Annotated in this window: 97 protein-coding genes, 1 tRNA gene and 2 pseudogenes; 37 read left to right on the top strand and 63 right to left on the bottom strand. The window is 65.8% G+C overall.

The annotated features are described in order from the left end of the window. On the top strand, positions 1-254 hold a 254-nt coding region (locus D580_RS0104310), incomplete at its 5' end, for a hypothetical protein (RefSeq protein WP_018953205.1). A 59-nt stretch (positions 255-313) separates the two neighbouring features. On the opposite strand, the gene truA is transcribed toward D580_RS0104310, so the two are convergent. The 7 genes from truA to leuC all read right to left on the bottom strand — a co-directional run bounded on the left by truA (position 314) and on the right by leuC (position 9,559). Continuing rightward, positions 314-1,090, bottom strand: a complete 777-nt coding sequence (gene truA / locus D580_RS0104305) for a tRNA pseudouridine(38-40) synthase TruA (RefSeq protein WP_196799720.1) — start codon at positions 1,088-1,090, stop codon at positions 314-316. A 4-nt stretch (positions 1,091-1,094) separates the two neighbouring features. Beyond that, on the bottom strand, positions 1,095-1,781 hold the full coding sequence (locus D580_RS15825) for a hypothetical protein (protein WP_026289702.1): 687 nt from the start codon (positions 1,779-1,781) through the stop codon (positions 1,095-1,097). Between the two features lie 275 nt (positions 1,782-2,056). Next, positions 2,057-4,816, bottom strand: coding sequence for a FimV/HubP family polar landmark protein (locus D580_RS0104295; RefSeq protein ID WP_231363486.1), 2,760 nt, complete (start codon positions 4,814-4,816; stop codon positions 2,057-2,059). A 134-nt stretch (positions 4,817-4,950) separates the two neighbouring features. Further along, positions 4,951-5,973, bottom strand: coding sequence for an aspartate-semialdehyde dehydrogenase (locus D580_RS0104290; protein WP_018953201.1), 1,023 nt, complete (start codon positions 5,971-5,973; stop codon positions 4,951-4,953). 236 nt (positions 5,974-6,209) lie between these two features. Next, complete coding sequence (leuB, locus tag D580_RS0104285; protein WP_018953200.1) at positions 6,210-7,289, bottom strand: 3-isopropylmalate dehydrogenase; 1,080 nt, start codon at positions 7,287-7,289, stop codon at positions 6,210-6,212. 206 nt (positions 7,290-7,495) lie between these two features. Beyond that, positions 7,496-8,134, bottom strand: coding sequence for a 3-isopropylmalate dehydratase small subunit (gene leuD, locus D580_RS0104280; RefSeq protein ID WP_018953199.1), 639 nt, complete (start codon positions 8,132-8,134; stop codon positions 7,496-7,498). 12 nt (positions 8,135-8,146) lie between these two features. Further along, entirely contained in the window at positions 8,147-9,559 is a 1,413-nt protein-coding gene (leuC, locus tag D580_RS0104275) for a 3-isopropylmalate dehydratase large subunit (protein ID WP_018953198.1), read from the bottom strand. A gap of 116 nt (positions 9,560-9,675) precedes the next feature. Here leuC and D580_RS0104270 point away from each other — a divergent pair, with 116 nt between their 5' ends. Beyond that, a complete protein-coding gene (locus D580_RS0104270; RefSeq protein ID WP_018953197.1) occupies positions 9,676-10,536 on the top strand; it encodes a LysR family transcriptional regulator in 861 nt (286 codons plus the stop codon). Positions 10,537-10,634: 98 nt separating this feature from the next. Here D580_RS0104270 and D580_RS0104265 read toward each other — a convergent pair whose 3' ends face one another. From D580_RS0104265 to aroC, 3 genes are all read right to left on the bottom strand, one after another. Further along, positions 10,635-11,795: an MFS transporter gene (locus D580_RS0104265; protein ID WP_018953196.1), complete on the bottom strand. Its 1,161-nt coding sequence runs from the start codon at positions 11,793-11,795 to the stop codon at positions 10,635-10,637. A gap of 69 nt (positions 11,796-11,864) precedes the next feature. Next, positions 11,865-12,272: a GxxExxY protein gene (locus D580_RS0104260; protein WP_018953195.1), complete on the bottom strand. Its 408-nt coding sequence runs from the start codon at positions 12,270-12,272 to the stop codon at positions 11,865-11,867. A 27-nt stretch (positions 12,273-12,299) separates the two neighbouring features. Then, the gene (gene aroC, locus D580_RS0104255) at positions 12,300-13,400 is read right to left on the bottom strand and encodes a chorismate synthase (protein ID WP_026289701.1); all 1,101 of its coding nucleotides are present in this window, start codon (positions 13,398-13,400) and stop codon (positions 12,300-12,302) included. Between the two features lie 73 nt (positions 13,401-13,473). Between aroC and D580_RS0104250 the strand changes: the two genes are divergently transcribed. Together D580_RS0104250 and D580_RS0104245 are read left to right on the top strand one after the other, a co-directional pair. Further along, positions 13,474-14,331, top strand: a complete 858-nt coding sequence (locus tag D580_RS0104250) for an amidohydrolase family protein (RefSeq protein ID WP_018953193.1) — start codon at positions 13,474-13,476, stop codon at positions 14,329-14,331. A gap of 83 nt (positions 14,332-14,414) precedes the next feature. After that, positions 14,415-15,683, top strand: a complete 1,269-nt coding sequence (locus D580_RS0104245; RefSeq protein ID WP_018953192.1) for a TlpA disulfide reductase family protein — start codon at positions 14,415-14,417, stop codon at positions 15,681-15,683. 127 nt (positions 15,684-15,810) lie between these two features. On the opposite strand, the gene hemN is transcribed toward D580_RS0104245, so the two are convergent. After that, a complete protein-coding gene (gene hemN / locus D580_RS0104240) occupies positions 15,811-17,208 on the bottom strand; it encodes an oxygen-independent coproporphyrinogen III oxidase (RefSeq protein WP_018953191.1) in 1,398 nt (465 codons plus the stop codon). A 171-nt stretch (positions 17,209-17,379) separates the two neighbouring features. Further along, entirely contained in the window at positions 17,380-18,303 is a 924-nt protein-coding gene (gene prmB / locus D580_RS0104235) for a 50S ribosomal protein L3 N(5)-glutamine methyltransferase (protein WP_018953190.1), read from the bottom strand. Positions 18,304-18,344: 41 nt separating this feature from the next. On the opposite strand from prmB, the gene D580_RS0104230 reads away from it, so the two are divergent. Then, positions 18,345-19,007 (top strand): SCO family protein, encoded by a 663-nt coding sequence (locus D580_RS0104230; protein ID WP_018953189.1) that lies wholly within the window; start codon positions 18,345-18,347, stop codon positions 19,005-19,007. Position 19,008: 1 nt separating this feature from the next. Continuing rightward, entirely contained in the window at positions 19,009-19,890 is an 882-nt protein-coding gene (gene asd / locus D580_RS0104225; protein WP_018953188.1) for an archaetidylserine decarboxylase, read from the top strand. A gap of 66 nt (positions 19,891-19,956) precedes the next feature. Here asd and epmA read toward each other — a convergent pair whose 3' ends face one another. Both epmA and efp read right to left on the bottom strand, forming a co-directional pair. Continuing rightward, entirely contained in the window at positions 19,957-20,913 is a 957-nt protein-coding gene (gene epmA, locus D580_RS0104220) for an EF-P lysine aminoacylase EpmA (protein ID WP_018953187.1), read from the bottom strand. Positions 20,914-20,926: 13 nt separating this feature from the next. After that, a complete protein-coding gene (gene efp, locus D580_RS0104215; RefSeq protein ID WP_018953186.1) occupies positions 20,927-21,490 on the bottom strand; it encodes an elongation factor P in 564 nt (187 codons plus the stop codon). A gap of 65 nt (positions 21,491-21,555) precedes the next feature. Here efp and epmB point away from each other — a divergent pair, with 65 nt between their 5' ends. The 4 genes from epmB to D580_RS0104195 all read left to right on the top strand — a co-directional run bounded on the left by epmB (position 21,556) and on the right by D580_RS0104195 (position 27,391). Further along, positions 21,556-22,614, top strand: a complete 1,059-nt coding sequence (gene epmB / locus D580_RS0104210; RefSeq protein ID WP_026289698.1) for an EF-P beta-lysylation protein EpmB — start codon at positions 21,556-21,558, stop codon at positions 22,612-22,614. A 95-nt stretch (positions 22,615-22,709) separates the two neighbouring features. Next, positions 22,710-24,497, top strand: coding sequence for a hypothetical protein (locus D580_RS0104205; RefSeq protein WP_018953184.1), 1,788 nt, complete (start codon positions 22,710-22,712; stop codon positions 24,495-24,497). Between the two features lie 133 nt (positions 24,498-24,630). After that, positions 24,631-26,715 carry an EAL domain-containing protein gene (locus tag D580_RS0104200; RefSeq protein WP_018953183.1) on the top strand — a complete coding sequence of 695 codons (2,085 nt, stop codon included), beginning with the start codon at positions 24,631-24,633 and terminating at the stop codon, positions 26,713-26,715. A 7-nt stretch (positions 26,716-26,722) separates the two neighbouring features. Beyond that, positions 26,723-27,391, top strand: coding sequence for a class II aldolase/adducin family protein (locus tag D580_RS0104195; RefSeq protein ID WP_018953182.1), 669 nt, complete (start codon positions 26,723-26,725; stop codon positions 27,389-27,391). Positions 27,392-27,422: 31 nt separating this feature from the next. On the opposite strand, the gene flgL is transcribed toward D580_RS0104195, so the two are convergent. The 13 genes from flgL to D580_RS0104130 all read right to left on the bottom strand — a co-directional run bounded on the left by flgL (position 27,423) and on the right by D580_RS0104130 (position 39,990). Further along, positions 27,423-28,631, bottom strand: coding sequence for a flagellar hook-associated protein FlgL (gene flgL, locus D580_RS0104190; RefSeq protein ID WP_018953181.1), 1,209 nt, complete (start codon positions 28,629-28,631; stop codon positions 27,423-27,425). A 2-nt stretch (positions 28,632-28,633) separates the two neighbouring features. Next, positions 28,634-30,577, bottom strand: coding sequence for a flagellar hook-associated protein FlgK (gene flgK, locus D580_RS0104185; RefSeq protein ID WP_026289697.1), 1,944 nt, complete (start codon positions 30,575-30,577; stop codon positions 28,634-28,636). Between the two features lie 77 nt (positions 30,578-30,654). Further along, on the bottom strand, positions 30,655-31,626 hold the full coding sequence (gene flgJ, locus D580_RS0104180; protein WP_018953179.1) for a flagellar assembly peptidoglycan hydrolase FlgJ: 972 nt from the start codon (positions 31,624-31,626) through the stop codon (positions 30,655-30,657). Positions 31,627-31,686: 60 nt separating this feature from the next. Continuing rightward, entirely contained in the window at positions 31,687-32,787 is a 1,101-nt protein-coding gene (locus D580_RS0104175; protein WP_196799719.1) for a flagellar basal body P-ring protein FlgI, read from the bottom strand. Between the two features lie 55 nt (positions 32,788-32,842). After that, on the bottom strand, positions 32,843-33,532 hold the full coding sequence (flgH, locus tag D580_RS0104170) for a flagellar basal body L-ring protein FlgH (protein WP_018953177.1): 690 nt from the start codon (positions 33,530-33,532) through the stop codon (positions 32,843-32,845). A 6-nt stretch (positions 33,533-33,538) separates the two neighbouring features. Then, positions 33,539-34,330, bottom strand: a complete 792-nt coding sequence (gene flgG / locus D580_RS0104165; RefSeq protein ID WP_018953176.1) for a flagellar basal-body rod protein FlgG — start codon at positions 34,328-34,330, stop codon at positions 33,539-33,541. 22 nt (positions 34,331-34,352) lie between these two features. Next, positions 34,353-35,093, bottom strand: coding sequence for a flagellar basal-body rod protein FlgF (gene flgF / locus D580_RS0104160; protein ID WP_018953175.1), 741 nt, complete (start codon positions 35,091-35,093; stop codon positions 34,353-34,355). 27 nt (positions 35,094-35,120) lie between these two features. Further along, positions 35,121-36,347 carry a flagellar hook protein FlgE gene (flgE, locus tag D580_RS0104155; RefSeq protein WP_026289695.1) on the bottom strand — a complete coding sequence of 409 codons (1,227 nt, stop codon included), beginning with the start codon at positions 36,345-36,347 and terminating at the stop codon, positions 35,121-35,123. A 31-nt stretch (positions 36,348-36,378) separates the two neighbouring features. After that, the gene (locus D580_RS0104150) at positions 36,379-37,059 is read right to left on the bottom strand and encodes a flagellar hook assembly protein FlgD (protein WP_018953173.1); all 681 of its coding nucleotides are present in this window, start codon (positions 37,057-37,059) and stop codon (positions 36,379-36,381) included. Positions 37,060-37,072: 13 nt separating this feature from the next. Beyond that, on the bottom strand, positions 37,073-37,492 hold the full coding sequence (flgC, locus tag D580_RS0104145; RefSeq protein WP_018953172.1) for a flagellar basal body rod protein FlgC: 420 nt from the start codon (positions 37,490-37,492) through the stop codon (positions 37,073-37,075). Between the two features lie 6 nt (positions 37,493-37,498). Continuing rightward, a complete protein-coding gene (gene flgB / locus D580_RS0104140) occupies positions 37,499-37,891 on the bottom strand; it encodes a flagellar basal body rod protein FlgB (RefSeq protein ID WP_018953171.1) in 393 nt (130 codons plus the stop codon). Between the two features lie 196 nt (positions 37,892-38,087). Next, complete coding sequence (locus D580_RS0104135) at positions 38,088-38,915, bottom strand: CheR family methyltransferase (RefSeq protein ID WP_018953170.1); 828 nt, start codon at positions 38,913-38,915, stop codon at positions 38,088-38,090. A gap of 142 nt (positions 38,916-39,057) precedes the next feature. Next, positions 39,058-39,990 (bottom strand): chemotaxis protein, encoded by a 933-nt coding sequence (locus D580_RS0104130; protein WP_018953169.1) that lies wholly within the window; start codon positions 39,988-39,990, stop codon positions 39,058-39,060. 224 nt (positions 39,991-40,214) lie between these two features. On the opposite strand from D580_RS0104130, the gene flgA reads away from it, so the two are divergent. The 4 genes from flgA (at position 40,215) to D580_RS0104105 (ending at position 42,655) form a co-directional block, all read left to right on the top strand. After that, positions 40,215-40,901 (top strand): flagellar basal body P-ring formation chaperone FlgA, encoded by a 687-nt coding sequence (gene flgA, locus D580_RS0104120; protein WP_018953167.1) that lies wholly within the window; start codon positions 40,215-40,217, stop codon positions 40,899-40,901. A 111-nt stretch (positions 40,902-41,012) separates the two neighbouring features. Beyond that, entirely contained in the window at positions 41,013-41,303 is a 291-nt protein-coding gene (gene flgM / locus D580_RS0104115) for a flagellar biosynthesis anti-sigma factor FlgM (protein WP_231363485.1), read from the top strand. 4 nt (positions 41,304-41,307) lie between these two features. After that, the gene (locus D580_RS0104110; protein WP_012637781.1) at positions 41,308-41,784 is read left to right on the top strand and encodes a flagella synthesis protein FlgN; all 477 of its coding nucleotides are present in this window, start codon (positions 41,308-41,310) and stop codon (positions 41,782-41,784) included. Positions 41,785-41,914: 130 nt separating this feature from the next. Then, on the top strand, positions 41,915-42,655 hold the full coding sequence (locus D580_RS0104105; RefSeq protein ID WP_018953165.1) for a flagellar brake protein: 741 nt from the start codon (positions 41,915-41,917) through the stop codon (positions 42,653-42,655). A 153-nt stretch (positions 42,656-42,808) separates the two neighbouring features. Here the strand turns inward: D580_RS0104105 and D580_RS0104100 are convergent, their stop codons facing one another. Together D580_RS0104100 and D580_RS0104095 are read right to left on the bottom strand one after the other, a co-directional pair. After that, complete coding sequence (locus D580_RS0104100; RefSeq protein ID WP_081617235.1) at positions 42,809-44,236, bottom strand: heavy metal sensor histidine kinase; 1,428 nt, start codon at positions 44,234-44,236, stop codon at positions 42,809-42,811. After that, on the bottom strand, positions 44,233-44,913 hold the full coding sequence (locus tag D580_RS0104095) for a heavy metal response regulator transcription factor (RefSeq protein ID WP_026289692.1): 681 nt from the start codon (positions 44,911-44,913) through the stop codon (positions 44,233-44,235). Before D580_RS0104095 ends, D580_RS0104100 begins: the two co-directional genes overlap by 4 nt. A gap of 194 nt (positions 44,914-45,107) precedes the next feature. On the opposite strand from D580_RS0104095, the gene D580_RS0104090 reads away from it, so the two are divergent. The 5 genes from D580_RS0104090 to D580_RS0104070 all read left to right on the top strand — a co-directional run bounded on the left by D580_RS0104090 (position 45,108) and on the right by D580_RS0104070 (position 49,653). Then, the gene (locus D580_RS0104090) at positions 45,108-45,473 is read left to right on the top strand and encodes a copper resistance CopC family protein (protein ID WP_018953162.1); all 366 of its coding nucleotides are present in this window, start codon (positions 45,108-45,110) and stop codon (positions 45,471-45,473) included. Continuing rightward, positions 45,473-46,366, top strand: a complete 894-nt coding sequence (locus D580_RS0104085) for a CopD family protein (RefSeq protein ID WP_018953161.1) — start codon at positions 45,473-45,475, stop codon at positions 46,364-46,366. Before D580_RS0104090 ends, D580_RS0104085 begins: the two co-directional genes overlap by 1 nt. Positions 46,367-46,513: 147 nt before the next feature. Continuing rightward, positions 46,514-47,830, top strand: a complete 1,317-nt coding sequence (locus D580_RS0104080; RefSeq protein WP_018953160.1) for a TolC family protein — start codon at positions 46,514-46,516, stop codon at positions 47,828-47,830. Positions 47,831-47,833: 3 nt separating this feature from the next. Beyond that, complete coding sequence (locus D580_RS0104075) at positions 47,834-49,240, top strand: multicopper oxidase family protein (protein WP_018953159.1); 1,407 nt, start codon at positions 47,834-47,836, stop codon at positions 49,238-49,240. Between the two features lie 50 nt (positions 49,241-49,290). Beyond that, complete coding sequence (locus tag D580_RS0104070) at positions 49,291-49,653, top strand: copper-binding protein (RefSeq protein ID WP_018953158.1); 363 nt, start codon at positions 49,291-49,293, stop codon at positions 49,651-49,653. Between the two features lie 255 nt (positions 49,654-49,908). Here D580_RS0104070 and D580_RS0104065 read toward each other — a convergent pair. Next, positions 49,909-49,998, bottom strand: a tRNA-Ser gene (locus tag D580_RS0104065). 135 nt (positions 49,999-50,133) lie between these two features. Between D580_RS0104065 and D580_RS0104060 the strand changes: the two genes are divergently transcribed. The 4 genes from D580_RS0104060 (at position 50,134) to D580_RS0104045 (ending at position 52,859) form a co-directional block, all read left to right on the top strand. Next, on the top strand, positions 50,134-50,802 hold the full coding sequence (locus D580_RS0104060) for a Bax inhibitor-1/YccA family protein (RefSeq protein WP_018953157.1): 669 nt from the start codon (positions 50,134-50,136) through the stop codon (positions 50,800-50,802). A gap of 76 nt (positions 50,803-50,878) precedes the next feature. Continuing rightward, positions 50,879-51,838, top strand: coding sequence for a 2-hydroxyacid dehydrogenase (locus tag D580_RS0104055; protein ID WP_018953156.1), 960 nt, complete (start codon positions 50,879-50,881; stop codon positions 51,836-51,838). Positions 51,839-51,850: 12 nt separating this feature from the next. Beyond that, positions 51,851-52,066 (top strand): SlyX family protein, encoded by a 216-nt coding sequence (locus D580_RS0104050; RefSeq protein ID WP_018953155.1) that lies wholly within the window; start codon positions 51,851-51,853, stop codon positions 52,064-52,066. Positions 52,067-52,091: 25 nt separating this feature from the next. Further along, positions 52,092-52,859: a class I SAM-dependent methyltransferase gene (locus tag D580_RS0104045; protein ID WP_018953154.1), complete on the top strand. Its 768-nt coding sequence runs from the start codon at positions 52,092-52,094 to the stop codon at positions 52,857-52,859. A 127-nt stretch (positions 52,860-52,986) separates the two neighbouring features. Here D580_RS0104045 and D580_RS0104040 read toward each other — a convergent pair whose 3' ends face one another. Next, complete coding sequence (locus D580_RS0104040; RefSeq protein WP_026289690.1) at positions 52,987-53,544, bottom strand: hypothetical protein; 558 nt, start codon at positions 53,542-53,544, stop codon at positions 52,987-52,989. A gap of 98 nt (positions 53,545-53,642) precedes the next feature. On the opposite strand from D580_RS0104040, the gene D580_RS0104035 reads away from it, so the two are divergent. Then, positions 53,643-53,963, top strand: coding sequence for a hypothetical protein (locus D580_RS0104035; protein ID WP_018953152.1), 321 nt, complete (start codon positions 53,643-53,645; stop codon positions 53,961-53,963). Positions 53,964-54,048: 85 nt separating this feature from the next. Here the strand turns inward: D580_RS0104035 and D580_RS0104030 are convergent, their stop codons facing one another. Next, a complete protein-coding gene (locus D580_RS0104030) occupies positions 54,049-54,531 on the bottom strand; it encodes a YajQ family cyclic di-GMP-binding protein (protein ID WP_018953151.1) in 483 nt (160 codons plus the stop codon). A 67-nt stretch (positions 54,532-54,598) separates the two neighbouring features. Between D580_RS0104030 and D580_RS0104025 the strand changes: the two genes are divergently transcribed. Both D580_RS0104025 and cyaY read left to right on the top strand, forming a co-directional pair. Beyond that, positions 54,599-54,979 carry a DUF423 domain-containing protein gene (locus D580_RS0104025; RefSeq protein WP_018953150.1) on the top strand — a complete coding sequence of 127 codons (381 nt, stop codon included), beginning with the start codon at positions 54,599-54,601 and terminating at the stop codon, positions 54,977-54,979. 24 nt (positions 54,980-55,003) lie between these two features. Then, positions 55,004-55,327, top strand: coding sequence for an iron donor protein CyaY (gene cyaY / locus D580_RS0104020; protein ID WP_018953149.1), 324 nt, complete (start codon positions 55,004-55,006; stop codon positions 55,325-55,327). Between the two features lie 111 nt (positions 55,328-55,438). Here cyaY and D580_RS15155 read toward each other — a convergent pair whose 3' ends face one another. Continuing rightward, positions 55,439-55,804 (bottom strand): hypothetical protein, encoded by a 366-nt coding sequence (locus tag D580_RS15155; protein ID WP_018953148.1) that lies wholly within the window; start codon positions 55,802-55,804, stop codon positions 55,439-55,441. A gap of 134 nt (positions 55,805-55,938) precedes the next feature. Next, a complete protein-coding gene (locus tag D580_RS0104010) occupies positions 55,939-57,417 on the bottom strand; it encodes a protein adenylyltransferase SelO (RefSeq protein ID WP_018953147.1) in 1,479 nt (492 codons plus the stop codon). Between the two features lie 198 nt (positions 57,418-57,615). Between D580_RS0104010 and D580_RS0104005 the strand changes: the two genes are divergently transcribed. Beyond that, on the top strand, positions 57,616-58,578 hold the full coding sequence (locus D580_RS0104005) for a class I SAM-dependent methyltransferase (protein ID WP_018953146.1): 963 nt from the start codon (positions 57,616-57,618) through the stop codon (positions 58,576-58,578). A 175-nt stretch (positions 58,579-58,753) separates the two neighbouring features. Here the strand turns inward: D580_RS0104005 and D580_RS0104000 are convergent, their stop codons facing one another. From D580_RS0104000 to D580_RS0103960, 10 genes are all read right to left on the bottom strand, one after another. After that, on the bottom strand, positions 58,754-59,581 hold the full coding sequence (locus tag D580_RS0104000) for an NYN domain-containing protein (protein WP_018953145.1): 828 nt from the start codon (positions 59,579-59,581) through the stop codon (positions 58,754-58,756). A 139-nt stretch (positions 59,582-59,720) separates the two neighbouring features. After that, the gene (gene serS, locus D580_RS0103995) at positions 59,721-61,001 is read right to left on the bottom strand and encodes a serine--tRNA ligase (RefSeq protein WP_018953144.1); all 1,281 of its coding nucleotides are present in this window, start codon (positions 60,999-61,001) and stop codon (positions 59,721-59,723) included. 218 nt (positions 61,002-61,219) lie between these two features. After that, positions 61,220-63,346 carry a YgiQ family radical SAM protein gene (locus tag D580_RS0103990; protein ID WP_018953143.1) on the bottom strand — a complete coding sequence of 709 codons (2,127 nt, stop codon included), beginning with the start codon at positions 63,344-63,346 and terminating at the stop codon, positions 61,220-61,222. 169 nt (positions 63,347-63,515) lie between these two features. Beyond that, a complete protein-coding gene (gene ispF, locus D580_RS0103985) occupies positions 63,516-63,998 on the bottom strand; it encodes a 2-C-methyl-D-erythritol 2,4-cyclodiphosphate synthase (RefSeq protein ID WP_018953142.1) in 483 nt (160 codons plus the stop codon). 71 nt (positions 63,999-64,069) lie between these two features. Further along, a complete protein-coding gene (ispD, locus tag D580_RS0103980; RefSeq protein ID WP_018953141.1) occupies positions 64,070-64,816 on the bottom strand; it encodes a 2-C-methyl-D-erythritol 4-phosphate cytidylyltransferase in 747 nt (248 codons plus the stop codon). Then, positions 64,813-65,100, bottom strand: coding sequence for a cell division protein FtsB (ftsB, locus tag D580_RS0103975; protein WP_012637754.1), 288 nt, complete (start codon positions 65,098-65,100; stop codon positions 64,813-64,815). Before ftsB ends, ispD begins: the two co-directional genes overlap by 4 nt. A gap of 149 nt (positions 65,101-65,249) precedes the next feature. Then, complete coding sequence (gene eno, locus D580_RS0103970; protein ID WP_018953139.1) at positions 65,250-66,530, bottom strand: phosphopyruvate hydratase; 1,281 nt, start codon at positions 66,528-66,530, stop codon at positions 65,250-65,252. Between the two features lie 21 nt (positions 66,531-66,551). Beyond that, complete coding sequence (locus tag D580_RS16525; protein WP_155999713.1) at positions 66,552-66,809, bottom strand: hypothetical protein; 258 nt, start codon at positions 66,807-66,809, stop codon at positions 66,552-66,554. Then, entirely contained in the window at positions 66,810-67,652 is an 843-nt protein-coding gene (kdsA, locus tag D580_RS0103965) for a 3-deoxy-8-phosphooctulonate synthase (RefSeq protein WP_018953138.1), read from the bottom strand. A 5-nt stretch (positions 67,653-67,657) separates the two neighbouring features. Next, the gene (locus D580_RS0103960) at positions 67,658-69,301 is read right to left on the bottom strand and encodes a CTP synthase (protein WP_026289688.1); all 1,644 of its coding nucleotides are present in this window, start codon (positions 69,299-69,301) and stop codon (positions 67,658-67,660) included. Positions 69,302-69,601: 300 nt separating this feature from the next. On the opposite strand from D580_RS0103960, the pseudogene D580_RS15150 reads away from it, so the two are divergent. Together D580_RS15150 and D580_RS16945 are read left to right on the top strand one after the other, a co-directional pair. Further along, positions 69,602-70,297: pseudogene (locus D580_RS15150) on the top strand (class I SAM-dependent methyltransferase); the annotation flags it as partial. Next, positions 70,294-70,896 carry a methionine adenosyltransferase domain-containing protein gene (locus tag D580_RS16945; protein ID WP_018953135.1) on the top strand — a complete coding sequence of 201 codons (603 nt, stop codon included), beginning with the start codon at positions 70,294-70,296 and terminating at the stop codon, positions 70,894-70,896. The pseudogene D580_RS15150 and the gene D580_RS16945, both read left to right, overlap by 4 nt. A gap of 160 nt (positions 70,897-71,056) precedes the next feature. On the opposite strand, the gene tilS is transcribed toward D580_RS16945, so the two are convergent. The 4 genes from tilS to rnhB form a co-directional block, all read right to left on the bottom strand. Continuing rightward, complete coding sequence (gene tilS / locus D580_RS0103945) at positions 71,057-72,310, bottom strand: tRNA lysidine(34) synthetase TilS (RefSeq protein WP_155999711.1); 1,254 nt, start codon at positions 72,308-72,310, stop codon at positions 71,057-71,059. 84 nt (positions 72,311-72,394) lie between these two features. Continuing rightward, positions 72,395-73,354 carry an acetyl-CoA carboxylase carboxyltransferase subunit alpha gene (locus D580_RS0103940; protein WP_018953133.1) on the bottom strand — a complete coding sequence of 320 codons (960 nt, stop codon included), beginning with the start codon at positions 73,352-73,354 and terminating at the stop codon, positions 72,395-72,397. Positions 73,355-73,713: 359 nt separating this feature from the next. Beyond that, positions 73,714-77,202 carry a DNA polymerase III subunit alpha gene (gene dnaE / locus D580_RS0103935; RefSeq protein WP_018953132.1) on the bottom strand — a complete coding sequence of 1,163 codons (3,489 nt, stop codon included), beginning with the start codon at positions 77,200-77,202 and terminating at the stop codon, positions 73,714-73,716. A 209-nt stretch (positions 77,203-77,411) separates the two neighbouring features. After that, on the bottom strand, positions 77,412-78,020 hold the full coding sequence (gene rnhB, locus D580_RS0103930; protein WP_018953131.1) for a ribonuclease HII: 609 nt from the start codon (positions 78,018-78,020) through the stop codon (positions 77,412-77,414). A gap of 361 nt (positions 78,021-78,381) precedes the next feature. Between rnhB and D580_RS0103925 the strand changes: the two genes are divergently transcribed. The 3 genes from D580_RS0103925 to lpxB are packed head-to-tail and all read left to right on the top strand — an operon-like array spanning position 78,382 to position 81,632. Then, the gene (locus D580_RS0103925) at positions 78,382-79,335 is read left to right on the top strand and encodes a Gfo/Idh/MocA family protein (RefSeq protein WP_018953130.1); all 954 of its coding nucleotides are present in this window, start codon (positions 78,382-78,384) and stop codon (positions 79,333-79,335) included. Between the two features lie 49 nt (positions 79,336-79,384). Then, positions 79,385-80,479 carry a DegT/DnrJ/EryC1/StrS family aminotransferase gene (locus tag D580_RS0103920; RefSeq protein WP_018953129.1) on the top strand — a complete coding sequence of 365 codons (1,095 nt, stop codon included), beginning with the start codon at positions 79,385-79,387 and terminating at the stop codon, positions 80,477-80,479. Next, complete coding sequence (gene lpxB / locus D580_RS0103915) at positions 80,466-81,632, top strand: lipid-A-disaccharide synthase (protein ID WP_026289686.1); 1,167 nt, start codon at positions 80,466-80,468, stop codon at positions 81,630-81,632. Before D580_RS0103920 ends, lpxB begins: the two co-directional genes overlap by 14 nt. A 74-nt stretch (positions 81,633-81,706) precedes the next feature. Here the strand turns inward: lpxB and lpxA are convergent, their stop codons facing one another. From lpxA to rpsB, 13 genes are all read right to left on the bottom strand, one after another. After that, entirely contained in the window at positions 81,707-82,501 is a 795-nt protein-coding gene (gene lpxA / locus D580_RS0103910; RefSeq protein ID WP_018953127.1) for an acyl-ACP--UDP-N-acetylglucosamine O-acyltransferase, read from the bottom strand. Beyond that, complete coding sequence (gene fabZ / locus D580_RS0103905; protein WP_012637739.1) at positions 82,498-82,947, bottom strand: 3-hydroxyacyl-ACP dehydratase FabZ; 450 nt, start codon at positions 82,945-82,947, stop codon at positions 82,498-82,500. The genes lpxA and fabZ overlap by 4 nt, the downstream gene beginning before the upstream one ends. 88 nt (positions 82,948-83,035) lie before the next feature. Further along, positions 83,036-84,037, bottom strand: a complete 1,002-nt coding sequence (lpxD, locus tag D580_RS0103900) for a UDP-3-O-(3-hydroxymyristoyl)glucosamine N-acyltransferase (RefSeq protein ID WP_018953125.1) — start codon at positions 84,035-84,037, stop codon at positions 83,036-83,038. Between the two features lie 47 nt (positions 84,038-84,084). Further along, positions 84,085-84,609, bottom strand: a complete 525-nt coding sequence (locus D580_RS0103895; protein WP_018953124.1) for an OmpH family outer membrane protein — start codon at positions 84,607-84,609, stop codon at positions 84,085-84,087. A 144-nt stretch (positions 84,610-84,753) separates the two neighbouring features. Then, complete coding sequence (gene bamA, locus D580_RS0103890) at positions 84,754-87,030, bottom strand: outer membrane protein assembly factor BamA (RefSeq protein WP_018953123.1); 2,277 nt, start codon at positions 87,028-87,030, stop codon at positions 84,754-84,756. Positions 87,031-87,038: 8 nt separating this feature from the next. Continuing rightward, entirely contained in the window at positions 87,039-88,403 is a 1,365-nt protein-coding gene (rseP, locus tag D580_RS0103885; RefSeq protein ID WP_018953122.1) for an RIP metalloprotease RseP, read from the bottom strand. Beyond that, positions 88,400-89,626, bottom strand: coding sequence for a 1-deoxy-D-xylulose-5-phosphate reductoisomerase (gene ispC, locus D580_RS0103880; protein ID WP_026289685.1), 1,227 nt, complete (start codon positions 89,624-89,626; stop codon positions 88,400-88,402). Before ispC ends, rseP begins: the two co-directional genes overlap by 4 nt. A gap of 91 nt (positions 89,627-89,717) precedes the next feature. Further along, on the bottom strand, positions 89,718-90,677 hold the full coding sequence (locus D580_RS0103875) for a phosphatidate cytidylyltransferase (protein ID WP_018953120.1): 960 nt from the start codon (positions 90,675-90,677) through the stop codon (positions 89,718-89,720). Further along, positions 90,664-91,413 (bottom strand): isoprenyl transferase, encoded by a 750-nt coding sequence (locus D580_RS0103870; protein ID WP_018953119.1) that lies wholly within the window; start codon positions 91,411-91,413, stop codon positions 90,664-90,666. The genes D580_RS0103875 and D580_RS0103870 overlap by 14 nt, the downstream gene beginning before the upstream one ends. A gap of 54 nt (positions 91,414-91,467) precedes the next feature. Then, positions 91,468-92,025: a ribosome recycling factor gene (gene frr / locus D580_RS0103865; RefSeq protein WP_018953118.1), complete on the bottom strand. Its 558-nt coding sequence runs from the start codon at positions 92,023-92,025 to the stop codon at positions 91,468-91,470. Between the two features lie 6 nt (positions 92,026-92,031). Continuing rightward, complete coding sequence (gene pyrH / locus D580_RS0103860) at positions 92,032-92,760, bottom strand: UMP kinase (protein ID WP_018953117.1); 729 nt, start codon at positions 92,758-92,760, stop codon at positions 92,032-92,034. Positions 92,761-92,925: 165 nt separating this feature from the next. Next, positions 92,926-93,807: a translation elongation factor Ts gene (gene tsf, locus D580_RS0103855; protein WP_026289684.1), complete on the bottom strand. Its 882-nt coding sequence runs from the start codon at positions 93,805-93,807 to the stop codon at positions 92,926-92,928. 108 nt (positions 93,808-93,915) lie between these two features. Then, complete coding sequence (rpsB, locus tag D580_RS0103850) at positions 93,916-94,743, bottom strand: 30S ribosomal protein S2 (protein WP_018953115.1); 828 nt, start codon at positions 94,741-94,743, stop codon at positions 93,916-93,918. Positions 94,744-94,984: 241 nt separating this feature from the next. Between rpsB and map the strand changes: the two genes are divergently transcribed. Further along, positions 94,985-95,785, top strand: coding sequence for a type I methionyl aminopeptidase (gene map, locus D580_RS0103845; RefSeq protein WP_269208093.1), 801 nt, complete (start codon positions 94,985-94,987; stop codon positions 95,783-95,785). Positions 95,786-95,790: 5 nt separating this feature from the next. Further along, positions 95,791-98,499: a [protein-PII] uridylyltransferase gene (gene glnD, locus D580_RS0103840; RefSeq protein WP_018953113.1), complete on the top strand. Its 2,709-nt coding sequence runs from the start codon at positions 95,791-95,793 to the stop codon at positions 98,497-98,499. A gap of 90 nt (positions 98,500-98,589) precedes the next feature. On the opposite strand, the gene D580_RS0103835 is transcribed toward glnD, so the two are convergent. Continuing rightward, the gene (locus D580_RS0103835; protein ID WP_018953112.1) at positions 98,590-98,964 is read right to left on the bottom strand and encodes a VOC family protein; all 375 of its coding nucleotides are present in this window, start codon (positions 98,962-98,964) and stop codon (positions 98,590-98,592) included. 89 nt (positions 98,965-99,053) lie between these two features. Continuing rightward, positions 99,054-99,176, bottom strand: a pseudogene (locus D580_RS17045) (pyridoxamine 5'-phosphate oxidase family protein); the annotation flags it as partial. A 127-nt stretch (positions 99,177-99,303) separates the two neighbouring features. Between D580_RS17045 and dapC the strand changes: the two are divergent. The 3 genes from dapC to D580_RS0103815 all read left to right on the top strand — a co-directional run bounded on the left by dapC (position 99,304) and on the right by D580_RS0103815 (position 101,837). Next, on the top strand, positions 99,304-100,500 hold the full coding sequence (dapC, locus tag D580_RS0103825; protein WP_018953110.1) for a succinyldiaminopimelate transaminase: 1,197 nt from the start codon (positions 99,304-99,306) through the stop codon (positions 100,498-100,500). Between the two features lie 43 nt (positions 100,501-100,543). Beyond that, positions 100,544-101,365, top strand: coding sequence for a 2,3,4,5-tetrahydropyridine-2,6-dicarboxylate N-succinyltransferase (dapD, locus tag D580_RS0103820; protein WP_012637722.1), 822 nt, complete (start codon positions 100,544-100,546; stop codon positions 101,363-101,365). 133 nt (positions 101,366-101,498) lie between these two features. Then, positions 101,499-101,837, top strand: a complete 339-nt coding sequence (locus tag D580_RS0103815) for an ArsC family reductase (RefSeq protein WP_018953109.1) — start codon at positions 101,499-101,501, stop codon at positions 101,835-101,837. Positions 101,838-102,214 lie beyond the last annotated feature (377 nt).

The raw sequence follows: 102,214 nt of genomic DNA, 5'->3' as shown, positions 1-102,214 counted from the left end.
AAGCCGCCTTGGGCTTTGCGATGCTGGCCTACAACTTGATGAGCCTGTTTCGTCAGGCCGTGTTGCGTTCCCGAATCCAGCATACCCTCTCCACTCTGCATGGCCTGGTGTTGGCCATCGGCGGCTCTTGGCACCCGGATGTCAAACAGAACAAGCTGATGCTATCCGTACCCCGTCGAAAACGTGCTTGGTTCGCGGGTCTCTGGGCCAATGCATCCGCCCCGCCCGTCATTCATGGGCTGCATGCCGGCTAATGGACAATCTGGGTTTAAAAAAACCAACATTCAAACAGCCAGCCCCCACGTACCCACACTCAGAACTCCGGCAACACCGGCTCCAACACAATCCCACTCTGCGGTTCATACTCCACATGCACCAGGTACAGCCCATGGGGTGGCGCCGTCACACCGCCCAGGGTGCGGTCCCGGGCGTGCAGCACCTCCGAGACCCATTCCACCGGCCGCTCCCCCTCCCCCACGGCCATGAGCACACCGGCGATGTTGCGCACCATGTGATGCAGAAAGGCGTTGGCGTGCACGTCCAGGTAGATGAAATCGCCACGGCGGCTGACCGACAGGGACAGCAGGGTGCGCACCGGGCTCTTGGCCTGGCAGCCTACCGCGCGGAAGCTGGTGAAGTCCCATTCACCCAGCAGGCGCTGCCCGGCCTCGTGCATGCGCTCGGCATCCAGGGGTGGATGGTGCCAGCTCACCTTGCGATGCAACACACCGGGGCGCACCCAGCGGTTGAGGATCACGTAACGGTAGCGGCGGCTGCGTGCCGAGAAGCGCGCGCTGAAATCCTCACCGACCTCTTTTGCCCACAGCAGACTGATCTCCGGCGGCAGATGGGTGTTGCCGCCCAGCACCCAGGAGCGGGCCGTGCGCACGGACTCGGTGTCGAAATGGATCACCTGTGCCGTCGCGTGGACACCCGCATCGGTGCGCCCGGCGCACACCACGCTCACCGGATGATTCGCCACCCGGGACAGGGCCTGTTCGACGCAGGCCTGCACGGCACGCCCCTGCAACTGGGTCTGCCAGCCGCAGAATCCGGAACCGTCGTATTCCACACCGAGAGCAATGCGCATCATCTCAGACCCGGAGGATTTCCCACAGCATCAACACCAGCAGCGGCGTGAACATCAGTACCAGCACACCCCAGTCCCGCACACTGGGCGGCCTTCCCGGCTCGATCTCGATGGGTTCGCAGGGCGCCGATTCGGCCCGCTCGATCACCCGGTCGAACAGGCTGCGGGCCCGGGAGGGCCAATCCTTCGCCCCCTGTGATTCACCCGCCTGGCGCGCCTCGGTCACGATGGGCTGAACCTGGGGCACGGTCTCCAGCACCAGGGTCAGGCGCACGGCAAAGCGTTCACGGGGAAAACCGAACCACGCCAGCGGGCAGGTCAGCCACAGCAGCCCGGCGATCAGGTCCTGCCTGGAACTGCGCTCCAGGAGCCAGACCACGGCGCCAACCACCATGGCAAGGATCAGAACCCGGCCGGCCCCGACCAGCAGGCCCTCAGCCGTGGGAGACAGCGATCCAGCCATGGGCAGCAGTTCCCGCCCGGGCGTAAACCATCCGAACAGCAGCAAGATGGAAAGGTGAAACCAGCGCAGGCGGCGGTTCATGCCCAGGAAGCGAGCCCAGCCTGCCCGTCCGGTGCCGGTGAGCAGCAGCGCGACACCGAAGGCGCCTAGCAGGGCCACCAGCCATCCGCCGTGAGCGACCAACGGGATGAACAGCATGACGGCGAGGATGCGAAGACTTGGGTGCATGAGTCAGGAATCAGCTGCGCGCGAGATCAGCCCCACAATGGCTTCGATCGTTTAAAACAAAACGGGTGCGGCCCGTTCCCGGACCGCACCCGTTGCCAGGAGCCTGTCGGACTTAGGTGCCCGTAGCGAGCCGGGTGGGAGAGCGAGGCCATTTTTCCGATCGTTTGAGGAGAATAGCCGTAGCTATTTGACGAAAAGGATCGGAAAAATGGACCGCTCTCCCACCGGCGCAGTAGGCGCAGCCTAAGTCCGACAGGCTCCTAGGTTTACCCGACTCAGGACAGCTGGTCGAGCAGCCCTTGGGCCTCCTGTTTCTGGCTGGGGTTGCCCTCGCTCAGGACTTCCTCGAGGGTGCTGCGCGCCCCTTCCGAATCACCCATGTCGATGTAGGCACGGGCCAGGTCCAGCTTGGTACTGACCTCGTCACCGGAGGGCAGCGCCTGTTCCTCCTCGTCGGTGACCAGGAGTTCCTCGCCTTCTGCACCCTCGCCGAGGAAATCGATTTCGGAGAAATCCTCCTCCATGATCTGGGTGTCGTCCTCGGCGGTATCGATACCCACGGGACGTTCCGCCGCCGTGGTCTCGCCTTCCAGGTCGAAGGAGGCGGCAAGCTCTTCGTCAAGGCCGGCGCCCAGGTCCTCATCCAAGGCGCCGATCTCCAGGCTCTCTTCAAGCTCCGCGGAGACGTCCAGCGGCTTGACGGGTGCGGTCATTTCCGCCTCGGCTTCCGCCGTGGTGTCGATCAGTTCCGTCTCCAGATCCTCACCACCCAGGTCCAGGTCGCCCAGGTCGAATTCCAGGGCCTCATCCGCTGAGGCGGTGGTTTTTTCCTCAATACCCAGATCCACCTCGGCGGCGGCTTCCGCCTCCAGAGGCTCTGGCTCGGCAACCGGTTCCTCGCCCAGGTCCAGATCTTCCAGCGAACCCTCCAGATCCTGCACGCCCAGGTCCAGATCCACCTCGGTGGAAGCCGCTTCGCCGCTGGCGGCAAAGTCCATGGCGGCTGCGCCGGAGAACAGCGGATTGGCCGGATTCAGCTCCTGACCCATGGACTGCACACGTTCCCACAGCTGGCTCGGACGGCCTGCCAGGGTGTCGTGCATGGCCTGGGCGTTGGCCTCGAAGGCCTCCACGTTGCGGTTGGCATAGTGGGTCTCCGCCAGCTTGAAGCGGTAATCCACGCGCTCGGGGTGTTCCTGCACGGCCTTGTTGAGCAGATCCTCGGCCTGGGAATACAGGCCGTAGGCCAGATAGACATCCACCTCGGCGATGGTGTCGTCGTTGATGATCTCCTCGCTCTCGACACCAGCGGCAGGGGACTCGGCCTCTTCGGCCCCGGCAGCTGTCATTTCTTCAGTTTCGCTCAGTTCGGCTTCCTGACCTTCTGCCTCAGCGTGGTCGGCCGCGAGGGCAGCGGCACCGGCCATGGCACCGCCGGCGGCGGCCGCCGCGAGGGCGCCCTCGCCACCGGACAGGGCAGGTTCGGTCCGGCCGCCGGCCGGTGAGGCCATGCCGGAGGCGGCGGCCGCACGCTTGCCCTTGCCGAGACGCTTGATCATCAGCCAGATCAGCAGCAGCACCAGCAGCAGCACCAGACCCGCGATCATCATCAGGTTGGGGCTGGCCATGATCTCGTCGACCAGGCTCGCGGGACGGGGCTGGACGGGGGCTGCAGGGGCCGGGGCCGGCGCGGGGGCCACGGCCACCTCCGGCGCAGGGGCGACCTCGACGGCCGGCGCCTCGGCGGTCTCGGCCATGCGTTCGGCCTCGCTGAGGGTCACGGCTTCGTCGGGCACAACGGGTTCGGCTTCCACCGCAGGCTCCACAGGCGCGGGGGCCGGTTCAGCCTCGGCCACGACCGGCGGCTCCTCGGGCGCAACCACTGCGGGCGCCTCGGCCACTTCAGCGGGCTCTGCGGGTTCGCGACCTTCGAGCTCATCCAGGCGGGCCTGCAGCTCGGCCATCTGGGCATTATTCAGTTCCAGCAGCCGCTCGCTGCGCGACAGCAGGGATTCCAGTTCAGCCACCCTGGAACGCAGTTCCTCGGCCTCGCGGCCACGGGTCTCGGCGGTCTCCCGGGCCAGCGCCAGTTCGCGCTCGACCTCGGCGCGTGCCTCGTCGGTGTCGCGGGCGGCCAGTATCTCAAGCCGTGCATCCTGTTCGGCCGGGGTCGGCACGACCTCGGCACGGGGAACCGCGGGGGCTTCGGCTACCGGCTGGGCGGGAATCTGGGGCTGAGGCGCGGCGGCGAGCCGGGTGCGGTATTCCTGCCACAGGGCGTTCTGGCGGGCGACTTCAGTGCGGGCATCAGCCTGATTCAGACGGCTGATCTCCGCCATGTCGGGCACGCGCAGCACGCGACCGCTCTGCAGGTTGTTGATGTTGTTGTCGGTGAAGGCCTCGGGATTGGCGCGCAGCAGGGCCAGCATCATCTGCTCGATGCTGACGCTGGCGTCGGGACGCAGGTCCCGGGCCACATTCCAGAGCATGTCGCCGCGCTGCACACGGTAGGTGTCCAGGGTGGCGCGGGGTGCAGGGGCAGCGGGGCGGGGGGCGGCAGGCGCGACCGGGGCGGGTCGGGCTTCGCGCGGGGCCTCGGTGACCGGTGCCCGGGGGGCGGGCTCTGCACGCTGCTCGAACAGTACCGGCGGGTCCAGCAACAGGGTGTATTCACGCACCAGGCGGCCGGCGGGCCAGGTGGCCTCGACCAGGAAATTCACGAAGGGCTCGCGTACCGGATTGCTGGTGGTGACGCGGACCACATGACGCCCGTCCGGCAGCGTCGTCGGGGCGAAACGCAGTTCGGTGATGATGGCGGAACGTTCGATACCCAGGCGGCGGTAGAGCGCCTCCGGGGCAACGCGGACCTGCAGGTCCTGCATCTCGCCGGGGCGTACCGAGATCAGTTCGATCTCCGCGTTGAGCGGCTGATTGAGGGCCGAATTGACTTCGATCTCCCCCAGACCCAGCGCCTGTGACAGTCCCGGTACCAGTAACAGCGCCCAGAGGGCCATGCCCATCGCCAGTCTACGCACAGATTGTTCCCCTTCGCATTTTGATGTTCTGCAGCCTTCCCGCTCCGCGGAAAGCCTCCCCCTGATCCCTGGCGCTGCCGCCATGGCGAACGGCGCTCATGATACCAAGTCTAACTATACGGCGTAACTATAGGCTACAGATAGTCTTTTATCAAAATTTCCGCGATCTGGATACTGTTGAGCGCCGCCCCCTTGCGGACGTTGTCCGAGACCACCCACAGATCCAGCCCGCGGGGGTGGGAAATATCCTCCCGGATTCGGCCCACGTAGACCGGGTCGTGATTGGCCGCCTCGGTCACCGCCGTGGGGTAGCCACCGTCCCTGCGCTCGTCGATCACCACCACCCCGGGGGCCTTGCTGAGCAGCTCACGGGCCGCCTCGGCGGTGATCTTTTCCCGGGTCTCGATGTGTACCGCCTCGGAGTGACCGAAGAACACCGGCACGCGCACCGCGGTGGGATTCACCTGGATGCTGTCGTCGCCCATGATCTTGCGGGTCTCCCAGACCATCTTCATCTCTTCCTTGGTGTAACCGTTGTCCATGAACACGTCGATGTGGGGCAGGACGTTGAAGGCGATCTGCTTCGGGTAGACCTTGCTCTCCACCGGCTTGGCATTGAGCAGGTTGGCGGTCTGGCCAGCCAGTTCCTCGATGGCCTCCTTGCCGGTGCCGGAGACCGCCTGGTAGGTGGCCACGTTGATGCGCTCGATGCCCACGGCGTCATGGATGGGCTTGAGTGCCACCAGCATCTGGATGGTGGAGCAGTTGGGATTGGCGATGATGCCCCGGTTGGTGTAGCCGGCCACCGCGTGGGGATTGACCTCGGGCACCACCAGCGGGATGTCCGCGTCGTAGCGGAACTGGGAGGTATTGTCGATCACCACGCAGCCGGCGGCGGCCGCCTTGGGGGCGTACTCCTTGGACACGGACGCGCCCGGGGAGAACAGGCCGATCTGCACCTTGGAGAAGTCGAACTTGGCGAGATCCTGCACCACCAGGTGGCGGTCGCCGAAGCGCACCCGGGACCCGGCGGAACGCTCGCTGGCCACCGCATAGACCTCGCCCAGGGGCAGGTTGCGCTCGGCCAGGATGGACAACATGGTCTCGCCCACGGCCCCCGTGGCACCCACCACCGCTACATCGTACTTCTTGCTCATCTCAAGTTCTCTCTGAATACGTCTGTGCGTCAAATACCGTCAATCCTGAACAATCCCGGGCATCCTGTCCATGGTCGCGGACCAGAAGCCCCTGGCTACCCAGGTTCATCACTGCCGCGGATATGGGCGTGGCGGTTACGGGCTGCCTAATATTTTCCGCCCATGGTCACATGACATAGGGCGGTCCGTGCCCGTCATCCCCCAATCGCTCAGCAGCGCGGCGGCCATGGGCCGCCCTATGCCTTCAAGGCCTTGACCACTGCATCGCCCATCTGGGCGGTGCCCACCTTCTGGCAGCCCTCGGTCCAGATGTCCGGGGTACGCAGGCCCTGGTCAAGGACCTTGCTCACGGCGGCGTCCACGAGGTCGGCGAGCGTCGGCTCGTTGAGGGTGTAGCGCAGCATCATGCTCACCGACAGAATCGTGGCCAACGGGTTGGCCACGCCCTGGCCGGCGATGTCCGGGGCGGAGCCGTGGATGGGCTCGTACATGCCCTTGCCCGCGGCATCCAGGGAGGCCGAGGGCAGCATACCGATGGAACCGGTGAGCATCGCGGCGGCATCGGAGAGGATGTCGCCGAACATGTTCTCGGTGACGATCACGTCGAACTGCTTGGGCGCGCGCACCAGCTGCATGGCGGCGTTGTCCACGTACATATGGGACAGCTCCACCCTGGGGAAGTCCCTGGCCACCTGCTCCACCACCTCGCGCCACAGCTGGGAGACCTCCAGCACGTTGGCCTTGTCCACGGAACACAGGCGCTTGCCGCGCTTCATGGCGATCTCGAAACCGCTGCGGGCGATGCGCTCGATCTCGTACTCGTCGTAGCGGATGGTGTTGAAGCCCTCGCGCGTGCCGTCGTCCCGGGTGTGGATGCCGCGGGGCTTGCCGAAATAGGCGCCACCGGTCAGCTCGCGCAGGATCATGATATCCAGCCCGCCCACGATCTCCGGCTTGAGCGCCGAGGCGGAGGCCAGCTGGGGATACAGAATCGCCGGGCGCAGGTTGGCGAACAGGGCCAGCTCGGAGCGCAGGCCCAGCAGGCCCCGCTCCGGACGCAGTTCCCAGTCCAGGGTGTCGTACCGGGGCCCGCCCACGGCGCCCAGCAGGATGGCGTCGGCCTCCTTGGCGAGATGCAGGGTGGCGTCGGGAAGCGGCTTGCCTGCGGCATCGTAGCCGGCACCGCCCACCGGGGCCTCTTCCAGTTCCACGTTCAAACCGTGGTCCCGGCGCAGGGCATTCAGAAGCTTGCTGGCCTCGGCCACGATCTCGGGGCCAATGCCGTCACCGGGCAGCACCAGGATCTTCTTGGTCATGATCAGGTTCCTTGGTTATCTACTTGAAAAGGCAAATGGACAGGATGAACAGGATTTTTCAGGATTGACAGGACAAAGACTCAAGAGCAAGAGAATCAGACAGGACGATCAGCGCTTTGAAATCATGCAAATGTTAATCCTGTCCAAATGCTCTTCATCCTGTGAATCCTGAAAAATCCTGTTAATCCTGTCCATGATTCTATGAATCACCGAAACAGCCACGGCGCTTGCGCGCGGCGGCGCTGTTCGTAGGCGCGGATCTCGTCGGCATGCTGAAGCGTCAGGCCGATGTCGTCCAGGCCGTTCAGCAGGCAGTACTTGTGGAACTCGCCCACCTCGAAGTGGAACGCCTCGCCCGAGGGGGTGGTCACGGTCTGCGCGGCCAGATCCACCTTGAGGCGATAGCCGGGGGTGGCTTCCACCTCCTGGAACAGGCGGTCCACGATGGCCTCATCCAGGACGATGGGCAGCAGGCCGTTCTTGAAACTGTTGCCGAAGAAGATGTCGGCGAAGCTCGGCGCGATCACCACCCGGATGCCGTAGTCGGTGAGCGCCCAGACGGCGTGCTCGCGGGAGGATCCGCAGCCGAAGTTCTTGCGCGCCAGCAGGATCTCGGCGCCCTGGTAGCGGGGGGCGTTGAGCACGAAGTCCGGATTGGGCTTGCGCTTGCTGTGATCCATGCCCGGCTCGCCCGGCTCCAGGTAGCGCCAGTCATCGAACAGGTTCGGGCCGAAACCGGTGCGCTTGACCGACTTCAGGTACTGCTTGGGGATGATGGCGTCGGTGTCCACGTTGGCGCGGTCCAGGGGCAGGACCAGCCCGTCGACGGTGCTCAAAGGCTTCATGTCAGATCCTCCTCAGGACTGCGCCAGCTGGCGCACGTCCGTGAAATGGCCGGTCACCGCGGCGGCGGCGGCCATGGCCGGGCTCACCAGGTGGGTGCGTCCGCCCTGCCCCTGCCGGCCCTCGAAGTTACGGTTGGAGGTGGAGGCGCAGCGCTCCCCCGGTTCCAGGCGGTCGGCGTTCATGGCCAGGCACATGGAACAGCCCGGCTCGCGCCACTCAAAGCCCGCCTCCAGGAACACCTTGTCCAGACCCTCCTGCTCCGCCTGCTGCTTCACCAGCCCGGAGCCCGGCACCACCATGGCAAGCTTCACGTTGTCCGCCACCTTGCGGCCGCGCACCACGGCGGCGGCGGCGCGCAGGTCCTCGATGCGGGAGTTGGTGCAGGAACCGATGAACACCTTGTCGATGGCGATCTGCTCGATGGGCGTGTTGGCCGCAAGCCCCATGTACTCGAGCGCCCGCTTCATGCCCGAAGCCTTCACCGGATCCGTGGCCTCTGCGGGATCCGGCACGCGGCCGGTCACGGGCACCACCATCTCCGGCGAGGTGCCCCAGCTCACCTGGGGGGCAATGGCCGTGGCGTCGAGGCGCACCACCCGGTCGAACCGGGCATCGGCGTCACTCTTCAGTTCGCGCCAGGCAGCCACGGCCTTCTCCCACAGATCGCCCGTGGGCGCGTAGGTGCGGCCCTTCACATACTCGATGGTGGTCTCGTCCACCGCCACCATACCCGCCCGTGCCCCCGCCTCGATGGCCATGTTGCATACGGTCATGCGGCCTTCCATGGACAGCGCTCGGATGGCTTCGCCGCCGAACTCGATGGCGTAACCGGTGCCGCCGGCGGTACCGATCTCGCCGATGATGGCCAGCACGATGTCCTTGGCGGTGACGCCCGGGCCCACCCTGCCGTCCACGGACACCAGCATGTTCTTCATCTTCTTCTGCAGCAGGCACTGGGTGGCCAGCACGTGCTCCACCTCGGAGGTGCCGATGCCGAAGGCCAGCGCCCCGAAGGCGCCGTGGGTGGAGGTGTGGGAATCACCGCACACCACGGTCATGCCCGGCAGGGTCGCGCCCTGCTCCGGACCGATCACGTGCACGATGCCCTGGCGCACGTCGTTCATGGGGAAGAAGGTGATGCCGAACTCGTGCACGTTGGCGTTCAGGGTCTCCACCTGGAGGCGCGAGACCGGGTCGCTGATGCCCTGGTCCCGGTGAGTGGTGGGCACGTTGTGGTCGGGCACCGCCAGCACCGTGTCCGTGCGCCAGGGCTTGCGCCCGGCCAGGCGCAGGCCCTCGAAGGCCTGGGGCGAGGTCACCTCGTGGACCAGGTGCCGGTCGATATAGATGAGCGCCGTGCCGTCGGGCTCGGTGCGCACCACGTGGGCGTCCCACAACTTGTCGTACAGGGTCTTGCCGGTCATGGACGGATGCCTCCGCTATTTCGCGATGGGAAAAGCATAGGCGGGGGCATGAAATAACACAAATTCATGTTTTTCATGTGCTAGATTCCAATTTGGAATCTAGTCGGGCGCAACACATGGATCTCGATAATCTCAGCACCTTCCTGGCTGTAGCCGAGGCCCGCTCCTTCTCCGCTGCCGCCGAACGCCTGCACCTCACCCAGCCGGCGGTAAGCAAGCGGGTCGCGGCCCTGGAAGGCGACCTGGGGCAGCGCCTGTTCGACCGCATCGGACGGCAGGTGAGCCTCACCGAGGCAGGCCGGGTACTGCTGCCCCAGGCCCGGCGCATCCTGGCGGATCTGGACGACGCCCGCCGCACCCTGGAGAACCTGAGCCACCAGGTGGCGGGTCCCCTGTGGCTGGCCACCTCCCACCACGTGGGCCTGCACCGGCTGCCGCCGATCCTCAAGGCCTTCACCCGCCACTGGCCGGACGTGGACCTGCACATCCGCTTCATGGAATCCGAGGAGGCCTGCCGGGCCGTGGCCCATGGTGACGTGGACCTGGCGGTGGTCACCCTGCCGGTTGAACCCGAGGCGCACCTGGAGATCCGCACCGTCTGGGCGGACCCCCTGGTGCCGGTGGTGGCCTCGGACCATCCCCTGGTCGTGCAGGCACGGCCGGACCTCAATGCCCACGACGCCATCCTGCCCCCCGCCGGCACCTTCACCCGCGGGCTCATCGACACGGCCCTGGCGGAGCATGGCATCCACCCCCGTCACATCCTGGAGACACCTTATCTCGAGACCATCCGCATGCTGGTCTCCATCGGCCTGGGCTGGAGCCTGCTGCCGGAGACCCTGCTGGACGCATCCATCCAGGCCCTGCCCCTGCCCGGCCTCAGACCCGTGCGGCGCCTCGGCAGCGTGGTGCACCATGAACGCACCCTGTCCAATGCCGCCGGGGCGATGCTGGCCATGCTGCCCGGGCCTGGCTGATTTTGAGTTGCAAGTGGCAAGTTGCTAGTGGCAAGGATGGGGAATATGGATGCCCGCTTTCGCACTGCTCCTTGCCACTAGCCACTAGCCACTAGCCACTACCATTGCTGAGCCGTCAGGCGTCCCTGCTTGGCCCCAAACCAAGCCACTATCAAGCCGAGTGCCGCCAAGCCGGAGGCCATGATGTAGACCCAGTGGGGCCCGATCCCGTCCCATACATGGCCGCTGGCCAGACTCCCTAGGGCCCCACCGAGTCCGAAGCTCAGCGATGAGTACAGGGCCTGGCCCCGGCCCTGCAGCCGACCGGGGAAGAACTCGTGAATGAGCGAGATGGCGGCGGCGTGGTAGAGACCATAGCTCGCGGCGTGCATCACCTGGGTAAGCAGCATCACCGGGAGCAGTTGCGGCAGGCTTGCCAGCAGCCACCAGCGCACGGCGGTCACCCCGATGGCCACCATGAGCAGGGGCCAGGCGCCGAAGCGCGGCAGCCAGCGGTGCATCATCAGGAACACCCCCACCTCCGCCAGCACCCCCAGGGCCCAGAGCTGGCCGGCCATGGTGCGGGAGTAGCCGTTGTCTTCGAGGTAGATCGTGAAGAACGCGTAGTAGGGGCCGTGGCTCGCCTGCATCAGGAAACAGGCGAGGATCAGCGCCAGCACCTCGGGCCGCCTGAGGGTGGCAAGCAGGGAGCTGGTGCTACGCGCCTGAACCCCGGGCGGGCCGTCAGAGACGACCAGCGTGGTCAGCCACATGGCGGCCAACAGCACCAGCACGATCCAGGGCAGCACCGAGACCTCCACCCGTTCGAACAGGGGCCCCAGCAGGGCCACCGAGGCGATGAAGCCGATGGAGCCCCACAGGCGGATGCGGGCGTAGCGGTTGGTGCGGCTGCCCAGGCGGTTCATGGTGAGCGCCTCGAACTGGGGCAGCGCGGCGTTCCAGAAGAAGCTGAACAGGGCCATCATGGCCGCCATCCACCAGTAGCCGCTGTAGAGGGTCACCCCGGAGAAACACACCAGGGCCAGCAGCGCCGCGACGCGGATCACCCAGGTGCGCTGCCCGGTGGTGTCCGCCAGCCAGCCCCAGACATTGGGGGCGATGATCTTGGTGGCCATGATGATGGCCATGAGTTCGCCGATCTGCGCTGGGTTGAAGCCCTGATCGCGCAGGTACAGCCCCCAGTACGGCACGAAGGCGCCGATGCTGGCGAAGTAGAAGAAATAGAAACCGGAGAGTTTCCAGTAGGGGGTCGTGGGCATTCCTGATGTCTTTCAAAAGCGAACCGCGAAGGGCGCCAAGGGATGCGCGAAGGGCGCGAGAAGATATTTTCAGATCACCGTCGCGCGCGAGTTCACCACGCGTCGAATGCCCTGCTTCATGTGCTGCACATTGAAATTGAGAAGGTAGCCGAGGGCAAACTGTCCGAGGCGCAGATAACTCAACAATTGGGCGAGATGGAGATCGTTCAAGCGATCCACAGACTTGACCTCCACGACGACCATCTCCTCGATCAGCAGGTCCATACGGTAGGCATTCTCGATTTCATGACCATCATAGACGAAGGGAATTACCCGCTGTCGTTCAACCCGGAGGCCTCTGTTCTGCAACTCCAGAGCGAGGCATGTCTCGTATGCCCCTTCGAGCAACCCAGGGCCGAGCCGGGTATGAACGCGCATCGAGGCGTCGATGACCTGATGCCCAACCAGTTCCAGTTTTCCTTCACGTCCTTCGCGCATCCCTTCGCGCCCTTCGCGGTCAGCTGTTCAAGGTGTTGTTCCCGGAATATCCGGCATGTCGGTCTGCACGTCGCCGCACTGGGCCCGGTGGCGCAGGGCGTGGTCCATGAGCACCATGGCCAGCGCCGCCTCGGCGATGGGGGTGGCGCGGATGCCCACGCAGGGGTCGTGACGGCCGGTGGTGATGACCTCCACGGGCTCGCCGTGGACGTTCACGGAGCGGCCCGGGATGCGGATGCTGGAGGTGGGCTTGAGCGCGATGGACACGCGGATGTCCTGGCCGCTGGAGATGCCGCCCAGGGTCCCGCCGGCGTGGTTGGAAAGAAAGCCCTCGGCGGTCATCTCGTCCCGGTGCTCGGTACCCTTCTGGGCGACACAGGCGAAGCCATCACCAATCTCCACGCCCTTGACCGCGTTGATGGCCATCATGGCGTGGGCGATGTCCGCGTCCAGGCGGTCGAAGATGGGCTCGCCCCAGCCGGGCGGCACGCCGGTGGCCACCACGTTGACCCGGGCGCCCACGGAATCGCCCTCCTTGCGCAGGGCGTCCATGTAGGCCTCAAGCTCCGCCACCTTGTCCGGGTCCGGGCAGAAGAAGGGATTGGTCTCGACCGCGTCCCAGTCCTTGTGCTCGATGGCGATGGGACCCAGCTGGGCGAGATAGCCGCGGATCTCCACGCCATAGCGCTCGCGCAGGTATTTCTTGGCGATGGCGCCGGCGGCCACCCGCATGGCGGTCTCGCGCGCGGAGCTGCGCCCGCCGCCGCGGTAGTCCCGCAGGCCGTATTTCTTGAAATAGGTGTAGTCGGCGTGCCCGGGGCGGAAGCGGTCGGCGATGTTGCCGTAGTCCTTGGAGCGCTGGTCCACGTTCTCGATGATGAGCGCGATGGGCGTGCCCGTGGTGACCCCCTCGAAGACGCCGGAGAGGATGCGCACCTGGTCGGTCTCCCGGCGCTGGGTGGTGTGCCGGGATTTGCCGGGACGGCGGCGTTCCAGATCGTTCTGCAGATCCGCCTCGGACAGGGCCATGCCCGGGGGACAGCCGTCCACGATGCAGCCGATGGCCGGGCCATGGCTCTCGCCGAAGCTGGTGACGGTGAAGAGTTTTCCGAAGCTGTTTCCTGACATGGCGCGCATTGTAGCAGAGGGCGCGGGGTGTGGGCGGGTGATTCGGCACGTCCCGGGGCGGTAAACTGGGCCCATGAGATACACCACGCGCACCGCCCTGATCAGCATGCTCCTCTGGGTCGTCCTGGGAGGCACCGCCGGTGCCCTGGCCGCCGACGCGGACCTGCCCATCTTCGATACCCACCTGCACTATAGCGGCCCGGACGTGGGCGGCGCGGCAGGACTCTGGACGCCCGAGGAGATCCTGGCCAAGCTCGACCGCAACCACGTGCCCCGGGCGCTGTTCTCCAGCCGGCCCAACGAAGCCACCCAGCGCCTGTACGAGGCAGCGCCGGAGCGCATCGTGCCCTTCCTCATGCCCTACCGCAGCCGGGAGGATCGCCACGTCTACCACTCGGATCCGGACCTGATCCCCTGGCTGGAACAGTGGCTGGAATGGGGTCACTGGCGGGGCATCGGCGAGTTCCACCTGTTCTCGGAGCACGCCGGCACGGAGGTGATCCGCCACATGGCCCGGCTGGCCGAGGCGCGCGGCCTGATCCTGCAACTACACGGCGACCACGGCGTCGTGGAGCGCCTGTTCGAGCACGCGCCCGGGGTGACCCTCCTCTGGGCCCACGCGGGCACCGTGCCGGTGCCGTTTTTCATCGGCCTGTACCTGGAACGCTTCGAGAACCTGTACGTGGACCTGTCCATGCGCAACGAGCGCATCGCCCCGGACGGGGTGCTGGACCCGGAGTGGGCCGAGCTGTTCGAGCGCTTCCCGGACCGCTTCATGGTGGGCATGGACACCTTCAGCCCCAACCGCTGGCGCCAGTTCGATGCACTGGTGGCCGAGACCCGCCACTGGCTGCGCCAGCTGCCCCCGGAGCTGGCCGAGGCCCTGGCCTGGCGCAATGCCGAACGCCTGCTGGCGTCGTCAGTGCGGTAGACTCGCGCATTCGTTCAGGGGAATTCTCCGGCCTGTCCGGCGTCATACTCCCTGCCCTGTTTCCTAAAACACCCAATTTCGACATGAACAAGACGGGATTTCTCCTGCTGCTCTGCCTGTGCCTGACCCTCCCCCTGGCTGCGGGCGCCATGACCCTCGACCTGGAGGACGGCACCGAACTGCCCGTGGCCCGCTACGAGGCCGAGGGCGAGCGCCTGCTCATCTGGCTGCCCTCGGAGCACGGCGTGCTCGCCGGCCATCACCAGCAGGCGGAATTCCTGCAGGCCCGGGGCGTCGAGGTCTGGCTGCCGGACCCCTTTAGCGCCTACTTCCTGCCCAACACCCCCAGCAGTCTGGACCGGATCCCCGACGCCCTGATCCCCTGGCTGATCGACGCGGCCCGGGAGGAAACCGGCAAGCAGGTGTTCGTGTTCGGCAACGACCGGGCCGCCCCCTGGGTGCTGAGCGGCCTGCGGGAATGGCAGCTTCAGGAACCCGACCGGGAAGGCCTGGGCGGCGTGGTGCTCATGAGCCCCTACCTGCACACGGGCATTCCCGAGGATGACCGACCTGCGGAATTCCAGCCCATCACCCGGGGCACCAACCTGCCCGTTTACCTGATCCAGCCGGTCCTCTCCCCCCAGTACCCCCTGCTCAAGGCCATGGCCGAGCGGCTGGCGGAAGGCGGCAGCCAGGTCTACGTGCGTACCCTGCCGCGCGTGCGGGACCGGTTCTTCTTCCGTCCCAACACCCTGGAGGCGGAGGACGCTTTCAAGCCCCATTTCGCGGTGGAACTGGACACCGCCCTGCGTCTGTTGAGCGGTCTGGAATCCCGGCGCGCGGCCGTTGACCTGCCCGGCGAGGCGCGTACCGCCACCCCCACCCGCCAGGACCGGCGACTGGAACCCTGGCGCGGCAACCCGGAGCCCCCGTCCCTGGTCCTGCCCGACCTGGACGGCAAGACCCATGACCTGGCCGATTACGAGGGCACGGTGGTGCTGATCAACTTCTGGGCCAGCTGGTGTCCACCCTGCGTGCACGAGATGCCCTCCATGCAGCGACTGGAGGACAGCTTCGAGGGGCGGCCGTTCACCATCCTGGCGGTGAACCTGGGCGAGGACGAGGCCACCGTGCTGCCCTTCCTGGAACGCATCAACGTGGACTTCACCATCCTCATGGACCCGGCCGGTCAGGCCCTGCGCAACTGGAACGTGCTCGCCTATCCCACCAGCTACGTGATCGACCGGCAGGGCCGCATCAGCCACGCCCTGTTCGGCGCCATCGAATGGATGGACCCGGAGGTGATCGCGGTGTTCGAGGATCTGATGGCGCGGGATAGCGGGGGGCAGTGAGTTCCCATGAAGGTCAAAAGCCTTCAACGCAAAGACGCGAAGACGCAGAGGACGCAAAGAAAGTCTTTGTGAAGAAAAAACTCTTGCGTCCTTTGCGTCTTCGCGTCTTTGCGTCGGAGTTCTTCGACTAGATCACCTTCGAATACCGCTGCGCCCGGGACTCGCGCAGGTAGCGGTCGAACACCATGCAGATGTTGCGGATCAAGAGGCGTCCCTTGGGACTGACCTGGATGCCGGCGTCGTTCAACTCGATCAGACCATCCGCCTGCATCGGCGCGAGCGCCTGCAGTTCGCGCTCGAAGTAATCCCCGAACACGATACCGTGGCGTGCCTCCACGTCGCGAAAATCCAGACGAAAGTGGCAGATCAGCGCCGTGATCACGTCCCGGCGCAGGCGGTCGTCCGCGTCCAGTTCCACGCCCCGGAACACCGCCAGTTCGCCGGCGTCGATGCGCGCGTAGTAGCGCTCCAGGTCGTGGTGATTCTGGGCGTAGCAGTCCTGCACCATGCCGATGCTGGTCACGCCCAGGCCGATCACATCGCAATGGGCGTGGGTCGAATAACCCTGGAAGTTTCGATACAGGGTCCCTTCCCGCTGGGCCACTGCCAGTTCATCGTCGGGGCGGGCGAAGTGGTCCATGCCGATGTAGACATAGCCCGCCTCGGTGAGCTGGGCGATGGTCTGCTGAAGGATCAAGAGCCGGTCCGAAGCGGACGGCAGGTCCCGTTCGTTGATGCGCCGCTGGGGCTTGAAGCGCTCCGGCAGGTGGGCGTAGTTGAACACCGAAATGCGATCCGGCCCCGCCTCGATCATGCGCTCAACGGTGACCGCGAAGCTCGCCGGGGTCTGCAGCGGCAGGCCGTAGATCAGGTCCACGCTGATGGAGCGGAAACCCACCTGCCGGGCCTCTTCCAGGACATGCAGGGTCTGGGAGGCGGGCTGGATGCGGTTCACCGCCCGCTGTACCCGGGGATCGAAATCCTGCACCCCGAGACTCAGGCGATTGAAGCCCAGGCGACGCAGCAGGGCCAGGGTATCCCCGCCCACTTCCCGGGGATCGATCTCGATGCCGTATTCGCCGGTGTCGTCGTCCAGCAGCTGGAAATGGCTGGACAGGGTGGTCATCAGCTCCGCCATTTCCTCGTGGGAGATGAAGGTGGGCGTGCCGCCGCCCAGGTGCAGCTGTTCCACCGGCCGGCTGTTGTCGAACAGCGCCGCCTGCAGGCCGATCTCCCGGTACAGCCGGTCCAAGTAGGGCCGTGCGCGGCCGCGGTCCTTGGTGACCACCTTGTTGCAGGCGCAGTAGTAGCACACCGTATCGCAGAAGGGGATGTGCACGTACAGGGACAGGGGCCGGCCGGAGGCGTTGCTTGCCTCGGCCTGGGCCCGGTAATGCTCGGCCGCAAAACCCTCGTGGAACTGCACCGCGGTCGGGTAGGAGGTGTAGCGGGGGCCGGCGGTATCGTAGCGGCGGATCAGGTCCGCATCGAAATCCACGTTCTGGGGGATGGGGGCTTGGGTCATGGCATGGGGTAAGACTGATTGGCCTGCTAGGAATCTAGCGCCACCGGGCGGATCGGGAGATGACCGAGGTCAAGATGAAGTGCGAAATGTGAATTTGGAAGTGCCAAGTGAAGTATGAAGTGGGAATTGGGAAGTAGGAAGTGAGAAGACCTTACTCGCACTTCGCACTTCTCACTTCCCACTTCTCACTTCTCCCCCCAATCCCACCAGGTCCTCGGCCCCGACCAGAAACACCCCCGCCCCGCCCCGCTCGAACTCGAGCCAAGTGAAGGGCGCATCCGGGAACCGCGCCATGAGTGCTTCCTGGCTGTTGCCCACCTCCACCACCAGGATGCCGCCGGGGTTCAGGTGCTCGGGCGCATCTCGCAGGATGCGCAGGGTGGCGTCCAGACCGTCCTCGCCGGAGGCCAGGCCCAGCACCGGCTCGTGACGGAACTCGGGGGTGAGCGCGGCCATGTCGGCGGCGTCCACATAGGGCGGGTTGCTGACGATCAGGTCGTAGCGCTCGCCGGCTAGCCCCTCGAACAGGTCCGAGCGGATGGCGCGCACCCGGTCACCCACGCCGTGACGGCGGATGTTCTCCCGGGCCACGGCCAGGGCATCGGGGGAGATGTCGCTCAGGTCCACCCGGGCGTCGGGGAAGGCATGGGCGCAGGCGATGCCGATGCAGCCGCTGCCGGTGCACAGGTCCAGCACCCGCTCGACCCGCTCCGGATCGATCCAGGGGGCGAAGCCCTGTTCGATGAGTTCCGCGATGGGCGAACGGGGCACCAGCACCCGCTCGTCCACGTAGAAGGACAGGCCCGCGAACCAGGCCTCGCGGATCAGGTAGGCGGCGGGCTTGCGGGTGCTGACCCGCTGCAGCAGCAGGTCCGCCACCCGGGCGCGTTCCTCCCGGGACAGGCGCGCGTCCAGATACGCGGGCGGCAGGTCGTGGCCGAGATGCAGGGCGTGCAGGACCAGCCAGGCGGCCTCGTCCAGGGCATTGTCGGTGCCGTGACCGTAGCTCAGGCCCGCCTCGTTGAAACGGCTGGCGCCCCAGCGAATGAAGTCGCGGATGGATTCCAGGCCCAGGATGTGATTGGGGTCGGTCATGGTCTCTGCCGGTGCGGGAAAAGATGTGGAATAATACCCGCATGGCATCCACACAGAACAATCGCAGTCTGCAGATCGTCCTGCTGGTGGTGGCGGGCGTGGTGGCGCTGGCCATCGGGCTTGGCGTTGGCATGATGCAGCGGGACGGCACCACAAGTGGCCCGCTGACGCTGCAAAGCGGCACCTGGCTGCCTGAGCCCCGTCCTCTGCCCGAGTTCGAACTGGTGGACATGAACGGTGAGCCCTTCACCCGCGCGTCTCTCGAGAACCAGTGGACCTTCCTGTTCTTCGGCTACACCTACTGCCCCGACATCTGCCCCATGACCATGGCCCTGCTGGCCAGCACCTTCGAGGAGATCCGGCGCGCCGATCCCAGCGCCGATCCCCGGGCGGTGTTCGTGTCCGTGGATCCGGAGCGGGACACCCCCGAGGCCCTGAAGACCTACGTGCCCTATTTCCACCAGGAGTTCCTCGGCGTGACCGGGCCCATGGAACAACTGACCCCGCTGACCCGCTCCATGGGCATCCTGCACCGCAAGGCGGAAGACCCCCGGGACCCGGACAATTACCTGGTGGATCACTCCGCCTCCATCATCCTGATCAACCCCCGGGGCGAGTTCCAGGCGGTGCTGAGCGCCCCCCACCAGGTCGAGACCCTGGCCTCGGACTTCCTGCAGATCCACAAGCGCTATCGGCCCGGCTGACATGAGCCAGGTGCCGCCCCGCTGGCTTGACTGGCTCAAGTCCCTGCCCCTGTACCTGCTGCCCCATCACGCCATCACCCGGCTGGTGCATCGCCTCGCCCGCTGGGAGACCCGGGCCAAGAACCCGGTGCTGCGCTGGTTCATCCGTCACTACGGGGTGACCATGGGCGAGGCCCAGGAATCCCGCCCCGAGGCCTACGCCAGCTTCAACGCCTTCTTCACCCGGGCCCTGCGACCCGAGGTCCGCCCCCTGGACCCGGACCCGCTGGCCCTGCTGAGCCCTGCCGACAGCACCGTCAGCGCCCTGGGACGCATCCACGACGGGCGCATCTTCCAGGCCAAGGGCCATGAATACAGCCTGGACGTCCTGGTGGGCGGTGACCCCCGGCGGGCGGATCCCTTCCGCAACGGGCACTTCATCACCCTGTACCTCTCCCCCCGGGACTACCACCGGGTGCACATGCCCGCCGCCGGGCGCCTGCTGGAGACGGTCTACGTGCCCGGCCGGTTGTTCTCCGTGGCGCCCCACACGGTACGCACCATCCCCAACCTGTTCGCCCGCAACGAGCGGGTCGCCTGCCTGTTCGACACCGACCGGGGCCCGCTCGCCTCCATCATGGTGGGCGCCATCAACGTGGGCAGCATCGAGCTGGTGTGGGCCGGCGAGATCACCCCGCCGCAGCATGACCTGACCGTCACCCGCTACGACCACCGCCCGGTGCAGCTGGCCCGGGGCGCCGAGATGGGGCGCTTCAACCTGGGTTCCACGGTGATCCTGCTGCTGCCGGAGGGCCCCTTCACCTGGAACGCCGAGCTGGCGCCGGGGGTGCGGGTGAAGATGGGGCAGGCACTGGGGAAGTGGAAGAGCAAGGGCGAAGTGTGAATTGGGAAGTGCGAAGTTTTAGAAGCAGTTCACTTCCTACTTCCCAATTCACACTTCTAACTTCAGCTACGCTTTGTCCCAGGCGAAGGCCAGCACCTGGTCGATGTGTGTGGCGCCGGTCAGGCACATGAGCAGCCGGTCCAGGCCCAGGGCCACGCCAGCGCAGTCGGGCAGGCCCGCTTGCAGGGCCGCCAGCAGGTGCCGGTCCACGGGCACCTCGGGCAGACCCCGCGCCTGACGGATCTCCAGATCCCGTGCAAAACGGGCCGCCTGTTCGTCGGCGTCGCTCAGTTCGTGGAAACCGTTGGCCAGTTCCAGGGAGCCCCAGTGCAGTTCGAAGCGGGCCGCGGTGGGCGGATCACCAGGGCGCAGGCGGGCGAGCGCCGCCTGGCTGGCGGGGTAGCCGTGGATGAAGGTCAGGCGCCCGGCGGGAAGGCCCGGCGCCACCACCTGGCTCATGAGCAGGTCCAGCCAGCCGTCCCGGTCCAGTTCGCCGGAGAAGACGATGCCATGGTCTGCCGCGCAGGCGGACAGTTCAGCGACCGTGGCCGCAAAGGGATCGAGCCCGGCATGGCGACGAAAGGCCTCGGCGTAATCCAGGCGCTCGGCAGGGCCGGGATCGTTTGCAGCGGCCAGCCCTCGCACCAGGGCCTCCACTTCGTCCATGAGCCGGTGCTCGTCGAAACCCAGCCGGTACCACTCCAGCAGGCTGAACTCGGGGTTGTGGTAGCGCCCCGCCTCGCCGGCGCGAAACACCCGGGCGATCTGGTAGATGTCACCGCTGCCCGCCGCCAGCAGGCGCTTCATGGGAAATTCGGGCGAGGTGTGAAGGTAACGGTACCCGGTATCGGTGCCGGCCACCAGGCTTTCCAGGGCAGGATCGGTGGCGGCGGCCCGGGAGAGCATGGGGGTCTCCACCTCCAGCACGCCGCGCCCGGCGAAGAAGGCGCGTATCCCGGCGAGCATCGCCGCCCGTGCGCGCAGCAGGTCCGGCGATGCCCCGGGATACCAGTCCTCGCTCACCGGGGGATGGGGCTCAGACGCGGGAGACGTATTCGCCGGTGCGGGTGTCCACGCGCACCTTCTCGCCCTCTTCCACGAACAACGGCACCTTGACCACGGCGCCGGTCTCCAGGGTCGCCGGCTTGGTGCCGCCCTGGGCGGTATCACCGCGCACGCCGGGGTCGCACTGGGTGATGGTCAGCTCCACGAAGTTGGGCGGGCTCACGGCCAGGGGCACGCCGTTCCACAGGGTCACGACGCACATGTCCTGTTCCTTGAGCCACTTGATGGCATCGGCCACGGCGGCCTCGCCGGCGGCGTGCTGCTCGAAGGTATCTGGTACCATGAAATGCCAGAATTCGCCGTCGGTGTAGAGGTACTGCATGTTGGTATCCATCACGTCGGCGGCCTCCACGGAATCCCCCGACTTGAAGGTCTTTTCCAGCACCCGGCCGGTCTTGAGATTGCGCACCTTGACGCGGTTGAAGGCCTGGCCCTTGCCGGGCTTGACGAACTCGTTCTCGATGATGACGTAGGGATCGCCATCCATCAGGATCTTCAGGCCGCTCTTGAATTCGCTGGTGCTGTAGTTCGCCATAAGTGGTGTGTCTCTTCGGGAGGCGGAGCGAGGCTCCGGATAAAGTCAGGAAAATCAAGCCGCGTATGATAACCCGAACAATGCCAGCAAGACAGGTGCCCCCAGAGCAGGCAAACCCGGGCCAGGCGCGCCCCTGGCAGCGCCTGCAGGCCGCTGCCATCACGGACCCCGAGGTGCTGATCCGGCGTCTGGGCCTGGACCCCGCCCTGCTGCCCGCGGCACGCCGCGCCGCGCAACTGTTCCGCCTGCGGGTCCCCGAGGGCTACCTGGCGCGCATGCGCCCCGGCGACCCGAACGACCCGCTGCTGCGCCAGGTCCTGCCCCTGGACGCGGAATGCCACGACGTCCCCGGATTCGTGGAGGATCCGGTGGGCGACGGCGCCGCCATGGTGGCACCGGGTCTGCTGCACAAGTACCGGGGCCGGGTGTTGCTGGTGACCACCGGCGCCTGCGCGGTGCACTGCCGCTACTGTTTTCGCCGCCACTTCCCCTACGGCGAGGCCAATCCCGCCCGGGGCGAGTGGCAGGCGGCACTGGACTACATCGCGGGCGACGATTCCATCCACGAGGTGATCCTGAGCGGCGGTGACCCCCTGTCCCTGTCCGACGAGCGCCTCTCGGGCCTTGCCGGCGTCCTGGGGGAGATCCCCCATGTGCGGCGCCTGCGGGTGCACAGCCGCCAGCCGGTGATCCTGCCGGAGCGGGTGGACGAAGACCTGCTGGCCTGGCTGCGTCCCGGGCGTTTCCAGACCGTCCTGGTGATACATGCCAATCACGCCAGGGAGATCCACGGGCCCGTGCGTGAGGCCCTGGCCCGGCTCGCGCGGGCCGGGGTAGGCCTGCTCAACCAGTCCGTGCTGCTGCGCGGCGTGAATGACGACGTGGACACCCTGGCGGACTTGAGCGAAACCCTGTCTGCCACCGGCGTGATGCCCTACTACCTGCACCAGCTGGATCCGGTGCGCGGCGCATCCCATTTCCAGGTGGATGTCGATCGGGCGCTGCGCCTGCACCACGGGCTCAGGGCGCGTCTGCCCGGCTACCTGGTGCCCAGGCTGGTGCGGGAGATTCCGGGACAGGATGCGAAGTCGCCCCTGTCTCGAGATGATTCCTCGTCCATCTGAAAATTCATGAAAAAATTCGGGTAGCTGCTATAGAATATTGAACCAGTTCACAGAATTCCTGATCTACGGTGTAGGTCACACAACGGAATCACCGAATGCTGTTCAGACTGCCCGGCTTCAAGGCCACCACCACACCGGATGGAATCCCGACCCAGCCGAGCAAACTGCGACGCTGGCTGGAGGCCTTGCCCATGGTGAACATGGGTGAGGCCACACGGCAGTTCTATGAAGGTCTGCGCAGCCTGAACAAGGCCGAACTGTCCCCCGTGGACCGCCTGGAGCTGATGGAGACCCTGCGCCCCACGGCCAAGGTGATCCTGGCCCACCTCAGTCGCCACTTTCACAACCGCACCCTGCCCCTGCCGGAGAAAAGCCGGCGCATCGCCGACCTCAACCGGGTCCTGCTGGTGGAACTGGGGCGGGGCTACCGGCTGGCGATCGTCGATCTGGTCCAGGGCGCACACAAGCGCCAGATCCAGAAATGGCTCGGCCTGGCCTGCTACCGTGCCTTGCGCCACACCGGTGACGGCGTCATCCATGCCTGGCGTCTCTACACCCCCGTCGGCCAGGGCGTCTGGCACGACATCCACGAGCTCTTCGCCATCGCCGAAAAACACGGCGTGCATGAAACGCCTGTACCCGATGACGAGCTGCACCAGCGGGACCGGGGCACGGTGAGCGATGCCTACATCCGCCTGTGCGTGCTGGGTCTGAGCCGCCCGCCCGCCCTGCGCCAGGGCGAGGTGGACAAGCTCAATGACTACCTGCAGGCCGCCGTGCATTCGGCGATCATCGTCTCGACCCCGATGCCCGACAGCGCCAACGGCGTCACCCTCACGGACTTGAGCGGTGACCGGGGCCCGGTGCACGTGAACATCGCCGAGCTGCCCGAAGGCCCCCAGGTGCGCCTGTTCAACCTGACCCCGCTGATCCACGAGATCCGCGAGCACCTGCAGCACGGCGGCAAACCCCGGGCCACGGACATGAGCACCGATCTCATGCGCCGTCTGCTGGACATCTGGACCCGCAGCAGCAAGCGCCGTTTCAGCCGCGCCCAGCGGGACGACGACATGAACGTCACCATGGGTCTGACCAACATCCACATCGCCATCAGCGAGGAACAGGAACAGGTCTACGGGCCCAAGGACAAGCCCGCACAGTTCGGCGATCTGAGCCTGCAGCCCATCTCCGACGTGCACAGGGCGGATCGCGAAGGCCAGTTCCTGGCCAAACAGGACGCCCTGGGTGGCGCCGACGCCTGGGACATGGTGGGTCGCGGCAACGTGGTCACCGAGTCATACCTGTCCGAGAAGGCCAGGCCCGCGACCATCCGCGCCATCGGCCTGAGCCATGCCGAGGCCGAGACCTGGCAGGTGCTCAACGCCAGTGCCGGCGGCTTCTGCCTGCGCTGGCCGGGGCAGCAACCCACCCGCGCCCAGGTGGGTGAACTCATCGGTCTACGGGAAAAGGAAGGCAGCCACTACCAGTGGCGCGTGGGCGTGATCCGCTGGATGCTCAACAAGGGGGAACAGGGCCTGGAGATCGGTGTTCAGGTCCTGGCGCCCAAGACACTGCTCATCACCCTGGAACACGCCCACATGGGTCAGCCCAGCGGCGACCCGGTGGAGGCCCTGCTGCTGCCGGCCATCAAGACCATCCAGCAGCCGCCCAGCCTGCTGGCCCCCACGCGACGCTTCCGTCTCGGCGACCAGGTCATCGTCAACCTGGCGGGCCGTGCCCTGCGCGTGAAGCTCTCAAGCCAGGGCGAGCACACCAGCCTGTTCACCCAGTTCCGCTACACGAGCCTCGGCAGCGTCGAGCAAGCCTCCCCCGAAGTCTCCTCGGGCGGCGACACCTTCGACAAGGTCTGGACCCTGATCTAGTCCGCACTGGTGGTCCCCCGCAAGCGCAGGGATTGCGCGTCGCCGCCAGCCCGGGAAGCTGGCACAGCATGGCCGGTCTACGGCACAATGGCTCTCTGCGCGCCAAATGGATACACGGGAGCCCACGTCGCACATGGAAAACCTTCTCCGCCTGCTGATCATCGAGCGTGACCTGAACGACGCCGAGATGATGATCAGCACCATCAAGTCGGCCGGTTTCGCCGTCAGGCCCGAACGGGCCGAAGACCAGGACGAGCTCCTGGAAAAGCTCCAGAAACACGCCCCCGACGTGGTGCTCTGTACCCTGGACTCCGAACCGGAACTGAGTCTCGAGCAAGTGATGAGCGGCATCCGCGACATGGGCAGGCACGTGCCGGTGATCGCGGTTGCCAACGACGCCAACCACGACATCGTGGACTGCCTCGCCCTTGGCGCCCACGACATGGTACGCAAGGATCGCCCGGACCATCTCAAACTGGTGGTGGCACGCGCCGCCGAGGCCCAGCGCCACTGGCGCCAGCTCAAGACCCAGGAATCCTCCCTGCGCGAGGCCGAGCGGCGCTGCAAAAACCTCCTGGATAGCTCCCGCGATGCCATCGCCTACGTGCATGACGGCATGCACATCTACGCCAACCGGTCTTACCTGGAGCTGTTTGCCTACACCGATCCCGACGACCTGGAAGGCATGCCCATCATGGACATGGTGGCCAAAGAGGATCAGGGCACCCTGAAGGAATTCCTGCGCAACTACGACCATGCCCCGGAGGGCAACGAGTCCGGCCAGTCGGTGGAGATCAAACTCAAAAACTCCGCCGGCGAGACCTTCACAGCGCAGATGGAATTCACCCCCGCCAGCATCGATGGCGAACCCTGCACCCAGATCCTGATCCGCCGCCAGGCCAACACCAAGGAGCTGGAGCAGCAGCTCAACTACCTGGCCCAGCGCGACCTGGTCACCGGCCTGTACAATCGCCAGTACTTCATGGAACGCCTGGAATCCGCCCTGGGCCAAGCCACCCAGGGCAAGGGCAATGCCGCCCTGGTGGAACTGCAGATCGACAAGTTCCAGGAGATCCGCGACCAGGTGGGGGTCGCCGGCAGCGACCTGGTGCTCAGTGACGTGGGCAAGATCCTGGAGAAACACTGCGGCCAGAACGACGTGGTGGCGCGCTTCGACGGCGAGGCCTTCGCCATTCTCACCAGCCACTGGGAAACGGCCGATGCCGAGGCCTTCCTCAAGACCATGCTCAAGGACATCGCCGCCCTGATCTGCGAGGTGGACAGCCGCTCCATCACCTGCACCGCCTCGGCTGGCATCACCCAGATCGACGAGAACGCCCCAAGCGCCAACGAGCTGCTGTCCCGTGCCGCGAAGGCCTGCGAGGAGGCCCGCCGCGCCGGCGGCAACCAGGCGGTTGTCTACAGGCCCAAGGAAGGCGAGATGACCCAGCGACAGCTGGACGAGTCCTGGATCGCCCGCATCACCGAGGCCATCGGCAAGAACAGGGTGCGCCTGCTCTACCAGCCGGTGGTCAGCCTGCACGGAGAATCCGGCGAACGCTACGAGGTGCTGATGCGCCTCCTCGGCGAAGACGGCCAGGAGATCCCGGCGGCCGAGTTCATGCCCAGCGCCGAGCGCACCGACATGGCCAAGGTGCTGGATCGCTGGGTCATCAGCCACGCCCTGGATCAGCTGGTGGAACAGCGCAAGAAGGGCAAGGAGACCACCTTTTTCATCAAGCTCACCGCCGGTTCCCTGCAGGAACCCGGCATGCTGCCGTGGATCGTGGAGCAGCTCAAGGAACGGCGCATCCCCGCCGAGTGCGTGGTGTTCGAGATGAAGGAGACCACGGTGGTCAATCATCTCAAGCCCGCCAAGGAATTCGTCAAGGGCCTCAAGGGCCTGCACTGCCGCTTCGCGCTGGACGATTTCGGCACTGGCCTCAACCCCTTCCAGTTGCTGCAGCACGTGCCTGCCGACTACCTCAAGATCGACAGCAGCTTCATGGACAAACTGAGCAGCAGCGAAGAGAACCAGGAAAGCATCCGCCAGCTCACCGACGGAGCGCACGGCCAGAACAAGCTGGTGATCGCCCAGCACGTGGAGGACGCCACGGGGCTGTCCATCCTGTGGGGCATCGGCGTGAACTACATCCAGGGCAACTTCCTGCAGGCACCCTCGGAGAAGCTCGAGTACGACTTCACCTCCATGAGCTGACGGTCCGGTGTCCGCACCCGAACCATCCAGCGACGAGACCCAGGCCCGGGAGGCGCTGACCCGGGCGGGACTCGCCCTGTACCGGGCGGGACTCAACCAGGAGGCAGAAGGCAATCTCAGCCTGCGCCTGGGTGAGGGCCTGCTCATCACCCCCTCCGGACTCCCCTGGGAACGGCTCACACCGCAACGCCTGGTCCTGCTGGATCGCGACAACCACGCCCGGGACGGGCGCCCTTCCAGCGAATGGCCCCTGCACCGGGCTATCCTCGATGCCCGCCCCGAGGTCCATGCCGTCGTGCACACCCATTCCATGTTTGCCACCACCCTCGCCTGCCTGCGCCGGGACCTGCCGCCCTTCCACTACATGATCGCCCAGGCCGGCGGCCCGGACATCCGCTGCAGCCGCTACGCCACCTTCGGCACCGACACCCTTGCCCGGGCAGCCGTGGAGGCCCTGCAGGACCGCAAGGCCTGCCTGCTGGCCAGCCACGGCATGGTCACGGTGGGGAAAACCCTGGAGGAGGCGGTGAGTCTCTCGCTCACCGTGGAGAAGCTCTGCGAACAGTACTGGCGCGCCTGCCAGCTGGGGGAGCCGGTGCTGCTGAGCGATGCGGAGATGGACGAGGTGATGGCGCAGTTCGCCGACTACGGCCCGAAGTACGATGTAAAAGACTAGCCCGCATATCTCACCACCCTTCTACTGCGGCCTAAATGAAATTGAACAGCGACAACCGCTGCACCTGCACGTAGCTCTGTTGGGCCGCCTGCAGGGCGGTCTGCTGGAGGTTGAAGCGGCTGATGGCCTCGGCGTAGTCCAGGTCCTCGATCTCCGACAGGGTGGTGCGCAGTTGCAGCAACACGTCCTCGTTGATATTGCGCTGATTCTCAACGGTCTTGAGCCGCGCGCCGACGCTGGCCCGGGTATCGAGGATATTTCCCAGCGCCTGGTCCAGGTTCACCAAGGCGCGATTGACGGCGTTGTTCAGCCGGGCCCGGCTGGGGGTGTCGGTGACCGGAGCCTCCAGGGCCTCGGCCAACTGGCGGTAGGTGGCAAACAGATCCTGGTTTTCCGAGGGCGAGAGCGTGAACGAATCGCCATCGGCCGGCGTGCCCTGGATACGGGTCTCGATGCCATTGAATCGGATTGCCTCGCCCTCGCGAAAGGGTTCTGGACCCAGCACTATATCCCCGCCACTGTCTTCCACTTGGTAGACCAGTTCCCCCCCCACCTCTGAGAAGATGATTGAGTAATCATCAGGCACCCAGGCCGTGAAGTCCGTGACACTGCCGGCATCGATCACCCCGCCACCGGTGTTGGCGGGATCATCCCTCACCACGAAGGTGCCGTTGCCCGTGGGGATATCCATGAACACGGCCTGGCCTGAATCACCAATGGCCAGCTGGCGCACGGGGCTGATCTGCAGGCGGCGCTGCCCGTCGTCACCGTTGTAGAACACCTCGCCGCCCGCGCCGGGAGAAAAAGGCTGGGTCAGGGAGGTCAATCCCGCATAGATGTATTCGCCGTTGGCATCCCGGGTGTTGGACAGCTGTACAAGCTCGTCCAGGATCTGGCGAATCTCCCCGGCGATGTAGCGGCGGGTCTCGTTGGTCTGGGAACCGTTGTTGCCCTGCACGGCCAGCTCCCGCACCCGCTGCAGGCCTTCACCCACGGAGGTCAGGATGGTCTCGCTGAGCCGCAAGCGCTGCTCGGCAATATTGCCATTGCGCTGGTACTGCTCGGTCTTCTCCACGGAACTGCGGAACTGCAAGGCCTGCACCGCGCCACTGGGATCATCGGAGGGCGAGAGGATGCGCTTTCCGGTACCCAGCTGCAGCTGGGTCCGGGCCAGGCCCTGCTGGTTGTCCTGGATCGCTCCGATACCATTACGGAAGATCTGGGTCGTTGATACGCGCATGGCTAGCGCCTCACGGCATTGATCAATGTGTCGAACAGGGAATTGGTCACCGAGATGACCTGTGCCGCCGCCTGGTAGGCCTGCTGATAGCGCAGCAGGTTGGCCGCCTCCTCGTCCAGGTTCACCCCGGAGATGGATTCACGCTGGGCCCTGGCCTCGTCCAGCAGCTTGACCTGGGCGCGGGCGGCAATCTCGGCCTGACGGGTCCGGGTCCCCACCTCCGCCACCAGGGTGTTGTAGGTGGCCTCCAGGGTAGCGGTACCATCGGCCATCAGGCGCTGGTCCTGAAGACCGGCCAGTGCCAGGGCGTTGCGGTTGTCGCCCACTGCGGCGGTGGTGAAGCTCACCTGAAAGTTGTCGCCGACTGCTGGCTCGCCCTCGATCACCAGCTGCCAGCCGTTGTAGTTGATCTCAGTGGTGGGGTTGAGGAGATCGAAGGTGGCAACAACATCACCGTCGATCACGAACTCCAGCGTGCCGGCGTTATCGATCACAGTCACGGTCACCGGCGACAAGTCCGTCAGCCCAGAGGCGTCCGTGATTCCGACCGACAGCACACTGGCTTCACCGGTGTTGCCGCCGCCCGCAGCCGCGAGCATCTCGGGCGTGGCGGCCGCTACCCGGCGGGTGTCGGTGATCAGGGTATCGATCTGCTGGGCGCCGTTGCGGGTGGGACGAATCAAGTAGGTGTCGCCGGAAGCATCCAGAGGGTCGGCCGGCAGGGTGATGGTGGAGATGTCGAGGCGCAGACCGTCCACCTCGATGACCTGGTCTTCGGGTGGATCTGTGGGGTCGACCGTACCCAGCAGCTGACCACCGGGCTCCCTGCGCAACTGCCAGAGGCTGCCGTCGAAGCGCAGACGATAGTCGTTCACGGTCAGGCGCGTGTAATCTTCGATGCTCACTGTGGGCGCGCCGCTGGCCGTATTGGCCGCCCCGGGGATGACCTGCGGCACGGGCACGCGGAAGAATTCCTCGCCCAGAGCGCCGTTGAGATCCATGCCCAGCCGATGCTGATCGTTGAAAGCCTGAGCCAGACCAACCGCGGTGCGTCCCATGGAGTTCTGCGCCACGTCCAGGACCGAGGTGCGCAGGTCCAGCAGCGCCCCGAGCCGGCCTCCGGTCATGTAGGGGGTGATGTCCACCGTGGCGCCGGGACTCACATAGCCCACCTGCATCTGGGTCGGATCCGGGCCGAGGCCATCGGCGACCAGCACCGTGGCCCGGTTGCCCAGCACCAGGTTCTGGCCATTGCCGATGAAGACATTGAGGGCACCGTCGTCCTGCTCGATGGTGTTGACGGACACCAGTTCGGAGAGCTGCAGCACCAGCCGGTCGCGCTGGTCCAGGAGGTCGTTGGGCGGCGCCCCGCCGCCACGGCCCAGGGCGGCGACGATATCCTTGTTCAGATCGGCAATGGCCTCTGCCAGGCTGTTGATCTCCGCCACCGTGGTCTGGATCTGGCCATTGACCAGATTGCGCTGCTCCTCCAGGCGCTGATTGAGGAAGCTGAAGCGATCCACCAGGGATTCCGCCTCGGAGATCAGCACCTGCCGGGCCGCGTTGGAGGTCGGGTCGTTGGCCACGTCCTGCACGGCGGCAAAGAACTGTTGCAGACCCGGTGCCAGCCCCGAGTCGGGATCTGCCAACAGGTTGTCCACCCTGCGGGCAAAATCGTAATAGAGGGCATACTGCTCGCTCGCGGAGGTGCTGTTGCGCAGCTGGGTCTCCACGAACTGGTCAAAGATGCGATGCACTCCCGACACCTGTACGCCGCTACCAAAGTAGCCGTTTCCGGCAAACTGCGGGATCTGGGTGCTGAGATCGATGCGCTGCCGGCTGTAACCCTCGGTGGCGGAGTTGGCGATGTTGTTGCCGGTGACACCGAGCGCCCGCTGGAAGGCCAGCAGGCCGGACACGCCGATACCCAGGACGCCGCTACTCATGACGGCACCCCGGAACACGGGCGCCCGGAACATAGGCAAAATTGCTGGTGATGTGACGCATGCGCTTGGTCCTCATGTCAGCTTATCGGCGCCTGATCCGGATTCTTTAGGGCGACCGCGGCCTGCAGCGTGCCGCGGCCCAGGATGTCCAGGATCTTGTCCGCGTAGGCGGGATCGGTGGCATAGCCGGCCGCCTGCAGGCCCCTCAGGTAGCCTTCCGCATCGGGCACCCGCGCCAGGGCCTCCCGGTAGCGGGGGTTGCCGGTGATGAACGACACGTAGTCGTCGAAGCTCTGTCCGGGGTGCTCATAGGCGCGAAAGGCCGCGCGCTGGCGCTCAGGTACCCCGCCCACGTATTCCAGGGTCTGCACATGGGCCCGGGGGCCGTCCCAGCGGCTGTCGGCCTTGATGCCGAACAGGTTGAAGCTGTTGCTGCCGTCGGCGTTGGGGATCATGTGCCGGCCCCAGCCGGTCTCCAGGGCCGACTGGGCCAGCAGCACCTCGGGGGCCACGCCCAGGGCCTGTCCGGCCCGCTCGGCATGGGGCCAGAGATCCCGGATGAAGGCCTCGGGGGATTCAGGACGCCAGTCGCGGGGCAGGTCCGAGAAGGCCTCAACGGCAGCGGGCGCCGCGGCCGGTGCCGGCGCCTGGACCCTGGACTGCGGCCAGGGATTCTCCGGACGCTGGTAGACAGGCAGGCGGTGGACCGGCATGGCCAGTTCCCCATCACTGCCGCGCGCCGCCGGTGCCTCCGGATTGAGCTGACGCAGCAGGGATTCCCGCAGGCCGATACCCTCGCCCTTGGACATCTCCAGGGCGATCTGCTGGTCGAACATGCCCTGGTAGAACTTAACCTGCTCGCCATCCATGCCGCTGTCCACGGGCATGGCATCACGCATGCTTTTCAGCATCATCTGGATGAACAGCGCCTCGAACTGCCGCGCGGCCGCCTCCGCCGCCTCCGGGCTCTCCTCCCGCGCCAGGCGGCGCAGGTCGGAGAAACCCTGGAAGTCGGTGTAGGTGTAGGCCTTGGAGAGGTCGGTGTTCATCCGTTAGGGCGATTCAACATTCAAGATTCAAAATTCAAAGTTCAAGATTCAAAGTAAAACCTAGATGACGATCAGCTGGGCGCGCAGGGCGCCGGCTTGGCGCAGGGCCTCGAGGATCGCCACCAGGTCGCCGGGGGCGGCGCCCACCTGGTTCACGGCGCGCACGATCTCGTCCAGGGTCACGCCGGGGCCGAACAGGAACATGGGATTGATCTGCTCGGCGACCTCGATGTCGGTACGGGGCGTCACCACGGTCTCGCCTGGGGCGAGAGGCGCCGGTTGAGCCACATCGAAGGCCTCGGTGATGGTCACGGTGAGACTGCCGTGGGTCACCGCGGCGGGCAGCACCTGCACGTTGCTGCCGATCACCACAGTGCCGGTGCGGGAGTTGATGATCACCTTGGCCGGTGGCGCGCCGGGGCGCACGGTGAGGTTCTCCAGCATGGAGACGAAGGCCACCCGCTGACCCGGATCGATGGGAGCACTGACACGCACGGTGGAACCATCAATGGGCCGAGCGGTGCCGGGGCCCATGGTGTCGTTGATCACGTCAGAGAGCCGATTGGCGGTGGTGAAATCGGGCTGATGCAGGTTGAGCTTGATGCTGTCGCCCTGGGCGAAGGCGGTGGGCACCTCGCGCTCCACGGACGCGCCGTTGGGGATGCGGCCCACGCTCGGCACGTTCACGCTGATGCGTGAACCGTCGCGGCCCTCGGCGCCGAAGCCGCCCACCACCAGGTTGCCCTGGGCGATGGCATAGGTCTGGCCGTCGGCGCCCTTGAGCGGGGTCATGAGCAGGCTGCCGCCGCGCAGACTGGAGGCGTTGCCGATGGAGGAGACGGTCACGTCGATCATCTGGCCCGGCTTGGCAAACGGCGGCAGGTCGGCATGGATCATCACCGCCGCGACGTTGCGCAACTGCGGGTTCACGTTGGGCGGCACGGTGACACCCAGCTGGCCCAGCATGTTCTTCAGGGACTGCACGGTGAACGGCGCCTGGGTGGTCTGGTCACCGGTGCCGTCCAGGCCCACCACCAGGCCGTAGCCCACCAGCTGGTTGCTACGCACCCCGGCCACCGAGGCCAGATCCTTGACCCGCTCGTAGGCCTTGGCCGGCGCGGTGAACTGCGGTGCGATCACCAGGGCCAGGCACAGGGCCATCAGCCAGCCGGAACGCAGTGCCTTTTCAAGTGACTTGATCATGCTTGCAGGCTCCTCAGAACGGCCACACGGGACTGTTGAAGAAGCGGGTCAGCCAGCCGGGGGAATTGCTGTCGGCCAGGGTGCCGCTGCCGCCATAGGCCACCTGGGCATTGGCGATCTGGGTGGAGAGGATGGTGTTGTCGGCACGCACGTCCACGGGGCGCACGATGCCGCGCAAGCGGATGAACTCCTGGCCCTGGTTGATGCGGATCCACTTCTCCCCCTGCACCACCAGGTTTCCGTTGGGCAGGACCTCGGCCACCATCACGGTGATGGAGCCGTCCAGCTGATTGCTCTGGGCGCTGTCGCCCGAGCCGTCGAAGGAACGGGAACCCTCGATGCTGGTGCTCAGTTCGGGGATCGTGCGATTGAGCACGGTGGGGGTCGGCATGTTGACGCTGGATTCCTTGCTGGTGCTGGTGTTCGCGGACTTGCGCGCCTGGGTGCGTTCGGCCAGCCGGACCGTGAGGATGTCGCCCACACGGCGGGCCTTGTAGTCCTCGAACAGGCCGGTGCCATAGCTGGCCTGGAAGATGGCGCCGTTGTTGTATTCCGCCGGCACGGGCATAGGCGGGCTGACCGCGGCGAATTCCGGGCTGTCGCCGGGCTTCACGCCGTTGACGCTGGCGCAGCCGCCCAGCACCAGGCCGGCCAGCAGCACCAGGGAGACGGAACGCATCGACTTGAGGCTCAGGCTGTTCATGGCGTGTTATCGACCCAGGTTGTTGTTCACGTACTGGAGCATCTGGTCAGCGGTGGAGATGGCCTTGGAATTCATCTCGTAGGCCCGCTGGGTCTCGATCATGTTCACCAGCTCCTCCACGGTGTTCACGTTGGAGCTTTCCAGGAAGCCCTGCAGCAGGCGGCCACGGCCATCCAGGCCCGGGTTGCCCGCCTGGGGCGCGCCGCTCGCCGCGGTCTCGATGAACAGGTTCTGGCCGATGGGCTGCAGGCCCGCCGGGTTGATGAAGTCCGCCAGCTGCAGGTTGCCCACCACGATGGGCGCCACGTTGCCGGCCACCGTGGCGCTGACGGTGCCGTCCTCTGCCACGGTCACACTCAACGCACCCTCGGGGATGACGATGCCCGGATCCACGTCGTAGCCGCCGGAGGTGACCAGCTGGCCGTCGCTGTTCAGCTGGAAGCTGCCGTCACGGGTGTAGGCGATGTTGCCGTCGGGCATCAGCACCTGGAAAAAGCCGCGCCCCTCGATGGCCATGTCCAGGGCGTTCTCGGTCTGCATGACGTTGCCCTGGGTGAACATCTTCTCCGTGGCCACGGTGCGCACGCCGGTGCCGAGCATCAGCCCGGAAGGCAGCTCCGTGTCCTGGGCGGCCTGGGCACCCGCCTGACGCACCGTCTGGTAGATCAGGTCCTGGAACACCGCGCGGCCCTTCTTGAAGCCGGTGGTGTTGACGTTGGCCAGATTGTTGGAGATCACGGACATGCGCGTCTGCTGCGCGTCCAGTCCGGTCTTGGCGATCCACAGGGCCTTGTTCATGGCGTTACCTCAATGGTGTTCTTCAAGTCAGACGCAACAGGGATGCGGAGGCCGCGTCGTTGTCCTCGGCGGTCTTCATCATCTTCACCTGCATCTCGAAGTGGCGTGCCAGGTCGATCATGTTGACCATGGCCTCCACGGTGTTCACGTTGCTGGATTCCAGCATGCCCCGCACCAGGGTCACGGCCGCATCGGGCGGCTGTTCCAGGCCCAGCTGGTGGCGGATCAGGCCGTCCTCGCCGCGCACCAGCTCATCGGGATTGGGGTTGACCAGCTTGATGCGATCCACCTCCGCAAGCACGTTGGCGCCCTGCCCCAGGGGCCGGATGCTGATGGTGCCGTCGCTGCCGATCTCGAAGGTCTCGAAGGGCGGCACGGCGATGGGACCGCCCTCGCCCAGTACCGGTAGGCCGGTGCCCGTGGTGAGCAGGCCCACCGAGTCCACGCGCAGGTCACCGGCGCGGGTGTAGGCCTCGGTGCCATCCGGCGCCTGGACCGCGATCCAGCCGTTGCCCTGCACCGCCACGTCCAGGTCACGCCCCGTGGCCTGCAATGGACCGGGGCTCAGATCCACCTTCATGTCCTGGGTCAGCGCATAGGTACGCGTGCCGTGACCGGGACCCACCACCCGCTTGCTGGTGAACACGTCCAGGGACGCCTTGAACCCGGTGGTATTGGCATTGGCCAGGTTCTGGGTGTTGCGTGCCTGGGTGAGCGCCGTTTCCTTGGCGCCGGACATGGCGACGTAGAGCATGCGGTCCATCTGCGATTACCTCAGTCAGCCCACGCGTTAGCGGATGTTGATGATGGTCTGGGTCACCGCGTCGGCGGTGGTGATCACCTGGGCGTTGGCCTGGAAGTTGCGCTGCGCGGTGATCAGCTTCACCAACTGCTCGGCGATGTCCACGTTGGAACTCTCCAGGCCACCGGCCTGGATCAGGCCGAAGTTGCCGGTGTCCGCCTCGCCCAGGATCACGTCGCCGGCGGCGAAGGACTCACCCCAGGCGTTGTCGCCCAGCTGCTGCAGACCCTGGGGGTTGGCGAAGTTGGCCAGGGCCACGCGGCCCAGGGCCTGGGACTGGCCGTTGGTGAAGCGTGCGAACACCACACCCGTGGGATCAATGTCGATGCTGTTCAGACGGCCGGTGGTGAATCCGTTCTGACTCAGGCTGGTGACACTGAAGGCACCGCCATACTGGGTGGCATTGGCCAGATCAAAGTCGATATTGAGATCAGCGGCGCCATTGGTCAGGGCATAGGTGCCGAAATTCAGAGGCGTCGTGGTTGTTGCCGTATTGAGCGTGCCATCGCTGTTGAATTCCAGCGGCAGTGGCCCACCGGCCAGATTGCCATCGATGGCCAGATAACTGTCCCATTGCAGCGTGTCGGTATTGCGGAAATACAGCGATGCGGTGTGCGCCTGGCCCAGCGTGTCGTAGACGGTGAGCGAGGTCGAATAATGAAAGCTGCTGGGATCCGCCACATCAAAAACGATCGCCGGATCGATGGGCTCTACGACGGAACTCAGATTCAGACGCACGTTCACATCGGTGGTCGCACTGGGTGGCGCCTCGGACAGGGACAGTTGCAAATCAGCCAGGGAACCCGTGTTGAACTGGGTGCCTTCGGCATTCTGCGGCGTGTAGACCTGCAGGCGCTGGCCCTGGGTATTGACCACGTAACCCTCGCGATTGACCTGGAAGGCCCCGGCGCGGCTATAGACCTGGGTGCCGCTGTCATTGAGCACGAAAAAGCCCTGGCCGTTCATGGCCAGGTCCAGGTTGTTGCCCGTGAACTCGATGTTGCCCTGGCTGAATTGCTGGGTCACGGCAGCCAGGCGCACGCCTGTGCCGATGGCCGTCTGGCTGATACCGCCGTAGGACAGGGCGAACACATCGGCGAACTCGGCGCGGGACTGCTTGAAGCCCGTGGTGCCGGAGTTGGCGATGTTGTTGCCCGTGACACGCAGATCCGCGGAGGCCGCGTTCAAACCACTCAATGCAGTACGAAATGGCATGGTCTGTCTCCTGTGAACTCGACGCCCGGCCTCAGCCGATCTGTCTCACCTTGTTGAAATTCACTTCACCCATCCCCTCCACCTGGAGAAGCAGGGCACCGTTGTTGTTGCCCAGGCTCACGCTCTCGACCCGAGCAGAGAGATACATGTCCAGGGCCTCGCTGCCGCGTCCATCGCTGGCTAGACCGGCAAACTCGTAGATACCCGGGCCCAGCAGTGCACCGGTCTCGTCCCGGCCATCCCAGTGAAACTCCCGCAGTCCGGCCTCCTGGATACCCATGGGGATACGCCGCACCAGCTGGCCGGCCTGGTTGTAGACACCGATGACCACCTCGGCCGAGGCCGGCACCTGCACCGCCCCGCGCATGCCCTCGGCCGGATCCATGACGATCATGTCTCCCGGGACGGTGACATGACGGTCCACCAGGGCCGCGGCCTGCAGGGCCTGACCCGAGGCGATGCTCTGGCTGAAGCGGTTGAAGGATTTCTGCAGGTCCTCGATGCCGGAGACCGTACCGAACTGGGCCAGCTGGCCCAGGAACTCGCCGCTCTCCATGGGCTTGAAGGGATCCTGGTTCTCCAGCTGGGTGATCATGAGCCTGAGAAAGTCACTCTGGCCCAGACGATCGTCGCCCTTCTTGTTGGCGGTCTCGTGGGTGGTGAGTCCCAGCTTGTTCATGATGTCGGCGCTGATGGCGCTGGCGCTGTTCATGGAAGGCCTCCTGTTACGACTGACCCAGCTGCAGGGTGCGCAGCAGGAGCTGTTTGGTGGTGTTCATCACTTCCACGTTGTTCTGGTAGGAACGGGACGCGGAGATCATGTTGGCCATCTCCTCCACCACGCTGACGTTGGGCTTGAAGATGTAGCCCTGCTCGTTGGCCAGCGGATGGTTGGGGGCATATTCGGCCAGCGGCTCGGCCTGGCTTTCCAGCACCCCGGCCACGCGCACCGGCGTCGCCGAGCCGCTCTGTCCGGCCGCCTGCAGCACCGTGGCGAACACCGGATGCTTGGCCCGGTAGGCACCCTCCGGGGTCTGACTGGCCACCTGGGCGTTGGCCATGTTGCTGGCGATGGCGTTGAGGCGCACGGACTGGGCGCTGAGCGCCGAGCCGGAGACATCAAAGATCTTGAACAGGTTGCTCATGGGCTATCACTCCCCCTTGAGCGCGGTGCGCAGACCGCGGAATCGGCTGTTGAGGAAATCAAGACTCGCCTGGTACTGCACGGCGTTCTCCGAGAACGCCGCCTGCTCCAGCTGTGCGTCCACGGTGTTGCCATCCAGGGAGGGCTGGTTGGGTATGCGGTAGAGCGGCTCGCCGCCTATGCCGCCGCCCTGCACGGGCAGATGGCTGGCGTGGGTGCGCATCAGTCCCACGCCCCCGCCCTGGGCCTGGCTCAGGGCGGCACGGAAGTCGATGTCCCGCGCCTTGTAGTTGGGGGTATCGGCATTGGCCAGGTTGGAGGCCAGGAGTTCCAGGCGCCGGGAGCGCAATTGCAGCGCATCGGCGTGGATACCCAGGGCCTTGTCGAAGGACAGTGACATGCCTGCTTCACCTCGTGAGTCTTGTCTGCACGAAAGCAATGCAACAGGCATGCCATGATTTAATCTGTCTTTATTTCAATGAGTTATTGAATAGACGGCGGGATGTGACGATTTGATGGCGGCAACAATCCGCCACGGCAGCGGGGCTCAGGCCTGGAAGGACGGGATTTTGACGCCCGGATCCGGGCATCCCGAATCAGCGTTTGCGGTACACCACGCCGGGGTTGCAGCGCACCATCTCGAAGGCGTCGGAGTAATTGGCCATGGACTCCGAGGCCCCCAGGAACAGGTAGCCGCCGGGGTTGAGGATCTGGGCGATGCGCTTGAGGATGTCGCGCTTGGATTCCGCCGAGAAATAGATCAACACATTGCGGCAGAACACCACGTCGAACTTGCCCAGCAGGGTATAGCTGTCCAGCAGATTGAACTCCCGGAAGCTCGCCCGGGCACGGATCTCCGGGCGCACCTGCCAGCGGTTGCCCTGCTGCACGAAGAAGCGATCACGGCGCTCCTGGGACAGGCCCCGGCCCATGGACAGACTGTCAAAGGTGGCCTCGCGGGCTTCCCGCACAATGGCCGTGGAGATGTCGGTACCCACGATCTGCACGTTCTTGAGCACCCCGGGGCGGGCCTGCTGAAACTCGCTCACGATCATGCTGATGGAGTAGGCCTCCTGGCCGCTGGAGCAGGCCGCCGACCAGATCTTCACCGGGTTCACGCCCTTCTTGCCCAGCTCCGGGAAGATGGTGTCCTTGAGGATGTCAAAGGGGAAGACGTCGCGAAACCAGTAGGTCTCGTTGGTGGTCATGGCCTCGATGACCCGCTCACGCAGCCCGGGCCGGGATCCGGTCTTGAGCAGGCGCAACAGCTCGCTCACCGAGCCCACGGAAAACTCGCCCATCAGCCGCGACAGTCGGCTGGTCACCAGGTAATGCTTGTTTTCGCCGAGCACCAGGCCACAGCTCTTTTCCAGGAACAGACGGAAGTCCTCGTAGTCCTGGGGCTGGATGGCGGTTGATGGCAAGGGGTTGGCTCTCCTGGTTAGGGCCGGGTTGCGGATACTTGCAGTATACCGGTCACGGGCCGGTCATGGGCACACTTGCCGGGGCGGCAAGATCTTGCCGCCCCGGCAATTGACGGGGGTACATCTCGGCCGCCACGGTGCCTCAGGAATCGGCGCTGCCCTTGATGTGTTCAAGCACGGCAGCGGCCAGTTCATCGGGATTGAACTTGGGTAGAAACCGGTTGGCCCCGGCGCGCTCGACCATGGCGCCATTGAAAGAGCCGCTCAGGGAGGAATGCAGGACCACGTGCAGCCTGGCCAGCTCCGGTACCTTGCGCAGTTCGGCGGTCAGGGTGTAGCCATCCATCTCCGGCATCTCGATATCGGAGATGAGCATCGAGATCTGATCGTCGATGGAGCCGGTCACGGCGGTCAGTTCCTTGAGGGTATCCAGGGCCTCGCGGCCGTCCTTGACGATGATGCTCTCCACCCCGATCTCGTCCAGGGAACGCTTGATCTGCTTGCGAGCCACCGAGGAATCATCGGCCACCAGTACCCGGCGCACACGCCCGGAGGCCTCCTGGCCGGCCTGGGCGATCTCGGCGGAGACGCCCTTGGCGGGTCCGGTGACCAGTTCGAGCACCTTCTCCACGTCGACGATCTCCACCAGCTTGTTGTCCACGTTGGTGACCGCGGTCAGGTAGCTGCCCTTTTCCGTGCCCTTGGGGGGCGGCCGGATGGCATCCCAGTTGAGATTGACGATGCGGTCCACCGCGGACACCAGGAAGCCCTGCACCGTGCGGTTGAACTCGGTCATGATGACGAAGGTGCCCTCGGTCTTGGGCAGCGGGGCCTTGCCGATGGCCTTGGCCATGTCGATCAGCGGTACCGTGCTGCCCCGGATGTGGGCGATGCCCGCCACCACCGGGTGGGAGTCCGGCATGCGCTTGAGGGGCGGACAGGGAATGACCTCGCGGACCTTGAAGACATTGATGCCGAACAGCTGCTTGTCACCCAGGTGAAACATGAGCAGTTCGAGGCGGTTCTGCCCCACCAGCTGGGTACGACGGTTGACTTCATCAAGCACACCGGTCATGGAACTCTCCCGAGGTTGGCGCAAGGGTGCGGCGCTTTTCTTGTCCATTATGGACAACTCTATCGGCCTTGCGCAGATTTCCTTGAGCGGGACCATGGCATGCCTCTTGCAAGTTCACTGCCATGATGCGCTATACCGTCAACAACTCGACACTCAGTGACCGGCCAGGGCCAGGACCCACGGGCGGACCTCGCTCAAAGACACGCAGGGTCTCGGCCGCCGGCGTGTTGCTGTGCCTCACGGCGTGGCTGATCAGTACACCCGCGCTGGCCCACGAACCCCACGAACGCATCCTAGACACCGCCACCCGCTACATGGCTGAGCAGGCCCGCGCGGCCCACGGTGAGGCCTTCGAGGTCACGGTCTCGCCGGGCCGCCTCGATCCCCGCCTGCGCCTGCGCGCCTGCGAGCAGGGCCTGGAACCCTTCACCTCCCCGGGTGCCCGCCTGGCGGGCAACAGCACCGTGGGCATCCGCTGCCTGGGCCCGGTGACCTGGTCCCTGTACGTCCCCGTGCATGTGGCGGTCCATGGCGAGGTGGTGGTCCTGGGCCATCCCCTGCCCCGGGGCATGCAGCTGGAAGCCCACCATCTGCGCCTGGAACGCCATGACGTCGGCGCCCTGCCTGGCGGCTACCTCAACGACCTGGAACTGGCCCGGGACATGGTCTTGCGCCGTGCCCTGCCCGCCGGTACCGTGCTCACGCCCCAGATGGTAGAGCCCCCCCGGCTGGTGCGCCGGGGTCAGCGGGTCACCCTGCTGGCCGAAGGCAGCGCCGTGAACGTGCGGGTGGAGGGCGAGGCCCTGGCCGACGGCAGCCGGGGCGAACGGGTCCAGGTGCGCAACCTCTCCTCCCGTCGGGTGGTCGAAGGGGTCGTGCTCTCCCACGGTGTCGTGGGTGTTAGAATGTGACCCAATACCGTAATCCAGGCCTCAAGAATCCCCTGTTGCTGCCGATAATGTGTTCAACAGGGAACAGCCCCAGGGCCAGAGGATTCAACAATGTCCATTGATATCAAAAACTTGAGTCAGACACAGGCCCGCGCCACCGGCGATGGCCGCGCCGTGTCCGACAGCCGCGGCTCCCGCGGTGGTGAGGCCGGGGGCAGCACCTCCTCGCGCAGCAACGACGACCAGGTAACCCTGACCGACACCGCCCGTCGGCTCAGCGACCTGACCCAGACCGCCAGCGCCCAGCCCGCCGTGGACAGCCAGCGGGTGGCCGAGATCCGCCAGGCCATCGCCGACGGCAGCTACCAGGTGAACGCCGAGCGGGTGGCCGACAAGCTCATGCAGACCGAGGACCTTCTCTGACGCCATGCACGCCAGCGCCCAGAGACTCGACACACTGCTCAACCAGGCCGTCCGCGAGGCCTGCCTGCTGGAATCCGCCCTGGAACGTGAGAGCAATGCCCTGGCAGAGCGCGATCTTCAGGCCCTGAACCAGGCGGTGGCCGAGAAGCAGCAACTGGTCGTGTCCCTGGAACGCCTCACCCGCGAGCAGACCCAGCTGATGCGTACCGCCGGCTTCGACGCCGACGCCGCCGGCATGGCCGCCTGCCTGCGCGCCTGGGACGAACAAGGTCTCATGTCACCCCTCTGGGACCGTCTGCAGACGGTCATGGGCCGCTGCAAGCGGCTCAACCAGATCAACGGCGGCGTGGTGGAAACCCAGCGCCAGCAGGTGGACCAGGCGATCCACATCCTGCGCGGCGAAGATCCCCGCACGGAACTCTACGGCCCCTCCGGCCATACCGTCACCGGCGACGCCTCCCGGCACATCTCCAAGGCCTGACAAGCGGTCCATCAACGGACCGGCCTTCCGTGTTACATTGGCCCCGGGCTGGCAGCGCGACACCTCGCATCTGCCGTAACAACCAAGACAAACAACAGAGGCGGCCCCAGCGCAGGGCTCCCGATCCAGCATGAACGAAACCCCGGCAGTGCCGCCCTCCCCCGAGGTTGAGGGCAGCCTCAACGAGCAGATCAGCCACCGGCGGCGCATCCTCGCGGTGCTCGATGCCATGAAGGACGCGCGTGCCCTGCTGAGCGCGCGCATCGAGAACCAGCGCGGTTACTTCAACACCACCCTGCTCAAGATCGACGCCGAGAAGGGCTACGTCTTCCTGGACGAACTGGCGCCGGCCGACGGCCATGAAAAGATCGCCGTGGGACAGACCCTGCACCTGTACGGCTTCTACAACAACCTCCCCGCCCACTTCGCCGTCGAGGTAATCCACGTGGGCGAGCACGAAGGCATCGCCTTCTATGCGGGCCCACTGCCCAAGCTCATCCACTATCAGCAGAAACGCGCCCATTTCCGCGCCTACGTGGGGCTGGGCAAGGAACTGAAGGTGCGTCTGCGCAAGGGCGACGGAGCCCAGATCAGCGGACGTCTGCAGGACATCTCCCTGGGCGGCTTCGGGGCCCTGATGCCCGCCGACAGCATCTTCGAGGATCTCGAGATCGTCGAGGTGGAAGCCCTGGAGCTGCCGGAACACCACGCCATCGCCTGCACCGCCGAGATCCGTCACAGCCACCCGACCCAGGGTCGGCTGCACATCGGCGCACGCTTCACCCAGCTCGCACCCCAGGCCGAGCGGCAACTGCTGCAGGCAATCGTCGAACTGGAACGGGAACAGCTGCGCAAGCAGTCCCGGGACTGAAAACCATCATGGGCCTGATCCAGCCATCCGGGACACACGCAGGCTCATGCGTGCCGCCGCCGCTCTGGGCCTGCCCACCGCGTGCCCCGCCCGGTGCTCGGGCGCTGTAAGACCGACTCCCTGGCAACAGGGCATAGCCGCCAGCCGAAGCACCTACGGCATAACTTTCATTCCCGGCAGATGCAGTGTGAAGGTGGTGTAGCCGCCCTCGCAGACCGCGTCGATGCGTCCGCCATGGGCCTCGACGATGGAGCGGGTGATGGCCAGACCCAGGCCCGCGCCCTCGCCCTGCCCGGCGCGCTCGTCGTCGATCCTGTGGAAACGCTCGAACAGCCTGGGAATGCGCTCCGCGGGGATGGCGGGGCCCGGGTTGCACACCGCCAGGCGCGCCTCCTGGTCCGTCTCCTCGATGCGAATCTCCACCACGCCGCCGGGCGCCGTGTGGCGCAGGGCATTGGAGAGCAGATTGGACACCGCGCGTCGCAGCATGAGCCGGTCGCCCCTGACCCGCGCCTGCCCCGCCACGCGCAGGTCCACGCCCCGCTCCTCCGCCAGGGCCTCGTAGAACTCCAGCAGCGCCTGCGCCTCCTCGGCCAGTTCCACCGGCTCCGCGACCCGGGGCAGACGACCCTCATCCGCCTTGGCCAGGAACAGCATGTCGCCGATCATGCGTGACATGCGCTCGAACTCCTCCAGGTTCGAGTGCAGCACCTCACGATAGGCCTCCGCGCTGCGCGTCCGGGACAGGGCCACCTCGGTCTCGGTCATGAGATTGGACACCGGGGTGCGCAGCTCATGGGCGATGTCCGCGGAGTAATCGGACAGGCGCTGGAAGGCCGCCTCCAGGCGGTCCAGCATGCCGTTGAAGGCCTCGGCCAGTTCGCGCACCTCCGCCGGCGCATCGCCGGCGGGGATGCGCTCGCCGAGCTGCTCGGCGGACAGGCGCCGGGCGGTGGTCGTGACCCGGGCCAGGGGTGCGAGGCCCTGGCGCGCCGCCAGCCAGCCCAGCAAGGCGGCCAGGGCCGCCGCCAGGGTCACCCCGAGCCACAGACTCAGGCGCACCTGGTTCAGGAAATGCTCGTGGTGGCTGATGTCCAGGGCCACTGCGGCATGCACCGACAGGGGGTCCGCGAGGGGCAGCTGGAAGGCCCCCTCGCGGCCGATGTAGCGCCGTCCCTCGCGGGTCCAGCCCTGTCCCGCCACGGGGGCCGCGCCGGTCAACTGGGCCGGTTCGAAGGCGGAGAGGTTCGCACCGAAGATCACCACCCCCTCGTGGTCACGCAGCAGCACGGCGATGTTGTCGTGTCCGGCCAGGGCATCGCGCAGCCGCTGCGGCAGGCTGTCCAGGGCGGCCTCGCTGTCGGTGCGGGCCACCAGCTGGCCGATCACCGTGAGCTTGGCGGTGAGGTCGTGCTCGTCCAGTTCGTCGAAGTGGCGATCCACCGCGTGGCTCAGCAGCATTCCCAGCGACAGCAGCAGCACGGCGGCCACCAGGGCAAACAACAGCGCCAGGCGGGTGGTGAGGGACAGGCGGCGACGGGCGCTCCCGAGGCCAAGATCGCTCACTATCTTATGGCTCACGGTGCCTCCGGCGCCTCGAGCACGTAGCCCATGCCGCGCACCGTGCGGATCAGCTTGGGCTCGAAGGGCTCATCCACCTTGGCGCGCAGGCGACGCACCGCCACCTCGATCACGTTGGTGTCGCTGTCGAAGTTCATGTCCCAGACCTGGGAGGCGATCAGGGAGCGGGGCAGCACCTCCCCCTGGCGACGCACCAGCAGTTCCAGCAGGGCGAACTCCTTGGCGGTCAGATCGATGCGCGTGCCGCCCCGGGTGACCCGGCGGCGCAGCAGGTCGATCTCCAGATCGGCGGCCCTTAGGGTCTCCGGTTCCTTGCTCTTGCCCCGGCGCAGCAGGCTGCGCACCCGGGCCAGCAGTTCCGAGAAGGCGAAGGGTTTGACCAGGTAGTCGTCGGCCCCCAGCTCCAGGCCACGCACGCGGTCCTCCACCGCGTCCCGGGCGGTGAGGAACAGCACCGGCATCTCCCGGCCCGACAGGCGCACCGCCTGCAGCAGGGCCCAGCCGTCCATGCGCGGCAGCATCACGTCCAGGATCAGCAGGTCGTAGTCCCCGGTGGTGGCCAGGTGCAGGCCGTCCAGGCCATCCCGGGCAAGATCCACCACGAACCCCGCCTCGCTCAGACCCTGGCGCAGGTATTCGCCGGTCTTGGGTTCGTCCTCCACGATGAGAATCTTCACGCTGTCGTTCCGCATGTATGTGACCTGAACGCCATTCTGCCACCGGGCACAGCCCCTCCGGGCAAAGATTACGCAGATGTAATTCAAGGGTCAGGTTGTTGACCATTTTTCTCGGGCATGATGCCGTCCGTGACGCCCCCGGAGATGCGGGGATCTGCACACAACCACCCCGTCAACCATTCAAGGAGTCAGGCATGTCCTTCAGGCACTCGATCAGGTTCATCGGCGCATTCGGCATCACCCTCCTCCTGTTCACCACCTCCCCTGTCTGGGCACACGCGCAGCAGGAAGGCATGTATCCGGAGCACGCCTCCACCATCGAGGGCTCCCCCGAGAAGATCGCCGTGTGGTTTGACCACGCCATGCGCCTCACCCTGTTCGAGGTCACCGGCCCCCAAGGGCGTGTGGAGCTGCAATCCCGTCCGGGACGCGAGACAGTCACTCGTTTCGAGACCGCCCCGGCCGGCCCCCTCGTCCCGGGCGAGTACACGGTGAAGTGGCGCGGCCTGGCCGAGGACGGCCATGTCATGTTCGATGAGTTCTATTTTACGGTGCGCTGATGACCCTGCCCGCGCTCATCGCAGGCCTGGAACCCTGGACCCTGATCATGGTACTGGTGGCCGCCGGTTTCTATACCAGCAGCCTGCTGGCGGTCGGGACCGCCTTGTTCAAGCTCGGCTTCCTCGACCTGCCGGCCCGCCAGATCGCGGCCCTGAACCGCATCGCCCTGGTGTCCCTGTGGACCGCCATCACCCTGGCGCTGCTGCAGTGGCCGCTGCAGGCCGGCTTCCTGGGCGGCGGCACCCTCGATGCCGCCCTGGACCCCATGCTGCTCGGGATTGTGTTCGACAGCGCCCAGGGCAACCGCACCCTGCTGGCGGTGGCCGGACTGCTGCTGCTTCACGCCCTGCTGCTGCGGCGTCGCGCCTGGCAGTACCTGGCCCTGCCGGGCGGCGTGCTGGTGCTGCTCGCCTTCGTGCAGGTGGGACACACCCAGCAGGAACCCCGCTGGCTGCTGGGTGGCCTGCTGCTGGTCCATCTGGCCACCGCCAGCTTCTGGATCGGCGCGCTGATCCCCCTCTACCGGGTGGCCGGAAACCCGGCCTACGAGGCACAACCCACGGGCCTGCTCACCCGCTTCGGCCGACTGGCGACCACAGCGGTGGCCCTGCTGCTGCTGGCCGGCGTGACCATGGCCTGGCTGCTGGCGGGCGGGCTCTTCCCCCTGTTCACCACCGCCTACGGGCAGATCCTGCTGGCCAAGATCGCCCTGGTGATCCTGCTGCTCGGCCTGGCGGCCCTGAACAAGCTGCGCCTGGTGCCGGCCTATGAGCGGGGTGACGTACGTGCCCCCGGGCGTCTGCGCCGCAGCATCCTGCTGGAGGGGCTGCTGGTGTCGGGGGTGTTTCTGTTGACCGCGCTGCTGACCACCACCAGCTCGCCCGGCGGCTGATGCTGACAGATTTGTCATCCCTCTATCAGCCGCAGGTCAGGAATGGCGAGGCATGATCACCACGGGTCGAGCGGTCAGGAACCGCAGGCCCCCGGACGATCAACGCAGGATCGATCGGTTTACACAAGCATGAGGAGGCACAGACCGATGCGAACACGCACGCTCCACCTGCTGCTGGCGGCGGGACTGTTCCCTGCCCTGGCGGCAGCCACGCCGGCGGCCTACGACCCCGCTGCGCCGGTGCCGCCGCCCGCCTACAGCGCCCTGCCCGCGACCCTGCCCGGGGCGACCATGGGCGAGGAGGACTGGCGTCAGAGCAATGACACCGTGGGCGCCTTTACCCGTGGGCACATGGACGTGCTGCGCTGGGAAGCGGACAACCTGCCCGCCGCCGAACCGGTCTCCCCGCCGTCGGGCGAGCCCCTCACCCCCGCCGAGGCGCTGCGCATGGCCCTGGGCAAGCGCCCGGACCTGTTCGCCACCGAGACCATGGGCGCCCTGGAGCGGGCCGAGGCGGACATCGCCGTGATCGAGTTCTCCCGCGAGGTGCACCGGGCCTGGATCCAGGCCGTGGCTGCCGAGCAGGGCCTGCGCCGCACCGAGCAGGCCTTCGAGGCCACCGACCTGAGCAACGAACTGGCGGTGCGCATGACCCGGGTGGGCAACTGGGGCCAGGACCGGCTGCTGAAGCAGCAACTGGCCCTGTCCGACGCGGCCATCCAGCTGGCGCAGGCCCGCCAGGCCGCCGCCAGCGCCCGGGAGGCCCTGATCCGCAAGCTGGGTCTGTGGGGCGATGCCACCGCACTGCACCTGCCGGACACCCTGCCGGCGCTGCCGGACAGCCCCCTTGAGGCCGACGCCCTGGAGGCCCTGGCCCTTGAAAGACACCCGCGACTGGCCCTGGCGGTCAGGGACGCCGAGTGGGCCCGGCGCGGGCTGTCCGCCGCCAGCCTGGAGACCTGGCAGGCGGCGGCCCGGGAGGCCCTGTCCGTGACGCTGCCCGAGGACACCGACAGCGACGACCCCATGGGACAGCTCATCACCCGTGCCCCGGTGCTGGAACAGCGGCGCCTGCCCGCCCGCCACGAGACCGGTGAGGCACTGCGCGCCCGGGCCGAGGCCCATGCCCTGGCCGTGCGCATCCGCTCCCAGGTGCGCGAGGCCTACCACCAGTACCGGGTGGCCTACGACATCGCCCGCCTGGCCGGGGAGAACGCGCGCCTGAGCGAAGCGATCCAGGAGGAGACCCTGCTGCGGTACAACGGCATGCTCAAGAGCACCTGGGACCTGCTGGCCAGCGCCCGGGACCGGGTGGAACGCAGCGACGCCGCCCTGCAGGCCCTGCGCGACTTCTGGCTGGCCCACGCCAACCTGCAGGCCGTGCTCGCCGGTGCGGACTACGCCGGAGCGGACGGCTCCAGCCTCGGCGCGGCATCCAATTCCAAGGCAGCAGGAGGTCACTGAGCCATGAATCGACGCGAATTTCTCGCCAGCGCCGCCTTCGGCGCGGTGTCCGCCACCGCCGTGAGCAAGGTGGCCCTGGCCGCCCTGCCCGAGCCCATGATCGTCACCTCCCCGGAGACGGCGCCGCCCCGCATGCCGGACACCGGTCGCCCCTACAACCCGGTGGTCACCCTCAACGGCTGGACCGCCCCCTGGCGCATGAATCAGGGCGTCAAGGAATTCCACCTGGTGGCCGAGCCGGTGGAGCGGGAGATCGCCCCGGGCATGATCGCGCGCCTGTGGGGCTACAACGGCCAGAGCCCCGGCCCCACCATCGAGGTGGTGGAAGGCGACCGGGTGCGCCTGTTCGTCACCAACCGCCTGCCCGAGCCCACCACCATACACTGGCACGGCCAGCGCCTGCCCAACGGCATGGACGGCGTGGCGGGGCTCAACCAGAAGCACATCCCGGTGGGCAAGACCTTCGTCTACGAATTCGTCGCGCGCCGCCCCGGCACCTTCATGTACCACCCCCACTTCGACGAGATGGTGCAGATGGCCATGGGCATGATGGGCTTCTGGGTCACCCACCCGCGCAATCGCCACCCGGCGATCAGCGAGGTGGATCGGGACTTCTGCTTCCTGCTCAACGCCTACGACATCGATCCCGGCAGCGTCACGCCCAAGATCAACGAGATGCTCGACTTCAACCTGTGGACCTTCAACAGCCGCGCCTTCCCGGGCATCGACTCCATGAACGTGCGCCTCGGTGACCGGGTGCGCATCCGCATGGGCAACCTGACCATGACCAACCACCCCATCCACATCCATGGCCACGAGTTCGAGGTCACCGGCACCGACGGCGGCCCGGTCCCACCCGGCGCCCGCTGGCCCGAGGTCACCACGGACATCGCCGTGGGCCAGATGCGCCAGGTGGAATTCATCGCCGACTCCGAGGGCGACTGGGCCTTCCACTGCCACAAGAGCCACCACGCCATGAACCCCATGGGCCACGACGTGCCGACCATGATCGGCGTCGACCACCGCGGCCTGGTGGGGCGCATCCAGAACCTGGTGCCCGACTACATGCTCATGGGCGAGCGGGGCATGGGCGACATGAAGGACATGACCATGATGCTGCCCGAGGAGACCCTGCCCATGATGGCCGGCCACGGCCCCCACGGCCCCATCGGCATGGGCGGCATGTTCACCAGCTTCAAGGTGCGCCGCGACCAGAAGCCGGGTGACTACTCCGACCCCGGCTGGTACGAACAGCCCCCGGGCACCCAGGCCTACGAGTGGACCGGCGAACTGCCCGAGCCCGCGCGCTTCGCCTCGGAACGGCTCAACCGCGGCGAGGTGCCGGACCTCAACCGCACCGCCCTGGAACTGCAGGTACGCAGGCCCACGGGCGGCGGGCACAACCATTGATCCAGACACACCCCGCCGGACCACCGGCACACGATACGGAGAAAAACAGGATGAAAACCCTGCTGAAGATGACGACCACCGCCTTGATGTTCGGCCTGATGGCCCTGGGCCCTGCCCAGGCAGGCAACCACGGTCATGCCCACACACACGATCACGGCCCTGCCGAGCCCGCAGCCGCCTCCGGTGAACTGCCCCAGGTTGAGGCCGAGGTGCGCCGGGTGAACACCCGCGCCAACACCGTCTCCCTGCGCCACGGCGAGGTCCCCAACCTGGACATGCCGCCCATGACCATGACCTTCAAGGTCAGCGACCCCGCCCTGCTGGAAGGCCTGAAAGCCGGCGACAAGGTGAACGTGACCATTGACCGGGTGGACGGTGACTACACCGTGATGAGCGTGGAGCCTGGGCAATAAGGCGGGGGCCGTACACGGCAAAGGGCCCCCGATACTGCCGGGGGCCCCTTTTGTTTATGTATGGCGGAGAGGGTGGGATTATTCGGCGCTATCGCGCCTCACCCTCCGGGCCGTCGCCGCTGGGCGGCAACGTTCGGGCTACGCTGCGCTTCGCCCGTCGAACCCTCGTGTCCATGTTCGTGGGTTCGAATCCAGCTTGCTCACAATACAAAAGCAAAGGGCCCCCGATACTGCCGGGGGCCCTTTGCTTTTGTATGGCGGAGAGGGTGGGATTCGAACCCACGAACGGGTTACCCCGTCTCCGGTTTTCAAGACCGGTGCAATCAACCGCTCTGCCACCTCTCCCAAGGCGCGTATGTTACCTGCCCACCACCAAAACCCACAACAATCAGCCGGTTGAGGAACCAGGTTTTGAACCCGCCGCTCTAATCGGGTACTTTACCCACACCACTGGAAACCACCAGCAACGGAGAACGACCCATGCAGACCGAAAGACTGTCCACGGCACGTGCCCAGAGCACTACCCTGGCCACCAACAAGGTCATTCGCAATACCTACATGCTGCTGTCCATGACGCTCGCCTTCAGCGCGGTCATGGCGTTCGTGGCCATGGCCACCGGGGCACGTCCCATCAACTGGATCCTGATGATCGCCGTGTTCATCGGCGGTCCGTTCCTGATCCACGCGGTGCGCAACAGCATCTGGAGCCTGCCCCTGACCTTCGTGTTCACCGGCTTCATGGGCTACGTGCTCGGACCCATCGTCACCCTGTATCTCAGCCAGCCCAACGGCTCGGAGATCGTCATGGGTGCCCTGGCCACGACCGCCGTCACCTTCGTCGGCCTGTCCGCCTACGCCCTGACCACCCGCAAGGACTTCAGCTTCCTGGGCGGCTTCGTGTTCGTAGGCTTCCTGGTGGTGCTGGCCGCCATCGTGGCCAACCTGTTTCTGGGCATACCGGCCCTGTCCCTGGCCATCTCCGCCGCGGCGGTGCTGGTGGTCTCCGCCGCAATCCTGTTCGACACCAGCCGCATGGTGCACGACGGCGAGGCCAACTACGTGATGATGACGGTGTCCCTGTACGCCAACATCTACGTGCTGTTCCTGCACCTGCTGAACCTGTTCCATGCCTTCAGCGGTGACAACTGAGCCCCGGCTCGGTCGGTAGTAGAATACGAAGGGCCCCGCCTTGGCGGGGCCCTTCTGCATTGAAGGACTGAAAATCATGATCCAACACGGCGTCCTGCTGGACCTGGAAACCATGGACCGCGACGATCTCGACCTCGCGGCCCTGCGCACAGCCCTGCCCCACTGGGACATCCACCCCTACACCGCGACCGACGAGGTCCCGGCGCGTATCGCCCGGGCGCAGGTGGTGGTCACCAACAAGGTGGTGATCAACCGGGCCGCCATGGACGCGGCCCCGGCACTTAGGCTCATTTGCGTGGCCGCCACGGGTACCAACAACGTGGACCTGGAGGCGGCACGGGAGCGCAGCATCACGGTGTGCAATGTGCGCGACTACGGCACTGCCTCGGTGGTGCAACACGTGTTCACCCTGATCCTGGCCCTGACCACGCGCCTTGGGGACTACCAGCGTGACGTGGCCCGGGGCCTGTGGCAGGACAGCCGCCAGTTCTGTCTCCTGGACCACCCCATCCGTGAACTCGCCGGCCTCACCCTGGGCATCGTCGGCTACGGCGTGCTCGGCCAGGCCGTGGCGCGCACCGCCGAGTGTTTCGGCCTCAGGGTGATCGTGGCGGACAGCCTGGTGTCCCCGGGCAACGATCCGGACCGCCTGCCTTTGGAACGCGTGCTGGCCGAATCGGACATCCTGACCCTGCACTGCCCGCTCACGAACCAGACCCGGCACCTGATCGACGCCCGGGCCCTGGCCGCCATGAAACCCGACGCCCTGCTCATCAACGCCGCCCGGGGCGCGGTGGTGGACAACGCCGCCCTGGCCGACGCCCTGCGCCGGGGTGTCATCGGCGGCGCCGGCATCGACGTGCTGGACCAGGAACCACCCCCCGCCGATCATCCCCTGCTGGCGCCGGACATCCCCAACCTGATCGTCACGCCCCACATCGCCTGGGCCGCCCGGGAGGCGCGCCAGCGGGTCATCGACCAGGTGACCGACAACATCCAGGCCTATCTGGCGGGCGCGCCCCGTCGCACGGTCTGAGGGAGCCCTGCCATGAGCGATGCACTGGAAGCACGGGTGGTGGAACTGGAGATCCGTCTGGCCCACCAGGAGGATCTCCTGCAGAGCCTCAACCAGACCATGATTGAACAACAGCAGCGCATCGACAGCCTGCAGCTGCAGATGGAGGGACTGCGGCAACGGCTGGCGGCCGTGATCGAGAACCCGCTCATGGATCCGAACCAGGAACCGCCGCCGCCCCATTATTGAGGCCGCCTGCAGCCACACGCAGACCATGTCAGATACCCGTATCAGCATCCGTTACGCATCCGAGGACCTACGGGAACGGGCCGATGCCCTGGCTGCTGAGCTGAACCTGTCTCTGGCCGGTGAACCGGCCGGCACACCCTTGGTGCTGATCCTCGACGGCCATGGCCTGAGCCTCGCGCTCACCGCTTCCGACGCACCCGGCCCCATCCAGGTGGATTTCGTGACCGGGCGCCTGGGCTATCGCCAGGCCCGCATCAACCTGCGCAGCGAGCCCCTGGCACGGGCGGTGGGCATCAAGGGCAGCGAGCGGCCCAGCGTAGTGGACGCCACCGCCGGGCTGGGCCGTGACGGCTTCGTACTCGCCAGTCTCGGCTGTCAGGTGACCCTGCTGGAACGGGAACCCGTGATCGCGGCCCTGCTGGCCGACGGTCTGGAACGGGCCGCCCGGGACGCGGACCTGGCGCAGACCATCGCGCGCATGCACCTGGTCACTGGCAACGCCCGGGACTGGCTCTCGGCGCTGGACGAGGCCTCGCGGCCCGAGGTGGTCTACCTGGACCCCATGTACCCCCACCGGGACAAGAGCGCCCTGGTGAAGAAGGAGATGCGCGTGTTCCGTGCCCTGGTGGGCGATGACCAGGACGCCCCCGAGACCCTGGAGGCCGCCCTCGCCGTGGCGAAACGCCGGGTGGTAGTCAAGCGCCCTGCCCGCGCCGAACCCCTCGGCGCCCGCAAACCCAGCCACCAGATCCCCGGCAAGACCACCCGCTTCGATGTTTACCTGACGGGATGAGCCGCGGTTCTTGGCGTGAAAAGACTCAACGCAAAGGCGCAAAGACGCAGAGGACGCAAAAAGGCTTTTTGACGAAAAAACCTTTGCGATCTTTGCGTCTTTGCGCCTTTGCGTTGAAAGCCTTTAATCACTCACCCAAGACAATACGCGCACCCTCCACCCGATAGGCGGGGATTTCCAGGTTGCGGCGGGCGGGCTGGCCGTCGTAGACGCGCCCGGCGAAGTCGTAGCGGGAGCCCCGGCAGCGGTCGGTGAAGCCACCGCCCCAGCCCGCCTCGTCGGCGGCCTCGGGGCTGACCAGGTCCAGGGGGCAGGAAAGGTCCGTGCCCTGTCCGTAGGCGATGAAGTAACCCGGCACCAGGGTGCGCTCGGGGTTGCGGGCCGCCCGGGGCTGGACGCTCAGGCGGGAATCGGGGTCATAGAGCCGGTCCTCGTGGGCCGCGTCCGCCGCGTCCATGGCGGGGCTGCGGCGCAGCACCAGCACCTCCCTGCCGGCCCAGTCCACACGCTGCATTTCACCGGGGGCCAGCGCGCTCAGGTCCACGCCCAGGGCAAGGCGGTTATCGGTTTCCGGGTTGCTGAAGAAACCCCGGATCATCGCCTGAGCCACGAACAGCACCAGCCCTAGGACCATGAGCTTGAGGATCACACGGTAATAGAGGCGTCTGACTGGAAGCGCTTGCATGAAGAAACTCCGATTCATCTCACCGGGAACATGTTCCGGAACGCCCCTGGCACGTAGAATACCGGCCTGACCCAGCAGACACGCGAACGGTATCAACCATGACAGACCGCAGTTCCAAGACCTACGTGGGCATCCACAACGACCTGCACGGCGGCATGACCGCCATCGGCACCATCATCAAGGACGCCTGGGTCTTCGGCCTGATCGCCGAGGACGAGACCTGCGAGGGCTGGAAGCTGGCTGATATCCAGATGCTCTACGACAAGGTCAATATCGCCTGGGAACCCTACGGCCACCTGGTGAGCCGCCTGCCGCCGGAACTGCGGGAGAAGCACACCCGCATCTACGATGCCGCCATCGCCCGCGCCCAGGAGGCTGGCTGGGTACCTGGACAGGACATGGACAGCGATATGGAATGAAGGCGCTAGAGGCAAGAGGCAAGAGGCAAGTTGAAACCGTTTTTTCTTGCCTCTTGCCTCTTGTATCTTGTCTCTGCGATCTCCTTCAGTCCCTGAAGTTGTTGTATTGCAGCGGCAGGCCGACATCGGCCTGACGTAACAGGGCGATGACCGCCTGCAGATCGTCGCGCTTCTTGCCGGTGACGCGCACCTTGTCGCCCTGGATGGCGGCCTGCACCTTGAGCTTGGCCTCCTTGATGAGCTTGACGATCTTGCGGGCGGTGTCGGTGTCGATGCCGGCCAGCACCTTCACGGTGCGCCGGGCCTTGCCGCCGCCCTCCTCCAGCTTTCCGGGTTCGAGGCAACCCACGTCGATGCCGCGCTTGGCGATCTTCTGCACCAGGATGTCCATCACCTGTTCCACCTGAAACTCCGCGTCGCCGAACAGGGTCAGCTCCATCTCGTTCAGCTCGATGGCCGCGGCGGTGCCCTTGAAGTCGTAGCGCGTGTCGATCTCCCGCTGGGTCTGATCCACGGCGTTGCGCAATTCCTGCATGTCCACCTCGGACACCACGTCGAATGAGGGCATGGCCTTTCTCCACTGGTTAATGCGATGGGGCCCATTATAATCGGGCGCTCCACAGACGGAACTTGTCATGCAACGACTGTTCATCACCACCGGCGCGGCCCTCATGGCCCTGGCCGTGATCCTGGGCGCCTTCGGTGCCCATGGACTGCGCGACACCCTGGAGCCCGCGCGTCTGGCTGCCTGGCACACGGCGGTGCGGTACCAGGCCTGGCACGCCCTGGGTCTGCTGCTGCTCGGCGCCCTGTACGCGCACTTGCCGGAGCGCGGTGCGCGCGCGGCAGGTCTGTTCATGCTGGCCGGAATCCTGCTGTTCTCCGGCAGCCTCTACTTGCTGATGCTCACGGGCATGCGCTGGCTGGGCCCCATCACCCCCGTCGGCGGCACCGCCTTCATCCTTGCCTGGCTCATCCTCGCCTGGAGCGCCTGGAAGGGCTTCAAGCACCCCTGAACCCACGACTCAAGAGACTATCCCATGGCCGACATCTCCTTCTCCCTGCACGCGGAACAGACCCTGGAATCCCTGCTCGAGCGCATGAGTGCATTCGATGCCCTGGCGGACCTGGACATGGACATTATCGACGGTGTGTTGACCGTGGAGTTCGAGGACGGCGGCAAGGTGATCCTCAACCGTCAGGAGGCCGCCAACCAGATCTGGCTCGCCTCGCCGGAGGGCCCCGCCCACTTTAGCTACGATGCCGACAGGGACGACTGGCTCAACGACCGCACGGGAGAAAGCCTCACCGACACCCTGAACCGGGTACTGAGCGCGTGCTGTGGTGAGACGATCAGGCTCTGAATCGAGTCTGAAAATCCAACGCGAAGGCGCAAAGACGCAGAGGACGCAAAAAAGCCTTTTTAAAAAAGCCTTTGCGATCTTTGCGTCTTTGCGCCTTCGCGTTGAAAGCTTTTAAGGCTTTTCCTGCTCATTCTCACGCGGCGCACGAAGCCGCGTTTCCAGGGCCAGCATGACCGCTTGGGGGCGTTCGGATTTCAGAGCCTCGTCCAGCAACTGCCAGGTCTCGGCAAAACCCTCCCGCTCGCGCAGCTTCATGCGCGCCAGACCGATCGAAAGGCTCCTGAACTGCCGGAAGAAGAGATAACTGAAGGTGGCCACGATCAGTCCGGCCCAGGTCTGATCCTGGAACCAGAGATACACCGCCAGGCCGTAGCCGATGAAGGTCAGAATGAAGATGGCTGCCGAGAAGTGGTGCACGGTCGCCACCACCTGCTCCAGCCGCTCGCGGTGTTCGTCGATCTGTTGCTGGGTGAACATGACAGGCCCGGAGGTTAACGTGAGGCGGGCATTATAACCCCGTCGATTAAATTCAAAATTCAAGATTCAAAATTTAAAGGGGCCAGACGCTTCCTTTGAATTTTGAATTTTGAATTTTGAATTTTAAATCGCGCCTACGACGAGCAGCTCACCGCGATCTCCTCCGCCCAGTCCGGCGGCAGGGCCGCGTAGGCCTCCATCTCCGGCTGCTCGTCAAAGGGCCGCTCCAGCAGACGCTGCAGACGTTCCAGCTCGCTGAAGTCCTTCTGCTCCGCCTTCGCGATGGCCATCTGGGCCAGGTAGTTGCGCAGCACGTACTTGGGATTGACCGCCAGCATGTCCGCCAGGCGTGCCGTGTCCTCCCGTCCTTCACCGGCCAGCCGCGCCTGGTAATCCGTGAGCCAGGCGTCGAAGGCCTCAGGCTCCCGGAAGGCCGCGCGCAGGTCAGGCAACCAGTCGGGATCATGGAAGCGGCCCAGGGCCCGGAAGAAGCGGGTGTAGTCCACGGCGCTGCCGGCCATCAGGCCCAGCAGACGCTCGATCAGATCCAGGTCCTCACGGCGGGTTTCCGCCAGGCCCAGCTTGGCCCCCATCAGCGCCGTCCAGCGGCTGGCGAACTGGCCGTTGAACCGGTCCAGGGCGGCCTTGGCCAGTTCCACACCCGCCGCCTCGTCCTCGTGCAGCAGGGGCAGCAGGGCCTGGGCCAGGCAGGCCAGGTTCCACCAGGCGATGCGCGGCTGCTGGTCGAAGGCGTAGCGACCCCGATGATCGGAGTGGTTGCAGATGAAGCCGGGCTGGTAGGCGTCCAGGAAGCCGTAGGGGCCGTAGTCGATGGTCAGGCCGAGGATGGACATGTTGTCGGTGTTCATCACCCCGTGGGCGAAGCCCACCGCCTGCCATCGGGCGATCAGATCGGCGGTGCGCCGAATCACCGTCTCCAGGAAGGCGAAGTAGGGCTGATCCCGCTCCGCCAGTTCCGGGTAATGATGGGCGATCACGTAATCGGCCAGTTCCTTCAGCCGCGCAGGGTAGCCGCCATGGGCGAAGTATTCAAAGCTGCCGAAGCGCACATGGCTCGGCGCCATGCGCACCAGGATGGCGGCGGTCTCGACCCGCTCCCGATACACGGGCATGTCGCTGCCCAGGATGGTCAGCGCCCGGGTGGTGGGCACGCCCAAGGCATGCATGGCCTCGCTGGCCAGGTACTCCCGGATGGTGGAACGCAGCACCGCGCGCCCGTCGGCGCCCCGGGAGAATCGGGTCGGGCCACTGCCCTTCAGCTGCAGTTCCCAGCGCGCCCCTTCCGGCGTCTGCACCTCGCCCAGCACCAGCGCGCGCCCGTCCCCCAGCTGGGGCACGTAGACGCCGAACTGGTGCCCCGCGTAGATCATGGACACCGGCTCCATGCCGGTCAGGGGGACCTGTCCGGTGAAGGCGTTGACGAACTCCGCCCGGCTCGCCTCCTCCGGGTGCAGCCCGATCAGGGCCGCGGCCTTCTCGTTGAAGGCCACCCGGTAGGGCTGGGGAAACGGCGCCGGCATGGGCCGGTCGTGGAAGGCCTCCGGCAGTCGGGCGTAGCTGTTGATGAACTTCAGGTCTTCGAGTTTATGCATGGGCAGATGGTGGGGCCCGGGAGGCACCGTATCAACACAGAAACAGCGGGGTTTAAGGCAGTGGCCAGTGGCTAGTCTCAAGTGGCAAGGAAAGGCGGGCACTTCCCTCCGGGAAGTGCGGGGGTACACGGTGTATCCTTGCCACTTGCCACTTGCCACTTGCCACTTGCCACTTGCCACTTGCCACTTGCCACTGTCATGGACCCAACCCCCTTCCTGAACCGCCTCACCAAGAACCTCCGCCACTGGTCCAAGTGGGCCCGCCGCCAGGGGATCGAGTGTTTCCGCATCTACGACCGGGACCTGCCGGAGTTTCCCGTGGCCATCGACGTGTACGCGGGACGCCCCCACGTGCAGGCCTATGAGACCCGCTGGGAGGCGGACGAGGCCACCTATGAGGCCTGGGTGGATGCGGTGCGGGAGACGGTGGCGGGGCTGTTCGGGATCCCGCCGGCAGAACTGGCCTTCAAGGTGCGCCGCCGGCAGAAGGGCACGGATCAGTACGCGGCCACCGGCAACCCGCCGGCACCCTTCGTGGTGCACGAGGACGGACTGAAGTTCGAGGTGGACCTGCACCGCTACCTGGACACGGGCTTGTTCCTGGATCACCGCGTCACCCGCGCCCTGGTGCGTGAACAGGCCCGGGACAAGCGCTTCCTGAACCTGTTCGCCTACACCGGCAGCTTCACCGTGCACGCCGCCGCAGGCGGGGCCAGCGGTTCACTGACCCTGGATCTCTCCAACACCTACCAGGACTGGACCCGTCGCAATCTTCGCCTCAACGGCCTGGACCGGCCCGAACACCGGCTGGAACGCTGCGACGTGATGGAGTGGCTGGAGCACTCCTCGCGTATCGAGGAGCGTTTCGACCTGATCGTCATGGACCCGCCGTCGTTCTCCAACTCCAAGGCCATGGACACCACCCTGGACGTGCAGCGCGACCACCCCTGGATGATCAACCGGGCCCTGAGCCTGCTGACCGCGGACGGCGTGCTGTATTTCTCCAACAACAAGCGGGGCTTCAAGCTCTACGAAGACGAACTGATCCCCTGCGAGCTGGAGGACATCACCAGGAAGACCACGCCGGAGGACTTTCGAAGACACCCGCCGCACAAGTGCTGGATGATAAGGCGGGGGAGCTGGAAACCCGGGATGAAGTAAGAAGTGTGAATTAGGAAGTGCGAAGTATAGACCTCAAAAGACAACAGGAGCCCGCGCCTGCGGGAAAATGCTCCTGTAATGCATGCTCGCCCGCAGGACGGAGGTCCTACGAAATCAATTGCAGTCGGTCATCTCCAGTTCCCACTTCCCAATTCACACTTTTTACTTCATAGCGTCATTCCACCAACTGAATGATATGCCCCCCCGAGCGCTCGTCCTTCTCCAGTTTGATCAAGCCCTCCTTCTCCGCCGCCTCGAGCAGCGCACTGAAGGAACGGAAGCCGTAGTAGCTCTCGTTGAAACCGGGCTTGCGGCGCTTGATGGCCTGCTTGACCATGGAGCCCCACACGGTCTCGTCCTCGCCCCGTTCGGCCTGTAAGGCCTCGGCGGTTTCGACGATCAGGTCCAGGGCCTCCTGCATCTTCTTCTCGTCGCCCTCCTGTCCCTCGGCCTTTTTGGCCGGGGCCTCTTCCTTGCTGCCGGACTTGGCGGAGGACTTGCGGGGCTTGCGCTTCTTGTGGGCGGCCTCGCGCACCAGGTCGTCGTAGTAGATGAACTCGTCGCAGGCGGCGGTGAGCAGGTCGGAGGTGGACTTCTTCACGCCCACGCCGATCACCAGCTTGTTGTTCTCGCGAAGCTTCGCCACCAGGGGCGAGAAGTCGGAATCGCCGCTGATGATGACGAAACAATCCACGTGGCCCTTGGTGTAGCAGAGGTCCAGGGCGTCCACCACCATGCGGATGTCGGCGGAGTTCTTGCCGGACTGGCGCACGTGGGGGATCTCGATCAGCTCGAAGGCGGCCTCGTGCATGGGGGCCTTGAATTCCTTGTAGCGGTCCCAGTCGCAGTAGGCCTTGCGCACCACGATGTTGCCCTTGAGCAGCAACCGCTCCAGGACCTTGCCGATATCGAACTTGGGATACTTGGCCTCGCGCACACCGAGGGCGATGTTCTCGAAGTCGCAGAACAGCGCCATGTTCCTGATTTCACCGGGACCGGCCATGGGGGACTCCGTGGTTAAGGATATGAGGCTAAGACCAAAAACACTGGACAGGATTTACATGATTAACAGGATTAAAAGAATTTGTCTTTAGAAATCATGTTAATCATGTCAATCCTGTCGAGTTTTAATTTCGTGTGCCTCAGGCAGCCGGATCCAGCACTTCGAGTCCGCCCATGTAGGGACGCAGGGCCTCGGGGATGTGGATGCGGCCTTCGGCGTCCTGGTGGTTTTCCAGCACCGCCACCAGGGTGCGGCCCACGGCCAGGCCTGAGCCGTTGAGGGTATGCAGCAGTTCCGGCTTGCCGGTCTCCGGGTTGCGGTAGCGGGCCAGCATGCGCCGGGCCTGGAAGTCCTCGAAGTTGGAGCAGGAGGAGATCTCCCGGTAGGTGTCCTGGCCCGGCAGCCACACCTCGATGTCGTAGGTCTTGGCGGAGGAGAAACCCATGTCGCCGGCACACAGGGCCATCACCCGGTAGGGCAGCTCCAGCTTCTGCAGGACCTTCTCCGCATGGCCGGTGAGCGCCTCCAGGGCATCCCAGGACTGCTCCGCCGGCACCAGCTGCACCAGCTCCACCTTCTCGAACTGGTGCTGGCGGATCAGGCCGCGCACGTCCTTGCCGTAGGAGCCGGCCTCGGAACGGAAACAGGGGGTGTGGCTGACGAAGCGGGCCGGCACCTGGGCGGCCTCCAGGATGGTGTCCCGGGCCAGGTTGGTGACCGGCACCTCGGCGGTGGGGATCAGGTAGTAGCCGTGCTCGCTGATGTGGAACAGGTCCGCCTCGAACTTGGGCAGCTGGCCGGTGCCGCGCAGGGAATCGGCGTTGACCAGGTAGGGGACGTAGACCTCCTCGTAGCCGTGCTCCCGGGTGTGCAGGTCCAGCATGAACTGCACCAGGGCCCGGTGCAGGCGGGCCATGGCGCCCCGCTTGACGGTGAAGCGCGCCCCGGCGAGCTTGGCGCCGGTCTCGAAGTCGAGCCAGCCCTTGGGTTCGCCCAGGGCCACGTGATCCCGCACCGGAAAATCGAAACGCCTGGGCTCACCCCAGCGGCGGATCTCCACGTTGGACTTCTCATCCAGGCCATCGGGCACCGAGGCGTGGGGCACGTTGGGAATGCCCATCAGGAACTCGTCCAGTTCCGCCTGCAGGGCCGCGAGCCGGGTCTCCGCCTCGGCCAGGGCCTCGCCGATGCGCGAGACCTCTGCCTTCAGGGGCTCGATGTCCTCGCCCCGGGCCTTGGCCTGGCCGATGGCCTTGGACCGGCTGTTGCGCTCGCTCTGCAGCGCCTGGGTATGCACCTGGATCTGCTTGCGCTCCGCCTCCAGGCGGGCAAAGGTCTCGGTGTCCAGCTGGAAGCCCCGGCGGGCCAGCCGCGCGGCAGTCTCTTCCAGTTCGTTACGCAGGCGTTTGGGATCCAGCATGAGCGGCAGTCCTGGGCAGAATTCACGGAAAAATCAGCGCGGAATCTTACCACAGAGGCCGAGGCCGCCGGGATGCTGCCGTGTTAGAAACCGGGGATCACAAAAGAAAATCCTCAACGCAAAGACGCGAAGACGCAAAGTGCGCAAAGGATATTTTGATCAAAAGCCTTTTGGCGCCCTTTGCGTCTTCGCGTCTTTGCGTTGAAGGCACTTAAGCTTCAACGCGTGTGCTGGGTGCGGAATTTCTGGGGGCGGTGTTTGCGACCCACCCGCTTGCCCTCGCCGCCGGTTCCGCCCGTGCCGGCGGGCTGGTAGCGCGGCACCAGGTGGCGCTTGCCGTTGCCGATGAGATCGGCGCGGCCCATGTTCTCCAGGGCCTCGCGCAAGAGCGGCCAGTTCTCCGGGTCGTGGTAGCGCAGGAAGGCCTTGTGCAGGCGGCGCTGGCGCAGGCCCTTGGGTGAGTAGACGATCTCCGCGCCCTTGCGGCGCACGTTCTTCAGCGGGTTCCGGCCCGTATGGTACATGGCGGTGGCCAGCGCCATGGGGCCGGGCAGGAAGGCCTGCACCTGGTCGGCGCGAAAACCATTGCGCTTGAGCCAGAGGGCCAGGTTCATCATGTCCTCGTCCGTGGTACCCGGGTGCGCGGCGATGAAGTACGGAATCAGGTACTGCTCCTTGCCCGCCTCCTTGGAGAACTTGTCGAACAGGGCCTTGAAGCGGTCGTAGCTGCCCATGCCCGGCTTCATCATATGGGACAGGGGCCCCTGCTCCGTGTGCTCCGGGGCGATCTTCAAGTACCCGCCCACGTGGTGGGTCACCAGCTCCTTCACGTACTCCGGCGACTCCACCGCCAGGTCGTAGCGCAGGCCCGAGGCGATGAGCACCTTCTTCACCCCGGGCACCTGACGCGCGCGGCGGTACAGATGGATCAGGGCGCTGTGGTCGGTATTGAGGTTCTTGCAGATCTCCGGGTAGACACAGGAGAGACGCCGGCAGCTCTGCTCGATCTTCTCGTCCTTGCAGGCGATGCGGTACATGTTGGCGGTGGGGCCGCCCAGGTCCGAGATCACCCCGGTGAAGCCCTCCACCTTGTCACGGATCTCCTCGATCTCGCGGATGATGGAATCCTCGGAACGGTTCTGGATGATGCGCCCCTCGTGCTCGGTGATGGAGCAGAAGGTACAGCCGCCGAAGCAGCCGCGCATGATGTTCACCGAGAAACGGATCATCTCCCAGGCGGGTATGCGCGCATCGCCGTAGGCCGGGTGCGGTGCCCGGGCGTAGGGCAGGTCGAACAGGGCGTCCATCTCTGGCGTGGTGAGCGGAATGGGCGGCGGGTTGAGCCAGACCTCCTTGTCGCCGTGGCGCTGCACCAGGGCGCGGGCGTTGCCCGGGTTGGTCTCCAGGTGCAGCAGGCGCGAGGCGTGGGCATAGAGCACCGGGTCCGACTTCACCTGCTCAAAGGACGGCAGACGCACCACGGTCATCTCCCGGGGATGGTCCCGGGGGATCTCCCGGTGCAGGTGTACCACCTTCACCGGTGGCGGCGCATCGGGGGCCTGTTTGGCCGTCTCGCAGGTCGACGGCGTGACCATGGCGTAGGGATCGGAGTGTGGGTCCACCTTGCCGGGGGTGTCCAGTTCCGTGGAATCCAGTTCCACGAAGCCGCCGGGCACCGCATCACGCATGAACGCCGTGCCGCGCAGATCCTGGATGTCCTTGGGGTGCTCGCCCTTCGCCACCCGGTGGGCCAGCTCCACCAGGGCGCGCTCGGCGTTGCCGTAGAGCAGCAGGTCCGCCTTGGCATCCAGCAGGATGGAACGGCGCACCTTCTCGGACCAGTAGTCGTAATGGGCGATGCGGCGAAGCGAGGCCTCGATGCCGCCGATGATCACCGGGGCATCCTTGTAGGCCTCCCGGCAGCGCTGGGTGTAGACGATCACCGCCCGGTCCGGGCGTTTGCCGCCTTCGTCATTGGGGGTGTAGGCGTCGTTGCGGCGGATCTTCCTGTCCGAGGTATAGCGGTTGACCATGGAATCCATGTTGCCCGCGGTGACGCCGAAGAAGAGATTCGGCTTGCCAAGGCGCCGGAAGTCCTCCACCGAGGTCCAGTCCGGCTGGGCGATGATGCCCACCCGAAAGCCCTGGGACTCCAGCAGGCGGCCGATGATGGCCATGCCGAAGCTCGGGTGGTCCACGTAGGCATCGCCGGTGACCAGGATGATGTCGCAGGAATCCCAGCCAAGCTGATCCATCTCCGCCCGGGACATGGGCAGAAACGGCGCGACGCCGAAGCGTTCCGCCCAGTACTTGCGGTAGGAAAAGATGTTCTTCGCGGGGAGCATGGCAGTGACCTACTGAAACTATCGGGTATTAGACGCTTTTGGCGGTGGAAATTCAAAGAATAACTGCGACGCAAAGGCGCAAAGACGCAGAGGAACGCAAAGAGGTTCTTTGATTAATTAAGACCTTTGCGACCCTTCGCGTCTTTGCGCCTTTGCGTCGCGGTTCTAATCAGCCGAACTGCTCGACCAAGACCACCGCGTGGGCGGCGATGCCTTCCTCGCGGCCGGCGAAGCCCAGGCGCTCGGTGGTGGTGGCCTTGACGTTGACACAGGCCTGGGCCACGCGCAGGTCGTCGGCCAGGTTGGCGCGCATGGCGTCGATGTGCGGGGCCATCTTCGGGGCCTGGGCGATGATCGTGGCGTCAACGTTGCCCACCCGATAACCCTGCTCAAGCAGCAGTTCCACCACCCGGCGCAGCAGCACCCGGCTGTCGGCACCCTTGTAGGCCGGGTCCGTGTCCGGGAAATGCCGGCCGATGTCCCCCAGCGCCGCCGCGCCCAGCAGGGCGTCGCACAGGGCATGGATCAGCACGTCGCCATCGGAATGGGCAGCGAAGGCCTTGGCGTGAGGAATGCGCACGCCCCCCAGCACCACGTGGTCCCCCGCCTTGAAGGCATGCACGTCGTAACCGTGTCCGATGCGGATGTTCATGGTGGCTCCAAGATAAATTCAAACGCGACGCAAAGGCGCAAAGACGCGAAGGATCGCAAAGATCTTATTAATCAAAGATCTTCTTTGCGTTCCTCTGCGTCTTTGCGCCTTTGCGTCGCGTTTCCCTGATTGAGAAAAAATTCCGCCAGGGCCAGGTCCGCCGGGCTGGTGATCTTGAGGTTGGCGGGGCTGCCTTCCACCAGGCGCGGGGCGTGGCCGGCAAGCTCCATGGCGGAGGCCTCGTCGGTCACGAGCAAGCCCTGCCGCCGGGCGTATTCCATGGCCTCCACCAGCATGGCGTAGCGAAACATCTGCGGGGTGAACGCTCGCCACAGGCCGCCGCGATCCACCGTCTGTGCCACACGCCCTTGCGTATCGGCGCGCTTGAGGGTGTCAGCCACCGGCGCGGCCAGGAGCCCGCCCACGGGATCGTCCCGAAGGGTGTCCAGCAACCGCTCAAGATCTTCATCAGAGAGACACGGGCGGGCGGCGTCATGGACCAGCACCCAGTCGTCGTCCGCGGCCTGATGCTTGAGGGCGCGCAGGGCATTGAGCACCGAGTGACAACGCTCCTCGCCCCCATGCACCACCAGCAGGGGCTTGTCGGAGCGTATGGTGAGTTCCCGGTAGTATTCGTCCTCGCCGCCGATGGCCACGGCCAGCCCGGTGATGCGGGGGCTGCGGATGAAGATATCCAGGGTGTGTTCCAGCACCGTGCGCCCGGCCAGCGTCAGGTACTGCTTGGGGCGATCGGCGCCCATGCGCCGCCCCACACCGGCGGCGGGAATCACGGCCCAGAAATCAGGGGAAGTGCTCATGGGGTCTCGCCGGGGCGGCCGACCACCTGGAAGAAGGTCTCGTCGCGACGGATCATGCCCAGTTCACGCCGGGCCCGTTCCTCGATGGCGTCCAGGCCGGTCTTGAGATCGGTGACCTCCGCATCCAGGGCGGCATTGCGGTAGCGCAGCTCTTCGTTCTCGGCCCGCTGGGCCTCCAGGGTCTGGCGCAACTGCCACACCTCGGCAACGCTGCCCTCACCGATCCACAGCTTGTACTGCAGCCCCAGCAGCAACACCACCAGCAATCCGGTCACCCATTTCATGGGTCCGTAGTGTAACCCAGACAGGGGGTGGCTGGATAAAGGCCTTCAACGCAAAGGCGCGAAGACGCGAAGAACGCAAAAAAGCTCTTTTTGAATAAAAAAACCTTTGCGCCCTTTGCATCTTAGCGCCTTTGCGTTGAAAGGTGTGTTCAGCCCAGCTGTTTGAAGGCGCCCCGGCCGGCGTACCTGGCGGCGCTGCCCAGGGCCTCTTCGATGCGGATGAGCTGGTTGTACTTGGCCACGCGGTCGGAACGGGACAGGGAACCGGTCTTGATCTGGCCGGCCTTAGTGGCCACGGACAGATCGGCGATGGTGACGTCCTCGGTCTCGCCGGAACGGTGGGAGATCACCGCGGTGTAGCCGGCCTTGTGGGCCATGTGGATGGCGGCCAGGGTCTCGGACACGGTGCCGATCTGGTTGAGCTTGATGAGGATCGAGTTGGCGATGTGCTTGTCGATGCCCTCCTTCAGGATCTCGGTGTTGGTGACGAACAGGTCGTCGCCCACCAGCTGCACCTTGCCACCCAGCTTCTCGGTGAGCAGCTTCCAGCCGGCCCAGTCGTCCTCGGCCATGCCGTCCTCGACGGTGAGGATGGGATACTGATTCACCCAGCCGGCCAGGTAGTCGGCAAAGCCGGCGGCATCGAAGGACTTGCCTTCGGATGCCAGCACGTACTTGCCGTCCTTGTGGAACTCGGAACTGGCGCAGTCCAGGCCCAGCCAGATGTCCTGGCCCGCCTTGAAGCCGGCCTTGTCGATGGCCTCCAGGATCACCTCGATGGCCGCCTCGTTGGAGGGCAGGTCGGGGGCGAAACCGCCCTCGTCACCCACGGCGGTGGAGGAACCGCGCTTGTGCAGCACCTTCTTCAGGGCATGGAAGACCTCGGCGCCGTAGCGCACCGCCTCGGCGATGGAGGATGCACCCACGGGCAGGATCATGAACTCCTGCATGTCCACGCTGTTGTCCGCGTGGGCACCACCATTGACGATGTTCATCATGGGCACGGGCAGGGTCACTGCCTCCTCCCCGCCCAGGTGGCGGTACAGGGGCATGCCCGCATCAGCGGCGTTGGCGTGTGCGGTGGCCATGGAGACCGCCAGCAGGGCGTTGGCGCCCAGGCGGCTCTTGTTGGGGGTGCCGTCCAGCTCGATCATGCGGCCATCCACGGCGGCCAGATCGGTGGCCTTCATGCCCAGCAGGGCCTCGCGGATCTCGCCGTTCACATGACCCACCGCCTTGCGCACGCCCTTGCCGCCGTAGCGGGCATCCTCGTCGCGCAACTCGATGGCCTCGCGGGCGCCGGTGGAGGCGCCGGAGGGCACCGCGGCACGGCCCATGACACCGGAGGCCAGGGTGACTTCCGCCTCGACGGTGGGGTTGCCCCGGGAATCAATGATCTCGCGGGCGTGGATATCGACAATCTCGGACATGGCAGGTGAATCCTCTGGATCTCAAGTTTGAAATTCGATGATAAATGGACAGGATGAACAGGTTTTTTCAGGATTCACAGGATGAAGAACAAAAACATAATGGACAGGATTTACAGGATTTACATGATTAAAAGGCGGCTTTTTGAAATCCTGTAAATCCTGTAAATCCTGTAAATCCTGTAAATCCTGTAAATCCTGTAAATCCTGTAAATCCTGTCTAATATTTTCTTGGCTCTTAAGATCCTGTGAATCCTGAAAAAACCTGTTCATCCTGTCCATTCATCCTTTCAGGAAACGCGACTCGATGAAGCCCTGGGCCTTGACCACGTCATCCAGGGTCTTGAGCGTCACCAGCAGTTCTTCCATCAGCGGCAGGGGCCAGGCGTTGGGGCCGTCGGACAGGGCCTTGTCCGGGTCCGGATGGGTCTCCATGAACAGGCCCGCCACGCCGGAGGCCACCGCGGCCCGGGCCAGCACGGGCACGAATTCCCGCTGGCCGCCGGAGCTGGTGCCCTTGCCACCCGGCTGCTGCACGGAATGGGTGGCGTCGAACACCACCGGGCAGCCGGTCTCGCGCATCACCGCCAGGCCGCGCATGTCGGAGACCAGGGTGTTGTAGCCGAAGGAGACGCCGCGCTCGCAGACCATGATCTGCTCGTTGCCCGCCTCGCGGGCCTTGTCCACCACGTTGCCCATGTCCCAGGGGGCCAGGAACTGGCCCTTCTTGATGTTCACGGGCCGGCCCTGGCGGGCCACATTCTGGATGAAGTTGGTCTGGCGGCACAGGAAGGCCGGGGTCTGCAGCACGTCCACCACCGCGGCCACCTCTTCCAGCGGGGTGTCCTCGTGCACGTCGGTGAGCACCGGCACGCCGATCTGCTGCTTCACGGTCTCCAGGATGCGCAACCCCTCCTCTAGGCCCAGGCCGCGGAAACTCCGGGTGGAGGAACGGTTGGCCTTGTCGAAGGAGGACTTGTAGATGAAGGGCACACCGACCCGCTCGCAGAGTTCCTTGAGCCGCCCGGCGGTGTCCAGGGCCAGCTGCTCGCTCTCGATCACGCAGGGGCCGGAAATGAGGAAGATCGGGTGCTCGAGACCCGCTTCGAAATGACACAGTTTCATGATGTTCAGTCGCTCTTGGTCTGGGTCTTCTCGTGCTGGGCGCGCGCCGCACGGATGAACCCGGAAAACAGGGGATGGCCGTCCCGGGGTGTGGAGGTGAACTCCGGGTGGAACTGGCAGCCCAGGAACCAGGGGTGGTCCTTGAGTTCCACCACCTCCACCAGGGAGCCGTCCTCGGAACGCCCGGAGATCACCAGTCCCGCGGCGGTCAGGGTCTCCAGGTAGCCGTTGTTGAATTCGTAGCGGTGACGGTGCCGCTCGGTGATGTGATCGCTGCCGTAGCACTGGTGGGCCAGGGTGCCCGGCGTCAGCTGGCAGACCTGGCCGCCCAGGCGCATGGTGCCGCCCAGGTCGGAGTCCGCACTGCGCTGTTCAATGCGGCCCTCACGGTCCTTCCACTCCGTGATCAGGGCGATCACCGGGTGCGGGGTATTGGGCCGGAACTCGGTGCTGTGGGCCTCTTCCAGACCGGCCACGTGGCGGGCGAACTCGATCACCGCCACCTGCATGCCCAGGCAGATGCCCAGATAGGGAATCTTGTTCTCCCGCGCATAGCGCACCGCGGCGATCTTGCCCTCAACGCCCCGCTCACCGAAGCCGCCGGGCACCAGGATGGCATCCAGACCCTCGAGACAGCCGGTGCCCTCGGTCTCCAGTTTCTCGGAATCGAGATAACGGATGGTGACCTTGGTGCTGGTATGAATGCCCGCGTGGGTGAGCGCCTCGTTCAGGGACTTGTAGGACTCGGTGAGGTCCACGTACTTGCCCACCATGCCCACGGTGACCTCCGCCTCGGGGAACTCCATGGCGTTGACCACGTGCTTCCAGTCGGAGAGGTCGGCCGGCGGCGCTTCGATGTGCAGCTTGCGCAGCACGATCTCGTCCAGCTTCTGGGAATGCAGCCACAGGGGGATCTTGTAGATGTTGTCCACGTCCACCGCGGAGATCACCGCCCGCTCCTCCACGTTGGTGAACAGGGCGATCTTGCGCCGTTCGCCTTCCGGCAGGGGCTGGTTGGCCCGGCACAGCAGCACGTCCGGCTGGATACCGATGGAGCGCAGCTCCTTGACCGAGTGCTGGGTGGGCTTGGTCTTGATCTCGCCGGCGGCGGCGATGTACGGCACCAGGGTGAGATGGATGAACAGGGCATTCTCGTGGCCCAGCTCCACGCCCATCTGGCGGATGGCCTCCAGGAACGGCAGGGATTCGATGTCACCCACGGTGCCGCCGATCTCCACCAGGGCGATGTCGGCACCCTCGGCACCGGCGCGGATGCTGCGCTTGATCTCGTCGGTGATGTGGGGGATCACCTGCACGGTGCCACCCAGGTAGTCGCCGCGGCGCTCCTTGCGGATCACGTTCTCGTAGATCTGTCCCGTGGTGAAGTTGTTGCGCCGGCCGGTCTTGATGCGCACGAAGCGTTCATAGTGACCCAGGTCCAGGTCGGTCTCCGCGCCGTCCTCGGTGACGAACACCTCGCCGTGCTGGAAGGGACTCATGGTGCCCGGATCCACGTTGATGTAGGGATCTAGCTTCAGCAGGGTGACCTTGAGGCCGCGGGCCTCGAGGATGGCGGCCAGGGAAGCGGAGGCAATACCCTTGCCCAGGGAGGAGACAACGCCCCCTGTAATGAACACATATCGCGTCATGGAAAGACTCTTGGAGAGTGGGCCGGCCCGGTGGCACGGGACGGGCAGAAAGTCTAGCAAATTCGGGGAATTCCCTCAATTACGCCCGGGCCCGCCCCAGATCTGCCCCCGGGCCCACATGACGCCGCACCGGCGCGTGAATCCTGCATGACAGGATTCACGCGCGCCTTGCAATCCCGGGCTGACTCCCACAAGGTAAATAGGCCTTAAGCCACAAGGCACCAATACCGGGCCCGGTCACCGGGTCCAGACCTTGCCAGCGCCATTAGACGGCGCGCGGCACATCCAGTTGTTCATTTCGACTGGGACAGCCGCAGGGCCAGCGAGGGGGACTTTTTCATCCGCGCCCTCAAGGCGCGCGGCGCCAGGCGCATCCTGGATGTGGCCACCGGCACCGGCTTTCACTCCGTGCAACTGGTGGAAGCGGGTTTCGACGTGGTCAGCGCCGACGGCAGCGCCGAGATGCTCGCCAAGGCCTTCGAGAACGGCCGACGACGGGGGCACATCCTGCGCACCATCCAGTCCGACTGGCGCTGGCTCAACCGGGACGTGCACGGACGCTTCGACGCCATCGTCTGCCTGGGCAACTCCTTCACCCACCTGTTCAGCGAGAACGACCGGCGCAAGGCCCTGGCGGAGTTCTACTCGGCGCTCAACCACGACGGCGTGCTGATCCTGGACCAGCGCAACTACGACGCCATCATGGACCACGGCTATTCCAGCAAGCACACCTTCTACTACTGCGGCGACAACGTGGAGGTGCGGCCCGAGCACGTGGACGAGGGCCTGGCCCGGTTCCAGTACACCTTCCCCGACCACTCCGTCTACCACCTGAACATGTACCCGCTGCGCAAGGCCTACGTGCGCCGCCTGATGCGCGAGGTGGGCTTTCAGCGCATCGAGACCTACGGGGATTTCAAGGAGACCTACAAGGAAACGGAGCCGGACTTCTTCATTCACGTGGCCGAAAAACAGTACCGGGAGGCATGCGCATGAGCCAGAACTACAGCACTGCGGTGGCCACCGCGCGGGACTACTACAACAGTGATGACGCCGACACCTTTTACCACCGGGTCTGGGGCGGCGAGGACATCCACATCGGCCTGTACGAGTCCGATGATGAGTCGATCTTCGATGCCAGCCGACGCACCGTGGCCCACATGGGCGACCTGCTGGGTGAGCCCAGGCCCAACATGACCGTGCTGGACATGGGCGCCGGCTTCGGCGGTTCCGCCCGTTACCTGGCGTCCGCCTACGCCTGCCGCTACGTGGCCAAGAACATCGTGGCCGCGGGGCTCGGCTCCCGCTGCGAGGTGCAGGTCTCCTACGCCATCGGCGTGGCCGAGCCCACCTCCATCGCCGTGGAGACCTTCGGCACCGGCAAGGTGGACGAGGGCACCCTCACCGCCCTGGTGCGCGAACACTTCGACCTGCGCCCCTACGGCATCCTCACCATGCTGGACCTGGAGCGGCCCATCTACCGCCCCACGGCGAGCTACGGGCACTTCGGTCGCGAGGACCTGGACGTGAGCTGGGAACGCACCGACCGGGCCGAGGCGCTGGCCGATGCGGCCAAGGGCCTCAAGGCCTCGTAGAAAGTTGGAAGGGTGAATTGGGAAGTGGGAAACGGGAAACGGCAAGGACCACGGCCTCTCCCGGACACCGGCTTCGCTCTCATGCCCAGCCGATATACAAAATGGAAAAGGGCGGCCACGGCCGCCCTTTTCAATGCCACACCACTTCGCACTTCCAGGTTCAGACTTCCGACTTCCAGTACACTGCCACCAGCACCTCCCCCCGAAACACCAGGGGCAGCCGGTCCCGCTGCCAGGGCGGCACGCCCCGTTCCTGCATCAGCTTCTTCAGGTCCCGGGTCTGGTCCCGTACCCGCAGGGTCTCGCCGCCCCGGCGAAAGGCCACGGTGAAGGTCTCGCCCGGTGCCGGAGTCACCCCCTGAGAGGCCAGCCAATCGCCGGACAGCGTCACACCAAGGGACGGGATCGCAAGTTCGCTGCGACCATCCCAGTCAAAACGCTGGCCGGGATCGTGATCACCGAGCGGTACCATGGCATGCAGAGCATCCCGGTAGCGGCGGATCTCGCCACCCGGCCAGGCCACCAGCGGCGTGGTATCCGGGCCGGCCGCGAGCACGTCGTCCAGCACGCTCTGCAGGCGCGCCTGGGATGGCAGGGGCAGGCCCTTTTCCATGAGCCAGAAGCGCAGGACATTGCGCTGGCGCGCCGGGCGCAGGGTCTTGAGCGCGGCCACGGAGAGGGCGCCAGGGGTCTCGCCGCGCAGGGCCTCCAGGTCCTGGCGCGCCAGGTCCCCCAGCAGGCCGAGGCTCTCCGCCTGGTGTCCGGCGGCGCGGGCAAGGGTCTGGTCCAGGGAGGGCCAGCGCTCGCGCAGCAAGGGCATGATCCGTTCGCGCAACAGGTTGCGATCGAAACGGGTGTCCCGGTTGCTGTCGTCCTCGACCCAGGCGAGACCGTGTTCCCTTGCGTAGGTCTCCAGGGCCTCGCGGGAGACCTCCAGCAGGGGCCGGCCATGCCAGCCCGCACCCAGGGGCTGCCAGCGGGGCATCGCCGCCAGACCCGCCGGGCCGGAACCCCGCAGCAGTTGCAGCAACAGGGTCTCCGCCTGGTCCCGCTGATGATGGGCGGTAAGCAGCCCGTCGCCGGGCATCAGTGCCGCCTCTAGGGCCCGGTAGCGGGCGCGCCGCGCCGCCGCCTCCGGGCTCTCTCCGTCGGTAGGCGAGGCATCCACGTGGATCACCTTGAGTTCCACGCCCAGGTCATCGCAGACCTGGGCGCAATGCTCGACCCAGGCATCGGCCCGCGGATTGAGGCCGTGATGCACGTGGATGGCGCGAAGCTCGGGAAACCCTTCACCGCGCAGGGCCGCGGCGGCATGCAGCAGCACGTGGGAATCGAGGCCGCCGCTGAAGGCGACCATCAGGCGGGAGGCGGGAGGGAGATGCCGCAGGGCATCGCGGAGGACTTCAGACAACATGGCAGTGAAGTGCGAAGTGTGAATTGGGAAGTGCGAATTGACAGCCTTTACTTCCCACTTCCCAATTCACACTTCGCACTTTTCTCACCCTTCCTTATATTCCCCATACCCCATCAGCCGCCCATAGCGACGTTCCAGCAGCGCATCGGTGTCCATGGCGCTGAAGGTCTGCAGGGCCTCGGCGAGCGCGGTGTGCAGGTTGCCGGCCATCTGCTCCGGGTTGCGGTGGGCGCCGCCCAGGGGCTCGGGGATGATGGTGTCGATCAGGCCCAGCTCCTTGAGCCGGGCGGAGGTGATACCCAGGGCCTCTGCGGCATCGGAAGCGCGCTCGGCACTCTTCCACAGGATGGAGGCGCAGCCCTCGGGGGAGATCACCGAATAGGTGCTGTACTGGAGCATCATCACCCGGTCACCCACGCCGATGGCCAGCGCGCCACCGGAGCCGCCCTCGCCGATCACGGTGCAGATGATGGGGGTGCGCAGACCCGCCATCACCTGCAGGTTCATGGCGATGGCCTCGCTCTGGCCACGCTCCTCGGCACCCACGCCGGGATAGGCGCCGGGGGTGTCGATGAAGGTGAAGACCGGCAGGCGGAAGCGCTCCGCCAGACGCATCAGGCGCAGGGCCTTGCGGTAGCCCTCGGGACGGGGCATGCCGAAGTTGCGGCGGATCTTTTCCTTGGTGTCGCGGCCTTTCTGGTGGCCGATGACCACCACCGGCTGTCCGTCGAAGCGGGCCATGCCGCCCACGATGGCGGCGTCATCGGCATAGGCGCGATCGCCGTGCAGTTCCTCGAAGTCGGTGAACAGGCGGCCGATGTAGTCCAGGGTGTAGGGACGGCGCGGATGGCGGGCCAGCTGGGCCACCTGCCAGGCGGTGAGCTTGGAGAAGATGGACTCGGTCAGGGACTTGCACTTGGCCTGCAGCCGCGAGATCTCTTCCTGGATGTTGACCTCGGCGTCATCACCCACATAGCGAAGTTCCTCGATCTTGGCCTCAAGTTCGGCGATCGGCTGTTCAAAGTCGAGAAAATCAGGGTTCATAGAATGGCTGCCGGGTTTGGATTCGTTGTCGTCGGCAAGGCTGGGATTCTAACGCTTTTGCTGTGGGAAGTGCGAATTGAAGGGAGAAGTGTGAATTGGGAAGTGTGAATGGAACCACCCTCACCCCCACTTCCGACTTCCCAATTCACACTTCACACTTCGCACTTCCACTCGCCCTTCTAGCCCGCATATCTCACCACCGTTCGTAGCGAGGGCGTCGAGATGCCGCTGTGACGGGGCGCGCGGACCGGAAGACGGCGCCGGCGTAGCCGACACTACGTCAAGCCGGCTGAAGTGAGCACGCCCCGTCACAGCGAGCAGATCGGCGGCCGCAGTAGAAGGGTGGTGAGATATGCGGGCTAGCGCAGCGCCACCGCATCCTCCCCCAGCAGCCCCCGCAGGCGGGCGATCAGGTCACCGCTGGGCCTGACCCGCCAGTCCTCGCCCAGTTCGAAGCAGGCCTGGAAGCGGTCGTCCCGGTAATGGATGTAGACCGGGCAAGGACCTTCCCGACTGGGGGCCAGGGCATCCTTGAGTTCATCCACCAGGCCGTTCACGGGCCGTCCCAGGACGCGCAGGTCCAGGCCCTTCACACACTGGGACAGGGCCTCGTCCAGGTCCATGACCTGGCGGGCGCGCAGGCGCACACCGCCGTTGAACTCGTCCACCCCGGCCTGGCCCTGGACCACCAGCAGCCGGTCTTTCACCAGCAGGTGCTGGTAGCGGTTGAAGTCCTCCCCGAACAGGCCCACCTCGATCCGCCCGCTGCGATCGTCCAGGGTCACGAAGCCGATGCGCCCGGTCTGGGTGGACTTGGTGCGAATGTTGATCACCAGGCCGCCCACGGTGGCCTGCTGTTCCTTGCGCCGCCGCCCTTCCCCGGGGGTCTGGTCAGCCACCTCGGCCACCAGGTCGGCGATGCGCTTGCAGTGAATGGCCTTCAGTTCCGCCTGATAGCGGTCGATGGGATGCCCGGTGAGGTACAGCCCCAGGGTCTCCTTCTCGGCGGACAGGCGCAGGTCCTCGTCCCACTCCGGCAGCTGCTCGTCATCCATGTCCGGCGCACCCGGGGTGACCGGGCCGCCGAACAGGTCCTCCTGGCCCAGGCTCTCGTTGCGCAGGTGCTGTTCGGCCCGGGACAGGGCCTTGGGCAAGTTGGCCATGAGGGTCGCGCGGTTGGGGCCGATGGAATCCAGGGCCCCGGCCCGGATCAGGGCCTCCAGGGTGCGGCGGTTGATCTTCTGGGAGTCGGCGCGCACGCACAGGTCATCGAGGCTCTGGAACGGACCGGCCGCTTCCCTCGCCTGGATCAGGGCCTGGATGGCGGACTCGCCCACCCCCTTGATGGCGCCCAGGCCGTAAATCACCGTGCGGGCGTCGGCCACGCCGAAACGGTGCAGGGAACGGTTGATATCCGGGGGCACCACGTGCAGTTCCATGGCCCGGCATTCCTCGATCAGGTTCACCACCTTGTCCGTGTGGTCCATGTCCGCGGACAGCACCGCGGACATGAAGGCCGCCGGGTAGTGCTGCTTGAGCCAGGCGGTCTGGTAGGAGAGCAGCGCGTAGGCGGCGGAGTGGGACTTGTTGAAGCCGTAGCCGGCGAACTTCTCCATCAGGTCGAAGATGTAGTTCGCGGTGGCCTCCTCCACGCCCCGGCCGGTGGCGCCGGCCAGGAAGATCTCGCGCTGCTTGGCCATCTCCTCGGGTTTTTTCTTGCCCATGGCCCGGCGCAGCATGTCGGCGCCGCCCAGGGTGTAGCCCGCCAGCACCTGGGCGATCTGCATCACCTGTTCCTGGTACAGGATCACGCCGTAGGTGGGCTTGAGGATGGGCTCCAGGTCCGGGTGGGGATAGTCCACCTTGGCCCTGCCGTGCTTGCGGTTAATGAAGTCGTCCACCATGCCCGACTGCAGCGGACCCGGCCGGTACAGGGCCACCAGGGCCACGATGTCCTCGAACACGTCCGGCTGTAGGCGCTTGATGAGCTCCTTCATGCCCCGGGATTCCAGCTGGAAGACCGCGGTGGTCTCCTGGCGCTTGAGCAGGCCGAAGGTCTCCGGGTCGTCCAGGGGGATGCGGTTCACGTCCAGGGGCGCCTGGCCCTCGGCCTTGCGCTGCTGGTCGATGGTGCGCACCGCCCAGTCGATGATGGTCAGGGTGCGCAGGCCCAGGAAGTCGAACTTCACCAGGCCCACCGCCTCCACGTCGTCCTTGTCGAAGTGGGTCACCACGCTCTGCCCGCCCGGTTCGCAGTACAGGGGCGAGAAGTCGGTGAGCTCGGTGGGGGCGATCACCACGCCGCCGGCATGCTTGCCCGCGTTGCGCGCCACGCCCTCGAGCTTTCGAGCCAGGTCGATGAGGCCGCTGACCTCCTCGTCCTCCTCGTAGAGGCGGCGCAACTCCTCCTCCTGCTCCAGGGCCTTGTCCAGGGTCATGCCGATCTCGAAGGGGATCAGCTTGGCGATGCGGTCCACGAAGCCGTAGGGGTGTCCCAGGACCCGGCCCACGTCGCGCACCACCGCCTTGGCGGCCATGGTGCCGTGGGTGATGATCTGGGAGACCTTCTCGCGGCCGTAGCGCTGCGCCACGTAGTCGATCACCCGGTCGCGCTGCTCCATGCAGAAGTCGATATCGAAGTCGGGCATGGACACGCGTTCGGGGTTGAGGAAACGCTCGAACAGCAGGTCGTAGAGCAGCGGGTCCAGATCGGTGATCTTGAGCGCATAGGCCACCAGGGAGCCGGCACCGGAACCGCGCCCCGGACCCACCGGGATGGCGTTGTCCTTGGCCCATTGGATGAAGTCCGCCACGATCAGGAAGTAGCCCGGGAAGCCCATCTGGCAGATCACGTCCAGCTCGATCTCCAGACGTTCCCGGTAGGCCTTCTCCTTCGCCTCGCGGTTGTCCGTGACGCCCTCCAGGATCACCGCAAGACGTTCATCCAGACCCTCACGGGAGACCTTGCGGAAATAGTCGTCGGTGGTCATGCCCGCGGGGACCGGATATTCGGGCAACACCGACTTGCCGAGCGTCAGGGAGACGTTGCAGCGCCGGGCAATCTCCACGGAATTTTCCAGGGCCTCGGGGATGTCGGCGAACAGTTCAGCCATCTCCTCGGGGGTACGCAGGTACTGCTGGGGGGTGTAGTCCCGGGGCCGGCGCGGATCGTCCAGCACCCGGCCGTCGTGGATGCACACCCGGGCCTCGTGGGCATCGAAGTCGGAGGCCGCCAGGAAACGCACGTCGTTGGTGGCCACCACCGGCAGGGAGCGGGACTGGGCCAGGTCCACCGCCGCGTGCAGGTGGTCCTCCTCCCCTGCCCGGCCGGTGCGCCCGATCTCCAGGTAGAAGCGTCCCGGGAACAGGCCCTCCCAGAATTCGCACAGTTCCTCGGCGGCAGCGGGCTGGCTGCCCATGAGCGCGCGGCCGATCTCGCCCTCGCGACCCCCGGAAAGCACGATCAGGCCGCGACTCGCGCCGTCGAACCAGCCACGGTCGATCACCGGCACGTCGCCGCTCTGCTGGCCGTCCTGATAGCTCTTCGAGATCAGCCGGGTGAGGTTGCGGTAGCCGTCCTCGTCCTGGGCCAGCAGCACCAGCCGCGCGGGGGCCTCCCCGGCCTGGGGCGCCGAGACCCAGGTGTCCACGCCCACGATGGGCTTGATGCCCGCCTTGAGCGCCGCCTTGTAGAACTTCACCATGCCGAACAGGTTGCCCTGGTCGGTGACCGCCACCGCCGGCATCCCCGCCTCGCGCACCGCCTCCACCAGCGGCCCCACGCGCACCAGTCCATCCACCAGGGAGAATTCGGTGTGCAGATGCAGATGTACGAAATTGGTGGTCATGGTTTCCTGATCGAAGTTCGATAAAAACTTTCAACGCAAAGGCGCAAAGACGCAGAGGGCGCGAAGAAAATCCTGTAACAAACCCCTTTGCACGACTACCCGCATTCAATCGCACCTCTGGGTTGGTTGGGTAGCAGGGCTCCTGTTCATCAAAAATCTCTTTTGCGTCCTTTGCGCCTTCGCGTCTTTGCGTTGAAGGCCTTTGATGATCAAAACAACCCGCCCTGCCTTGCCTCAGCCGCCCGGCGCACCGGGGCGAAGCTCAGGCGGTGGCAGGGGCTGGGGCCGAGGCGTTCCAGGGCCTCCAGGTGCACCGGGGTCGGGTAGCCCATGTGCGACGCCAGCCCATAGCCCGGGTGTTGTTCGTCCAGTGCCAGCATCAGCCGGTCCCGGTGCACCTTGGCGATGATGGAGGCGGCGCTGATGGCCGGCACCCGGCTGTCGCCCTTGATCACCGCGTGGGCGGTCATGGCGAGCTTCGGACAGCGGTTGCCATCCACCAGGGCCATCTCGGGGCGGTGCGACAGGGCCTCCACGGCCCGCTGCATGGCCAGCAGGCTCGCCTGCAGGATGTTGATGCGGTCGATCTCCGCCGGCGTGCAGAGCCCCAGGGCGAAGGCCAGGGAGCGCTCGCGGATCTGGCCGTCCAGATCCTCCCGCCGGGCAGGGCTCAGTTTCTTGGAATCCTTCAGACCCTCGATGGGTCTCGCCGGATCCAGGATCACCGCCGCGGCCACCACCGGACCGGCCAGCGGACCCCGGCCCACCTCGTCCACACCCGCCACCCCGGGCAACCCCAGCCAGGCCTCCAGATCCACGCATCCCCCACAGAAATCCAGTAAACTACGCCCACGCCGCTCAGGCCCCACAGGGGCAAGGCCCCTGGACGGGCCGAACTATGAATCACCCGGAGCGATTCATCGCGCAAGCCCACAGGGGTGAGGCCCATGGACGGGCCGAACAATGAATCGCCCGGAGTGATTCATCGCGCTAGCCCCGCAGGGGTGAGGCCCATGGACGGGCCGAACAATGAATCGCCCGGAGCGATTCATCGCGCTAGCCCCGCAGGGGTGAGGCCCATGGACGGGCCGAACAATGCTACCACAGCACCGGCAGCCCTCACGGGTCCCGGCGCCAATTTTCCAATCCATTGATTAACCTGAAAAACCGGATCCCCTCATGTCCAGCACCCGTTGCGCCGTGATCGGCGTGGGCTACCTCGGCAAGTTCCACGCGCAGAAGTATGCCGCCCTCCCCAATGCCGACCTGATCGCCGTCGTGGACGCAAGCCCGCAGCAGGCCGCCGCCGTAGCCGCCGACTGCCACTGCCGCGCCCTGACCGACTACCGGGAGCTGCTGGGCAAGGTGGATGCGGTGAGCATCGCGGTGCCCACCACCCTGCACTTCCAGGTGGCGAAGGACTTCCTGGAACACGGCACCCACGTGCTGGTGGAAAAGCCCATCACCGTGACCGTGGAAGAGGCCGCCGAGCTCAATCGTATCGCCAGGGACAAGGGCGCGATCCTGCAGGTGGGTCACCTGGAGCGCTTCAACGCCGCCCTCATGGACCTGGCCGACCGCAACATCCGCCCCCTGTTCATCGAGTCCCACCGCCTGGCCCCCTTCAAGCCCCGGGCCACGGACGTGAACGTGGTGCTGGATCTGATGATCCACGACATCGACATCATCCTGGACATGGTGACTTCGCCGCTCAAATCCATCGCCGCCAGCGGCGCCCAGGTGCTGTCCCAGGCGGTGGACATCGCCAACGCACGCCTGGAATTCGAGAACGGCTGCGTGGCCAACGTGACCTCCAGCCGGGTGAGCATGAAGAGCGAGCGCAAGATGCGCATCTTCGAGCCCAGCGCCTACATCTCCGTGGACTTCCAGAACCGCGGCCTGTCCATCCACCGGGTGGGTGAGCGGGAGATGTTCCCGGGCATTCCCGAGATCACCAGCGAGGAGAGCTTCTTCGACGAAAGCGATGCGCTCAAGGCGGAGATCATTGCCTTCCTCAAGGCCATCCAGGAGGGCGCACCGGTGATCGTCTCCGGCGAGGACGGCCAGCGCGCCCTGGAAACCGCCATCCGGATCACCGACCTGGTGCTGAGCAACGCCCAGGTGCTGCGCTGAGCGCGCGCCCCACACGAATCCCTTTTCAAGACACGAGGCAGACCATCCCATGATCCCCATGGTTGACCTGAAGACCCAGTACCACCAGCTCAAGGCCGAGATAGACACGGCCGTGATGGACGTACTGGAAAACACCCAGTTCATCCTCGGCCCCAACGTGAAGGCCCTGGAGCAGGAGACCGCCGAGTATTTGGGCGTGCCCCACGCCATCGGCTGCGCCTCCGGCACCGACGCCCTGCACCTGGCCCTGGCCGCCGCCGGCATCGGCCCCGGCGACGAGGTGATCACCACCGCCTTCACCTTCATCGCCACCGCCGAGGCCATCGCCTACGTGGGCGCCACGCCGGTGTTCGTGGACATCGACCCCCAGACCTACAACATCGATCCGGACAAGGTGGAAGCGGCGATCACCCCGAAGACCCGCGCCGTGCTGCCGGTGCACCTGTTCGGCCAGCCGGCGCGCATGGACCGGCTCAAGGCCTTGTGCGACCAGCACAAGCTGCTGCTGATCGAGGACTGCGCCCAGTCCTTCGGTGCCGACGTGGGCGGCACCCAGACCGGCGCCATCGGCGCGCTGGGCTGTTTCAGCTTCTTCCCCAGCAAGAACCTGGGCTGCTACGGCGATGGCGGCCTGATCACCACCCGTTCCGACGAGTACGCCAAGCGCATCCTGAGCCTGCGCAACCACGGCAGCGAGGTGCGTTACCACCACGACGTGATCGGCTACAACAGCCGCCTGGACGAGATGCAGGCGGCCATCCTGCGGGTGAAGCTGCGCCACATCGATGAATTCAACACCCAGCGCCGCCGGGTGGCTCACCGCTACAACGAACTGCTGGCGGACACGGGCATCGTCACGCCCCACGAGGACGGTCACGGACGCCACGTGTTCCACCAGTACACCCTGCTGTCCGAGCGTCGCGACGAGATCATGAAGGCCCTGCAGGCCCAGCAGATCGCCTGCGCCGTGTACTACCCCATCCCGCTGCACCGGCAGAAGGCCTTCGGCGACACCCTGAGCCACGTGCAGCTGCCCGTCACCGACGAGGTGGCGGCGCGCTGCTTCTCCCTGCCCATCTACCCGGAGATGCCCGACGAGCACATCGTCACCGTCACCAACGTGATCCGGAATGCCATCGCCTGAGCCCAGTCACGACCATGTGATGGTGGTGGCGGGTGAGGCCTCCGGCGACCTGCACGCCGCCAACATGGTGCGCGCCCTGCGCCGCCTGCGCCCGGAACTGCGCTTCTCCGGCATGGGCGGCGGCGCGCTCAGGGATGCGGGCGTGGAGATCCTGGTGGACAGCACCCGTCTGGCGGTGGTGGGGCTGGTAGAGGTGCTGGCCCATTACGGCGACATCCGCCGCGCCCTGAACACCCTCAAGCACAGCATCGAGCGGGAGCGTCCGCGCCTGCTGGTGCTGGTGGATTACGTGGAGTTCAACCTGCGCCTGGCCCGCTTCGCCAAGGGCAAGGGCGTGAAGGTGCTGTTCTATGTCAGCCCCCAGGTCTGGGCCTGGCGCGCGCGACGGGTGCGGCGCATCGGCCAGGTGATCGATGCCATGGCCGTGCTGTTTCCCTTCGAGGAGGCGGTCTACCGGGAACATGGTATTCCGGTGCGCTACGTGGGCAACCCGTTGGTGGACGAGGTCAGGGCCTCGGCGGACTGCTACACCCTGCGACGTGGCTTCGGCCTCAAGGAGACCGACCCGGTGGTGGGCATCCTGCCCGGCAGCCGTCGGGGTGAGCTGCGCCGTCACCTGCCCCTGATCATGGAATCCGCCCGGCTGCTGCGCAGTCGCATCCCCAGGGTGCAGTTCATCATGCCCATCGCCCCCGGCGTGGACGTGGACCGGGACGTCATGCCCCACCTGGACGAAGGCCTGGGCATCGTGCAGGTCAGCGGGCGCACCTACGACGCCATGCATGCCAGCGACGCCCTGATGATCGCCTCGGGCACCGCCACCCTGGAAGCCGGCCTGCTGCGGGTACCCATGGCCATCCTCTACCGGGTCGCGCCGCTGACCGCCTTCATCCTCAAGCGCCTGATCCTGATCCGCGACATAGGCCTTGCCAACATCGTCGCCGGCGAGCGGGTGGTGCACGAGTTCGTCCAGGAGGCCGCCACCCCCGAGGCCATCGCCGGGGAGATCGAGCGCCTGCTGACGGACAACGACTACGCGCGTCAGGTGCGCGAGCGCCTCGGGATCATCCGGGAAAAACTGGGGGAAGGCGGGGGATCGGAGAATGTGGCGCGGATGGCGCTGGAATTGATCGACACCGGGAAACTGGATTGAAGTGAGAAGTGAGAATAGGTGAATGGCAAAGCTCCGGCAATGCACTTCCTACATCTCACTTCTAAATTCGCACTTCACCCTTCAGATGGGTGCCTGCGCCCCGAACGTACGATGCCCCGCTGGCTGGTCTTGACGAATGCCACGAAACGGGCGACTTCCGGGATCTCCTTGGCCAATTCCTCCGCGGCCGCCATCGCGACTGCACGGTCTCGACCGCGCACCAGCAGCTTGAACACCTGGTGCAGGGCGCGCACGGTCTCCGGGGAAAACCCGCGACGCTTCAATCCCAGCTTGTTGATGCCGATGGCCCGGGCGTAGTTGCCCGAGGCCAGGGTATAGGGCGTGAGGTCGCGGTTGAGCGCCGCGCCCATGCTGGTGAAGGCATGGGTGCCGATGCGGCAGAACTGGTGCACCAGGGTGAAGCCACCCAGGATGGCACGGTCCTCCACCTTCACGTGACCGGCCAGGGAGGCGGCATTGGAGAAGATGGTGTGGTTGCCCACCTCGCAGTCATGGGCGATATGCACGTAGGCCATGATCAGGTTGTCGTTGCCGATGCGCGTCTCGCCGGTGCCCTTGGGGGTGCCGCGATGGATGGTGACGAACTCGCGGATCACGTTGCGGTCGCCGATCACCACTCGGGTGGGTTCGCCCTTGTAGCCGGTGTCCTGGGGCGCCTCGCCGATGGAAGCGAACTGGAACACCTCGCAGTCCTCGCCCAGGGTCGTGTGTCCCGAGATCACCACGTGCGGGCCGATGCGGGTACCCCGGCCGATGCGCACGTCGGCGCCGATGGTGGTGAACGGACCGATGTGCACGTCCTCGGCGATCTGTGCGCCGGGCTCGATGACCGCCCGGGGATCGATCATGACTCAATCTCCTTGCCGGCGCACATCAGGGTGGCGGAAGCCACCAGGTCGCCGTTGACCCGGGCCTCGGCCTTGAAGCGCCAGATGCCGCGCACCACCCTCAGCAGTTCCACGCGCAGATGCAGCTGGTCGCCCGGTTCCACCTGGCGGCGGAAGCGGGCCTCGTCGATACCCACGAACAGATAGAGCTGCTGCTTGTCCTGGTTCTCGTTGCGGGCCTCCTCGGTCTTGAAGGCCAGCAGGCCCGTGGCCTGGGCCAGGGCCTCCATGATCAGCACACCGGGCATCACCGGGCGAATGGGGAAATGCCCCTGGAAATAGGGCTCGTTGATGCTCACGTTCTTGATGGCCTCCAGGTATTCACCGGGCTTGAAGTCGGTGACCCGGTCCACCAGGAGAAAGGGGTAACGGTGAGGCAGATAGCGCATCACCTGGTGAATGCTCATGGCGTCCAATGATGTGTCCCTGTGTTGTTGTCTGGCCGAACGCCCAGGCGATGCGGCTGGAATCTTGTCGTCGATCGAGACGGCGCGCTCAGTCCTGCCCCTGCGCACCCTTGTCGCGTTTCCCCATGCGGCGCAGGCGGGCGAGGCTCCGGTTCCACTCGCGGGCCGTGTCATGGGGCACCCCGGAGGAGTACACACCGGGCTCGCGGATGGAGCGGGTCACGAAGCTCATGGCAGTGATGGTCACGCCGTCGGCGATATCCAAGTGACCCAGTATACCGACTCCGCCGCCAATGGCGCAGTGGCTGCCGATGCGAGTGCTGCCGGCGATGCCCACGCAGCCCGCCAGGGCCGTGTGATCGCCGATGTGCACGTTGTGGGCCACCTGGATGAGATTATCCATCTTCACACCGGTGCCGATGACGGTGTCTTCCAGCGCCCCCCGGTCGATGGTGGTGTTGGCGCCGATCTCCACGTCATCCCCCACCACCACCCGACCAAGCTGGGGGATCTTCACCCAGTGGCGCTGCCGATCCGGGGCGAAACCGAAACCGTCGGCCCCGAGCACCGCACCGGCATGGATGCGCACCCGCCGACCCAACCGCGTGCCGCGGTAAAGCGTGACCCGCGGACCCAGGCGCGTATCCGCACCCACCTGGCAATCGGCCTCCAGTATGCAGCCAGGCCCCAGCACCACGCCCTGATCCAGTACACACTCCGGGCCCACGACGCACTGCGCGCCCACCTCGACCCCGGGATGAAGTCGCGCGGAGGCATCCACCACCGCCGTGGGGTGGATGCCGGCGCGGGGCAAGGGCTCCGGGAAGATCAGGGCACAGGCCCGGGCATAGCCCAGGTAGGGATCGTCGATCACCAGCGCCGGCACCGGGCACCCGGCGGCATCATCTGCCCTGCACAACACGGCACCTGCCCGGGTGCCGGGCAGGTGCTTGCGAAAGCGGGGGTTGTTGAGGAAGGCGAGTTCGCCGGGACCGGCCCGATCCAGGGGAGCGACCCCGGTGATCTCGAGCCGGCCGTCGCCGTGCAGTTCAGCACCCAGATGGGCGGCGAGTTCGGAGAGCGTCACCACGTCGACCGGATGCCTGTTCGAAAGCTGTCAGGCACGAGGCCGCCGGATCAGCGACCGCCCTGACCCTGCTGGCGCAGACGTTCCAGCACCTTGTCGGTGATGTTGATGCGTTCGCTGGCAAACAGCACGTTGCGCTCGGTCAGCACCAGGTCATAGCGCTCCTGCTGGGCGATCTCCAGGATCACGTTCTGGACCAGGCGCTGCAGCCGACCCAGCTCCTCGTTGCGACGCACGTTCAGGTCCTCGCTGAACATGTCCTGGGCACGCTTGAACTCGCGGGAGCGGTTGCGGAAATTGCGCTCCAGCTCGGCGCGCTGCTCGGCACCCATGACGTCGGCATCACGCTCCAGGCGCTCCTGCATCTGGCGCAGGGCGTCGCGTTCGGCCACCAGTTCCGCGTCACGGGGCGAGAATTCCTTCTCCAGTGCACTGAGGGCGGCCTCAGCCTGTGGTGAACGCTCCATGATGAAGTTGATGTTGACGAAGGCCACCCTGGCCTCGGCTGCCAGGGCCATGCCGGCAGAGCCGAGCAGGGTCAGCGCCAGGATAAGGGAAACCAGGACCGCGGGCATTTTCTTCAAGATTGCTCTCCATTCAATACATATCCCCTGTCGGGGATCGGTGGTTCGTAAGGTGTCTCAGTTTGACTGGGAAGAGACACTTCAAATTCCGTATATGGATAACCTGCGATGGTGAAACCGGTCACGCATTCGGCATCAGAACGCCGCTCCGATGCTGAACTGGAACACCTGGGTGTCGTCGCCCGGCTTGTCATTTAACGCTTGGGCCAGACTGAAAGTCAACGCGCCGACGGGGGACAGCCAGGTCATGCCGATGCCCGCCGAGGTGCGGATCTCGCCCGCATCGAAGGCCTCGTAACTCTCGTACACCTGCCCCGCGTCCAGGAACAGGCTCATGCGCATGTTGCCGCTGTCGTCCAGGAACGGCGGCGGGAACAGCAGCTCAGCGGTGGTCGCCACGCGGAAGGTGCCGCCGAACGGGTCGTCGTTGGAATCCCGAGGTCCGAGACTGAAATCCCGGTAGCCGCGCACCGAGCGGGAACCGCCGGCGAAGTAATGCTCGAAGAACGGCACCCGCTCATTATCGCCATAGGGCTCGGCATAGTTGATCTCACCGTTGAGCCCGATGGACAGCTTGTCGCGCAGTGGCAGGAACCACTGGCTGCGCAGGTCGAGCTTGAAATACTCGGCGGTGCTGCCCGGCAGCGCCACCTTCAGGCCGACACGCTGCAGGTTGCCCTCGCTGGCAAACACCGTGCGATCACGGGTGTCGTGGGTGAACGAGGACTCCAGGGTGTAGAAATTAAAGTTGTTGCCGTCTGCGATGTAATCAATCACCTCGTCAGAGGTGCCGGACGTGGTCACCACCTCGACGTGCTCATAACCAGGGCTGAACCGAAAGGTGTCGAACTCCGTGAGCGGTATGCCGTAGGTCAGAGTGCCGCCGTAGCGGTTGGTGGCATAGCGGGAGATGTCCAGCTGGGAGGCGTCGGTCTCGCGGAAGAACAGCGTGAATCCACGGCTGATGCCGTCCAGGGTGTAGTAGGGATTCAGGTAGGAAATGCTGTAGGTGCGGTTCACCGAACTGTTGTTGAAGGCCAGCGACACGCGCCGGCCGGTGCCCATGAAGTTCTCCTGGGACAGCCCCAGGTTGAACAGCACACCTTCACTCTGGGCGTAGCCTAGACCCACGGTAAAGCTTCCGGAGAAGCGCTCCTTCACACTGATATCCAGATCCACCTGGTCGTCGCTGCCGGGCACGCGCCGGGTCTCCACGTTCACCGATTCCACGAAGGACAGGCGCTGCAGGCGGACCCGGGAACGGTCCACGTTGGAGGTGGAGTACCAGCCGCCTTCCATCTGACGCATCTCGCGGCGGAACACCTCGTCCTGGGTGCGGTCGTTGCCGGTGAAGTTGATACGCCGCACATACACCCGCTGACCCGGATCCACGAACAGGGTCAGGCTGACGGTGCGGTTCTCTTCGTCGACCTCGGGGATCGGATTGACGTTGGCGAAGGCATAGCCCTCGTCGCCGAGGCGACGGGTGATGGCGTCTGCGGATGCATTGATCCGCGCCCGGGAGAACACATCCCCCGGCGCGATGCGCACCAGTTCCATCAGCTCCTGCTCGTCGACGATGAGGTTGCCACCGAGGCGCACGTCGCTGATGGTGTACTGATCACCCTCGTCCACGTTGACCGTGATATAGATGTCCTTGCGGTCCGGGGTGAGGGTCACCTGGGTGGAATCGATGTTGAAATTGACGAAACCGCTGTCCAGGTACTTGGAACGCAGGGTCTCCAGGTCACCAGCCAGCTTCTGCCGTGAGTAGTGATCCCGGCGGCTGAAGAAGGCATACCAGCGCGGGATGCCGGAATCGAAACGACGCAGGATCTCCCTGTCCTCGAAGGCATCGTTGCCCACCAGGTTGATGCGCCGGATCTTGGCCACCTGGCCCTCTGCGATATCGATGTTCACGTCGACGCGGTTGCGTTCCAGTTCCTCCACCTCGACGTCGATGCGCACGTTGTACTTGCCGCGGGCGTAGTACTGCTGGCGCAGTTCGTTCTCCATGCGCTCGAGCACGGTGCGATTGAATACCCGCCCGCGGGCCATGCCCACCTGGCGCAGGGCATCCATGAGTTCATCGTCCTTGATGTCGCGGTTGCCACTGATGTTGATCTCGTTGATGGCGGGACGCTCCTCGACCACCACCACCAGCACGTTGTCGCGGCGACGCAGGGAGACGTCGGAGAAGAAGCCGGTACGGAACAGCGCGCGCACCACCTCGGCGCTGCGCGCATCGTCGAAGGCATCGCCCACCTGCACCGGCAGATTGGTGAACACGGTGCCCGGGGCGATACGCTCCAGACCCTCCACCTCGATGTCCTCGATGGTGAAGGTGGCCCCGTGGGCCATGCCGGCAGCCAGCAGCGCACCGGCCACGGCAACTCTCAGACGATTCAGCATAGGGAGATTCAGCCCAGTATTCTCATGATGTCGTTGTAGAAGGCGAGGGTCATCAGCAGCGCGATCATCACCAGCCCCACCCGCTGGCCGATGGCCTCCACCTGGGGCGAGACGGGGCTGCCCTTGACGATCTCCACCAGGTAGTAGAGCAGGTGTCCGCCATCCAGCATGGGGATGGGCAGCAGGTTGATGATGCCGAGACTGATACTGACGATGGCCATGAAACCCAGGAATGCGGCCACACCGATCACGGCGGTGACGCCCGCGTATTCGGCGATGCTGATGGGCCCGCTGATGTTCTTCACCGAGGCCTCGCCCATCACCAGGCGCCAGAGCACCCGCAGGGTGAGCACGGTCATGTCCCAGGTACGGGTCACGCCGTTGACGAAGGACTCGACGGGGCCGTGACGCACCGTGGTGCGCATGGCCTCGAACTGGCTGGTGTCCACGTGGGGATAGGCGCCGATGATGCCCACGATGCGCCCGTTGTCCTCGCGGCTGCCGGTACGCACTGCCAGCTGCAGGCGGTTGCCGTCGCGCTCCACCTCCAGCTGCATCACGCCGTCGGGCCGGGCCTGGATGCGCTCCACCAGGCCCTGCCAGGTGTGCACGGGCTCGCCGTCCGCCGCAAGCACCCGGTCACCGCTCTGCAGACCCGCCTGGACTGCCGGCCCGCCGGAGACCAGCTCGCCAAGCACCGGCTCCAGGCGCGGACGCCAGGGGGTGATGCCGATCTTGTCCAGGAGCGGACCCTCGTCCAGCAGCCGGCGGGTGTCGCTCAGGTCCAGCCAACGCACGAACTCGCGCCCGTCGGCGGTCTCCACCCGCACGGCCACCCGTTGGGAATCCAGGCTGCGCTCCAGCAGTGCCAGGGAAGCCAGTTCCCAGGTGGGCGTCTCGGTGTCGGCCACGGAGATCAGCCGGTCGCCGCTGACGAAGCCCGCCTCGGCGGCCAGGGACGCGGGTGCCACCTCGCCCACCACCGGCTTCACGCCGCCGATGCCCACCATGAACATCAGCCAGTAGGCCAGGATGGCGAACAGGAAATTGAAGGCCGGACCCGCAGCCACGATGGCGATGCGCTTGCCCACCGGCTGGCGGTTGAAGGCCCGGGACAGATCCTCGCCCGGCGGCGTGTCCGGATCGCGCTCGTCCAGCATCTTGACGTAACCGCCCAGCGGGATGGCGGCAATCACGTACTCGGTGCGATCGGGCCCGGCCACCCTGCGCCACAGGGGACGTCCGAAGCCCACCGAGAATCGCAACACCTTCACGCCCGCGCGCCGGGCCACCCAGTAGTGGCCGTATTCGTGCACGGTCACCAGGACGCCGATGGCGACGACGAAAGCGGCAATGCTGATCAGGATACTCATGAGGCCTGTCCCATGCGCAGTCCACCGATGCCCGCGATACGTTCCCGGGCGACCTGGCGCGCGGCCTCATCGGCCTTGAGCACCCGTTCCAGGTCCGTGGCAGGGCCGGTACTCACCTGCTCGAGGGTGTGTTCGATCACCGTGGCGATGTCCGTGAAGGCCAGCCGGCTGTCCAGGAAGGCCGCGACCGCCACCTCGTTGGCGGCGTTGAGCACCGCGGTGGCGGTGCCGCCCACCTGGAAGGCCTGGTAGGCCAGTCGCAGGCAGGGGAAACGGCCGAGATCCGGACGTTCGAAGTCAAGGCGGGCGATGGCCACCATGTCCAGGGGCGCCACCCCGGAGGCGATGCGCTGCGGCCAGGCCAGGGCGTGGGCGATGGGGGTCCGCATGTCCGGATTGCCCAGCTGCGCCAGCACGGAGCCGTCGCTGTAGGAGACCATGGAGTGGATCACGCTCTGGGGATGCAGCACCACCTCCACCCGCTCGGTGCCGGTGCCGAACAGCCAGCAGGCCTCGATCACCTCCAGGCCCTTGTTCATCATGGTGGCGGAATCCACCGAGATCTTGCGGCCCATGACCCAGTTGGGGTGGGCACAGGCCTGCTCCGGGGTCACACCGGCCAGGGCCTCGGGGCTTAAGGTGCGAAACGGCCCGCCGGAGGCGGTCAGCAGGATGCGCTCCACGCCGACCCGATCGAGTCCCCGGGCGAAATCCGCCGGCATGCACTGGAAGATGGCGTTGTGCTCACTGTCGATGGGCAGCAGCTCCGCGCCGCTGGCATGGATCTCGTCCATGAACAGCTGCCCGGACATGACCAGGGCCTCCTTGTTGGCCAGCATGACCCGCTTGCCGGCCCGGGCTGCCGCCAGGGTCGGCATCAGGCCCGCGGCGCCCACGATGCCCGCCATCACGTAGTCGGTCTCCGGCAGGGCGGCCACCTGCACCAGGGCATCGGCACCGCACAGCACCCGGGTGGAAAGTCCCTCGGCCGCGAGCTCGCGCTCCAGGCGTTCGGCGCCGTCCGCGCTGACCACCACGGCATAGTCGGGCCGGAAGTCGCGACACTGCTGCGCCAGGCGCTCCACATTGTCATTGGCCGTGAGCGCGACCACGCGATAGGCCTGCGGGTGTCTGGCCAGCACATCCAGGGTGTTCACCCCGATGGTGCCGGTGGAACCCAGGATGGTCACGCCACGGCGCACGGGCTCGTCTTGCATCGTCATGATGCCTCCGACCCGGGGATCGCGCGCGGGTTCGGGCGTCGTGCTGTTTTCGGGATGTGGCGCATTGAGAACGTGATCGTCACAGTGAAGCTTACAGGGACAGGATGTTGCCCCAGACCAGGCCCAGCAGAAACACCGGTGCGGCGGCCGTGAGGCTGTCGATGCGGTCCAGCACGCCGCCGTGACCCGGCAGCAGGGTGCCGCTGTCCTTCACCCCCGCCTCGCGCTTGACCAGGCTCTCGAACAGGTCGCCCGCCACGGACAACAGGGCGGTCACCAGGCACAGGGCCACGAAGTAGAACCACAGGCCCGGGTGCACCTCGAACCACCAGGCCCCGGCCAGCCCCAGCAGGGCGGTGGCCACCAGTGCCCCCAACAGACCCTCCCGGGTCTTGCCGGGGCTGATGTGGGGGGCCAGCTTGTTGCGCCCGAAACGCTTGCCGGTGAAATAGGCCGCACTGTCGGCGGTGGAGGTCAGGAACACCAGGAACACCAGCCAGAGCGGGCTCACCTCGTGGAGCATGACCAAGGCCAGCCCGGCGGGAATCAGGGTCAGCAGGCCTGCCAAGCCAGTCAGCACCGGGTGCCGGTGGCCGCCGGGCTGATAGATGGCCAGCAGCACCAGTACCACGGCCCACCATACCACACCGGCCAGCACCGGCCACAGACCCGAGCCGCCCTGCCACAGGAACGCCGCCCCCAGCGCGAGCAGCAGGATCAGCCCCAGGTAGGCCAGCCGGCCGGCCTGCCCGCCCTTGCCGGTCAGACGGGCCCAGTGTTCGCCCCGTCCCTGGGGCTCACCCTCCGGGCTCCCTCTGGTCGCGATGACTCGTTCCAGACGAGACCATTGTTCGCCCCGTCCCTGGGGCTCACCCTCCGGGCTCCCTCTGGTCGCGATGGCTCGTTCCAGACGAGACCATTCCCAGGCACCGCCCAGCAGCACCGCCAGCACGCCCAGGGCAAAGGCCCAGGTGGGCAGGAGCAGGATGCTGCCGAACACCACCACGACCAGCACCAGTCCGGTGAGGATGCGTTGCCTAAGCACGCTCATGGCTCACCTGCTCCCCGGTTCGGCCGAAGCGGCGCTCGCGGCCGGCAAAGAATTCGAAGGCCGCCTGCAGCGCGTCCTCGTCAAAGTCGGGCCAGAGCACATCGCAGAAGTAGAGCTCCGTGTAGGCCAGCTGCCAGAGCAGGAAATTGCTCAGGCGACGCTCGCCGCCGGTGCGGATGAACAGATCCGGATCGGGCAGGCCCGTGGTGGAGAGCTGCCTGTCCAGGGCCTCGACACTGATGGACGCCGGATCGAGCCGCCCTTCGGCCACCTCGGTCGCCAGGCGCCGCACGGCAGTGGTGATGTCCCAGCGTCCGCCATAGCTCACCGCGATCACCAGCTCCATACCGGTATTGTCCCCGGTGGCGGCCTCCGCCTCGTGGATGCGATATTTGAGCTTGGCGGAGAAGGCCTCGCGCTCGCCGATGAAGCGCAGGCGGATGTTGTTCTGCACCAGTTCCGGCAGCTCCTTTTCCAAGGCGCTGACGAACAGGTTCATGAGGGTGTTCACCTCGGTGGGCGGGCGCTTCCAGTTCTCGCTGCTGAAGGCGAACAGGGTCAGGGCCTGGACCCCGCGGGCGGCGCAGAAGCGCACCGCCGTGCGGGTGGCATGCACACCCTGGCGGTGACCCTCGGTGCGGGGCAGATGGCGCGCGCGCGCCCAGCGGCCGTTGCCATCCATGATGATGGCCACGTGCCGGGGGATGGCGGCGCTGTCGGCGGGGGCTGAACTCACGAAATCAAAACGACGGGGCCTAGTGTCGTGTCCCGAACGGGACACGACACTGTCTCAGACCTCCATCAGTTCCTTTTCCTTCTCGGCGAGCACCTTGTCCACTTCCTCGATGTGGCTGTCAGTGAGCTTCTGGATCTCGTCCTGGGCGCGGCGCTCATCGTCTTCGGAGATCTCCTTGCCCTTGACCAGGGCCTTGAGCGCGTTGTTGGCGTCGCGACGGATGTTGCGGATGGCCACGCGGGCATTCTCCGCCTCACCGCGCACCACCTTCACCAGGTCCCGGCGACGCTCCTCGGTGAGCGCCGGCATGGGCACGCGGATCACGGTGCCCATGGAGGAGGGATTCAGACCCAGGTCGGAGGTCATGATGGCCTTCTCCACCTTGGAGACCATGGTCTTCTCCCAGGGGGTGACGGTCAGGGTGCGGGCATCCTCCACGTTCACGTTGGCCACCTGGCTGATGGGCACCTCGGAGCCGTAGTACTCCACCATCACGTGATCCAGCAGGCTTGTGTGGGCACGGCCGGTGCGGATCTTCGCCAGTTCGTTGCGCAGGGACTCGATGCTCTTGCCCATGCGGGCCTTGGCGTCCTTCTTGATGGAATCAGTCATGGGATTTCAGCCTCTTTCGACCAGGGTGCCGATGGGTTCGCCGGTGACGAGCCGCATCAGGTCCCCTTCGTTGAAGATGTTCATCACGCGCAGCGGGATGTTGTTGTCGCGGCACATCACCAGGGCGGTGGCATCCATCACGCCCAGGTGCTTGCTGAGCGCCTCCTCGTAGGTCAGGCGCTCATAGCGCACCGCGTTCGGGTTCTTGAACGGATCGGAATCATACACGCCGTCCACCTTGGTGGCCTTGATCATGATGTCGGCGTTGACCTCGATGGCACGCAGGCTGGCGGCGGTATCGGTGGTGAAGAACGGGCTGCCGGTGCCGGCGGCGAACACCACGATGCGGCCCTTCTCCAGGTGTCGCACGGCGCGGCGGCGGATGTAATCCTCGCACACCTGGTTGATCTTGATGGCGGACATCACCCGGCAGAACTTGCCGAGCCGTTCCAGGGCATCCTGGATGGCCAGGCCGTTCATGACCGTGGCCAGCATGCCCATGTGGTCGGCGGTCACCCGGTCCATGCCCGCCTCGGCCAGGCCGGCGCCGCGAAAGATGTTGCCGCCGCCGATGACGATGGCCACCTCCACCCCGATGCGGCTCAACTCCGTCACTTCCCGGGCCAGTCGGCCGATGACCCGCGGGTCGATGCCGTATTCCTGGTCGCCCATGAGGGCCTCACCGCTGAGCTTGAGAAGGATGCGCTTGTATGCGGGACGGAGTTCTTCGCTCATGATCTACCCTGGTTTCGGTGGCCTGTTCTTATGGATGTCTGTGCAACTGTTTCCCTGGCGTCCGTGCACTGCGGGTCGGGCGATGATCGCCGATCACGCGCCCGCGCGCCGAGGATTGCCTCAAAAAAACGGGGGCCCCGTCTGGCGCCCCCGTGGTCTTCCTGATCAAGCGCCCTTGGCCTGGGCCATGACCTCTTCGGCGAAGTTCTCCGTCTTCTTCTCGATGCCCTCGCCCACCTCGTAGCGCACGAAGCGGCGTACCTTGGCACCGGCGCCATCCAGCAGCTTGCCGACGGTCTTGTCCGGATCCTTCACGAAGGGCTGGCCCACCAGGGTGATCTCGGCCAGGTACTTCTTGATGCGTCCGGTGACCATCTTCTCGACGATCTCGGCGGGCTTGCCGCTCTCGGCGGCCTGGGCGGCGAAGATCTCGCGCTCCTTGTCCAGCAGATCCTGGGGCACCTGGGTCTCGTCCACGCACACCGGACGGCTGGCGGCGATGTGCATGCAGATGTCCTTGGCCAGTTCGGCGTCGCCACCTTCCAGCTCCACGGCCACGCCGATGCGGTTGCCGTGACGGTAGAAGCCCAGGGTACCGCCGGCGGCGGCCTCGAGGCGCTCGAAGCGGCGCACCTGGACGTTCTCGCCGACCTTGGCGATCAGGGCGGCACGGGCCTCCTCGACGCTGGCACCGTCCATGCTCTGGGCCATCAGGGCGGACACATCGGCGGGCGCGGCGCTCAGCACCACCTCGGCGACCCTGTTGGCGAACTTCTCGAAGTTCTCGTCCTTGGCCACGAAGTCGGTCTCGCAGTTGACCTCCACCATGGCGGCGCGGGTGGCATCATCGGACAGGGCCACCACCACCTGACCCTCGGCGGCGATGCGGCCGGCCTTCTTGTCCGCCTTGGCGGCGCCGGACTTGCGCATCAGTTCGACGGCGGCCTCCATGTCGCCGTTGGTTTCGGCGAGGGCCTTCTTGCACTCCATCATGCCTGCGCCTGTACGCTCGCGCAGTTCCTTGACCATGGATGCGGTAATCGTCATGGGATACTCCTGAATTCGGTACTGTATGAATCGGACGTGACCCCGGGCGGTTCACCCGGCATCAGTCGGCTCTGGAACGAAACGGCCCGCCCGGAGGCGGGCCGGTCATCACTCCGCGGCGGCCTCGGCGGACTCGCCGGAGGCGGCACGCGGGGCGGCCTTCTTCTTCACGGTCGCCTTTTTCTTGGGCGCCTCGGCGCCTTCCTTGACCTCCACGAACTCATCGTCGCCGGCAGGGGCGGCAGTGGCACGGCTGGTCATCTGGGCGTTGACGATGGCGTCGGCGGCGGCGGACACGTACAGCTGAATGGCGCGCATGGCGTCATCGTTGCCGGGGATCACGTAGTCCACACCCTCGATGGAGTTGTTGGTATCCACCACGGCGATCACCGGGATGCCCAGCTTGTTGGCCTCCTTGACGGCGATCTTCTCGTAACCCACGTCGATCACAAACATGGCGTCGGGCAGGCCGTTCATGTCCTTGATGCCGCCCAGGCTGCGCTCGAGCTTCTCCAGCTCGCGGGTGCGCATCAGGGCCTCTTTCTTGCTCAGACGGTTGAAGGTGCCGTCCTCGCGCATCAGCTCCAGGTCCTTGAGCCGACGGATGGATTCACGCACGGTCTTGAAGTTGGTGAGCATGCCGCCCAGCCAGCGGTGGTTCACATAGGGCATCTTGCAGCGCTGGGCCTCTTCCGCGATGGTGTCACGGGCGGAACGCTTGGTGCCCACGAACAGGATCTTGCCGCCGTTTCCGGCCAGCTTGCCCAGGTAGTTCATGGCATCGTTGAACAGGGGCAGGGTCTGTTCGAGGTTGATGATGTGGATCTTGTTGCGCTCCCCGAAGATGAAGGGAGCCATCTTGGGGTTCCAGTAGCGGGTCTGGTGGCCGAAGTGCACACCGGCCTCGAGCATCTGGCGCATGGTCACGCTGGACATATCTATATCTCCGTGGTCTGGGTTGAGCCTCCATGCGCCCCATCCAGAAACCCGTCTGTCACAACGGGCACCCGACTGGATGTGACGGCGCATGTGCGGTTTCAAGGGATTTGTTGGTGCGTCCGGCCGGGTTTGCACCGAACGCGGGCGCTTTATACCATAATCGGCTGATCACAACAAACGCGCAGGGGAATTCCGGGCTTTTGACCACCCCGCACCGAACCTGTCATTCTACCGGGCTTTGAAGACCGGAAACCCCTCGTCCATGGCCGTCACCATCAAGACCCCCGAAGAGATCGACAAGATGCGCGTGGCCGGCCGCCTGGCCGCCCAGGTCCTGGAGATGATCATTCCCCACGTCCAGGCCGGCGTCAGCACCGACGAACTGGACCGGATCTGCCACGACTACATCGTCAACGACCTGGATGCAGTGCCCGCCCCCCTGAATTACAAGGGCTTTCCCCGCTCCATCTGCACCTCCATCAACCACCAGGTCTGCCACGGCATCCCCGGGGACAAGCGCCTGAAGAACGGCGACATCCTCAACATCGACATCACCGTCATCAAGGACGGCTATCACGGCGACACCAGCCGCATGTTCTTCATCGGCAAGCCATCGGTGAGTGCCAAACGGGTGGTAGAGGTAGCCCACAAGGCCCTGTGGCTTGGCATCGAGCAGGTGCGCCCCGGCGCACGACTCGGGGACATCGGCCATGCCATCCAGAGCTACGTGGAGGCCCAGCACTGCAGCGTGGTGCGGGAATACTGCGGCCACGGCATCGGCAAGGTGTTCCACGAAGACCCCCAGGTACTGCACTACGGCGAGCCCGGCAAGGGCATGGAACTCAAGCCCGGCATGACCTTCACCATCGAGCCCATGGTCAACGTGGGCAAGCGCCACACCCGCCTGCTGGCCGACGGCTGGACCGTGGTCACCAAGGACCACAGCCTCTCCGCCCAGTGGGAACACACCATCCTGGTCACCGAAGACGGACACGAGGTGCTGACCCTGCGACAGGAAGAGAAGGACCAGGCCGCCTAAGCATCATGGCCATTGCCTCCCCCGTCGAACCCCGCAGCCATACCGACTGGGTCACCCTGCCGGACGCAGTGGCCCTGCCCCTGGACTGGGGGCACCACGAGCGCACCCTGCGCGCCCACCTGACCGACATCAAGGCCTACGGCGACTGCCTGGAGGCCGCCCGGCGCACCCTGGAGGCGGGCTTCCGCTCCGGGGTCAGCGTGGTGGAACTGGTGCACGGCCGGGCCGCCATCATCGACCGCATCCTGGCCCTGGCCTGGGAGGGCTTCGGCCTGGAGGCCCGCCCGGACATGGCCCTGATCGCCGTGGGCGGTTACGGCCGCGGGGAGCTGCACCCGGGCTCGGACGTAGACCTGCTGCTGCTGCACGACGGCCCGCTGGCCGATGAGACCGGCGAGGCCATCAGCCGCTTCCTCACCTTCCTCTGGGACATCGGCCTGCAGGTGGGCCACAGCGTGCGCAGCCTGGAAGAGTGCACCGAGGAGGCGGCGCGCGACATCACCGTGGCCACCAACCTCATGGAGGCCCGCCTTCTGGCCGGAGACGACGGACTCATGGGGCGCCTTGCAGCGGCCATGTCCCCCGAACGCACCTGGGCCAGCGCCGAATACTTCGCCGCCAAGCTCCGCGAACAGGAGATGCGCCACCACCGCTTCGGCGACACCGCCTACCGCCTGGAACCCAACCTCAAGGAAAGCCCCGGCGGCCTGCGCGACATCCAGATGATCGGCTGGGTGAGCCAGCGCCACTTCGGCGCCAGCAGCCTGCACGAACTGGTGGCCCAGGACTTCCTCAACGAGGCCGAGTACCGGGACCTGGTGGACGGCCAGACCTTCCTGTGGCGGGTGCGCTTCGCCCTGCACACCCTCACCGGGCGCAAGGAGGACCGCCTGCTGTTCGACCACCAGCGGGCCCTGGCCAACCAGCTGGGCTTCACCGACCAGAATCACAACCTGGCGGTGGAGCAGTTCATGCAGCAGTACTTCCGCACGGTCATGGAACTGGAGCGGCTCAACGAGATGCTGCTGCAGCATTTCCGGGAGGCCCTGCTGCCAGGCAAGGGTGACGACACCCCCGTACCCATCAACCGCCGCTTCCAGGCCCGTCACGGATACATCGAGACCGTCCACGAACGGGTCTTCGAGCAACATCCCCAGGCCCTGCTGGAGATCTTCCTGCTGCTGGAACAGCATCCGGAACTGCAGGGTGTACGCGCTGCCACCATCCGCCAGATCCGCGCCCACCGGCACCTGATCGACGAGGACTTTCGCGCCAGCCTGGCCAGCCGCAGCCTGTTCATGGAGATCCTGCGCCAGCCCCAGGGCCTGACCCACCAGCTGCGGCGCATGAACCGCTACGGCGTACTGGCCGCCTACCTGCCCGCCTTCGGCCTGATCGTCGGGCGCATGCAGTACGACCTGTTCCACGCCTTCACCGTGGACGAGCACACCCTGTTCGTGATCCGCAACCTGCGCCGCTTCGCCGTCCCCGAGCTGGCCGACGAACTGCCCCATTGCAGCCACGTCTTCAAGGGGATCCCCAAGCCCGAGCTGCTGTATCTGGCCGGCCTGTTCCACGACATCGCCAAGGGCCGGGGCGGGGATCATTCAGAGCTGGGGGCCGAGGAGGCCCGCGAGTTCTGCCTCAACCACGGCCTGTCCCAGTACGACGCCAACCTGGTGGCCTGGCTGGTGCGCGCCCACCTGCTCATGTCCCTGACCGCCCAGCGCAAGGACATCTCGGACCCGGACGTGGTGCAGGACTTCGCGGCCCAGGTGGGCAACAGCACCCGCCTGGACTACCTCTACCTGCTCACCGTGGCCGACATCCGCGGCACCAACCCGGAGCTGTGGAATTCATGGAAGGACTCCCTCCTGTCCACCCTCTACGGCGCCACCCAGCGGGTGCTGCGCCGGGGCCTGGACAACCCGCCGGACCAGGAAGAACTGGTCCACGAGGCCCAGACCCAGGCGCTCGGCCTGCTGCGGGACCAGGGCATGGACGAGGCCGCGTGTCTCAGGCTCTGGGAGGAGTTCGAGCCCGAATACTTCCTGCGCCACTCCGCCGACGAGATCGCCTGGCACACCCGGGCGGTGCTGGAGTCGGATCCGGACGCCCGTCCCCTGGTGCGGGTGCGCCGCGAGACTGCCCGGGGCAGCACCGAGATCTTCCTCTACACCGAGGACCATCCCAACCTCTTTGCGCTGACCACAACGGCGCTCACCCAGCTGGGCCTGGACATCGTGGACGCGCGCATCATCACCACGCCCAGCGGCAAGACCCTGGACACCTTCCTGGTACTGGAGGACGAGGGTCACCCGGTGATGGACCCGTTGCGCATGGACGAGATCGCCCAGGTGCTCACCGAGCGTCTCGGCAATCCGGACCAGCCGCCCACCGCCGTGGTGCGCAGTACCCCGCGCCGGCTCAAGCACTTCAACGTGCCCACCCGTATCGAGTTCGGCGATCGCCTGCACTTCAACCGCACCCTCCTGGCCATCACCACCGGCGACCGCCCCGGCCTGCTGTCGCGCATCGGCACCACGCTGACCCGCTGCGGCATCAAGGTGCACAACGCCAAGATCGCCACCGCCGGCGAACAGGCGGACGACGTGTTCTACATCACCGACCTGGAAGACCGCCCCATCCTGGACCGGGAACGTCAGGGGGAGATCGAGAAGGCGTTGCGGGAAGCCTTGGAAGGCAGTGGCTAGTGGCAAGTCTCAAGTGGCAAGGAAAGTCATCAAACTGATCCCCTCTCCCTCTGGGAGACAGTGGTTTCCCTTGCCACTTGAGACTTGCCACTAGCCACTTGCGATAAGCTCCATTGCATTGCCATCCGGGTCCCTGACAAACAGCGCCGGCCTGCCGGAACGGCTCATCGTATAAGCCACACCCGCTGACTCCAGCCGCTGCCTGATCGCCTCCAGACCAAAAACCGAGAACGCCACGTGCCGGTCCCGGCCGCCGTGCTCGGGGCGGCCGTCCACCGGGTCGGGATTGGGCAGCTCCAGCAGGTGGATCTGTTGATCGCCCGCCCCGAGCCACGCCCCGGGAAACGGCAGATCGGGGCGCTCAAGCTCCGGCAGGCCCAGCACGTCCCGGTAGAAGGCGAGCGCGCGCGCCGTATCGGCCACGATCAGGCTGGCGTGGTGGATGCCGAGAAAACGGCCGCTCATGGCTGTTCCCCCGTGTCGATGCCGGGCGCGGGCTGACCGTCGATGCTGAGCGCATTCTTGCGCCGCTGATAGTCCAGCACCCCCTCGGGACCCTTGGGCGAGAGGTTGATGTGGCCGTCATCGGCCCGGGGCGCGCTGGCCACGAAGTACAGGGGCTGGGCGCGGATGAACGACGCTTGCTGTGGGGTGATGGCTGGCAGGATCTGGCCCATGGGGATACCGTTTGCAGGGTTATACGCGCGAGTGTCCCGCAAGCATACCGTCGCCGACCGCGCGCCTGCACGCCCGGCGCCCTTCGCGTATAATCGCCCCCTTCCCTGAATCCCGACCCGCGCGCCCATGAATCCCGATCTGGACCGTCTGCAGCCCTATCCCTTCCAGAAACTCACGGAGCTGAAGGCGGGCATCACGCCACCGGCGCAGCTGGAACACATCGCCCTGTCCATCGGCGAACCCAAGCACCCCACCCCGGGCTTCATCGCCGAGACCCTGGCCAGCCACCTGCACGGACTGGCCCACTATCCCATCACCCGGGGCGGTGACGCCCTGCGCGAGACCATCGCCGCCTGGGCCACCCGGCGCTTCGACCTGCCCGCCGGCAGCCTGGACGCGGCACGCCACGTGCTGCCGGTCACCGGGACCCGGGAGGCCCTGTTCGCCTTCGCCCAGTGCGTGGTGGACCGCAACCGCGACCCGCTGGTGCTGATGCCCAACCCCTTCTACCAGATCTACGAGGGCGCGGCCCTGCTGGCGGGCGCCGAGCCCCATTTCCTGAACCTGAGCGCGGACAACCGCTTCCTGCCGGATCTGGACGCGGTGCCGGATGCCGTCTGGAATCGCTGCCAGCTCCTGTACCTGTGCAACCCCGGCAACCCCAGCGGCGCGGTGATGGACGAGGCCCACCTGCGCCAGGCCATCGAACTGGCGGAGCGCTTCGACTTCGTGATCGCCGCCGACGAGTGCTATTCCGAGATCCACTTCCCGGGCGCCACCCCGCCCCCGGGCCTGCTGGGCGCCGCCGCGCGCATGGGCAACACCGACTACCGGCGCTGCGTGGTGTTTCACAGCCTGTCCAAGCGTTCCAACGTGCCCGGCCTGCGCTCCGGCTTCGTGGCCGGCGACGCGCAGATCCTGGAGCGCTTTCATCTCTATCGCACCTACCACGGCTGCAGCATGGCCCCGCCCAGCCAGGCGGCGAGTACCGCCGCCTGGGCCGACGAGGCCCACGTGGAGGAGAACCGCCGCCTGTACGCGCAGAAGTTCGACGCCATGCTGGAGATCCTCGGCGGCGTGCTCAAGGTCTCGCGCCCGGACGCGGGCTTTTACCTCTGGCCCGAGACCCCGGTGGACGACGAGACCTTCGCACGGGAGCTCTTCGCGCAGCAGAACGTCACCGTGCTGCCCGGCAGCTATCTCTCCCGGGACACCGAGGCCGGCAACCCGGGCCGCGACCGGGTGCGCATGGCCCTGGTGGCCCCCCTGGACGAATGCATCGAGGCCGCCGGACGCATCCGCCGCTTCGTGGAATCCCTTTGACACTCATTTCCATACCCATTTCCAGACCCAACGGAGTCACACCATGAGCAAGCTTCAGGAGATCATCATCGAGGCCTTCGAGCGCCGCGCCGACATTACCCCGCGCAACGTGGAGACCCACGTGAAGGACGCCGTCATGGAGGCCATCGACATGCTGGACCGGGGCACCGCCCGGGTGGCGGAGAAGAAGGACGGTGAGTGGATCGTCAACGACTGGCTGAAGAAGGCCGTGCTGCTGTCCTTCCGCATCCACGACAACCAGTTCATCAAGGGCGGCTTCACCAACTACTACGACAAGGTGCCCTCCAAGTGGGCCGACGCCAACTCCCGCGACTTCCGCGAGGGCGGCGCCCGCGTCGTGCCCCCGGCCACCGCGCGCAAGGGCTCCTACATCGCCCCCGGCGTGGTGCTCATGCCCTCCTACGTGAACATCGGCGCCTACGTGGACTCCGGCACCATGGTGGACACCTGGGCCACGGTGGGTTCCTGCGCCCAGATCGGCAAGAACGTGCACCTGTCCGGCGGCGTGGGCATCGGCGGCGTGTTGGAGCCCCTGCAGGCCGCCCCCACCATCATCGAGGACAACTGCTTCATCGGCGCCCGCTCCGAGGTGGTGGAAGGCGTGATCGTGGAAGAGGGTTCGGTGATCTCCATGGGCGTGTACATCGGCCAGAGCACCCGCATCTACGACCGCGAGAAGGACGAGATCCTCTACGGCCGCGTGCCCGCCGGCTCCGTGGTGGTCTCCGGCAACCTGCCCTCCAAGGATGGCAAGTACAGCCTGTACTGCGCAGTGATCGTCAAGAAGGTGGACGAGAAGACCCGCTCCAAGGTGGGCATCAACGAACTGCTGCGGGATATCTGAAGGCCGCTCCCGCTTGAGACCACTTCTTAGGACCACTTCCGCCGCAGAGACGCGGAGGCGCAGAGACAAAAAAATAGTTCGCAATCTTTTGCTCTGAGCCTCCGCGCCTCTGCGGCAGGTATTTTGATCAACCATGACCACGCTCTACGGCATCAAGAACTGCGACACCGTGAAGAAGGCCCGCAAGTGGCTGGAAGCACACGGCGTCGAGTACCGCTTCCACGACTTCCGTGCCGACGGCCTGGAGGCGAAACAGATCGACGCCTGGATCAAGGCCGTGGGCTGGGAGACCCTGCTCAACCGCCGCGGCACCACCTGGCGCAAGCTGCCGGAAGCGGTGCGCGAAGGCATCGACGAAAAACGCGCCGCCGCCCTGATGCTGGAACACCCCACCCTCATCAAGCGCCCGGTGGTGGAACACGGCAAGCAGGTGCTGGTGGGATTCGACCCGGACGTCTACGCCAAACTCTGATCAACTTCGCCCCATAGACAATGAAAACCACGGACAGGATTTACATGATTGACAGGATTTTTAGTTCTTTAATCATGTCCATCATGTAAACCCGACAGTTGCATAAATCCGGCACGGTTTTACAAGAAAACGGCTTATATACGGTACGACCTGCCTGTTGCACGGCTGTTGCTGGACCTCACCAAATGTGAAGTCCAGAAAACGGCCTAAATCGGTGCGAGAAGATGGCTTGCACGCATAAAAAAACGGTCTCGAAGTTGGTAGAATTGGTGGCACCACACCGTCCAACAAAACCAACGGAGACCGTCTGGATGAAGTGTAGCAGAGCCGCCGTTCATCGCAAGACCCATCGCATTCCCGATATCCGGTTCGAGGAC

Source organism: Thioalkalivibrio sulfidiphilus (genome assembly GCF_000377945.1).
GTDB classification, from domain to species: domain Bacteria; phylum Pseudomonadota; class Gammaproteobacteria; order Ectothiorhodospirales; family Ectothiorhodospiraceae; genus Thioalkalivibrio_A; species Thioalkalivibrio_A sulfidiphilus_A.
The sequence above is the reverse complement of the archived record's forward strand: the minus strand, read 5'-3'. Positions and strand labels throughout refer to the sequence as shown.

Excerpts from the sequence above, each read along its gene's own strand:
- truA (WP_196799720.1), bottom strand. The coding sequence starts at position 1,090 with ATGCGCATTGCTCTCGGTGTGGAATACGACGGTTCCGGATTCTGCGGC.
- D580_RS15825 (WP_026289702.1), bottom strand. The coding sequence starts at position 1,781 with ATGCACCCAAGTCTTCGCATCCTCGCCGTCATGCTGTTCATCCCGTTG.
- D580_RS0104290 (WP_018953201.1), bottom strand. The coding sequence starts at position 5,973 with ATGAGCAAGAAGTACGATGTAGCGGTGGTGGGTGCCACGGGGGCCGTG.
- leuB (WP_018953200.1), bottom strand. The coding sequence starts at position 7,289 with ATGACCAAGAAGATCCTGGTGCTGCCCGGTGACGGCATTGGCCCCGAG.
- leuD (WP_018953199.1), bottom strand. The coding sequence starts at position 8,134 with ATGAAGCCTTTGAGCACCGTCGACGGGCTGGTCCTGCCCCTGGACCGC.
- leuC (WP_018953198.1), bottom strand. The coding sequence starts at position 9,559 with ATGACCGGCAAGACCCTGTACGACAAGTTGTGGGACGCCCACGTGGTG.
- D580_RS0104270 (WP_018953197.1), top strand. The coding sequence starts at position 9,676 with ATGGATCTCGATAATCTCAGCACCTTCCTGGCTGTAGCCGAGGCCCGC.
- D580_RS0104265 (WP_018953196.1), bottom strand. The coding sequence starts at position 11,795 with ATGCCCACGACCCCCTACTGGAAACTCTCCGGTTTCTATTTCTTCTAC.
- D580_RS0104260 (WP_018953195.1), bottom strand. The coding sequence starts at position 12,272 with ATGCGCGAAGGACGTGAAGGAAAACTGGAACTGGTTGGGCATCAGGTC.
- aroC (WP_026289701.1), bottom strand. The coding sequence starts at position 13,400 with ATGTCAGGAAACAGCTTCGGAAAACTCTTCACCGTCACCAGCTTCGGC.
- D580_RS0104250 (WP_018953193.1), top strand. The coding sequence starts at position 13,474 with ATGAGATACACCACGCGCACCGCCCTGATCAGCATGCTCCTCTGGGTC.
- D580_RS0104245 (WP_018953192.1), top strand. The coding sequence starts at position 14,415 with ATGAACAAGACGGGATTTCTCCTGCTGCTCTGCCTGTGCCTGACCCTC.
- hemN (WP_018953191.1), bottom strand. The coding sequence starts at position 17,208 with ATGACCCAAGCCCCCATCCCCCAGAACGTGGATTTCGATGCGGACCTG.
- prmB (WP_018953190.1), bottom strand. The coding sequence starts at position 18,303 with ATGACCGACCCCAATCACATCCTGGGCCTGGAATCCATCCGCGACTTC.
- D580_RS0104230 (WP_018953189.1), top strand. The coding sequence starts at position 18,345 with ATGGCATCCACACAGAACAATCGCAGTCTGCAGATCGTCCTGCTGGTG.
- asd (WP_018953188.1), top strand. The coding sequence starts at position 19,009 with ATGAGCCAGGTGCCGCCCCGCTGGCTTGACTGGCTCAAGTCCCTGCCC.
- efp (WP_018953186.1), bottom strand. The coding sequence starts at position 21,490 with ATGGCGAACTACAGCACCAGCGAATTCAAGAGCGGCCTGAAGATCCTG.
- epmB (WP_026289698.1), top strand. The coding sequence starts at position 21,556 with ATGATAACCCGAACAATGCCAGCAAGACAGGTGCCCCCAGAGCAGGCA.
- D580_RS0104205 (WP_018953184.1), top strand. The coding sequence starts at position 22,710 with ATGCTGTTCAGACTGCCCGGCTTCAAGGCCACCACCACACCGGATGGA.
- D580_RS0104200 (WP_018953183.1), top strand. The coding sequence starts at position 24,631 with ATGGAAAACCTTCTCCGCCTGCTGATCATCGAGCGTGACCTGAACGAC.
- flgL (WP_018953181.1), bottom strand. The coding sequence starts at position 28,631 with ATGCGCGTATCAACGACCCAGATCTTCCGTAATGGTATCGGAGCGATC.
- flgK (WP_026289697.1), bottom strand. The coding sequence starts at position 30,577 with ATGAGTAGCGGCGTCCTGGGTATCGGCGTGTCCGGCCTGCTGGCCTTC.
- flgJ (WP_018953179.1), bottom strand. The coding sequence starts at position 31,626 with ATGAACACCGACCTCTCCAAGGCCTACACCTACACCGACTTCCAGGGT.
- D580_RS0104175 (WP_196799719.1), bottom strand. The coding sequence starts at position 32,787 with ATGGCCCTGTGCCTGGCCCTGGTGATCGCACCGCAGTTCACCGCGCCG.
- flgH (WP_018953177.1), bottom strand. The coding sequence starts at position 33,532 with ATGAACAGCCTGAGCCTCAAGTCGATGCGTTCCGTCTCCCTGGTGCTG.
- flgG (WP_018953176.1), bottom strand. The coding sequence starts at position 34,330 with ATGAACAAGGCCCTGTGGATCGCCAAGACCGGACTGGACGCGCAGCAG.
- flgF (WP_018953175.1), bottom strand. The coding sequence starts at position 35,093 with ATGGACCGCATGCTCTACGTCGCCATGTCCGGCGCCAAGGAAACGGCG.
- flgE (WP_026289695.1), bottom strand. The coding sequence starts at position 36,347 with ATGCCATTTCGTACTGCATTGAGTGGTTTGAACGCGGCCTCCGCGGAT.
- D580_RS0104150 (WP_018953173.1), bottom strand. The coding sequence starts at position 37,059 with ATGAACAGCGCCAGCGCCATCAGCGCCGACATCATGAACAAGCTGGGA.
- flgC (WP_018953172.1), bottom strand. The coding sequence starts at position 37,492 with ATGAGCAACCTGTTCAAGATCTTTGATGTCTCCGGCTCGGCGCTCAGC.
- flgB (WP_018953171.1), bottom strand. The coding sequence starts at position 37,891 with ATGTCACTGTCCTTCGACAAGGCCCTGGGTATCCACGCCGATGCGCTG.
- D580_RS0104130 (WP_018953169.1), bottom strand. The coding sequence starts at position 39,990 with ATGACCGGTGTGCTTGATGAAGTCAACCGTCGTACCCAGCTGGTGGGG.
- D580_RS0104110 (WP_012637781.1), top strand. The coding sequence starts at position 41,308 with ATGCACGCCAGCGCCCAGAGACTCGACACACTGCTCAACCAGGCCGTC.
- D580_RS0104105 (WP_018953165.1), top strand. The coding sequence starts at position 41,915 with ATGAACGAAACCCCGGCAGTGCCGCCCTCCCCCGAGGTTGAGGGCAGC.
- D580_RS0104090 (WP_018953162.1), top strand. The coding sequence starts at position 45,108 with ATGTCCTTCAGGCACTCGATCAGGTTCATCGGCGCATTCGGCATCACC.
- D580_RS0104085 (WP_018953161.1), top strand. The coding sequence starts at position 45,473 with ATGACCCTGCCCGCGCTCATCGCAGGCCTGGAACCCTGGACCCTGATC.
- D580_RS0104080 (WP_018953160.1), top strand. The coding sequence starts at position 46,514 with ATGCGAACACGCACGCTCCACCTGCTGCTGGCGGCGGGACTGTTCCCT.
- D580_RS0104075 (WP_018953159.1), top strand. The coding sequence starts at position 47,834 with ATGAATCGACGCGAATTTCTCGCCAGCGCCGCCTTCGGCGCGGTGTCC.
- D580_RS0104070 (WP_018953158.1), top strand. The coding sequence starts at position 49,291 with ATGAAAACCCTGCTGAAGATGACGACCACCGCCTTGATGTTCGGCCTG.
- D580_RS0104060 (WP_018953157.1), top strand. The coding sequence starts at position 50,134 with ATGCAGACCGAAAGACTGTCCACGGCACGTGCCCAGAGCACTACCCTG.
- D580_RS0104055 (WP_018953156.1), top strand. The coding sequence starts at position 50,879 with ATGATCCAACACGGCGTCCTGCTGGACCTGGAAACCATGGACCGCGAC.
- D580_RS0104050 (WP_018953155.1), top strand. The coding sequence starts at position 51,851 with ATGAGCGATGCACTGGAAGCACGGGTGGTGGAACTGGAGATCCGTCTG.
- D580_RS0104045 (WP_018953154.1), top strand. The coding sequence starts at position 52,092 with ATGTCAGATACCCGTATCAGCATCCGTTACGCATCCGAGGACCTACGG.
- D580_RS0104040 (WP_026289690.1), bottom strand. The coding sequence starts at position 53,544 with ATGCAAGCGCTTCCAGTCAGACGCCTCTATTACCGTGTGATCCTCAAG.
- D580_RS0104035 (WP_018953152.1), top strand. The coding sequence starts at position 53,643 with ATGACAGACCGCAGTTCCAAGACCTACGTGGGCATCCACAACGACCTG.
- D580_RS0104030 (WP_018953151.1), bottom strand. The coding sequence starts at position 54,531 with ATGCCCTCATTCGACGTGGTGTCCGAGGTGGACATGCAGGAATTGCGC.
- D580_RS0104025 (WP_018953150.1), top strand. The coding sequence starts at position 54,599 with ATGCAACGACTGTTCATCACCACCGGCGCGGCCCTCATGGCCCTGGCC.
- cyaY (WP_018953149.1), top strand. The coding sequence starts at position 55,004 with ATGGCCGACATCTCCTTCTCCCTGCACGCGGAACAGACCCTGGAATCC.
- D580_RS15155 (WP_018953148.1), bottom strand. The coding sequence starts at position 55,804 with ATGTTCACCCAGCAACAGATCGACGAACACCGCGAGCGGCTGGAGCAG.
- D580_RS0104010 (WP_018953147.1), bottom strand. The coding sequence starts at position 57,417 with ATGCATAAACTCGAAGACCTGAAGTTCATCAACAGCTACGCCCGACTG.
- D580_RS0104005 (WP_018953146.1), top strand. The coding sequence starts at position 57,616 with ATGGACCCAACCCCCTTCCTGAACCGCCTCACCAAGAACCTCCGCCAC.
- D580_RS0104000 (WP_018953145.1), bottom strand. The coding sequence starts at position 59,581 with ATGGCCGGTCCCGGTGAAATCAGGAACATGGCGCTGTTCTGCGACTTC.
- serS (WP_018953144.1), bottom strand. The coding sequence starts at position 61,001 with ATGCTGGATCCCAAACGCCTGCGTAACGAACTGGAAGAGACTGCCGCG.
- D580_RS0103990 (WP_018953143.1), bottom strand. The coding sequence starts at position 63,346 with ATGCTCCCCGCGAAGAACATCTTTTCCTACCGCAAGTACTGGGCGGAA.
- ispF (WP_018953142.1), bottom strand. The coding sequence starts at position 63,998 with ATGAACATCCGCATCGGACACGGTTACGACGTGCATGCCTTCAAGGCG.
- ispD (WP_018953141.1), bottom strand. The coding sequence starts at position 64,816 with ATGAGCACTTCCCCTGATTTCTGGGCCGTGATTCCCGCCGCCGGTGTG.
- ftsB (WP_012637754.1), bottom strand. The coding sequence starts at position 65,100 with ATGAAATGGGTGACCGGATTGCTGGTGGTGTTGCTGCTGGGGCTGCAG.
- eno (WP_018953139.1), bottom strand. The coding sequence starts at position 66,530 with ATGTCCGAGATTGTCGATATCCACGCCCGCGAGATCATTGATTCCCGG.
- D580_RS16525 (WP_155999713.1), bottom strand. The coding sequence starts at position 66,809 with ATGGACAGGATGAACAGGTTTTTTCAGGATTCACAGGATCTTAAGAGC.
- kdsA (WP_018953138.1), bottom strand. The coding sequence starts at position 67,652 with ATGAAACTGTGTCATTTCGAAGCGGGTCTCGAGCACCCGATCTTCCTC.
- D580_RS0103960 (WP_026289688.1), bottom strand. The coding sequence starts at position 69,301 with ATGACGCGATATGTGTTCATTACAGGGGGCGTTGTCTCCTCCCTGGGC.
- D580_RS16945 (WP_018953135.1), top strand. The coding sequence starts at position 70,294 with ATGAGCCAGAACTACAGCACTGCGGTGGCCACCGCGCGGGACTACTAC.
- tilS (WP_155999711.1), bottom strand. The coding sequence starts at position 72,310 with ATGTTGTCTGAAGTCCTCCGCGATGCCCTGCGGCATCTCCCTCCCGCC.
- D580_RS0103940 (WP_018953133.1), bottom strand. The coding sequence starts at position 73,354 with ATGAACCCTGATTTTCTCGACTTTGAACAGCCGATCGCCGAACTTGAG.
- dnaE (WP_018953132.1), bottom strand. The coding sequence starts at position 77,202 with ATGACCACCAATTTCGTACATCTGCATCTGCACACCGAATTCTCCCTG.
- D580_RS0103925 (WP_018953130.1), top strand. The coding sequence starts at position 78,382 with ATGTCCAGCACCCGTTGCGCCGTGATCGGCGTGGGCTACCTCGGCAAG.
- D580_RS0103920 (WP_018953129.1), top strand. The coding sequence starts at position 79,385 with ATGATCCCCATGGTTGACCTGAAGACCCAGTACCACCAGCTCAAGGCC.
- lpxB (WP_026289686.1), top strand. The coding sequence starts at position 80,466 with ATGCCATCGCCTGAGCCCAGTCACGACCATGTGATGGTGGTGGCGGGT.
- lpxA (WP_018953127.1), bottom strand. The coding sequence starts at position 82,501 with ATGATCGATCCCCGGGCGGTCATCGAGCCCGGCGCACAGATCGCCGAG.
- fabZ (WP_012637739.1), bottom strand. The coding sequence starts at position 82,947 with ATGAGCATTCACCAGGTGATGCGCTATCTGCCTCACCGTTACCCCTTT.
- D580_RS0103895 (WP_018953124.1), bottom strand. The coding sequence starts at position 84,609 with ATGCCCGCGGTCCTGGTTTCCCTTATCCTGGCGCTGACCCTGCTCGGC.
- bamA (WP_018953123.1), bottom strand. The coding sequence starts at position 87,030 with ATGCTGAATCGTCTGAGAGTTGCCGTGGCCGGTGCGCTGCTGGCTGCC.
- rseP (WP_018953122.1), bottom strand. The coding sequence starts at position 88,403 with ATGAGTATCCTGATCAGCATTGCCGCTTTCGTCGTCGCCATCGGCGTC.
- ispC (WP_026289685.1), bottom strand. The coding sequence starts at position 89,626 with ATGACGATGCAAGACGAGCCCGTGCGCCGTGGCGTGACCATCCTGGGT.
- D580_RS0103875 (WP_018953120.1), bottom strand. The coding sequence starts at position 90,677 with ATGAGCGTGCTTAGGCAACGCATCCTCACCGGACTGGTGCTGGTCGTG.
- frr (WP_018953118.1), bottom strand. The coding sequence starts at position 92,025 with ATGACTGATTCCATCAAGAAGGACGCCAAGGCCCGCATGGGCAAGAGC.
- pyrH (WP_018953117.1), bottom strand. The coding sequence starts at position 92,760 with ATGAGCGAAGAACTCCGTCCCGCATACAAGCGCATCCTTCTCAAGCTC.
- tsf (WP_026289684.1), bottom strand. The coding sequence starts at position 93,807 with ATGACGATTACCGCATCCATGGTCAAGGAACTGCGCGAGCGTACAGGC.
- rpsB (WP_018953115.1), bottom strand. The coding sequence starts at position 94,743 with ATGTCCAGCGTGACCATGCGCCAGATGCTCGAGGCCGGTGTGCACTTC.
- glnD (WP_018953113.1), top strand. The coding sequence starts at position 95,791 with ATGGCCATTGCCTCCCCCGTCGAACCCCGCAGCCATACCGACTGGGTC.
- D580_RS0103835 (WP_018953112.1), bottom strand. The coding sequence starts at position 98,964 with ATGAGCGGCCGTTTTCTCGGCATCCACCACGCCAGCCTGATCGTGGCC.
- dapC (WP_018953110.1), top strand. The coding sequence starts at position 99,304 with ATGAATCCCGATCTGGACCGTCTGCAGCCCTATCCCTTCCAGAAACTC.
- dapD (WP_012637722.1), top strand. The coding sequence starts at position 100,544 with ATGAGCAAGCTTCAGGAGATCATCATCGAGGCCTTCGAGCGCCGCGCC.
- D580_RS0103815 (WP_018953109.1), top strand. The coding sequence starts at position 101,499 with ATGACCACGCTCTACGGCATCAAGAACTGCGACACCGTGAAGAAGGCC.